This is a genomic window from Mesorhizobium sp. M4B.F.Ca.ET.058.02.1.1 (assembly GCF_003952505.1).
Classification (GTDB): domain Bacteria; phylum Pseudomonadota; class Alphaproteobacteria; order Rhizobiales; family Rhizobiaceae; genus Mesorhizobium.
Window position 1 is genome coordinate 838,293 of sequence record NZ_CP034450.1, and the last position, 111,208, is coordinate 949,500.

Sequence of the window (111,208 nt, forward strand, 5' to 3'; positions counted from 1 at the left end):
GGTGATCGGTGCCAGATCTGCATTCGCCAACACTTCTAGGATTCGGCGGGCGCCCATTGCAGTCTGCCGAGCAACAAGATTGCTCACCGTGGTAACCGCGATTGTCTCGCGAGCCCGATAGCGGCCGTTTCCGGCTGGCCCCTTCAAAACGGTGACGCCAGCGCGCTGGCACACTTGCTCGACCGTGACGGCATCTTCATCTTGGGCAATGACTGCCGCTTGATGCAGTTGCAGAGGCGTCACGGCAAGTCTGTCAGTGTTTTGACCAACGAATGCCGCCGCCTGCGATGAGGTCTCCGGCGCGTCCACGATCATCACTGGGATGCGTTCGACGTTCGGATTGCTCGCCGCGGCGATAGCTGTGTGCTGCCCATCCAGAACCATCAACACGGTCCTGTTCTTGTGGCGACCGTATGCACATATCGGCGGCTTGAACCTCGTCCAGCAGAAGCGCTGTATCATTCTTCTGATCTGACGCTGCCCCTTTTCGCCGATCGACCGCTGATACGATCCGTCCACAAACAGGGTTTGAGGGTCCACGAGCTCGCACTTAGGCAACTCGGTCAATGGGACGCCGGGCTTGAGACCCGAGATGTCGATTGGGGATATGGGGCGAATGTCGGTCATGAATTCCTCCTCGGGTGCGACGGAGGAAAGGAAGAGCGTAAGGCCACCCTAGTCTAGGAAGCTGTCTGCTCTACTCACGCTATCCCTGTTTTTTGTGCCCGCTATTCACTGCCCAATGCTAGATGACGCTTACCGCGCGCACGGCGGCGGCAAAGAACAATGTGAGCGAAGCGATTGCGACCAACGGCGTGAGGTAGAGCGTTAAGTTTACGACTACACTCTTCCATCCCTTCTTTACGGGCTCCTTGCCGTGCCGAATGTCACGAAGGTAGTCATTGTATAGGTTGGCGGCGAAGGAAAAATTTACATAGGCCAAGCCACCTGCGGCTAGGGTCGTGGCCACCCCGTAAATCAGCAACGGACCACACGCCTGGTACAGCCTTGCTGTGGCTGATCCCGCTTGGGAAATTGCCAGCAGAGATCCCGCGTGGACAGTTAATAGAGACGACAGCACCCATTTCCCATACTGAAACTGACGCTCCAAAACTGCTAGCAGCAGCTCCTTTTGGGTCTGGTATCGAGTTTCGAAGGGTATGATGGACGGCCTAGGCTTGACGGCATTGGATGCTTGCTTGGCGGAGTCGCGACGGCGAGGGGTTTTGTCCGTCATGATTTTTTGGCCAACCTTACGCCTGGGCTGCCGTGGTTCAGGAACTCGATGCCGGCCTCTTCGAGAGCCCGCTGGACGGATTGAACATTCTGAGCCCGACCGGCGATGGGGGCCGCTCCGGCCGCCTCCATGCTCCGTATCGTGTTCACATGTACGCCTGCCGCGTTCGCCGCTTCTTGTTGCTCCATCCCCACGAGCGCCCGTGCGGCTTTTAGTTGGTTGCCGGTAGTCAGCATTGATATCCCTCTCTTGCCGAAAATGTGTACCACACACAGAAACAAGTTGACAACAGCCATTTCCCGTTTACGTTAATGATACACAGCTTATCGTGTATGAAACACAAAACGGGAGAAGTGCAATGCCGAACACCTGTGTTCGGGCAGCCGCCGAAGGTTTGCCCGCAATCAACCGCCGCAAGGCGCTCGCCTTCCTGACCGGTGGCATAGCTGCTGCCGCTGTGACGCTGCCGGCCGTTGTCGCTAATGGGGCGCCGGCTGCCTCAACCGTTCAAGACGTTCTGTCAGCCTGCCATGCGGCGGAAAATCGCCTTGGCACCTGCGAGACTCGCGAGGCCTCGATCGCCGAGGCTCTCGGGGATGCGTTGTTCCCTGAGTGGAAGACGCCCGGTGGCGTAGCTTCCCGCTGGTCGCACGTCCCAATGACCTTCCGCACCTCCAAAGCACTAGAAGCCGAAATCGAGAGAAGGCGGGAGCTGATCGAAAAGTCTTTTGGAGGCGGTCTCATGAACCGGCCGGCCTATGAGCGGTGGATGGGCGACATCGAGGCGCAAGGCAAGGAGGGGTTGGCGTGGCTCCGAGAGCGGGAAGCCGTTATCGACGCCAGCGGCTATCACGACGCGTCTGACCAGACCGACGAAGCCTTCACCGAGGCCCGCGCTGCCTTCCAGGCAGTGATGGAACTTCGGTGCGAGACCATCGAGGAGGTTCGCGCCAAGGCTGCCTGCATTATCCGCGTCTACAAGCGCTTGGGTGTGACCATAGACGGTGACGACCTCGTCGCCTGCATGTCGTCGCTCTGCGAGGAGGACTGACCATGGGTGAGGTAGTTCAATTCCGCCCTCGGCCGGCGCCGGACGTCAAGGACGAACTCGCCGAACTCGTCGCCTGGATCAAGCCCGCCAGCGACTGGTGGACCGGCCGTATGCAGATCGAGCTGGCTCGCCATGCTTACTTTGCGGCGGACTATCGCCGCCTTCTGGCAGGTAGGCAGTACGGCAAGGAACACGCCACCTATATCGAGGCGCGGGAGCTAGCGGAAACGACGCAGCTCCTGTGGCGGACAGAATGCCTAAAACAGATTTTCATCCCTGCTGAAGCGGTCCGCCATCTCCGCTGGAAACAGGACTGGCTGCGGCGGCATGGGGGCGGCACTCCCGAAACCGCGCTGGCAATTGCCCGCGATGATGCGGCACTGGTCGATCGCATCGAACTCCACAAGCGCCAACAGGCGGGCCGCAAGGCCAACCGCGCGACGGTGCTGTGATGGCCGCGCGCGCGATGCCTTCGGACTTCCTTCCCCTGACCGCTGCGCGGCGACTTCGGATCGAGCGCACCGTTGAAGCACTGCTCGCCATACTGGACGACGCAGACGGCGACCCGGATATGGAACCCAACGGCGACAGGGAAGGGGAGAGCAGCGACTATGAGCCGTCCCTTGGCTGGACGCTGGCGACGAACCAGACCCTGGCCTTGGAGGGCGGGGCAAATCCATTCTTCCTTGATGGGGAGTTCGATGCTGGCGATTCGCCCGAGCAGCCTGACCACTACTGATGAATGGACAACTTGGCCACACCAGACCGCTGCATCACGGCGGAGGGCTTTTCCATTGTGGACAACGCCAAGCAGCAAGCAGGGCCTTATAGACGAGCAAGGCCGCCGGATTTTGTCTCTCTTCCGGGTGATCCACCAAGTATTTGCACACGACATCGCCGGCTTGTTGGCCAGTGACACCCTGGGGGACGCAAATGAACTGCCGCTGCACGAATGTTTGGCCAGACAAGTCGACGCCGCCCAAGTTCAGGTCGTTCAAATCGGCTACGCCCATTATATAACCCCGCGCGAAGGGTACCGATCCCGTACAAAAATCATGCAGGTCGTTTCCGCTGAGAAAATTGGCTTGTGCCGTAATGGTGGAGCACATCAAGAGTGCTGCTGCCCAACGTGATCTACGTCGCATCGCCCCTCCCATGTCGCGCGCTTGTCGCGCGGACTCACCGATAGTTGCAGGAAATTCCCTGCCACGCGAGCCAGAACAGCGGGTGAACGAGTTGCTACGCTTTTTGCAACGCTACGCTACGTCATTGGTAGGGACGGAATAGCACAAACAGACCAATCGACGGCGCCAAAGCCTTGACAGACAACGACTCGTCGGTACGAAGCGGCAAGGGCAGGGACGCCAGTGAGCGAATTTCAAGACCGGTGCCTTAAACCGCTCGGCCATCCCTCCATCGTGATCTTTCAATCACTTTGGTGCCTGTGTTGACCTTCGGATCCTGCTGTTGGCATCATCCGCACCGCACCGCACCGCACCGCACCGCACTGCTCTAGTGCGTGGCGCGAAGACCTGTCAACCGCGCCGGCCTGTACATTTGCCGAAACGCAAGCTTTCGCCGTTCGTCCCTTGCCCCCAAGAACCAGGATGCGTCATTCGGCGGTTGAGTCCAGACGTCAGGGATCGCCAAATCGGACAGGGGTTTTGGGAGCGCCGGCGATTCCCTAAAAGTCTAGCGATCGGGAGAGCACGTTAGAAAGTACGTGTGGTAACAGTTAATTCAACCATCGCTGGTATCAAAAGAGAGGGTGGCGGCTCCGACCGGCGTTGGGGGTGGGTAGCCGGAGCCGCCTGCGCAGCCAGGGGTAGTTGGTTGACCGCGCTGTCTCAGAATAGGACAGCGCGGTCTACGAACGGTTAATACGTCGCAGATTTCTAAATCAGCACTGGCTAATGGAACGGAAGCGCCTTCCGCTATTTGAATCGAGTTCAAATTTTGCGTGAGGGGTTCCGATGCGCCTGCTGCCGCAGGTTGCGGGCTGTTCATTTGGCGCCGGCTATTCAAGACCGCTGATAACAGGCGGGAAAGCTTTCACCACGTTTCAAGACCGTGGCCTTAAACTGCTCGGCCATCCCTCTATCGTGCCAATCACTGGGGTGTCTATGTTTTTTGGCGCGCCAGACGCGGGAGGTCATTTCCACCGCACTTCCCTAGTGCGTGGCGCCAAGACCTGCCACCCGCGTCGGATCGTCGCTCGATATATTTGCCGAAATGCAACAGTATCCCGCCAAATCGGCCCAGCCTGATTGACAATGTGGCACACGCCCGACCAATCTGTGGCGTAGTGGATCTTTCGGGGTAAAGGGAATCATGAAGAAGATTTACGAAAAGCCGATTTTGACCAAGCGCGAGAGGCTGTCGCACGTTACGGCGCAGGTGGCTCCGTCTTCCCAGCAACCGCCGGCCTGACGAGCGCGTTGGCGCCAAGCACCTTCTGGACTGTGGGCCGGTCTGAGAGCCTTCGAGGCGCCGGGACTACGCCGGCGCCATAGTTTTGTTCCGCCTTTGCTGCGATGGCAGCGGTCAACTGGCCAATCAAGTCGCTGGCATTGCCTCGCTCGGCGTTCACGGCCACGCCGGTACAGGCCTTGCCACAATCTCGCCGCCTTCCGACCACAATCGGTTAATACCGTGATAAGCAATTCCTGCGCACAAGGGGATTGGGGATCCGGGTGTCGCTGGCAAAGTGTCGGGCAGGTGCTTTGGCTCCGCTGACGTTCAGCTGGTGGCGAGACTGTAGGGGACATCATAACAATGCAGATTTCGGCGCGCCCGCGTCTACGTCGCGCTCCAGCTCTTGCACTGTGCGCCATATCGGCGGTGCTGCTTGCCGCCTGCACCTCGACGCCGCAGCCGAAGGCGATGATCGACAAGAGGCCGCGCTCGAAGGAGTATTTCGCCGAAACCGAATATGGCGTGAAGGCAAGCCCGCGCGTTGCCTTCATGCGGCGCGGCGGCGGCCGCGACCAACTCGGCAAGCCCTACCAGGTGCGCGGCAAATGGTATTATCCCAAGGAAGACAAGCGCTACCGCAAGGTCGGCCTGGCATCCTGGTATGGCGATGCCTTCCACGGCCGGCTGACTGCCAACGGCGAAGTCTATGACACGATGCAACTTACGGCGGCGCATCCGACGATGCCGCTGCCGAGCTACGCCCGCGTCACCAACCTCGAAACCGGCAGTTCGGTCATCGTGCGCGTCAACGACCGCGGCCCATACCATGAAGGCCGCATCATCGACGTTTCGGAGCGAGCCGCGCAAATGCTCGACTATGACAAGGTCGGCACGGCCAAGGTGAAGGTCGAATATGTCGGGCGAGCGCCGCTCGACGGCGATGACGACCAGTATCTGATTGCCTCATACCATCCTGGCAATAACCGGCCGGATCCGTCGGACGGCTTACCGACCGGCGTGATGGTGGCCATGAACGGCCCGATGCCGAGCCTGTCGGTCGACGCGCCTGCCGCCGCCGTGCCGTTCCCGGGGCAATTGACCAATTCCGGGGATGCCCCTGCCGCCCAGCCCGCCCTGTCGGATCAGCCGGCGACGTCGGCGCAGGGCGCCAGCGATGTCATACTGCCAGATTTTGGACCGATCGTGCCGGAGCGGCCGGAGATCAATTTGCCGCCGAATTCGCCCTTCGCCATGGCCTCGCTCTCCTATGCCGACGAGCGCGTCGGACGCGCCGACGTCTTCGCCGCCTTCGACGGTGCGGGCATGTCGCCCTCGGACATTCTGCAATCGTGGAAGAGATCCAATTCGACATCGCCGGCCGCCGCCGACTATGTCGCCGCCGGCTCCTTCGATGATGCGGCCGAGGCAAAACGCGTGGCGGCGGCGCTCAAGCCTTTCGGCAGGACCGAAATCCAGCGCACCGAGCTCGATGGCAACGACTGGTATGCGGTCAACGTCTATCCGGACGGCCATGGCAGCGTCGATGACGTGCTGAAGGCGGCCTGGTCGCACGGCGCGCCGGACGCGCTTGTCGTGCGCGACTGATCTATTTCGATCGCACGGTTGATCCGCCGGAAAAAAGCCTGATAGCTTTGCCCTGCCAATACCGGCTAACGGGTCGAGCCCTTATGCAGTTTCGCCTTTTTCCGCCCCTCGCTGGGCTTTGCCTGTTGCTGCTTTCCCTGATCCCGGCCAACGCACAGCTTTTCGAAACCAAGGCGGCGCAAGCCTTCATGATCGATGCCGACACCGGCACCGTGCTGTTCGCCAAGGATGCCGACAAGCCCATCCCGCCGGCCTCGATGGCCAAGCTGATGACGATGGAAGTGGTCTTCAACGCCATCAAGTCCGGCCGCATGACGATCAACGACACGTTCCTGGTCAGCGAGAACGCCTGGCGCACCGGCGGCGCGCCGTCCGGCACATCGACCATGTTCGCCAAGCTCAAATCGCCGGTTCGCGTCGAGGACCTGATCCAAGGCGTGACGGTGCAGGCCGCCAATGACGGCTGCATCGTGCTGGCCGAGGGCATGGCCGGCTCGGAGGCCAATTTCGCCGTGCAGATGACCGAGCGCGCCCGCGAACTCGGCCTGCAGAAATCGACCTTCGTGAACGCCACCGGCCTGCCGGCAGACGGCCAGCAGACGACGGTTCGGGAGCTTGCGCAGCTGGCGCTGCATATCTGGCGCGACTACCCCGATTTCTATCGCTACTACGGCCAGGCGGATTTCACCTGGAACAAGATCACCCAGAAGAATCGAAACCCGCTATTGGCCATGGGCATCGAGGCCGATGGCTTCGTCGCCGGCATGAGCGAGGCGGCTGGCTTCGGCATTGTCGGCTCGGTCAGCCACAACGGTACCCGCGTCATCGTCGCGATGAGCGGGCTGGCGAGTGATCGCGAACGCTCCGAGGAGGCGCGCAAGCTGCTCGACTGGGGCGTCCGCTCATTCCAGAAGACCGAGATCTTTGCCAAGGACGAGGTGGTCGGCGAGGCCCAAGTGTTCGGCGGCGCCAAATCCGGCGTGGCGCTCAAGGCGAAAGGACCGATCGATATTTTCCTGCCGATCGCCAACCGCGACAAGCTGACCGCAAGAATCGTCTATGACGGGCCGGTCTCGGCGCCTGTGGAGGAGGGGCAGCCGGTGGGCAAGCTGCGCGTCTGGATCGGCGACACGCTGAGCCAGGAGACGCCGCTTTTCGCCGCCGAAACGGTCGGCGTCGGCACGCTGCCGCAGCGCGCGCTCGATGCCGCCAAGGAACTGGCCGTCGGCTGGCTGCGTTAGCGCATAGACCTTTTATCGGACGAGGGCTATGACAGCGTCCAGCATGGGCAGAGGCTTTTTCCGGTGACGAGCGGATTTTTCATCACCTTCGAAGGCGGCGAGGGGGCAGGCAAGTCGACGCAGATCGAGCGGCTGGCAAAGCGGATGCGCGCCAAGAAATATGACGTCCTCGTCACCCGCGAGCCCGGCGGCTCGCCGGGCGCCGAGGCGGTGCGGCATGTGCTGCTTTCCGGCGCCGCCGAGCCCTTCGGCCCCAAGATGGAGGCGCTGCTGTTCGCCGCCGCCCGTTCCGACCATGTCGAGCAGGTCATCCGGCCGGCGGTCGAGCGCGGGTCGATCGTGCTCTGCGACCGCTTCATCGATTCCTCGCGTGTCTACCAGGGCGTCACTGGTGGTCTCGATCCAGCCTTCATGGCGACGCTGGAGGAGGTCGCCATCAACGGCATGGTGCCCGACATGACGCTGATCTTCGACATCGATCCCATCGAGGGCCTGCGGCGCGCCACCGCCCGCCGCGGCGCCAATGACGGCCCCGACCGCTTCGAGAAGGAAACGCTCGATATCCATCGCCGCCGGCGCGAGGCCTTTCTCGCCATCGCCGAGGCCGAGCCAGAGCGTTGCATAGTCGTCGACGCCTCCGCCGACCCAGAGACGGTTGAGAATGTCGTCACCGCCGCCGTCTTCGCGGCGCTGGAGACGATAACGCCGGCCGAGAAGCGGCAGACAGCGACGGCATGATCTTCGAACGCATCGCCCCCGAGCAGCACGACACGCTGGACGGCGTGCCGGAACCGTCCGAGACGGCTCGCCTTGTCGGCCACCATCAGGCGGCATCCATGCTCGTGGCGGCCTATCGCGCCGGCAAGCTGCCGCACGCATTGATCCTTGCCGGGCCGGTCGGCATCGGCAAGGCGACGCTGGCCTTTCACCTTGCGCATCATCTCCTAAGGCATCCGGCCTTCGAGCGGGCGCCGGAGACGATCGCCCAACCTGACCCGGCCTCATCCTTGTTTCGCCAGATCGCCACGGGGGCGCATCCTTCGGTGCTGCACCTGACCCGGCCGGCCAACGACAAGACCAAGAGCTTCAAGACGGTCGTCACCGTGGACGAGATCCGCAAGGTCAGCCGCTTCCTGTCGATGACCTCGCACGACGGCAGCTACCGCATCGTTATCGTCGACCCGGCCGACGACATGAACACCAATGCCGCCAATGCCTTGCTGAAGAATCTGGAGGAGCCGCCGGCGCGCACGCTGTTCATCCTGATCGTGCATGCGCCGGGCAGCCTTTTGCCGACCATCCGGTCGCGCTGCCAGATGGTGCGGCTGACGCCGCTCGGCGACGAGGAGTTGATGACCGTTCTGCAAGGCATCGAGCCGCCGCCACCCGAGGAGCCGGCTGCGCGCGCGGCACTTGCGGAGCGGGCAGGCGGCAGCGCCCGCAACGCGATCCTTCTGACCCAATATGGCGGGCTGGAGATCGCGGCCGCGCTCGACGCCCTGGTTGCGGCGAGGAAGGGCGACGTCGCCGGCGCCCACCGGCTTGCCGAGGCGGTTGCCGGCCGCGACCAGGCGATCCAGTTCGACATCTTCAACCGACACGCGCTTGACCTGTTGTCCTCACGCGCCAGCGAGGCGGCACTCGCCGGCGATCTGGCGCGGGCCAAAGCCCTGTCCGAAGCTTGGCAGGAAGCCCAGAACGCTATATCTGAGACCGAGACCTACAATCTCGACAAGAAGCAGCACGCTCTGATCATGATCGACCGCCTGAATTCTGCGATGCGAATGTGATGGCCCGCTCGGGATGGCAATCGCCATGCCGATAGGATATCCACCCCCACAACTCACATTCAGACTTTCATGACGGTTCATTCATGTCACGCGACACATTCTACATCACGACCGCGATATCCTACCCGAACGGCAAGCCGCATATCGGCCATGCCTACGAGCTGATCGCCACCGACGCGCTCGCCCGCTTCCAGCGCCTTGATGGCAAGCAGGTCTTCTTCCTCACCGGCACCGACGAGCACGGCATCAAGATGCTGCAGACGGCGCGCAAGGATGGCCTCTCGCCGCGCGAACTCGCCGACCGCAACTCGGCCGAATTCAGGCGCATGGCGGCGGTGCTCAACGCCTCCAATGATGATTTCATCCGCACCACCGAGGAGCGCCACTACGCGTCCTCGCAGGCGATCTGGAAGGCGATGGCCGCCAATGGCGATATCTACAAGGGCGGCTATGCCGGCTGGTATTCGGTGCGCGACGAGGCCTATTACGGCGAGGAGGAGACCGAGGTTCGGGCCGACAACGTCCGCTACGGGCCGCAGGGGACGCCGGTCGAATGGGTCGAGGAAGAGAGCTATTTCTTCCGGCTTTCGGCCTATCAGGACAAGCTCACAGCGCTTTACGAAAGCCAGCCCGACTTCATCGGCCCCGCAGAGCGGCGCAACGAGGTGATGAGTTTCGTCAAGTCGGGGCTGAAGGACCTGTCGGTCTCGCGCACCACTTTCGACTGGGGCGTGCCGGTGCCCGGCGACGAGAAGCACGTGATGTATGTGTGGGTCGACGCCTTGACCAACTACATCACCGGCCTCGGCTATCCCGATGAAAACGCTGAGAATTGGAAATTCTGGCCGGCGGATGCGCACATCATCGGCAAGGACATCGTGCGCTTCCATGCCGTCTATTGGCCGGCCTTCCTGATGTCGGCGGGAATCCCGCTGCCCAAGCGCGTCTTCGGCCACGGCTTCCTGTTCAACCGCGGCGAGAAGATGTCGAAGTCGGTCGGCAACGTCATCGACCCGTTCACCATGGCCGAGCACTACGGCGTCGACCAGGTGCGCTATTTCTTCCTGCGCGAGGTGCCATTCGGACAGGACGGCAACTACAGCCATGAAGCGATCGTCAACCGCACCAACGCGGATCTCGCCAACGGGCTCGGCAATCTGGCGCAGCGCTCGCTGTCGATGATCGCCAAGAACTGCGGCGGCGTGGTGCCGAAGCGCGGCGAATTGACGGAGGCCGACGGCGCCATCCTCGATCAGGCGGTCGAAGCGCTGGCGACGGCACGCAAGGCGATGGCGGAGCAGGGCATCCATCTGGCGCTGGCGGCGATTTTCGGCGTGGTGGCGGAAGCCGATCGCTATTTTGCTTCCCAGGAACCCTGGGCGCTGCGGAAAACCGATCCCGTGCGCATGGAGACGGTGCTGTGGACAACGGCAGAACTCGTCCGGCGGGTGACGGTGCTGTGCCAGCCCTTCATTCCGGGATCTGCCGCGAAGCTGCTCGACCTGCTGGCGGTACCGGCGGACAAGCGCAATTTCGAGCATGTCCATGCCGACCATGCGCTGGTGCCGGGCACGGCCCTGCCGGCGCCCGAGGGCGTGTTCCCGCGTTATGTCGAGCAGGATGCCAAAGCCTGATGCTGGTCGACAGTCATTGCCATCTCGACTTTCCGGACTTCGCCGAGGAGCGGGCGGCCATCGTCGCCCGCGCCCTCGCGGCCGGCATCGGCCGCATGGTGACGATCTCGACACGTGTGAGGCGGTTTCAGCAAATACTTGAAATTGCTGAGACTTTTGATGAGGTCTATTGCTCGGTCGGCACCCATCCACACAATGCGGCGGAAGAACTCGACGTGACCGCCGACGAGCTGGTGCGCCTTTCCGCGCACCCAAAGGTGGTGGCGATCGGCGAGGCCGGGCTCGACTATTTCTACGACCGCGCCCCGCGCGATGCGCAGGCGCAAGGTTTTCGCACTCATATCGCGGCGGCGCGCCAGACCGGCCTGCCGCTGGTCATCCATTCTCGCGATGCCGACGACGACATGGCCGCGATCCTCGAAGACGAGACAGGGAAGGGCGCTTTCCCCTTCATTCTGCATTGTTTTTCGTCGGGGCGCAGGCTGGCCGAGGTCGGCGTCGCGCTTGGCGGCTACGTCTCGTTCTCCGGCATCCTGACCTTCAAGAACTCGACCGATTTGCGCGCCATCGCCGCCAACGTGCCGCGTGACCGGCTGCTGGTCGAAACCGATGCGCCTTATCTCGCGCCGATCCCGTTTCGCGGCAAGCGCAACGAGCCGGCCTATGTCGCCAACACCGCCAGGGTGCTGGCCGAGACGATCGGCGTCGGCGAGGCCGAGATCGCCGATATCACCACGGACAATGTCTTCCGGCTGTTCCGGAAGATGCCGCGCCCCGACGCGCCGGGCGCCTGAGGCATGAGCGACCGGCTGCGCCTCACCATCCTCGGCTGCGGCTCGTCGCCCGGCACGCCGCGCATCACCGGCGACTGGGGCGATTGCGATCCCGCCAATCCCAGGAACCGGCGCATGCGCGCGGCCGCGCTGGTCGAGCGGGTCGCGGCGAACGGTGGCCGCACAACGGTCGTCATCGACACCGGGCCGGATTTCCGCGAGCAGATGCTTCTGGCGTCCGTCAAACGCATCGACGCGGTCGTCTACACGCATCCGCATGCCGACCATATCCACGGCATCGATGACCTGCGCGGCTATGTGCTGGAACAGCGCCACTTGATTGACATCCACGCCGACCAGCCGACGATGCAGCGCCTGCGTGAGGCGTTCAGCTATTGTTTCGAGACGCCGCCGGGCAGTTCGTACCCGCCGATCGTCAGGCCGCATCTCATCGACCATGCCAGGCCGGTGGTGATCGAAGGCGAGGGGGGTCCCCTCACCCTCGAGCCGCTGCCGCAAATCCATGGCGACATCATCTCGCTTGGCTTCCGCGCCGGCGGGCTCGCCTATTGCCCTGACATCAGCGACTTCCCCGACGCCACCGCCGAGCGGCTGCGCGATCTCGATATGCTGGTGATCGACGCGCTGCAGTACAACACCCATCCGAGCCATCTGTCGCTCGGCCAGGCGCTCGGCTGGATCGACAGACTGGCGCCGAAAAACGCCGTGCTGACGCACATGCATGTGCCGCTCGACTATGCCAAGGTGATGGCCGAGACGCCGGATCATATCGTGCCGGCATATGACGGCATGGCGATTGAAATTACTTACGAATCCGAATGATAGGTGACGTCTTTCATAGAGGCTGTGAGCCATGAAGTCGTTCAAACTGCCCAGAGATCAAGGAAACTTGCTCTATCATGATATCCTGGGCGCCGGTGTCCCGCTAATTTTCGTTCATGGCCTTGGTTGCGCTTCTTCCTGCGACTATCCGCGCGTCGCCTGCGATGCTGCGCTGATGGGCAAGCGAATGGTGCTGGTCGATCTGCTTGGATTTGGTTTCAGCGACCGGCCGGCTGACTTCAGCTATACGATCGATGATCAGGCGCGGATTTTGGTGGAACTTATCAATGAGTTGGCCCCCGAGAGGCTGGATCTATTCGGCCACAGCATGGGCGGTTCCATTGCTATCGTTGCTGCAAGCCTGATTGGCGATCGCGTCCGGAACCTCGTTTTGAGCGAGCCCAATCTCGATCCAGGTGGAGGCTTCTTCAGCGGGAAAGTCGCCGGCATGGACGAGGTCGACTACGTGGCCCATGGCCACGAGGATTTGGTGAGAATGTCCAAAGCGGACGGCAATGGCATCTGGGCAGCTTCGTTGTCGGTCAGCGCCCCATATGCCGTTCATCGGGCAGCAACATCACTGATCGTCGGCAGCAATCCGTCCTGGCGTGAATTGCTTGTTGGGATGACGATGCCAAGGACTGTTATCTTCGGCGAAGAGTCCTTGCCGGACGAAGATACCCAACGTCTGTCCCAACTGGGAATCAACGTCTGTGTCGTGCCGCAAGCCGGACATGCCATGGCCTGTCAAAACCCGGCGGGGTTGGCGAAAGCGTTGCGGCAATCGACCTCCTGATCGGCGCATCGCCCTAAGTATCAGTTCCATAATCTATCTTATGCGACTTTCTGATGTGTATCTCGGAGATGGCGAAACGCCATGTTATCCGGTCCCGCTCGCCAACCGTACGGAGCTGTTGCGCATCCGCACGCCGTCGCCCTTCATCTCAAAAACGCCCTCGTCGACAAGTGCTCGGACGCGAGACCAGAGCACGAGATCTCCACAGTGAAGGCCATCGTCCCCCAAAGCGACAAGGATTTTGGCGACCACAAGACTGCATTTCTCCCAATCGTCCGTCACATGTGACGTCACCGCTTTATCGAAATACCTGATGGGCTCTGAATGAAGGCCAAGGTCGGCTGCGACGCGAAAAGCTGCATTCTCAGCACGAAGCCTTTTCCATAAATCGCGGTAAACCTGCAACTCCTTTCCGGTCAAAGTCGTCTGACGTTCCAAGAGCCGCGCTCTGATAATACTATCTGACGGCACGAGCCCGAACGATCCTGCCCGCCAGGTCGTAGACTCGGACCCATCGGACGTCCGAGTGAACTCGACCTCGGTTATGTCGACCACTCGAAATGGATGATCGCCAATCCGCGAAACAAATTCGAGGAAGCCTGCAAATTCCATAGCGCTTTGCCGACATACCCATGCGACCGGCGCGATGTCCCTGCCCGTTGCGCGGCTCCAGAAAAGATCGGTCTCTTGTTCGAGGTCCGGCTGCCTTTCGAAGCCCAATGTGTCTTCCATCCATCGGGCGCGAATATCTGCCGCGGGCGGGTCGATAGGGCCAAAGCTCAGGTCGTCCGGCAACCCGATGACGGTTGCGTTCAGGCCCATATGAGCGAGGGACCAACGCAGGCTGCCGGCGGCCGACGTATTGAAGACCACGTGAACAACAGGTTTTTGAGGCGTTATCATCCACAGACACCACTGCTCGTCTGACTTCTCAAGGCACGATCGCGTAAAGTATTTCAAAACTCCAGGGTGAAGTAACTACCTGCCCCAAGCCGCTGGCGCCCACGAACTTTACAACGAAGGTCCACAAAGAAATGACCGCTGCACCTTCCTTTCTCGGCTTTCCCGATCACCTCGCTGATGGCCACTTGCCCCGCGCGGTCATCTTCGGCGCCGGTCACGGCAGCACCTACCCCGGCAAGGACAGCAGCGGCTATGCCTTGGCCGCCGACGCCATCCGCGCGGCGAGCCAGGACGACGCCCGTCTGGTCGGGCACTGGGATTTCGATCTCGGCGGCCCGCTGTTCGACGGCAAGCCGGCCTGCTGCGTCGACGCCGGCAACATCTTGACCACCATGCGTGACAATGCTGGAAACCGGGCGCGGATCGAGGTCAAGACACGCGAGGTCCTGGCTTTGCCGGCCGTGCCGATCCTGCTCGGCGGTGACGATTCTGTGCCCATTCCCTTTCTCGCCGGTTTTGCCGACCACAGGCCGGTCTGGGTCCTTCAGATCGACGCCCACATCGACTGGCGCGACGAGGTCGACGGCGAACGCTACGGCTATTCGAACCCGATGCGCCGGGTGAGCGAGATGGCGCATGTCGCCGGCATGGTGCAGGTCGGCATCCGCGGTGTCGGCAGCGCCGGCCTCGCCGAGATCGAAGCGGCGCAGCGCTTTGGCAGCCGTTTCGTGACCGTCCGCGAGGTTCACGCCCAAGGCATCGACGCCGCTCTGCGGCATATTCCAGAGGGAGCACCGGTCGTCATCACCCTCGACTGCGACGGCCTCGACCCCTCCATCATGCCGGGCGTGGCTGCACGGTCGCCTGGCGGCCTCACCTACACGCAGGTGATCGACCTGATCGCGGGCCTCGGCAGACGGGCCGGGATCGCAGGATTCGACCTAGTCGAACTCTACCCTCCCGCCGACAATGACGGCCTGTCGGCGCTGACTGCGGCGCGCCTTCTCGTCAATGTGATCGGCGCCATCGTCCGGCAGGTTTGAAAACTCGCGGCGGGCTTCACATCGTCAACAGGTCGACCTGATAGCTGAGGGTTCGCTTGGCACCCGGCTCGATCAGCATCACGCCCGGTTTGTCGGTGAACTCATCATCGAAATCGATCGGGCTAGCGATGCCATGCCACGGCTCGATGCACAGGAACGGCGCCCCGCCCGGTTTGGACCAGATGCCCAGTTCGTTAAACCCCTGCCAAGACATTTCGATCGCTGGCCCGCGCTCTGCGGCATAGCGCACGCTGGGGCTGGCCGGGCGATCCAGGATAACGGCGTCGTCGTCGAAGAGCCGCTCGGTGAGCGCGAGCGTCCTGCCTTCGATTGGCGTGGGCTGGAGCGTTGGCAATAACAGGCCGTCCTTCAGGCGGCGGATCGGCGAGGATTCATTATCGGCAAAGGTTAGCCGATAGGCTTGCTTGGTCTGATCCGGATCTAGCGACCAGTTGAATGCCGGATGCGCCCCGACCGAGGCCGGCAACAACTCGTCGCCTGTGTTTGTGACCTCGAAGCTCACGCCAAGCCGGCGAGGGCCGACGCTGTAGGTGATGGCGAGGCGAAAGGCGAATGGATAGCGAGCTCGCGTCTCGGCGTCGTCAGTCAGGACCAGCGTGCAGGAAGAAGCCCCTGCTCCGCCCAGGCGAACCGCCTGTCGCGGGCAAAGCCATGTTGCGTCATCGCATAGCTTTGCCCACGATGGCGCAACTGGTCGCCTTTCAACCGGCCGACGATCGGAAACAGCACCGGCGAGTGACGCCGCCATTCCGGGCCGGCTTGCCACAAAAGCTCTGTGCCCTCGGCATTGCGCAAGGAAACCAGTTCGGCCCCCTGCCCGACTATCGTCGCCGAGATGCCGTCACCATGAAGCGTCAGGCTGTCCTGTTCCATATGTCCTCGCGGCTGGCTGGCATGGCCGGCAGGCTACCAAAGGCTTTCGGTGAAACTCAAGAGCCGACGCTGTCGCGATTTCACGCCGGCCACCGTCCGAACGAAACGTGGCCGGAGGTTTCCCTCCGGCCACGACCAGGCTCGCAGTGTTGCCTGCTACGGTCCGGTCTATTCGCGTTCGCCAGTGAAGTTCAGCAGCAGCTGGAAGATGTTGACGAAGTTCAGATAGAGCGAGAAGGCGCCGAAGACGGCGAGCTTCTGCCGCGATTCCGCGTCGAAATTCTCGGCGTACTGCTCCTTGATCGTCTGCGTGTCCCAGGCGGTGAGCCCGATGAACACGGCGATGCCGATCACCGAGATGGCGAACTGCAGCGCGGTCGAGCCGAGGAACAGGTTGACGAGGCTGGCGATCACCACGCCGATCAGGCCCATGATCAGGAACGACGAGAACTGCGTCAGGTCGCGCTTTGTCGTATAGCCGTAAAGGCTTGTCGCGCCGAACATGCTGGCGGCGATGAAGAAGGTGCGCGCGATGCTGGTGCCGGTGAAGACCAGGAACACCGAAGCCAGCGACAGGCCCATGACGGCGCAGAAGGCCCAGAACATCGCCTGCGCGCTGGCCGCCGACATGGTCTGCATGCGGAACGAGAACAACAGCACGAAGGCGAGCGGCGCCAGCATCACCACCCATTTCAACGGGCTGGAGAAGATCGGCACGTAGAGCGCCGGCGTCGAGGCCACGGCGAAGGCGATGGCGCCGGTGACGATGAGGCCAAGGCCCATATAGTTGTAGACGCGCAGCATGTGCTGGCGCAGGCCCTCGTCGTAGAGGGCGCCGGCTCGGGCGCCGCTGCCCACGCGATATCCCAGATTGGGGGTATTCATCATCGGTCTCCTTGGTTGGTCTCAGTAAAGCGTGCGGGCCAGCGTTTCGGCGGCCCGGTCGAGGTCGCGCGCATCGCTGCGCGCGACCACGGCGTAGGCGACCTCGCCGATCTGGAAATAGGCCGAGGAAATATCGCCCGAGGGCGCGACGGCCGGCTTCACCACGTCGAAGGTTCCGGGCCTGATCGCGAACAGTGAGACCAGGCCGAGATCCTTGGTCTCGAGCGCCATCTCGACGCTCGGGCCGAAGCGCGACGGATAGATCTGCACGTCGCGCACCTTCCAGTCGCCTGGCAGCGACGGCATGACGATCGCGGTCGCGGCACGGATTTCGCCGGGATTGTAGTCCGGCGCTTCACGCTGGGAGGTCATCGCCTCGCGCATCAGCGTCGTCCGGTGCGCCCTCACCGCCTCCTCGACATAGGCCGGCGGCTGCGTGGAAGCGACAACCTTGGTCACCGCGACGGGTCCGAAAATGCCGTTCGCCAGCCAGCCGGCCGCGACCAGGATGGCCGCCGCCGCCGCCCGCTGCAGCACGGAAAAGATGCGGTCCCTGGTCAGTCCGCGCTCCAACCGTCGTGCCGCCTCGGCGGTCGCCGGCCGCGCCATGCCCTTGCCGGCGAGCGCCACGCGCAGCTCGTCGCGCGTCCGAAGGTCGGACATCACGCGCGCCGCGACCTCAGGCTGGGTGGACAGGAACGCCTCCACCTCGATGCGGCGGGCCACCTCCATCTGGTCGTCGACATAGGCGTCGAGATCGGCGTCGGTCACGGGATCGAGCATCGCATTCATCGCTCACCTTTGACGATCCTGAGATGGTTCCTGCCGACCGGCGCGGCCTCCTCCATCTCGCGCAGTGCCGCCCGGGCCCGGCCGATGCGTGACATCAACGTTCCCAGCGGCACGCCACTGACCTCGGCCGCCTGGGCGTAGCTCAGCCCCTCGATGGCGACGAGATGCAGCGCCGACCGCTGCTCCTCCGGCAGGGATAAAAAGGCCGTCCGCACCTGCGCCAGACGGACCGAATGGTCCTGGGGCGCCGGGGAGGTGCTGTCGGCAAGGTACCCGGCCTGCTCGACTCGCGCCGCTTCCGACCGGCGCGAGCGGACACCATCGATGAAGGCGTTGTGGACGATCGCAAGCAGCCAGGCGCGAAGGTTGCTGCCGGCACGAAAGGTACCGCGCCGCTCATAGGCGCGCACCAGCGCGTCATGCACCAGGTCCTCGGCCTCCGTGCTGTCGCGCGTCAGCGAGCGCGCATAGCGGCGCAGCGAACCGAGCTGTCCGACAATATCGAAGCGTGGCATCGACCGTTTCATGCCCTGTTTACGGAGCAGGGCAAGGTTTTAATCCGGCTACAAGCGATTTTTGTCCGATCTGGCGAACGACGCCGATGTGACAGGAACGTGGAGGGCGGCGCAGCCTCAAGATTGATGCAATCGAAAAGCGCTGGCGAAGCGCTGCCGTTTTGCGTATCACTCCGCCGCCATTGGAGCCGTATCGATGTTTGAAACCCTGCAGCCCGCCCCCGCCGACAAGATCCTTGCGTTGATTGGCCTTTATCGCGCCGATCCGCGTCCGGGCAAGGTCGATCTCGGCGTCGGCGTCTACAAGGATCGCGACGGCAGGACTCCGGTGATGCGCGCCGTGCGCGAAGCCGAGAAGCGGCTGCTTCAGGGCCAGGACACCAAGACCTATCTCGGCCTTGCTGGCGACACTGCCTTCGACACGGCGATGGCCAAGCTCACCTTTGGTGACAATGCGGACCTGTCACGCATCCGCACGGCGCAGGCGCCGGGTGGCTCTGGCGCGCTCAGGCTCGTGGCCGAGCTTTTGCAACGTACCCGAGCCGGCGCGACGGTGTGGCTGTCCGATCCGACCTGGCCGAACCACATGCCGGTGATGCGCGCCGCCGGTCTGCAGATCCGCGACTATCCCTACTTCGACGCCGCTTCCGGCTCGGTGCGCTTCAAGGACATGGTGGCGGCCCTGCGGACGGCTGAGCGCGGCGACGTGGTGCTGCTGCATGGCTGCTGCCACAATCCGACCGGCGCCAATCTCGATGCCGCGCATTGGGCCGAGGTCGCCGACCTGGTCGTCGAGCGCGGCCTGCTGCCCTTCGTCGACATTGCCTACCAGGGCTTTGGCGAGGGCCTCGACGCCGACGCCGCGGGCGTGCGGCTGCTCGCGGCAAAAGTCCCGGAAATGGTCGTCGCCTCGAGCTGCTCGAAGAACTTTGCCGTCTACCGCGACCGCGTCGGCGCGGCGATGATCCTGGCCAAGGACGGTGCGCACGCCGATGTGGCGATGAGCCAGATGCTGTCTGCGGCGCGCGCACTCTATTCGATGCCGCCGGACCATGGCGCGGCGGCGGTACGCATCGTGCTGGAAGACGCCGCTTTGCGCGCGGACTGGCAGGCGGAACTAGAGGAGATGCGGCTGCGCATGCTGCGGCTGCGCGTCGCCTTCGCCGAGGCGCTACGCCGGCAGTCCAATTCCGACCGCTTCGATTTCGTCGCCAGCCATCGCGGCATGTTCTCGCGCCTAGGCCTTTCGGAAGCTCAGGTCGAGCGGCTGCGCACCGAGCACGCCGTCTATATGGTCGGCGACAGCCGCATCAACGTGGCCGGCCTGCCCGAGGACGGGATGGACGCGCTCGCAAAGGCGATCGTATCGGTTCTGGACTGAGCCGCCGCGCAGCTGTGGACAACCGCCCTCGCGTCGGCTGCCAGCGTTGGCCGCGCGATGGGCGCAAGGATAGCATCGGCCTGATGAAACCCTCCAAGGACATTTCCCGGCTGATCGAGATCATGGCGGCACTAAGGGCGCCCAAGACCGGCTGCCCCTGGGATATCGAGCAGAATTTCTCGACCATCGCGCCCTACACGATCGAGGAAGCCTACGAGGTGGCGGATGCCATTGCGCGCGGCGATCTCGACGACCTGCGCGAGGAGCTCGGCGACCTGCTGCTGCAGGTTGTCTACCACGCGCAAATGGCTGAGGAGGCTGGCGAATTCGCCTTCGGCGACGTCGTCGAGGCGATCACCGCCAAGATGATCCGGCGCCATCCGCACGTCTTCGGCGACGAGGAGGCGCGCAGCGCCGGCATGGCCAAGGGCATGTGGGAAAAAATCAAGGCGGTGGAGAAGGCGGAGAAGCGCGATGCGCGCCTCGCCCGCGGGCTAGACCCAGAAGACAATGGCAAGGGGTTCCTCGACAGCGTGCCGGTGGCGCTGCCTGCGCTGACCCGGGCGCTCAAGCTGCAGGAAAAGGCGGCTCGCGTCGGCTTCGATTGGAGCGAGGCGGCCCCCATTCTCGACAAGATCGAGGAGGAGATCGGCGAACTGCGCGAGGCTTTGGCCAAAGGCGACGCAGCACCGATCAAGGACGAGTTCGGCGACATGCTGTTTGCCATCGTCAATCTCGGCCGCCACCTCAAGCTCGACGCCGAGGCCGCGCTCAGCGGCACCAATGAGAAATTCCGCACCCGCTTCCACTATGTCGAGCGAGCGCTGGAAGCCTCCGGCAACACGTTGGAAAAGGCGACGCTGGATGAGATGGAAGCGCTCTGGCAGCAGGCCAAGGGCGCGAAATAACCAGGCTTAATTGTTCTTACGGTGCAATCGGCTCTCGATCTCTTGCCGTGAGCTGTGCGTGGCATTGAGCGAAATGGTGACGCTGCCATCCTCATTGTCGACCCGCGAAACGACGTCGCCGTTGCGGTAGATCCAGTCGACAAGGCCAAACTGGGCTGGCGTCAGCGTCAGCGTCGTCGTTTCCAGTTCACCCGACATCCTCGTTTCGATAAGCGCCTTCAGCGCATCGATGCCCTCGCCGGTGACCGCCGATATGGCGACCGGCGGCGCCTTGGTGGCGGCGCCATCGGCCAGTAACCGCTCCCGGTTGCTCTCGTCGAGCAGGTCGATCTTGTTCCAGACCTCGATGACGCGCTTGGCGTCACTGGCATCGACGCCAAGATCGGCAAGGATGCGCTCGACATCCTCGGCCTGCGCCGCCGTATCGGGGTCTGAGATGTCGCGCAGGTGGATGACGAGGTCGGCTTCGACCACCTCTTCCAGCGTCGCCCGGAAGGCGGCAACAAGATGCGTCGGCAGGTCCGAGATGAAGCCGACCGTATCGGACAGGATGATGGGTGTGCCATGTGGCAGGCGCACGCGGCGCAGCGTCGGGTCAAGCGTGGCGAACAGCATGTCCTCGGCCAGCACCCCTGCCCCGGTCAGCTTGTTGAACAGCGTCGACTTGCCGGCATTAGTGTAGCCGACGATCGCCACAACCGGGAACGGCACCTTCTTGCGCTTGGCACGGTGCAGGTCGCGGGTGCGGCGCACAGTTTCCAGCTCATGCTTCAGCTTGATGATCTTTTCCTGCAACTGCCGCCGGTCGGATTCGATCTGCGTTTCGCCGGGACCGCCGAGGAAGCCGGCGCCGCCGCGCTGGCGCTCAAGGTGGGTCCAGCTCCGCACCAGGCGGCCCTTCTGGTAGTTGAGATGCGCAAGCTCGACCTGCAGCGTGCCTTCCTTGGTGCGCGCGCGCTCGCCGAAGATCTCCAGGATCAGCCCGGTGCGGTCGAGCACCTTGGCGTTGAATTCCTTTTCGAGATTGCGTTGCTGCACCGGCGTCAGCGGATGGTCGACGATGACCAGTTCCGCGTGGCGCTCCTTCACGATATCGGCGAATTCCGCCACCTTGCCGCTGCCGAGCAAGGTGGCCGGGCGCGGATCGGTGACGGTCACCACCGCGCTATGGACCGGATCGAGGTCGATGGCGCCGGCGAGGCCGACTGCTTCATCGTGGCGGGCCTCCGCGGAACGCGTCAGACGCGGCCGATTGGTCTCGTCCTCGCCTCGCGGCTGGCGGGTAAGCACGGGCACAATAACAATGGCCCGGGTCGGAGCTTTGTCTTCCGGCCTCAGCTGATGTGATGGTTTCCCGCGGACGCTGCGGTCCGCGTCTTTCTCACGTGCCAATCAGGCGCCCTGGCCTTCCTCGCCATCGAACATCTGAACCGGCTGGCTCGGCATGATCGTGGAAATGGCGTGCTTGTAAACGAGCTGGGAATGGCCGTCACGCCGCAACAACACACAAAAATTGTCGAACGAGGTGACCACGCCAGTCAGCTTCACGCCGTTGATGAGGAAGATGGTGAGTGGATTTTTGCTCTTGCGAACTGAATTCAGGAACAGGTCCTGAAGGTTTTGCGATCGTTCCGCCATTGTTCTTGTCTTTCGCCGATCCCCTTCGGTTTGCAGCCAATGCGCCAATTTATCCGGCACATGTCAAGCGCGCAAACACCCTCTTGCCGTCAATAACGACAAGCAGAACGAGATATATTGATTTTCATTCCATCTTTGCGGTTATCAGGCCGGACTTTTTTCCGCAACGTCAAAAAAGGCCTGGCGCAACGAAAGTGTCATGGAACCGGGGTGGCCATTGGCCACCGGAGCACCGTCGATTGCCACGATCGGCATGGCAATCGTGGTCGCGGAACTGATGAAGGCCTCGCGCGCCGCCTTGGCCTCGGCGACCGAAAACTTGCGCTCCTCGATCGTCAGGCCGAGTTTGGCGGCAACGTCGAACAGCGTCGTGCGGGTGATGCCGCGCAGGATCCCGTGCTCGGCCGGCCGCGTCACCAGCACGCCGTCCCTGGTGACGATCCAGGCGTTGGAGGAGCCGCCCTCGGTGACCATGCCGTCGGTGTCGACGAACCACGCCTCCTGGGCGCCGGCTTCCTTGGCCTTCTGCTTGGCCAGCACGTTGGGCAGCAGGCCCGTGCTCTTGATATCGACCCTGTCCCAGCGGTTCTCCGGCACGGTGATGACCTTTATGCCGGTCTCTGCGCGCCTGGCGGCAGTGGCGGGGTCCGCCTTCCTCGCGGTCACCACCAGCGACGGCGTGGTACCGGGCCCCGGGAAAACGAACTCGCGGCTGGCGACGCCACGCGTCACCTGGACATAGACGAGGCCGTTGACGACATGGTTGCGGCGCACCACCTCGCGCAGGATGAGCGGCAGCACACGCTGCGTCACCGGCCAGTCGATCGACAGTTCGGAAAGCGACCGGCTCAGCCGGCCGAGATGGCGCGGCATGTCGACAATGAAGCCGCGAGCCACCTCGCAGACCTCATAGACGCCGTCGGCGAACTGATAGCCGCGATCCTCGATATGCACCGAAGCGTCGGCATGAGCGACATAGCGCCCGTTCACATAGGCAATGCGCGGCATGGATCACCCCTGAAGACTTTCGGTTTGTTTAAGCGATTCCGCCGCGGCCGTAACCGGCAATCGGCCGGCTGGGCGCCGCTGGATCAAGTACAGCTGTCCTCAGACGCCCAGCGACTTCAGCTTGCGGTGCAGGGCGGAGCGCTCCATGCCGATGAACTCGGCGGTCTTCGAGATGTTGCCGCCGAAGCGGTTGATCTGGGCGATCAGGTAGTCCTTCTCGAACTGTTCGCGCGCCTCGCGCAGCGGCAGCGCCATGATGTGTCGGTCCGATTGGTTGGGCGTGCGCGGCATGACGTCGCCGATCTCCGACGGTAGCAGATCGGCGGTGATCGGGGCGTCGACGTCCTCGCCGCGCGCCAGGATCATCAGCCGTTCGACATTGTTGCGCAACTGCCGGACATTGCCCGGCCAGTTATGCGCCTGCAGCACGGCGAGTGCGTCGTCGCCGATGCGGCGCGGCCTGATGCCGGCCTGGCGCGCGATCTGCTTCATGAAATTGTCGACCAGATAGGGAATGTCCTCGCGTCGCTCGGCCAGCCCCGGCACCATGACCGGAACCACTGCCAGGCGGTGATAGAGGTCCTCACGGAAGCGGCCGTCGGCGATCATCGCCTCCAGGTTCTGCGAGGTGGACGAGATGATGCGGACATCGACCTTGACCCGCTTGGTGCCCCCTACCCGCTCGAACTGCTGCTCGACCAGCACGCGCAGGATCTTGTTCTGCGTCTCGCGCGGCATGTCGGCCACTTCGTCGATGTAGAGGATGCCGCGATGCGCCTCTTCCAGTGCGCCGACCTTGCGCTCGGTGCCGTTCGATTCGGTGCCGAACAGTTCAATCTCCATTCGCTCGGGCGTGATGGTGGCCGCGCTCAGCGTCACGAACGGTCCGGCCTTGCGCGTCGACAGCGCATGGATGGCGCGCGCCGCCAGCTCCTTGCCGGAACCGGACGGGCCGACGATCATGATGCGGCTGTTGGTCGGCGCGACGCGTTCGATGGTCTGGCGCAACTGGCTCATCGCCGAAGACATGCCGATCAGGTCGAAGGTCTCGCCGCTGCGTTGCTTGAGGTCGGAGACCTCGCGCCTCAGCTTCGAGGTTTCGAGCGCGCGCTCGGCGATCAGGATCAGTCGGTCGGCCTTGAACGGCTTCTCGATGAAATCGTAGGCGCCGCGGCGGATGGCGGAAACCGCCGTTTCGATATTGCCGTGACCGGAGATCATCACCACCGGGAGGTTGGGATGCATCGTCTTGATCTCGTCCAGCAGCGCGAGGCCGTCCAGGCGCGAGCCCTGCAGCCAGATGTCGAGGAAGATCAGCCTCGGCGCGCGATCTGCAATTGCTGCAAGCGCGCTGTCGGCGTCGAACGCCGTGCGGGTTTCGTGACCTTCGTCGCTCAGGATGCCTGCGACGAGCTCGCGGATGTCTTCCTCGTCATCGACGATGAGAATGTCAGACGCCATTACCGACCTTTTCAGTTTCTCTTTCGTGTTCGTTCCGGCCTTCGCCGCGAGGCGGCGTGGCAACGACCGAAGCCGGCGGCAGGATGATCGAGATCATCGCGCCGCGGCCACCGTGGAAATCCGCCGGCGCATCGTTGAGTTCGAGCCGGCCGCCATGGTCCTCCACGATCTTCTTGACGATAGCGAGGCCAAGGCCAGTGCCTTTTTCGCGCGTCGTCATATAGGGCTCGAGCAACCGCTGCCTATTCTCGCGCGGCAGTCCCCTGCCATTGTCGATGACATCGATTCGGATGGCGCCATTTTGACGTCCGGCTTGAATCCGGATTGTGCCGTCCGAACGATCTTTTGCTTCAAGTCCGTCAATGGCCTCGGCGGCGTTCTTGATGACGTTGCCGAAGGCCTGCGCCATCAGCCGGCTGTCGAAGGTGCCCTTCAGTGGTTCGCTGCCGAAATCGCGCTCGAAAGCGATGTCTGAACGACTGACCTCGACCAGGAACGAGGCTTCGCGCAGCGATTCGCGCAGGTCGATGGCCTTCATCTCCGGTTTCGGCATGCGCGCGAAGGCCGAGAATTCGTCGACCATGCGGCCGATATCCTCGACCTGGCGGATGATCGTGTCGGTGCATTGGTCGAAGACCTCGCGGTCCTCGGTGATGACCTTGCCGTAGCGGCGCTTGATGCGCTCGGCCGAGAGCTGGATCGGCGTCAGCGGGTTCTTGATCTCGTGGGCGATGCGCCTGGCCACGTCGGCCCAGGCCGAAGAGCGCTGCGCCTGCACAAGGTCGGTGATGTCGTCGACCGTCACGACATAGGATTTTTCCTCCGAGCCGTCATCGCCCGCCTCGATGGTTATCTGCACGTTGAAGGTCCGCTCGGCGCCGCCACGGTAGAAGGTCACCTGCTCGCGATAGACCGGCTTGCCCGATTTGCGGCCGATTTCGAAGACGCGGCCGACATGCGGCAGCACGGCGGACAGGTTCTGCCCGAGCGCGGCGCTGGCCGAGATCGCAAGCATGGTTTCTGCCGAGCGATTGACGATGGTGATGATGCCATAGGGATCGACGCCGATGACGCCGGCGGTGACGCCTGCCAGCACGGCTTCCGAAAAGCGCCTGCGCTCGTCGATCAAATCCTTGGCGGAGAGCAGCTCGTTGCGCTGCGATTTGAGCTCCAGGATCATGTTGTTGAAGGTGTCGCCGAGCGAGGCGACGTCGCCGTCGGAAAGTCTGACGGGCACGGCGACATCGAGATTGCCGGTCGCGACCTCGTCGGCGGCACCGATCAACTGGCGGATCGGCCGCACCAGCCGGTCGGCGACCGCTATGCCCGTCCAGATCGCCGACAGGATGACGATCAGCGTCAGCGACAGGTAAGGCAGCGCGAAGGCCACCTGTGAGGTGCGGCGGTTGTCTTGCAGGTTGCGGTATTCGTCGCTGTTGGACCGCACGATCTGCCGTGCCTTGATCACATCGGGATCGACCAGCCGGATGGTGTAGAGATAAAGACCTTCGATCTCGCGCAACTTGACGATGGCGCCCATGATGTTGCGGGTTCGCGGCTCGATCAGAACCGGCCTGCCGTCGGACGCCGTTTCCACCGCGCCCGGCGGGGCTCCGGCATGGCGAAGTCGGCATCGGTCTTGGCGCTCATCACAAAGGAGCCGTCGGGCTTGATCAGTGCGGCATGCGCCAGCGAGCGGCCAACCGCTTCCTTGTTCATCAGATCGAGGAAACCGGTACGGTCGAGGCCATAGAGCGTGCGCGAGGCATCGAGATCATAGGCCATCGACAACGTCGTGCCCTGCAGGTTGCGGGCATTTTCCTGCACATAGGCGTCGGCGATCGACAGCGAGGAATTGACGATCGTCTTGGTGCGGATCTCGAACCAGCGGTCGAGGCCGATGTCGAGCGTGATCGAGGCGATGATGGCCACCATGATGGCGGGAATGGCGGCGACCAGAGCGAACATCGCGACGATGCGCACATGCAGCCGTGAGGCCGCCTTGCCGTGCCGCCGCGCCATCACAATGCGGTGAACCTCGCGGCCGATCAACGCAATCAGGAATAGAACGAAGACAGCGTTGAGCGCGATCAGCGCCATCGTGGCTTTTGCATCCGGCGCGATCGGCGTCGCCCCGACCAGAATCGCAAAGGAGATCGCCGCCGTGATCAAAGCGCCGGCAATCGCCAGCACGCCGGGCAACGCCAGCAGCCGGCGTCTGTCCTCAACGCCGGGCTTGCTGAAAAGCGGTTCGTTCAGTGTCGGGGCCTGGGAAGCCATATCGCCGTTTAGAGTCATTGCTTGCGTCGGATGTATGCAACGCATTGTGGCGATTATGCAACAAGTGTGGCCAGGACGGAAATCTTTCCCCGGCTTATTCTGCTGGAAGGACCATCCGGCCAGGGTCGATCAGAGTCGCCCTAAAGGTCTGCGGACATGCCGGCAACGGGCGGACGAGCCTCCGCCGTGCGTGCTGGCCGGCATTCAACTCGCCATCCGCCCGCGCCGCAAGCCGCGTGGCGTTTGCCCGATCTCGCGACGCATCCAATATGCCATATGCGATTGGTGCGCGAAGCCTGCCTGATGTGCCACCTCGCTGGTGCTGAGGCCGCCGCCTAGTAACAGAGAGCGGGCGCGCTCGACCCGGCGCCGTAGGACGTAGCGGTGAACGGTCATACCTGTCGCCGCCTTGAACCATGTCCTGAGATGGGAACTGCTGGCGTTGGCAACGCGGCTCAGCCTGTCAATCGTTAGCGGCTCATGAAGGTGAGCATCGATATGCTCCAGGACGTGCCTGAGCTGAGTGTTCGACAACCGGACGGGTCGATCGGTCTCCCGATCGCCGAGGCCCAGCAGCCGCACCGCAAGCGCAACGCCGAGGCTTTCGATGAACAGGGGTTCGGTCGGCGCGCCTGTGTCGTGACCGCTTTTGAGCGCTCGCACGAGATGTTCGATCCGCTCATCCCGGACGAGATGGCGCGTGTCGAGCCGGCGCATTGTTGTGCCTCCCACCTGCCGCGCGACGTCTTCGAGCAAGGCGGACGGCAGGCGAACCTCGATTGTGCGGAACGCGGTTTCCGCCTCGAAACCGCCCTCCTGGTCAGCGGGCACGAAGTCGATGTCGCCAGCACGCCGCAGAAAGTGTCGTCCAACGTCACTGCAATAAGAATGGGTGGCCGCGCTGGCGTGAACCATGATCCTGTGGTGATGCGCTCGCGGCAGCCTGAAGGCGCCTGCTTCGACATGCCTCGAAACCATTGTTATGCCCGTCGGGACCTGGTCGGGATCGAGCTGTGCGTGCATACAGGTAGGCCTCGAATTCATAGCAAAACCTGTCCAAGATTTGGCGGTTCCTGCGCGACTTTCAATGCCGGCGCCCCCTAAACCCAAGCCTCGTTGCCAATGCAAAGAGGTTGATATGGGTTACTATGTTGTCGTCGGCGCAGGGCCGGTTGGACGCGAAACGGCTCGGCTGCTCGGTGAGGAAGGAAATAATGTCGTCCTCACCAGCAGGAGCTTGGGTTCCATCGATTTGCCCGGCGTCCGCGCGGTACAGGCCGACGCCGCGGATGCCGCCGAGCTGTCGCGCATGGCCCGAGGCGCCGATGCGATCTTCATGTGCGCCATGGCCGCCTATGATCGGTGGCCGACCGACTTTTTCCCCATCCTCGACGGCACGGTGCGCGCGGCGGAAGCCGCCGGCGCGAAAATTATCCTGCTCGGAAACCTCTACGGCTATGGTGAGAACGCCGAAAGTCCGCTGCACCCGGACTTGCCGCTCGATCCGACATCAAGGAAAGGTACGACCCGCACGATAATGTGGCAACGAGCACGCCGCGCCGATGCACCAGCCATCGAAGTGCGGTCCAGTGACTATCTTGGACATGGCGCGATCAGCTACTTCTCGCTGCTGGCCCTGCCCTCCGTCGTCGAGGGAAAACCCGTCTCGTTCGTGGGAAACCTCGATGCTGCTCACGCGTGGACGTTCACGAAGGATGTGGCCAGGACGCTTGTGGCGTCGTCCCGTTACACGGGCGAATGGGGACGGGCATTCCACGTGCCCTCGCAATATGCCTCGCCCCGTGAACTCATGCGGAAAACAGCCGCGATGCTCGGCAGGGAGCTTTCGGATCTGCACTCCTATTCCGTCTCCGAAATGGAGGCTCTGGGCCTGCACGAGGCCGTGGAGATGCGCTACCTCTTCGACCGCCCGCTGCTGGTCGACTCCTCCGACACCGAGCATCTTCTTGGCGTAACCGCCAGCAGCCTGGACGCGATGATCGCCGACACGCTGCGCGATCATCTTTGAGCAGTCGCGCGGCAGCATGGCGCCGGCTCGGGAGCCAATCTCCGGCTAGATCTGCCTCGAGGACTTGTAGACGTTGACGCCAAGCTCGCGGATCTTCTTGCGCAGCGTGTTGCGGTTGAGCCCCAGGAGCTCAGCCGCCTTGATCTGGTTGCCGCGCGTCGCCGTCATCGAAGCAAGGACCAGCGGGTATTCGACCTCGGCGAGGATGCGCTGGTACAGGCCAGCCGGCGGCAGATCACCGGCGAACGAAGCAAAATAGCGCTGCAGGAAATGCTCCACCGCCTGACCGATGGAGAGATCGTCGGGAATGAGATTGCCGCCGCCGGGGACTACCGGCCGCTCGCCGGTCTTGAGCTCGGCCTCGATGATCTCGGACGAGATCTCATCCTGAGAATAGAGCGCGGCCAGCCTGCGGATCAGGTTTTCCAGCTCGCGCACATTGCCCGGCCAGGGGTAGCGCTTCATCAACTCGATGCCGCCGGAGGAAATGCGCTTGGTCTGCAGCCCCTCGCTGGCGCCCTGCTTGAAGAAATGCCGCACCAGGTCCGGAATGTCCTCGGAGCGCTCGCGCAGCGCCGGCAGCCTCAGCGGCACGACGTTGAGGCGGTAGAACAGGTCCTCGCGGAACAGCCCCTGGTTTATCAGCGTGCGCAGGTCCTTGTTGGTGGCGGCGACGATGCGAACGTCCGTCTTGATCGGCGTGCGGCCGCCGACGGTCGTATATTCGCCTTGCTGCAGCACGCGCAGCAGGCGTGTCTGCGCCTCCATCGGCATGTCGCCGATCTCGTCGAGGAACAGCGTGCCGCCTTCGGCCTGCTCGAAGCGACCGGTGGAGCGGTTCTGCGCGCCGGTGAAGGCGCCCTTCTCGTGACCGAACAGTTCCGATTCTATCAAGTCGCGCGGGATCGCCGCCATGTTGATGGCAACGAACGGGCCGCCGCGGCGGCGGCCATATTCGTGCAGCGCGCGGGCCACCAGCTCCTTGCCGGTGCCGGATTCGCCGCTGATCATCACCGTGAGGTCGGTCTGCATCATGCGGGCCAGCATGCGGTAGATGTCCTGCATGGCGGCGGAGCGGCCGACCAGCGGCATCGTCTCCGGTTGGTCGTCGGCGCGCGCGTCGAGCTTCGGCCGTCTCGGCTCGGCCAGCGCCCGGTTGACGATGTTGAGCAGTTCGGTCAGGTCGAACGGCTTCGGCAGATATTCATAGGCGCCGGTCTCGGAGGCGCGGATGGCGGTCATGAACGTGTTCTGCGCGCTCATCACGATGACCGGCAGTTCCGGCCGCGCCTTCTTGATGCGCGGCAGCATGTCGAAGGCGTTCTCGTCCGGCATCACCACGTCGGTGATGACGAGGTCGCCCTCGCCCGCCGCCACCCAGCGCCACAGCGTCGAGGCATTCGAAGTGACGCGCACCTCATGGCCGACGCGCGACAGCGCCTGATTGAGCACGGTGCGGATGGCCGCATCGTCATCGGCGACCAGAATGTTGCCGCGTGCGGTCATGAGCGGTCTCCTTCAGCTTCTTCGTCGACACCGTGTGCGGTCTCCTTCCAAGCCGGCATCAGGATGCGGAACGTGGTTCCCCGCGGCGTCGAATCGCATTCGATGATGCCGCCATGCTCGCCGACGATCTTGGCCACCAGCGCCAGCCCGAGGCCGGAGCCGTTCGGCTTGGTGGTGATGAACGGGTCGAACAGGATCGGCAGTATGTCCTCCGAAACACCGGGACCGTTGTCGCGCACGCAAAATTCCAGCGGCAGGGACACGCGATCCTGCGTTCCCGGCACCGAAACACGGATGCCCGGCCGGAAGGCAGTGGACAGCACGATCTCGCCTTGCGGGTCCGAACCGATCGCCTCGGCGGCGTTCTTGACCAGGTTGAGGAACACCTGGATCAGCTGGTCGCGGTTGGCGAAGACCGGAGGAAGCGATGGATCGTATTCCTCCAAGATCTTGATCCGTTTCGCAAAACCGTTCTTGGCAATCGCCTTCACATGGTCGAGAACGACGTGGATGTTGACCGGGTAGCGGTCGATTGGCCGTTCGTCGGAAAAGACCTCCATGCGGTCGACGAGTGAGACGATGCGGTCGGTCTCGTCGGTGATCAGCCGGGTGAGCGCGCGGTCCTCGTCGGAGGCTGACAGTTCCAGCAACTGGGCGGCGCCCCTGATGCCGGACAATGGGTTCTTGATCTCATGCGCCAGCATGGCGGCAAGGCCGGTGACCGAGCGGGCGGCGCCGCGATGCGTCATCTGTCGGTCGATCTTGTCGGCCATCGACCGTTCCTGGAACATCACCACCACCGTGCCCGGGAATTCCGGCACCGGCGCCACGTAAAGGTCGACGACCTTTTCGATGCCAAGGCGCGGCGATGACACATCGACCCGGTATTCGTTGACCGGCGCCAGGCGCTCGCGCACCTGGTCGACAAGGGTGAGCAGCGGGCTGCCGAAGGGCACGAGCTTGGACAACGTGTTGCGGGCAAGCATGGTCGCGCTGGAGCGAAAGAAATCCTCCGCATCGGCATTGGCGAAGGTGATGAAGCCGCCGGCATCGACCATGATCACCGGGCGGCGGATGGTGTTCAGCACGATGTTGGCGGCGTCGACCATGTCCGGCCCTTGGGCAACTGTGGCCTTCATGCGGCGCTCCGCATCGATTCGGCGGGGTTGGAGAACACTTCACGCAGTTCGGCGATGACGCGAGCGGGCTCGAAAGAGGTGAGGATTGCCTTGCGTTGACCGGAAGTGGCGCCGGCGGCATGGCTATCGAGATACCACCCGAGATGCTTGCGCGCCTGGCGCAGCCCGCTTTCGACACCGTAGAGCGCCAGCATATCCTGATAGTGGCCAATGACGTAGTCGGCCAGGGCCAGCCGATCTCCGGGAATGCCTGGCGCCGTCTCTCCTGCCGCGGACGCCGCGATCCTGCCGGCGGTCCACGGTGCGCCATAATGCGCGCGCCCGATCATCACCGCGTCGGCGCCCGATTGATCGAGGATGGCAGCCGCTTCCGCCGGCGAGCCGACATCGCCATTGGCGACGACCGGGATCGAAACGGCTTCCTTGACCCGCGCGATGGCGCGCCAGTCGGCCTTGCCCTGGTAGAACTGACAGCGCGTGCGGCCATGCACCGTCACCATCCTCACGCCGGCCTGTTCGGCGCGGCGCGCCAGCATCGGCGCGTTGAGCGCGCTTTCGTCCCAGCCAAGCCGCATCTTCACGGTCACCGGTACCTCGACGGCGCCGACCACCGCCTCGATCAGCGACAGCGCGTGATCGAGATCGCGCATCAACGCTGAGCCAGCATAGCCGCCCGTCACCTTCTTGGCCGGGCAGCCCATGTTGATATCGATGATGTCGGCGCCCTCGCCCGCGGCGATCCGGGCGCCTTCGGCCATGTGCGCCGCCTCGCGGCCGGCAAGCTGGACCATGTGGACCGGCAGCCCGGAATGGCGGATGCGCAGGTCGCAGCCGGCCCTGCCTTTGGCAAGCTCTCCGCTCGCCACCATTTCCGACACGACCAGCCCGGCACCATGCCGATGGGCGCGCTGCCGGAACGCCTCGTCGGTTACTCCCGACATCGGCGCGAGGAAGACACGATTACGGATTATCACGCCGCCAATGTGGAGCGGCAGAGCCAATTTGGTCAATTCGGGCATGCACAAAAACCAAGCATATCTGATTGCTGCACATTCTCTAGCCAGTAGCAAGGCAATGTGCAACGCGCAATGACGTCAAATCAAGGCGCATTTGGGAAAAAGCTGGCCTTCGGCCAGCAAAGCGCAGTGCGTCGTTCAGGATACACAAAGGACGCTTTGGAATTCACAATTGGCGCACGATCTTTTCCGAAAACCGATTACACTTTTGCGGATCGTGCGCTAAGCCAATCGCAATGACTGACGCAAGCGAAAATCAGGCTTCGGGCGCGGATGACAAGGTCGCGGTGGTTATCGTAGCGGCCGGGCGCGGCGCGCGCGCCGGGCAAGCCAATGGACCGAAGCAATATCAACGCATCGGCGGCCGCGCCGTCATCGCGCGCACCTTGGAGACATTCCTCTCTCACCCGAGGACCGGTCCGGTCGTGGTGGCCATTCACGCCGACGACGGCGAGCTTTTCCGAAAGGCCGCGGGTGCGGATGCGGACCGTGTCATCACGGTCACCGGCGGCGATTCGCGCCAGGCCTCTGTCAGGCTGGGCCTGCTGGCGCTCAGGGATGCCGCGCCAGGCCGCGTGCTCGTCCATGACGCCGTACGCCCCTTTGTCGACGCCGGCCTCATCGACCGCACGATCGATGCCGTCGGCGAACGCCAGGGCGCGCTGCCCGCTCTGCCCGTCGCCGACACGCTGAAGCGCGAGTCGGCAGCCGGGATGATCGAGGAGACCGTATCGAGGAACGGACTGCATGCCGCCCAGACGCCGCAGGGCTTTCCCTTCTGGCCGCTTCTTGCCGCGCATGAAAAGGCCCATCATCTTGGCAAGGCGGATTTCACCGACGACGCCGCGATCGCCGAGTGGGCGCATATTCCGGTGAAAATCGTCCAAGGATCGCCGGACAACATAAAACTTACCTGGGCAAGGGATATTGCAATGGCCGATCAGCGGCTTTCCGGTGAACGGCCGCGCTTTCCGGATATCCGCACCGGCAACGGCTATGACGTGCATGCCTTCGAGCCGGGCGATCATGTCACGCTCTGCGGCGTCGTCATTCCGCACGACAGAAAGCTCTCCGGCCATTCCGATGCCGACGTCGGCCTTCACGCCCTCACCGACGCGCTGCTCGCCACCTGCGGCGCCGGCGATATCGGCACGCATTTCCCGCCGTCGGATCCGCAGTGGAAAGGCGCCGCCTCGAAGATCTTCGTCGAACATGCGGCCAAGCTGGTGCGCGGGCGCGGCGGACGCATCGCCAATGCCGACATCACGCTGATCTGCGAGGCGCCGCGCGTCGGCCCGCACCGCGAGGCGATGACGGCTGCCCTCGCCGCGATGCTCGGCATCGCCAGTGAGCGCATCTCGATCAAGGCGACCACCAATGAGAAGCTTGGCTTCATCGGCCGCCAGGAAGGCATAGCGGCCATCGCCACCGCCAGCGTAGTCTTTCCAGGTGAGGTTCCCGAATGAGCAACGCCGAACTCGCAAACGCCCTGCTTCTGGCCTGCCAGCAACGCGGCATCATGCTGGCGACGGCGGAAAGCTGCACCGGCGGCCTGATCATCGCCGCGCTCACCGACATTGCCGGCTCCTCCGCCGTGGTCGACCGCGGTTTCATCACTTATTCCAACGAAGCCAAGATGGAGATGCTCGGCGTTTCCGCCGCAACGCTCAAGACGCACGGCGCGGTCTCACGCGAAATCGTGCTCGAAATGGCGGCGGGCGCGCTGGCGCATTCGCGGGCGAGCCTCGCGCTCGCGGTCACGGGCATCGCCGGCCCGACCGGCGGTTCGGCCGACAAGCCGGTCGGCCTGGTCTGGTTCGGCCTTGCGCTGGCCGGCCAGCCGATCGTCGCCGAGCACCAACTGTTCGGCCACAAGGGGCGAGAGTTCATCCGCCATGAAACCGTGCGGCACGCGCTGGAACTCGGCCTGCGCGCGCTGGGCTAAACTCCGAACTCAGGCCGTTCTTGCGCCGTAGATCTGGTTGGCGCGCTTCTCGAAGGCCTCGGCAAACATGCGGAAGGCGCGATCGAACATCGTGCCCATCAACGCGCCGAGAATGCGGCTCTTGAACTCGTAGTCGATGAAAAAGTGCACCTCGCAGCCGCTATCGGCCGGGTCGAAGCGCCAGATATTGCTGAGATATTTGAAAGGGCCGTCGATGTATTTGACATCGATGGCCTTCTCGTCGGGCTTCAGCAGCACCTGCGTGGTAAAGGTCTCGCGGATCGCCTTGTAACCGATGCTCATGTCGGCAAGGAGGATGGTGCGGCCGTCGCGCTCCTTGCGCGAGCGCACGCTGAGCGCTTCGCACAGCGGCAGGAATTGCGGATAGGCCTCGACGTCCGCGACCAGCGCGAACATCTCCTGCGGCGTATGGGCGACGCGACGGATGGCTTCGAATTTCGGCATTCGGGGATCAGCTGGCTTTTTTGAGCTGCGCTTCCCGCGCCGCGCGCAGCCTGGCGAAATCCTCGCCGGCATGATGCGAGGAGCGCGTCAGCGGACTCGACGCCATGAGAAGGAAACCCTTGGTCTTGCCGATCGTCTCGAAGGACTTGAACTCCTCCGGGGTGACGAAGCGGATCACCGGATGGTGCTTCTTCGACGGCTGCAGATACTGGCCGATGGTCATGAAGTCGACATTGGCCGAGCGCAGGTCGTCCATCAGCTGCAGGATCTCGTTCCGCTCCTCGCCTAGACCGACCATAATGCCGGACTTGGTGAAGATCGACGGGTCGAGCTCCTTGACGCGCTGCAACAGCCGGATCGAATGGAAATAGCGGGCGCCCGGCCGCACCGTCAGGTAGTTGGACGGCACGGTTTCGAGATTGTGGTTGAAGACGTCGGGCTTCGCCGCCACGACGATCTCCAGCGCGCCGTCCTTGCGCAGGAAGTCCGGCGTCAGGATCTCGATCGTGGTCGAGGGCGCGGCGGCGCGGATGGCGCGGATGACGTCGGCAAAATGCTGCGCGCCGCCATCGGCAAGGTCATCGCGGTCGACCGAGGTGATGACGACGTGGCTGAGGCCCATCTGCTTGACGGCATGCGCGACGCGCGCCGGCTCATCGGCATCGAGCGCGGTCGGGATGCCGGTGGCGACGTTGCAGAAGGCGCAGGCGCGCGTGCAGATCTCGCCCATGATCATGAAGGTGGCGTGCTTCTTGTCCCAGCATTCGCCGATGTTGGGGCAGCCGGCTTCCTCGCACACCGTCACCAGCTTGTGCGACTTCACGATCTCGCGTGTCTCGGCGTAGCCCTTCGAGACCGGCGCCTTGACGCGGATCCAGTCGGGCTTGCGCAGCACCTCCTGGTCCGGCTTGTGCGCCTTTTCGGGGTGCCGCACGCGCGGCGCATTGGCGATCGTGTCGAGGACAGTGACCATCTCAAACCCGGTTCCTGAGCGATCGCCTGTCCGGCGCCCGCATTCCAACGTCACTTAGGACTTTTCGGCGCAAAGAAAAAGGCCACGCCGGCGCATGCCGCCACGGCCTTTTTCGCATAGCGGTATCGATGCCGGCTAACGGCGCACCAGCCGTCCTACAAAGATCAGCAGGCAGGCGCCAATGAAGCCCGTGATCAGATAGGCGAACCAGCCAACGCCGAAAGACTGGAAATTGAGAGCTTGCAGGATTGCATTCAGCACGACCGCGCCGACGATGCCCAAGATGATGTTCATGAAGATGCCGGTGTTGCTCTTCATCACCATCTCGGCGAGCCAGCCCGCCAAACCGCCGATGATGATGGCCGCCAGCCAGCCCACGCCATTCACGTCCATATGCCAACTCCTCCTGTGACGGGTGAAAATGCATCCGGAAACGAACTGCCTTGCCGCCGAGTTCCCCAGGCTTTCGCAGGCGAGTCTCTGGCGGCCAATTTATCATGCGTTCAACGGGCGGCCATAGGCGTCGAGCACGCTTTCCTTCATCATCTCCGACAAGGTCGGGTGCGGGAAGATGGTGTGCATCAGCTCTTCCTCGGTGGTTTCGAGGTTCATCGCCACCACAAAACCCTGGATCAGTTCGGTCACCTCGGCGCCCACCATATGCGCGCCGAGCAACTGGCCGGTCTTCTTGTCGAAGATCGTTTTGACGAAGCCCTGGTCCTCACCAAGCGCGATCGCCTTGCCGTTGGCGCCGAACTGGAAGCGACCAACACGAATGTCCTTGCCTTCGGCCTTGGCCTTGGCCTCGGTCAGGCCGACGGAGGCGACCTGCGGATTGCAATAGGTGCAGCCCGGGATCTTCAGCTTGTCGGTGGCGTGCACGCCGGGGAAATTGGCGATCTTCTCGATGCAGACCACACCTTCGTGCTCGGCCTTGTGGGCGAGCATCGGCGGTCCGGCGACGTCGCCGATTGCGTAGATGCCGGGCACGTTGGTCTTGCCGTAACCGTCGACGACGACGCAGCCGCGGTCCGTCTTGACGCCAAGCGCCTCCAGGCCGAGGCCCTCGATGTTGCCCTGCACGCCGACGGCCGAGATCATGCGGTCGGCGGTGATCTTCTCGACCTTGCCGTCCTTCATCTCGACATGCGCCGTCACCGAGTTGGCGCCCTTCTCGACCTTGGTCACCTTGGCCTCGAGGATGATCTTCATGCCTTGCTTCTCGAACTGCTTCTGCGCGAATTTCGAGACCTCGGCATCCTCGACCGGCATCACCGCCGGCAGCAGCTCGACCACCGTCACCTCGGCGCCCATGGTGCGGTAGAAGGAGGCGAACTCGATGCCGATCGCGCCCGAACCCATCACCAGCAACGACTTCGGCATTTCCTTCGGCACCATGGCTTCGAAATAGGTCCAGATCAGCTTGCCGTCCGGCTCGATGCCGGGCAGCGCGCGCGGCCGCGCGCCGGTGGCAAGGATGATGTGCTTGGCGGTGTAGGTGCCCTCGCCCTTGACGCCTTTCGGCGCTGGCGGCTGTGGCTCCATCGGCTTCTTGGCGGTCTTGGAGACGACGATCTCGCCCAATTTTTCGCCAGAAGGAGCCTTCGAAAGCTTGGCCTCGCCCCAGATGACGTCAACCTTGTTCTTCTTCATCAGGAAGGCGACGCCGCCATTCAGCCTCAGCGACACCTTGCGCGAGCGGTCGACGACCGCGGCCGTGTCGGCGCTGACCTTGCCGCCTTCGAGCTTCAGGCCGTAGTCCTTGAGATGATCCGAATAGTGCATGATCTCGGCCGAGCGCAGCAGCGCCTTGGTCGGGATGCAGCCCCAGTTTAGGCAGATGCCGCCAAGGTGCTCGCGCTCGACGATCGCCGTCTTGAAGCCGAGCTGCGCGGACCGCACCGCGGTGACATAGCCGCCGGGGCCGGAGCCGATGATGATGACGTCGTAGGATTCAGCCACGGGTTTCTCCCTGGTTTTCTAGAGTTCCAGCATCACGCGCACCAGCGGTGCCAGCGCCTTGCCGATGTTTCGCGTGTTTTCGGCATCGAGATGGACGCCGTCGAGTGGTGTAGTGGCGGCGACGCTTCCGGCGTCGAAAAAACCGCAGCCCGCCTCGTCGGCAAGTGCCGAATATTGCGGCGCCAGCCGCTTCGAGGCTTCGTCGCCGCCGGCGAACATTTCCTTGAACTCGGCGTTGTCGGTGCGCGTGACGGCGGGTGGCGCGACGATGAGGATCTGGGGTGCGGCCCAACCGAACGGGTAGTCGTGGCCGCGCACGATGTCGATCAGGCGCTGCATGCCCTGCTTGGCGGCGACCGGATTGCCGTGGATCCACGGCTTCATGTCGTTGGCGCCGAGCATGATGACGATCAGGTCGAGCGGCGCGTGACTCATCAGGATCGTCGGCAGCACTTTCGCGCCGTTGCGGTCGGCGCCGGCGAGATGATCGTCGAAAGCGGTGGTGCGGCCGTTCAGGCCTTCGGCGATAACCTCGACGCCGTCACCGAGCGTTGCCTTGAGCACGCTCGGCCAGCGGTCTTCCAGCGCATGGCGGCCGAGGCTGGCGGCGTCATAACCCCAGGTCAGCGAATCGCCATAGCAGAGAATTGTCTTCATGCGCTTGCCCCATCCCTGCCGAACCCTGCCGCCGAGCGCTTGAGCCGCCAGCGCACGAACAGCCAATGCATGATGATCGTCGCGACACCGGGAAGGATCATCCCGGCGATTATCGAAAGGTCGCTCGCGGTCGCCCGATTCTCGGCCGGCACTGAAAAGGTCCATCCCACCAGCGCCAGCAGCGCGAGACCGAAAAACACCAGTAGCCACCACAATGTCCGGTCGACGGCACGAACCGGGTCGGCGAAGAACTGCACGGCGAAGAAGAGGATCGTCACGACGACAATGATCAGGGCAGTCGCCGCGAAAACCAGTGTGTATTCCTCTTCCGCGCCGGTCAGGACGGCCAGCTGCTGCGCCACCAGCGTGCCGGCCGAGCTGGAGAGGAAGAAGGCAAAAAGGCTGGTGAAGAATTTCCGCACCGCCTTTCCCTTCTTACACCAGCATGCCCATCGGGTTTTCGATCATGCGCTTGAAGGCGCCGAGCAGTTCGGCGCCGAGCGCGCCGTCGACGGCGCGGTGATCGGTCGACAGCGTCACCGACATGACGTTGGCTATCGTGATCTCGCCGTTCTTGACCACTGCACGCTGCTCGCCGGCGCCGACCGCCAGGATCGTTGCGTGCGGCGGGTTGATGACGGCGGCAAAATCCTTGATGCCGAACATGCCGAGATTGGAGACCGCCGTGGTGCCGCCCTGATATTCCTCCGGCTTCAGCTTGCGGCTGCGGGCGCGGCTGGCCAGATCCTTCATTTCGTTGGAGATGACCGACAGCGTCTTTTCGTCGGCATGGCGGATGATCGGCGTGATGAGCCCGCCCGGGATCGAGACCGCGACGCCGACATCGGCGTGCTTGTGCTTGACCATGGCGCTGTCAGTCCACGAGGCATTGGCGTCCGGCACCGCCATCAGCGCCATCGCCATCGCCTTGATCACCATGTCGTTGACCGAGAGCTTGTAGGCGGGAACCTCGCCCTTTTCGGTCTTCTTCACCGGCGCGGCGGCGTTGAGCTGTGTGCGCAGAGCCAGCAGCGCGTCGAGTTCGCAATCCAGCGTCAGGTAGAAATGCGGGATGGTGCTCTTGGCCTCGACCAGGCGGCGCGCGATGGTCTTGCGCATGTTGTCGTGCGGGACGAGTTCGTAGGAGCCTTCGGCGAACAGCTTCAGCACCTGGTCGTCCGACATTGGCTTCGGCGCTGCCGCCGGAGCTGCCGCCGGAGCACCGGCAGGCGCCTTGGCGGCTGGCGCTGCTTTCGCGCCGCCGCCGGCAATCGCTGCCTCGACATCGGCCTTGACGACGCGGCCATGCGGGCCCGTGCCGGTGACATTAGCCACATCGACGCCGGCATCCTTGGCGATGCGTCGGGCAAGCGGTGACGCGAAGGTGCGCTCGCCGCCAGCGTGGCCATTAGCAACCGCAGCGGGCTCTGCCTTGGCCGGCGCGGGCGCCACGGCGGCTGCCGGCTTCGGCGCTTCCGCCTTCGGGGCCTCGGCTTTCGGAGCCTCGGCTTTGGGCGCGGCACCGCCATCGCCCTTCGCCGCGGCGCCGGCATCCTCGCCTTCGCCGGCAAGAATGGCGATCAGCGCATTGACCTTGACGCCTTCGGTGCCGGCCGGAACGACCAGCTTGGCGACGGTGCCTTCATCGACGGCCTCGACTTCCATCGTCGCCTTGTCGGTCTCGATCTCGGCGATCACGTCGCCCGGCGAGACCTTATCGCCTTCCTTGACCAGCCACTTGGCGAGATTGCCTTCTTCCATCGTTGGCGAGAGCGCCGGCATGGTGATGTTGATGGGCATCGCTCACTCCTGAATGAATTTGAACAGGCCGCGCATGACGGTCAGCGTGGCGACGATAAACACAGGTGGCAAGACCCCGAAATGAAAGCTGCTTTTACTCATTTCGAGGCTCATCATGCCACCGGTTTGATCAACCTGTGCGGAACCAGTTGCGACAATTGCCAGGACAAGCGAAGCGACGCCGCTGAGCACCAGCAAGACCGCATCGAACTTTCCTGTCATCGAGCGCACGAAAAAGGCCACGGCAATGGTAGGGACAATGACGGCGGCCAGAACCCAGAGAGACGGCATCCGCGTTGTTTCCTAGCGATAGGTGACTGCTTTGACCGCCTCGACGACCTCGCCGACATTGGGCAACGCCAGCTTTTCGAGGTTCGCCGCGTAAGGCATCGGCACGTCCTTGCCGGCGATGGTGATGACCGGCGCGTCGAGGAAGTCGAAGGCGCGCTGCGACACCTGGTTGGCGATATGGTCGCCGACCGAGCTCTGCGGGAAACCTTCCTCGACCACGATCAGGCGATTGGTCTTCTTCACCGAAGCGATGATGGTGTCGAAGTCGAGCGGACGGATCGACCTGAGGTCGATGATCTCGGCGTCAATGCCCATGCCGCGTAGTTCAGCCTCGGCCTTCACCGCATAGGTCATGCCGATGCCGAAGGAGACGATGCTAACGTCCTTGCCCGGCTTGTGGATGCGCGCCTTGCCGATCGGCAGCACGAAATCATCGAGTTTCGGCACGTCGAAGGACTGGCCGTAGAGGATCTCGTTCTCCAGGAAGATGACCGGGTTCGGATCGCGGATCGCGGCCTTCAGTAGGCCCTTGGCGTCGGCGGCCGTGTACGGCATCACCACCTTCAGCCCGGGAACATGGCTGTACCAGGCGGCATAGCACTGCGAGTGCTGCGCGGCGACGCGGGCGGCGGCACCGTTCGGCCCACGGAAGACGATCGGCGCGCCCATCTGGCCACCCGACATATAGAGCGTCTTGGCGGCCGAGTTGATGATCTGGTCAATCGCCTGCATGGCGAAGTTGAAGGTCATGAACTCGACGATCGGCTTCAGGCCAGCCATCGCGGCGCCGACGCCGACGCCGGCGAAGCCGTGCTCGGTGATCGGCGTGTCGACGACGCGGCGCGGTCCGAATTCCTGCAGCAGGCCTTGCGTGATCTTGTAGGCGCCCTGGTACTCGGCGACCTCCTCGCCCATGACGAAGACGTCGCCGTCGCGGCGCATTTCCTCCGCCATGGCGTCACGCAGCGCCTCGCGCACCGTGGTCGACACCATCTCGGTGCCGGCCGGGATGTCCGGATCGGCGGCGACTTCCGCTCTCGGCGCCGCCGCGACGGGTGCCGCGGCCTCGCTCTTGGCCGCAACAGGCGCAGGTGCTGCCGCCTCAGGCTTGGCAGGCTCCTCGCCGATGCCTTCGCCGGCCTTGTCGACGTCCTCGCCGTCAACCGCGATCACAGCGATAACGGCGTTGACCTTGACACCTTCGGTACCGGCGGGAACCACGATCTTGGCGAGCGTGCCCTCGTCGACGGCTTCGACTTCCATCGTCGCCTTGTCGGTCTCGATCTCGGCGATGACGTCACCGGCGACGATCTTGTCGCCCTCGTTCTTCAGCCATTTGGAAAGATTGCCCTCTTCCATCGTCGGCGAGAGCGCGGGCATGAGAATTTCGATCGGCATGTCCTTGCCCTCCCTTTACAGTACGATGTCGGTCCAGAGCTCGGACGGATCCGGCTCGGCGTCGTTCTGGGCAAATTCGGCGGCGTCGGCGACGATGTCGCGGACCTCCTTGTCGATGGCCTTGAGCTCGTCCTCGCTGGCCCATTTCTTGTCGAGCAGCCGCGCCCTGACCTGCTCGATCGGGTCATGCTCGGAGCGCATCTTCTGCACTTCTTCCTTGGAGCGGTACTTCGCCGGATCGGACATCGAATGGCCGCGATAGCGGTAGGTCTGCATCTCCAGGATCAGCGGGCCGTTGCCGGCGCGGCACCATTCGGTGGCGAGATCGGCGGCGGACTTGACGGCGCGCACGTCCATGCCGTCGACCTGGATGCCGGGGATCTTGAAGGATGCGCCGCGATGGGAGAAATCGGTCTCGGCCGAGGAGCGCGACACCGAGGTGCCCATGGCGTAGCGGTTGTTCTCGATGATGAAGATCACGGGCAGCTTCCACAGCGAGGCCATGTTGAAGCTTTCGTAGACCTGGCCCTGGTTGGCGGCGCCGTCGCCGAAATAGGTCAGCGACACGTTCTTGTTCTCGCGATAGCGGTTGGCGAAAGCGAGACCGGTGCCGAGCGACACCTGCGCGCCGACAATGCCGTGGCCGCCATAGAAATGCTTCTCCTTGGAGAACATGTGCATGGAGCCGCCCTTGCCTTTGGACAGCCCGCCCCGGCGCCCGGTGAGCTCCGCCATGACGCCGCGCGGCGACAGGTCCATCGCCAGCATGTGGCCGTGGTCGCGATAGGCGGTGATCATCTGGTCGCCTTCGATCAGCGCCATCTTCATGCCGGTGACGACGGCTTCCTGACCGATATAGAGGTGGCAGAAGCCGCCGATGAAGCCCATGCCGTAGAGCTGGCCGGCCTTTTCCTCGAAGCGGCGGATGAGCAGCATGTGCCGGTAGGCGGCGAGCTCATCGTTCTTGGTGAAGTCGGCAGGCTTCGGGGCCGAGAGCCCTTGTGATTTACCGTCGTTTTTGGATTTGGCAGGCGCTTTTCTGGCGGCGGTGGCCATGCATCACTCCCTGTTGGCGTCTCTTCGCGGACATTTAGAGCAGGATGAAATCCGCTCCGAGGGAGATCGTCTCTCCCCACCGATTTGAGCGAGGCTAACATGCGGGAAAGCATTGCGCCATGCTGAAAAATGCATGGCTGGCATGCGTCTAAGCGATTAAAATCATTGAAAATATAGGCGATTAACTGGAATTCAGTTATTTCGCTGATACCGGCAACATGACGGTGATTTCGTCGGCGTGGGAGAGATTGAGCGCCTTACGAGCCTGCTCGTCAAGCATATCTTTCTCCAGCGTGCCCTCGTGCATGAGCTGGACACGCCGCTCGAGATCGACCCGGCGCGCCTTGACGGTGTCGAGCTGCGCCTGCAGTTCGACCGCCCTGGCTTGGAGCTGGTACTTGGAATAGATGCCGAACTCGCCGTGATAGGCATGGAAGCCGAAATAGGCCAGGAACAGCACGCAGAGCGAGGGGACGATCAGCCGGCCGGTGTTTCTCTGCTTGTGCTGACGTGTCCACATGATCCAGATCCTCGCGGCCGCGAACCCGAACGGCCCGAGAATCTTTTTCGCTCCATTGTGCTTAATGGACGGTTACGGATGGACGTATCCAGTGCCCCAAAACGAAAAAGGGCGGGAACGCCCCGCCCTTCCTAGATATAACGATGGGATGCCAGATCAGGCCTTGACCACCGACTTGCCGGCGTAGCGTGCCTGCTTGCCCAGCTCTTCCTCGATGCGGATCAGCTGGTTGTACTTGGCCATGCGGTCGGAGCGCGACAGCGAGCCGGTCTTGATCTGTCCGCAATTGGTGGCGACAGCGAGATCGGCGATGGTCGAGTCCTCGGTCTCGCCCGAGCGGTGTGACATCACCGCGGTGTAGCCGGCCTTGTGCGCGGTCTCGACGGCGTCGAGCGTTTCGGTCAGCGAGCCGATCTGGTTGACCTTGACCAGGATCGAATTGGCGACGCCCATGTGGATGCCGTCGCGAAGCCTTGCCGTGTTGGTGACAAACAGATCGTCGCCGACAAGCTGCGTCTTCTTGCCGATGAGGTCGGTCAGGATCTTCCAGCCTTCCCAGTCGTCCTCGGCAAGGCCGTCCTCGATGGTGATGATCGGATAGTCGGATGCGAGCTTGGCCAGGTACTTGGCCTGCGCCTTCGGATCGCGGGTCTTCTTCTCGCCCTCATAGACGTAGTTGCCGTCCTTGAAGAACTCGGTCGCTGCGCAATCGAGGCCGAGCGCAACGTCCTCGCCCGGCCTGAAGCCGGCCTTCTCGATCGATTCCATGATGAAATCGAGCGCTGAGGGTGCGCTCTTCAGATTGGGGGCGAAGCCGCCCTCGTCGCCGACATTGGTGTTGTGGCCGGCATCCTTGAGCTTCTTGCGCAGCGTGTGGAAGATTTCCGAGCCCCAGCGCACGCCGTCGCGCAGCGTCGGCGCGCCGACCGGCAGGATCATGAATTCCTGGAAGTCAATTGGATTGTCGGCATGCGCGCCGCCATTGATGATGTTCATCATCGGCACAGGCAGCACGTGCGCCTTGGCGCCGCCGACATAGCGGTAGAGCGGCAGGCCGGCCGCTTCGGCCGCGGCCTTGGCGACCGCCAGCGACACGCCGAGGATGGCATTGGCGCCGAGCCGGCTCTTGTTCGGCGTGCCGTCGAGCTCGATCATCGTCTGGTCGATGTGGATCTGGTTCTCGGCTTCCATGCCGCCGATCGCCTCGAACAGCTCGCCGTTGACGGCCTCGACGGCGCGCTGGACGCCCTTGCCGAGATAGCGCGGTCCGCCGTCGCGCAGCTCGACCGCTTCATGGGCGCCGGTCGATGCGCCTGACGGTACCGCGGCGCGGCCCATCGAGCCGTCTTCCAGCACCACGTCGACCTCGACGGTCGGATTTCCACGGCTGTCCAGGATTTCACGCCCGACTATGTCGACGATGGCGGTCATTGCGATGTCCCCGATTGATCGATTGAAGCGTCGCGCCCCTCTTAGCCAAAGTGCCGCAAAAGGCAATCGGGCCGCGGGCAAATATTGCCGCCCGGCCGATTCACGAAGCGCAAATTTCTGTCATCATAAGTCATGCGCGGCACGCCGCTTTCTGGTCTATGATTCTGCTTGCGCGGGGCGAAACAGGAGGAGTTTCGCCATGTCCCAGTTGAGCGGTATCGTGAGTTTGTTCCTGATCGCGGCAGCGTTCCTGACGTCGTGCGACAACCAGCAGCCCCAGCAGGGCGCCGCGCAACTGTCGACACTACAGGCAGCGCAGTAGGATCTTCCAGAAGAAGGGCCCCCGCATGTGCGGGGGCCTTTCGATTGCGACCTGCCGACTTGGCGATCAATGCCAGTAGGGCTTTACGTGGTAGTATTCGAATGACGCATCGCGTGCCGCCTCGCCGTCGGCGCCGGTTAGCTCGTCGATCGAATAGGCCGGGGCGGCCTTGAGCTGCTCCTTCGTGAAAGCGACGACGTAGCCGCCCATATTTTCGTCATAATCGAGGCTTGCCCACGGAATGGCGTGATACTTCTCGCCCATGCCGAGGAAACCTCCGAAGCCGATGACGGCGAACATGATGCCGTTCGACATCTTGTCCAGCATGACGTCCTCGATGCTGCCGATACTGTCGCCTGCGGTATTGTAGACCGACGTGCCGATGACGCGCGAGGCGGCAATGGCTTCGGTGTGGCCAGACGGGGTAGTCATAGTGCTGCTCCTCTCGGTTAATGCCTGTTTTGACAATGAGGGGAGCGGGCGAAGGTTCCCGACTTTGTGCTTAGCTGTCGGTGAGGATGAACGTCACTTTCATGTTGACGCGATAGGCGATGATCTTGCCATCCGCGACGACGATCTTCTGGTCCTGGATCCAGGCGCCCTCGACGTTCTTCAAAGTTTTTGCGGCGCGGGCAATGCCCTTCTCGATGGCGTCCTGAAAGCTCTTCTTGGACGACGATGTGATTTCGGTGACGCGGGCGACAGACATGGCTTCCTCCTGCCAAGACGCACATTTGCGAGGATGAAGGTAACGCCGGGTATCTGCAACCACAAGCCGGCGCACGAATGGCCCGGACCAGCGCTGATTGTCAGCGCCCCTTGGCTACGCGGTCGAACGCCATCAGCCTTTCGAGCAATGCCCGAAGGTCCTTCAACGGCACCATGTTAGGGCCGTCGGAGGGAGCATTGTCGGGATCCTGGTGCGTCTCGATGAACACGCCGGCAACCCCGACCGCCACCGCCGCGCGCGAGAGCGTCTCGACGAAGCGGCGCTCGCCGCCGGTCGAGCCGCCCTGCCCGCCTGGCTGCTGCACCGAATGCGTGGCGTCGAAAATCACCGGCGCTCCGATCTCGGCCATGACCGGCAGCGCGCGCATGTCGGAGACCAGCGTGTTGTAGCCGAAGGAGGCGCCGCGCTCGGTCACCAGCACATTGGCATTGCCGGACCCGGTGACCTTGGCGACGACATTCTTCATGTCCCACGGCGCCAGGAACTGCCCCTTCTTCACATTCACGACCTTGCCGGTCAGCGCCGCGGCGATCAAAAGGTCGGTCTGGCGGCTGAGAAAGGCCGGTATCTGCAGGATGTCGACATGCGGGGCGACCAATGCGCACTGCTCGTCGGTGTGGACGTCGGTCAGGATCGGCAGCGCGAATTCCATGCGCAAATCGTCGAACACCGGCAGCGCCGCATCCAGCCCGGCGCCGCGCGCCCCGCTCAAGGAGGTGCGGTTGGCCTTGTCATAGCTGGTCTTGTAGACGAGCCCGATGCCGAGCTTTCCGGTGAGTTCCTTCAGCGCGCCGGCCATGTCGAAGGCATGCTGGCGCGATTCCAGCTGGCATGGCCCGGCGATCAGCGACAGCGGCGCGGCGTTCGAGAAGACGACGTTGCCGACGGTCACGGACGGATTGGGCGCCAGGGGTTTGTTCATTTTGTCTCCCGGAAGATGAAGGCGGCGCCCTGCCCGGGCGCTGGCCTGACGATAATATCATTGCCGCTCATGTGATGTGCGATGGCGTTGGCCGCAAGCAGGCGCGCGGCGATGGCGCTGCTGCGGACCGAGAAAACGATGGCGGCAAAGCGCAGATGCGGCGACGCTTCTATCGGAACGTTGCAGCGCGAGGCAAAGGTCCCGGGCTCCAGGACGGTCAGGGTTGCGTTCGGCAACTCTATCGCATCACCTTCCGAACTTTGCTTGCCGGCAGCCGTCGTGAGCAGCCCGATCTGACCAGAAGGCCTGTCGCTCACAGCGATGACTTCGACGATGCCTGTTACGCCGTTGGCATGCGCCTGCAATGCAGTGCGGTCGATCTTCGGTGCATTGATGCGCTCACAAGCGAAAAGGAAAGCGTCATCGGCATCCTTGCTGGCGCAGAAGGCCAGCTTGAAGGACGCCAAATCGCTCTTGCCGCTCGCATCGGTGAAACCACGGGAGAAACTCAGCAACTCCCCCGCCGACATCCCGGCTCCGACATAACGAACATGGTCGGCGTCGGCATCGCCGGTTCCGAGCACGACAGCGGAAAAGCCTTCGTCACCGAGGTTCTGCCGGTAGAGACGATCGCGCGCGACGAACACATTGCCTTCGCCTATCGCCCGGTCCGTCTCCAGGTCGTCGCCAACCGCCAGCGGCTCCAGGTAGGTGCCGTCGGCGAAAAAGACACAGCAGTTTTCGGTGCCAAACGGGTGGATGCCGGTCGGCGCCACGACAAAACCGAGTGAACCCAGCCGCACCCGCGCGGCATCCAGGCGCGCTGTCGGCAGCACCAGATGGTCGAGCGGATGAGCCTGCGTCGTTTTGATCATGCCGGCGCGGTGTGCATTATTCCGGAAGTCGGTTCAAGGGGCTCGGCGATGTTGTCCGGCCGGCCTGCCATTCTCCGGCACCGGGGCCAGTCTTGCCATCGCGGAAGGCCACCCTAGCTCACAACCATGGGAAGAACCGTCCTCATGGCCATGACGATTGCGGCGATTGTAATTGTCGCCACTCTGGTGCTGACCGCGCCGAAACGGGGCGGCGTCGATCCGGCCGAGACATCCGCCGTTCAAACAGAGTGAGGCCGCCGGCACCTGCATTTCTTGCGGATGCAACTATATTGCTGGTATAGGCGAATTGTCGTCAACTCTGACTTGAATTGACGACATACGATAAGGTATCCCCGCGTGGGGGTCCTCAAATCTTGCCTTGAATGGATTGTTTGCGCGATTGCGGTTCGCTCCCGGATGGCGATCGTTGCTCCATTTTTAGTGGCTGAATAGAGTGGCAGATGACCGGCGACAGCACGCTCAGGATATTGCGGATCACGCCGCACTTTTATCGGCCAGGCACATGGCCGGTCGCCTTCGATCCGGTCGGCGGCCTGCAGAATCAGACATGGACAATCGCCAATGCGATGGACGAGGCCGGCGCCGCCCAGACCATTCTGACCACGTTCATTCCCGGAAGCCCGAGAGAGGTTCAGCTTTCGCCGAGGATGCGCCTCAAATGCGCAGGCTTCTGGCTGCCGGAGTTCGCCGCCGGCCCGCTGCTCTGCTTCACCTGGTTCCTGGCCGCATTGCCGGAGCTGCTTCGAGCACGCGGCCGCTATGATGTCGTCCATATCCACTTCAACCACTCGGTCTGGTGCCGGGCCATGGCCATTCTGGTCTCCAGGCTGAAGATACCTCTCGTCGTATCGATGAACACGCAGCTCTGGTCCGGGCTCCAGCATGCACTGCGGCTCAAGGGGAAGACGTATGATGTCACCCGCTGGCTGGAACGCTATGCTTTGATGTCGGCCGACCGTGTTGTCGCACTCACCGAGCGTTACGGTAGGGAAGCCGTAGCGGAAACCGGGCTGGATCGCCGCGTGGCGGTGATCGCTGACGCTGTCGACGCCGAAGCGTTCGGCCGTCCGATCGACCCGGACGCGCTTCAAGCCTTTCGCTCCGAGCATGGCATCCCCGAGGGGCGGCTTGTGGTTAGCTTCATCGGCCGCATCAGCCCGGAAAAGGGTTGGCAGGATTTGCCGGCCCTGGCCAAGCGCCTGGCCGAAAAGGGCGTGTTTTTGTTGATTTGCGGCGATGGCCCCGACCGGCGCAAACTGGAAGCGGCGCTTGCCGCCATTTCGCGCCCGGACTGTTTCGCTATCACCGGTTTTGTTTCCCCGACGGAGGTGAAAAAGGCTCTGCAGATTTCCGAAGTCCTGGTTCTGCCGTCGCGGCGCGAGGTCCTGGGCAGCGTGTTGCTCGAGGCGATGGCCACCGGCCTGCCGGCAGTCGCCTATGCCGTTGGTGGCGTCGCCGATGTCGCCGGCAATCCGCCGGCATTGGCATTGGTGCGGGACGGCCAGCGTGACGATTTGATCGCCCGCACGATCGAGCTTCTGGACGAGAATCCACTGCGAAGCACCCTGATCGAGCGCGGGCGCCAACGGGTCGGGGATTTCGCGGTGCATTCGGCGGTTGCCCTCAACCTCGAGCTTTATGCCTCGATCCTGTCGGGATCCGGCATCGGCTCGCGAAACCGGGGCGACGTCCTGGCCTTTCAGGAGGACGGCGGTTCGCCGGATGGCGCTTGATCAATTTCGTCACCACGCGCAGCCACGCCTACACCGTCCGTCATCTGGTCCGCCAATTGGGCGATGCGCGCCGCTGGAGCTACGAACGCCTTTTCCGGCAAAAGGAACTGCGCGCCGGCACCTGGGTCTTCACCGATCACGAACGGCTGTCGTCCTTCGAGATCGCGCTGGCCGCGAAGGTCGCGAACAAGCTCGAGCAAGGCAGCTCGCGGGTGCTCAACCATCCCGCTCGCGTGCGCGGCCGACACGATCTGCTGAAGGCGCTGCACGAGGCCGGGATCAACCAATTCTCTGTCTGGCGTTGCGAAAGCCAGCCGCGGCCAAACTCCTTTCCGGTGTTCATCCGCAACGAGTTCGACCATCTGTCGTCCGATTTCGAACTGATCGCCGACCAACAGGCGCTCGACGCAACAATCGCCCGCATGAAGGAGAACGGCATTCCCTTGGCTGGCAAGTTGGTGATCGAATATGCCGGCCAGGAAGTCAGCCCCGGTGTGTGGCAGCGTTTCGCGACCTACCGCGTCGGCTCTCGGCTGATCGCCCACCATAATGCGGTCGACTTCCGCTGGGCAGCCAAGGATGTCGAGGACAAGACCCGTCTTCTTGCCCATCCGATGTTTGGCGCCTTCGTCGAGAATGAGCGCCGTTTCGTCACCGACAATCTCTATGAGGACGTGCTGCGACAGGCCTTCGATCTGGCTGGCATCGACTACGGCCGCGCCGACTTCTCGCTTGTGGACGGGCACCCGCAGATTTTCGAGATCAACACCAACCCGGCGCACGGCTCGCACCGCACGATCTACCGCGAGACGTTCCCGGCCAGGGTCGAGACGCAGCGGCTGAGCGAGGACAGGCTCTATGCGGCCCTGAGCGCCATCGACATGCCGATTGGCGCGGGGATCGCGCTCGACGATCCGGCGCTACGCACACAGCAGGTATTCAGGCGGCTTTTCCTGGGGTTGAAACGTGCTTGAACGCGCCCTGCGGCAACCGCACCCTGGTGACACGCCGGTCATTTTTGAGACCGTCGACCGGTTTGATTTCGGCTCGCGGGAATTCCGCCTGCTTTTCAATCGTGCCCGGGCAACGGCTTTCCAGCATCCCGATTGGCTGACGGCCTTCTATCGCCATCTTGCGCCGGCGCATGGCGTCGAGCCGCTGGTGGTGACCGGCCGGGATGCCGCCGGCGACCTCCAGCTCGTCGTGCCGCTTGTGCGCCGCCGCGCGAAGGACGGATCCCGCTCGATCGAATACGCCTTCCTTGGTGTCACCGACTATGCCTGTCCGATCGTTGCCGAAGGCCTTCGGCTCGACGAGAGGACCGCGCAGGCCTTTCACCATGCCCTGGGTTCCCATGCCGGGCTGAAAATCGGCCCGGTCCATCATCAGCATGTGCAGCAATGGCGCTCGCTGCTGGGGAGCGAGCCGCTGGCGCTTGGCTTCGGCGCGCATGCCGTGCGCTATGGCTTCCCCTATGGCGAATGGCGGCGCGCCAACCTGGGCAGCCATCGCGCGGCGGCGCTTGATCGCAAGGCACGCCGTCTCGATGATACAGGCGAGCTTCGGCTGGAGCTCCTGGAATGCGATGCGGTGCGCTCCGCAATGATGGCGGGACGCGATTTCCGGTCCGGGCGCTTTCCGGATGATCCGCTGCAGACGGCGCATGGTCTCGAATTCTACATTGATGTCGCCACCAGCGGAGCGCGCTCCGGCCTGGCTCAAACCTGGCACCTGGTTTCAGGCGAGAGCACGGTCGCTCTCGTTTTCGGGCTGATCGACAAAAGCAGCTTCCGCTACGTTCTGCTCTGCTGCAACTACGTCGCCCATGCGCGCTATTCTCCGGGGCGCCTCGCGCTGGACCGTGTCATGGCGGCTTGGGCGGCCAGCGGCGGCGAGACTTTCGATTTCACCATTGGCGACGAGCCTTTCAAGGCTGATTTCGGCTGCTCTCGAACCCCCATGCACGAGTTCCGCCTGTGACAGCCTTGCCGAATTCCTTGCCAGTCGCACAGGGAGAAGTCGTCACCCCCGGATCGCGGTGGTTATCCCGGCCAGGAACCGCCGCGGCAGCCTGCCGCGCACCCTGGAATCGGTCCTGTCCGATCCTCGGCGGGACATCGAACTCGTGGTCGTCGACGACGCTTCCGACGACGGCACCGAAGCCTATCTGGCTTCGCTTGCCGATCCCCGCCTGGCCTGGCGCCGACTACTGGTGCGATCCGGTGCCAACCGGGCACGCAACGAGGGCGCCGCGCTGACCAGCGCGCCGCTTATTGCGTTTCTCGATTCCGACGATGCATTCTGTCCGGGACGCATCGAGCGGTTGATCGCGTTCTTCGATGCCAATCCGGATATTGCGTGCACCATCGACGGCTTCAGCGACGTCGCGGACCGGCGCCGGCGCCTGCACCTGTTGCCGGACCCGACCCCTGACGCCGACAGGCTGCGTCAGCTGCTGCTTTGCCACTGCGTGCCATTGACCAATTCGACCGTTACCGTGCGCCGTTCCGCCTTCGTCTCGATCGGCGGTTACGATGTGGGCCTGTATCGTCATCAGGACCGCGAATTCCTGGTCCGGCTGGGAAAGCAGCACCGCATCGCCTTCGGCAAGGCCGCCGACGTCCTCAAATATCGTGAAGCCAATTCAATGTCGCGCACCCATGCCGGCTACATTGTGGGCCTGGACGATTTCGTCGCCCGCTGCCCGGACTATCGGACGAACGACTACGCCGCGATCCTCTGTTACCTGACGCTGCGCGGCGTGTTGAAGGCCGTGGCGCAGGGCAGCCTCGGCGTGGCGCTGGCGGAAATCAAGGCCTGGCGAAGGGCAAACAACCTGCCCGGGGGCTTTGGCGTCGTTTCCGGTTATTTCGCCGGGCGGCGGCAACGGCGGGAATTGGAACAGTCGTTCGCTCAGGCCGCCACGACGTCGGCTGAATAACGCAGTTCGCGCAATGGTTTGACCCGGCTGGTCGTCTCGGAATAGAGCGGATGCGCCTTGTAGGCGGCCAGCGCCGCGTCGTCCTCGAATTCGGCATAGACGACCACGTCGATCGCGTTGGAGAACAGATCGACCTTGGTGTTGAGCGTCACTTCGAAATGCTTCGAGTGCGGAATCTTGCCCAATTCCTGCAGGCCCGATCGCACGGTCTCCACATCCTCCTTGTGCCGCACGCTGAAGAAAACGATGTGCCGGATCAAACCAGCCTCCTTGATCGTCATTTCAGGCGTGTTTTGTGGGAGCAAGGGCGCAGCGTCAACCGGCAACGATGTCGCGCCCGCCTTGCGGTTGCCGGGGCGTTAGGCCGCTCCGGTGACGTATCGCACGATGCGCGACATCTCCCTGATTGTTACGTCGAGGTAGTGGCCCTGATTGTAGAGGCCATCCCAGATCAGGAAGAAGGTGATGGCGCAGATGACGATGACGTAACGCATGGCTGAAACTATCGTATGCAGGCTATCGCAACCATAGCGATTCCGCTGCAGGCGGCCATTTTCCCGCGGATTGTTGGCTCCAGATCCATCCTCGGCCTGCCCCTTGAAGTTCCTGCTGATGCCGTGGAAGATTGTGCCGGCAATTCAACGGCAAGCTCTGCAGTTCCGGTCGTGGCGACTGCGTTCGAGCCTGATGAATGGACCATGAGAGGGGTGTGGGGCCGGCGATGCGCGGGCTTCACGAAAGTCGGGGGCAGGAAATGGCTTTCAAGCAAGATCCTGGCATTGCGTCTGGCGATGCGGTGCTGCTTGACGAATTGAATTTCGCCGAGATCGTCAAGGGATTGCCGGCCAAGGCGCGCATGGTACTTTTGGCGGCCATGAACCTGCCGCGCGGCTCGCTCAAGGTCAGGATGCCGGACGGCCGCGCTGTCCTCGTCGGCGGCAAGGCGCCAGGTCCCGATGCCGAACTGGTGCTGAAGAACTGGCGTCTGCCCGGACGCGCCTTCTCCGGCGGCACGATCGGTCTTGCAGAATCCTACATGGACGGCGATTGGGACAGCCCGGATGTAACCAGTTTCCTCGAATTGTTCGTGGTCAACTCGGCTCTCGGCGAGAAGGTCGCTGGCGGCGCCAACTGGCTGATCAACACCGTCCAGCGCATCCGCCACTGGTTCAACGAGAACACGCGCACCGGATCGAAGCGTAACATCTCGGCGCACTACGATCTCGGCAACGCCTTCTACGAGAAATGGCTGGATCCGAGCATGACCTATTCGTCGGCGCTTTATGCAACGGGCGCCAACGATCTCGAAAGCGCCCAGGCCGCCAAATATCGCGCGCTGGCGAAAGACACCGGCATCGGCAGGAAGGACCATGTGCTGGAGATCGGCTGCGGCTGGGGCGGCTTCGCCGAATTCGCGGCGCGCGAGATCGGTTGCCGCGTCACCGGCCTGACCATCAGCCGCGAGCAGCACGACTTCGCGAAAGCACGTATCCAGAAAGCCGGGCTTGCCGACAAGGTCGACATCAAGCTTCAGGATTATCGCGACGAGACCGGCACTTACGACCGGATCGCATCGATCGAGATGTTCGAGGCGGTCGGCGAGAAATACTGGCCGGTGTTCTTCGGCAAGATGAAGACCTGCCTGAAGCCCGGCGGCACGGCCGGCCTGCAGATCATCACCATCAACGAGGCCGCCTACGAGGCGTATCGCGCGCGCCCCGATTTCATCCAGCGCTATGTCTTCCCTGGCGGCATGCTGCCGACACCCTCGATCCTCAAGGCTCTCGGCAAGGATCACGGCCTCGCGCATCTGCGCGAGCGCGTCTTCCCGCAGGACTATGCCCGCACGCTCGCCGAGTGGCGCCAGCGCTTCTGGGGCTCGTGGGAAAAGATCGTCCCGCTCGGCTTCGACGAGCGCTTCAAGAAGCTCTGGGAGTTCTATCTGCACTATTGCGAAGCCGGCTTCCGCGCCAGCTACATCGATGTCCGCCAGGTGGTCTATAAGGCCTAGCATCCGCAACACCGTGCGAGCACGCGGTGTTTGGCTGCCGGCGACGTTGTTGCCGCACCAGCCGTCAAAGAGCGATGCGGTACTTGGCAAAACCCCCATCACCCTCACCCGCCGGCTCGATCTTCAGCGACTTCACCTCTGCGATGAAATCCTTTGCCCTGAGCCCAGTCTCGAACACCACGCTGGTTCCAGGCAGCGGCGCGAACGACCAGTTGCCGTCGGCCGACGGATTGATCGTGCCCTCGCTGATGACATAGCGCACGATCACGTCGCGGTTGGTGTCCGGCGCCTCATAGATGATCTTCGAAGCGTTTATGTCCGGGAAATTGCCGCCGCCGCCGGCGCGGTAGTTGTTGGTTGCAACGACGAATTTCTGTGCAGGATCAATCGGTTTGCCGTCGAACATCAGGTCGACGATGCGGCTGGATTCGGCATTCGCCAGCCCGCCCTTGGCATCGTATTTCGGCGGCTGCGACAGGTCTATCCTGTAGGCGACGCCGTCGATCACGTCGAAATTGTAGGATGGGAAGTCGGTGTTGATGAGTGGCTGGTCGGCCTTGCCCGGTTCGATCCGGTTGAAGATGCCGACCGACATCTCTAGCCATTCCTTGACCTGCGCGCCGGTGATTTCGACGGCCCGCACGGTGTTGGGATAGAGATAGAGGTCGGCGACGTTCTTGATGGCGATGTCGCCCACCGGCACGTCGGTGTAGTAGTCGGCGCCGCTGCGTCCGCCGGCCTTGAAGGGCGCCGCCGCCGAGAGCAGCGGCATGTCCTTCCATTGCGTGCTCTTCAGTATGTCCTTGAGATACCAGCTCTGCGCTTGGTTGACGATCTGCACCGACGGATCGTCGGCGACGAGGGCGAAATAGGAATAGAGCGGCGCCGAGGTCTTGCCGACGGGGCGGCGCACATAGGCGAGCGTCGCCTCATGATCCTGTTCGAGCGCGGCGATGATGCGCCTGTCGTCACCAACCGTCGCCTTGTTCTTGTTGTCGACCCGCTCGTAGATCGGGCGCGCCTCCGAGGTCGCCGAGACGACCCGCCATTTCGAGCCGTCGCGCTCCAGAAGCAGGTCGATCAGGCCCATATGCGAGCCCCAGAAGCCGCCCATCACCGCCGGCTTGCCTTGCAGCGTGCCCTTACCGGTGTCGACGCCGTCCAGCGCCTGAAAATCCTTCTTGCCGGGGAAGACGAGATGCTGATGGCCGGTGAAGACCGCGTCGATGCCTTCGACGCCGGCGACGAAGAAGGAGGCGTTCTCCATCATGTCGCCCTGCTTGATGTCGATGCCGGAATGCGAGAGCGCGATCACGATGTCGGCCCCCTCTTCCTTGATCTGCGGCACCCAGGCCTTTGCCGCCTCGACAATGTCGCGCGTCTTCACGTTGCCTTCGAGGTTCTTCAGGTCCCAGACCATGATCTGCGGCGGCACGAAGCCGATGATGCCGATCCTGATCGGCTGCTCGGCGCCCGACCCGTCCTTGATCTTCCTGTCGAGGATGACATAGGGCTTGAGGTAGAGCTTGTCGTCGCGCGGGTTGGCGGCAAGCGTCGTGCCGCGGATCAGGTTGGCGCAGACGAAGGGAAAATTGGCGCCGGCCAGCACCTTGTCCAGGAACGACAGGCCGTAGTTGAATTCGTGATTGCCGAGCGTCGAGCATTCGTAGCCGAGCAGGTTCATGCCCTTCATGATCGGATGCAGGTCGCCATCCTTCAGGCCCTTCTCGTAGGCGACGTAGTCGCCCATCGGGTTGCCCTGCAGAAGGTCGCCATTGTCGATCAGCATCGCATTGGTGGCTTCCTTGCGAACCGCGTCGATCAGCGAGGCGGTGCGTGACAGGCCCATCGTGTCGTTCGCCTTGTCGGCGTAGTAGTCATAGGGCAGCACGTTCACGTGGATGTCCGTCGTCTCCATGATCCTCAGATGCGCCTGATTGGCCGCGGCCCGGGCGGAGAAGGGATGCAGCATGATCAGCGCCCCGGTGGCGGCGGCGCCGGCCAGGAATTCGCTACGGGAGACGGGCAGTCGTGACATTGTTTTCTCCTCTTCGACAACGCGACACCCCTGCCAGCGAGCGCGGAGCTTGCCGGTGAAGGAGGTCTAAGTCCATGTCCATTGAAAGGCCTGTCGATCACGACAAGGTGACGTGTCGATGAAACGGGTGCCGGCGCGACGTCAGCCGTTGTCGTCGTCGCCCTGGGTGATCAGCCGCGCGCTGCGCTGGCCGGTGAAGTAGATCCATAGCCAGCTAAGCGATACCGCGAGCCGGTTGCGAAATCCGATCAGGAAATAGATGTGGGCAACGCCCCAGAGCCACCAGGCAAGCCAACCGGTGAGCTTGATCCAGCCGAAGTCGATCGCGGCCGCGCGCTTGCCGATCGTCGCCAGGTCGCCGGCATGTTGATAGCGGAAGGGACGCGAAGTCGTATCGCCGGCGAGCCGCGCCTTGATCGTCGCGGCGACGTGACGCCCCTCCTGCTTGGCGGAAGGCGCCACGCCTGGCACCGGTTTTCCGTCCGGGCGCAACACATGCGCGGTGTCGCCGATGACGAAGATTTCCGGGCTGCCCGGCACGGTGAGATCGGGCTCGACCAGCACCCTGCCCGCACGGTCGGCGTTCGCTCCCAGCCATTCCGCCGCCGGCGATGCGGCAACGCCGGCGGCCCATAGGATTGTCTTTGCCGGCAGGCGCTTATCGCCAAAGATAACGCCGTCCGCATCCAGCTCAGTGACCGCTCGTCCGAGCTCGACCGTGACGCCAAGCCGCTCCAGCGCCGTCTGGGCATAGGCGGAGAGCTCCGGCGCGAAGTTGGCGAGGATGCGATCGCCGGCCTCGATCAGCACCACGCGCGTCTGCCTGGTGTCGATGTTGCGGAATTCGTCGCGCAGCGTGTCATGCGCGAGTTCCGCGATGGTGCCGGCAAGTTCGACGCCGGTCGGTCCGCCACCGACGATGACCAGCGTCAGCAGCGCCTGGCGCCTCGCCGCATCGGTTTCGCGCTCCGCCTGCTCAAAGGCGAGCAGGATGCGACGGCGGATCGTGGTGGCATCCTCAAGCGTCTTCAGCCCGGGTGCGAACGGCTCCCATTCGTCATGGCCGAAATAGGCGTGGCGCGCACCGGTGGCGAGCACCAGCGTGTCGAAGGCAACCGAGCCGCCGTCCTCGAGCAGCACGCGCCTACCGGCGCGGTCGACGCCGGTGACGTTGCCCAGAAGCGTCGTCGCGTTCTTGCGCTTGCGCAGCAGATGACGGATCGGCCAGGCAACCTCGGAGGTCGCCAGCGAGGTGGTCGCCACCTGGTAGAGCAGCGGCTGGAACAAATGATGGTTGCGCTTGTCGACCATGGTGATGCGCACCGGCGCGCCGGCCAGCGCATGGGTCAATTCCAGGCCACCGAACCCGGCGCCGACGACCACGACATGATGGCTGGCTTCGTTCATTCACTTACCTCGCCAAGCAAAATCCACCGGACCCAATCTAGGTATTATTGTGCATTGCAACAATAGCGGGAAGACCGTCCAATTGCCCGGGACTCGCCGCCGGATGTCGTGAATGCACATGTCGACCGGTTGGCACGAGGTATAGCCTCATGGCTGGAACGACAGGAGCGCAGCATGGCTGACGATCGCGACGAGCAAGGCCCGGCCCAATACGCCTCCCCGCCCTGTTTCATGCATGAACTCGACCCGGAATTCAGGGTGCCGCTCACCGACTGGAGCGATGTCAGACGCTGGCGCAAGGCCGAGCGCGAGAGGCTGATCGCGGCGCGGCTTGCAGTCTCCGCCGATGCCCGCGCGGCGATGTCGACGCGCATCGCCGTAGGCCTCGACGCTCTGATTGGCGACATTGGCGGCCGCATGCTCAGCCTCTACTGGCCTTTTCGCGGCGAGCCGGATCTGCGGTCCTGGATGGCGTCGATCAACGAACGCGGCGGGCGCACCGCATTGCCGGTTGTCATCCAGATGGGGCAGCCGCTGGTGTTTCGCGCCTACAGACCGGGCGACCGGCTGGAGAAAGGCGTCTGGAACATCCCGATTCCGGCGGAAGGCGATCCGGTGCTGCCAGACATCGTCATCTCGCCGATCGTCGGCATCGACCCAGGCAAGTATCGACTTGGTTACGGCGGCGGCTTCTTCGATCGCACGCTGGCGGCGATGCCGTTCAGGCCGCTGGTGATCGGCGTCGGCTACGAATTGCAACGCATCCCGACCATCTATCCGCAGCCGCACGACATTCCGATGAGCAAGGTGGTGACGGAGGCCGCTGGCGCTTAGCGGCAGCTAGGCCATCTCCGGCCGCAAGCCGACGGCCGTCCGGTCGACGATCTCGCGCAGCGCGAAGGACGAATTGATCTTTGTCACATGCGGCATGGCCGACAACCATTCCTTGTGAATGCGTTCGTAGTCGACCAGATCCTTCGCGGCGATGCGCAGGATGTAATCGTATTCGCCAGACATCAGATGGCAGGACAGCACGTTCGGGCAGCGCTTGATCGCCGCCTCGAAATCCGACAGCGTCTTCTCGAACTGCCCCGACAGCGATATATGCACGATCGCCGTCATCTGGTGGCCGAGCGCGGCGTTGGAGAGCCGCGCGTGATAGCCGCGGATGGTGCCCGACTTCTCCAGATTGTCAAGCCTGCGCGAGCAAGCCGATTGCGACAGGCCGACCTTCTCGGCAAGTGCCGCGTTGGGTATCCGGCCATCTTTCTGCAAAGCCTCCAGAATGGCGATATCAATCCTGTCGAGCGGCATTTTTCGTGTTTCCTGCGAAAATATTGATATTTCGCGCAATAATTATCGAAGCATGCCGGTTCAGGCAAGCGCATTCGCAAACACCTGCGAGCCGATTCATGGTTCACTCCACAAATACAGGGAACGCGCCCGCAAAGGGCCGGATCAGGAGACAGAAAATGCGCGTCGGTTGCCCCAAGGAAATCAAGAACCACGAATATCGCGTCGGCCTGACGCCGGGCTCGGTCCGCGAATATGTCGCGCATGGCCATGAGGTGCTGGTCGAGACCGGCGCCGGCGCCGGCATCGGCGCCGACGACAACGCCTACCGCGCCGCCGGCGCGACCATCGCCAAGACGGCCGCCGACGTGTTCGCCAAGTCCGACATGATCGTCAAGGTCAAGGAACCGCAGCCCAACGAGTGGGTTCAGCTGCGCGACGGCCAGATCCTCTACACCTATCTCCACCTCGCTCCGGATCCGGAACAGACCAAGGGCCTGCTGGCCTCGGGCGTCACGGCAATCGCCTATGAGACCGTCACCGACGACCGCGGCGGCCTGCCGTTGCTCGCGCCGATGTCGGAAGTTGCCGGCCGCCTGTCGATCCAGGCCGGCGCGACGGCGCTGCAGAAGGCCAATGGCGGTCGTGGCGTGCTGCTCGGCGGCGTGCCCGGCGTGCTGCCAGGCAAGGTCACCGTGCTCGGCGGCGGCGTCGTCGGCCTGCATGCCGCCAAGATGGCGGCCGGCCTCGGCGCCGACGTCACCATCATCGACCGCTCGATCCCGCGCCTGCGCCAGCTCGACGACATTTTCGGCGGCCGCGTCCACACCCGCTACTCGACCGTCGAGGCGCTCGAGGAAGAATGCTTCTCCGCCGACATCGTGGTCGGCGCCGTTCTGATCCCGGGCGCCGCGGCGCCGAAGCTGGTGACGCGCGAGATGCTGTCCGGCATGAAGAAGGGTTCCGTGCTCGTCGACGTCGCCATCGACCAGGGCGGCTGCTTCGAGACCTCGCACGCCACGACCCATGCCGAACCGACCTACGAGGTCGACGGCGTCATCCACTACTGCGTCGCCAACATGCCAGGTGCGGTACCGGTCACCTCGGCGCACGCCCTCAACAACGCGACGCTGCATTTCGGCCTGCAGCTTGCCGACAAGGGCCTCAAGGCACTGGTCGACGACCATCATCTGCGCAACGGCCTCAACGTCCACAAGGGCAAGATCACCAACCGCGCGGTCGCCGAAGCGCTCGGCTACGAGCTGGTCGAGCCGAAGGCAGTGCTCGCCGCCTGACACCTGCGCGAGAAGAAGTTTCCTCCTGTCGCCCGCCGGCTTCGTCCGGCGGGTTTTCTTTGCACGGAAGAAGTGCGGACAACAAAAAAGCGGAGCCAAAGCTCCGCTTCCTCGATGTTGAGACGTGCCGCCGGTCCATCCGCGGTCGGCAATCGATCAACACTTGCTTTCTAGCAAGTAATTGCGACGGGAGTACGACAGTCTCGCCCGACATTTATGCGGATCCGTGTCGCCATTGTGAAGCACTTCACATTAGGCATTCGAAAAACATGCCTAGTCACATCGGCCTGAAGGCTGCTTTCTCTTCTGTCGCAGGCTTTTTCCCCAACTGCCCGCCAGACGATCGGCGGGCACTTTTTGTCTTCAGGCGCGTTCGATGCGGCACTGGTAGCAATTGTTGCGCGCCGAACGGACGTGGATGTAGGCGATGTCGTCGCGCTCGAACAGCGTTTCGGCGCGCGCCGCGATGCCGACTGTCGGGATAACGCCGCCGCTGCCATAGACGATGCGGTCATTGCGGCCATAGCCGCGCACGATATAGTCGCTGCTCTCGAGCATTTCGGGGAGCGCCTCGTCGTCCGGCGCGCGTTCGCATTCCTGCGCATGCAGGAAGATCGGCCCGGTCTCGGCATAGGGCTGCAACTCGGGAAACGGCCGGTAGGCCAGGACGAGATACGCTTCGCCGGCGCCGACGTTCTTGAGGCAATGCCGGCACGGCACGCCGTCGCCATCGGAAATCTGGCGCTCAGGCTTGTGGCCATAGGCGTCCGCCCCGCCGCGCTGCAAGGTTCTCACATCGTCGGTCGGCAGGGCTTTGAACTGGATGGGCATGGCAAATCTCCGGTGTCGCTGACCGGAACTATGCGGTCCCCGGCACGCTTCCCACCCGATTCCTGCCAAGCAGCGTCAGTCGATGAGCGCGTCGAGCCCGCGCACCAGCGCCTTGCCGACCCAGCCGGTCGCGCCGGCCATTATCACACGTATCGTCATCGTCGGATCCACTCGCGCGATCTTCGTTGGCCCTGGACATCAAGCGAAATGGAAAGAGCCCGGGTCATTCAAGCCGGGCTCTTTTGAACGGCGATCCAGGCGAAGGCCTGACGCGGGCGCTATCGGATGAAGTCGTCGAGGCGGCGCAAGGTCACCCTGCGGTTGCGCCAGTTCTCCTGCTGTGTCGGCACCAGCAGGAACTCCTCGCCATAGCCGACGGTTTCGAGCGCATGGCCGGGCACGCCGAACTCGCGCACCAGCGTCCGCTTCAGCGAGGCGGCGCGCTGCTCCGAGAGGATCTGGTTCGACTGGAAGGACCCGACCGCATCGGTATGGCTCTCGATCAGGATGCGGGCGCCGCGATTGCGCCGCAGGATGCGGTGTAGCGCATCGGCGATGTTTTCGATCTTGCCGTATTGCGGCTCCGAGATCGCAGCCGAGCCGAAGGCGAAGTTGATCGACTGGATGTCGATCGAGCGCGCCATGCGCCTGAGGTCCGGCCGGCGCTTGAATTCGCGGATGGTGACGCGCTGATTGGGGCGCAGCTTCACCCTGGGCGCTGCCTCGAGCTGGCGCTCGATCGTCGCGGCGGAAGGCGTGGTGGCCTGGGCAAATGCAAGGCTCGGCATGGCAAGTGCCGCAATCATGGCAACGGCAAATGTACGTCGGGTCAGCATGTCATTCTCCTTCGGCCCGTCCTTCTGACGGGCGCGTTGATCTTGCCGACACCTTGGCAAAGTCGGCCTGAAGCGAGGATGAACGAACAGATGCCAAGTTTTCCGACTGGCCAGACATGTCGCTCCGCGCCATGATGATCCCGGAACAACGCGGCAGCGGTTGACGGAGCTGGCGAGGATCCGAGCATGATCACCGGAGGATGCCTGTGCGGCGCAGTCCGCTACGAAAGCAGCGCGGAGCCGATCACCACGCGCCTGTGCTGGTGCCGCTTCTGCCAGTATATCGCGGCCGGCAACGCGGCGGTGAGCGTCTGCTTCCTGACCGCGCGGATCAAGATCGCCGGCGAGACGCGCGACTATGAGAGCGTGGCCGATAGCGGCAACAGGATGCACCGGCGCTTTTGCCCAGCCTGCGGGGTGCATCTCTTCAGCGAGGCGGAGACGCGCCCGCATCTCATTTTTGTGCGCGCGGGCACGCTCGACGATCCGAACATGATCAGGCCCGGTGCGACGCTATGGACGGCCAAGGCGCCGGCCTGGGCCTGCATCGACACCTCGCTGCCAACCTTCGAGGGCCAGCCGCCACCGGTGGCGTAGGCGGCATCGATACTACGGCCGCATGACGCTCGCGGATCGCTCGGCGAAGGAGAGCGGGTGCACGATCTCCTTCTTCTGCGCAACCGGTGTGAAGCCGAGCTTTTGGTAGAGCGGCAGTGCCGCCGGGTGGTCGAGCGTGCAGGTCTGCACCGTCACCCGCTTCGGACCATGCGACCAGGCGGCAGAGATCGCGGCGCCCAGGAACCAGCGGCCGATGCCTTGTCCATGCGCATGCTCCATCATGCCGAAATAGGCGAGTTCCACCTCTTCCGGCATATGCGGCTTGAGGTCGAAGAAGCCGGCCGGCGCGCCGTCGAGATAGAGCACCCTGATGTCGCGGTCCTCGCGATGGAGGCCCGCTGAAAGCTCCTCGTCGCTCAGCCTCAGCACATTCACCCAATGCCATTTGCGCCCCACCCGATCCATCAGGTAGCGGTAGAAATGCAGCGGGATATCCCTGGTCTTCAGGAGCGCGACCTGTCGGTTATACGGCACCGGCGGCGACGCGGCCGGCGGCGCATGCATTTCGAGAAACGTCACCGTGACGTCGATGTCCTCCAGCGCGCCGTTTTCCATCACCGTCATTCCTTGCCCGTCACCACGGGCGTATCGGCAAGCCCGCCCCATTCGGTCCATGAGCCGTCGTAAAGCCTGTTGTCGGTGTGGCCAAGCGTCTCCAGCGCCAGCGTAATCGCCGCCGCTGTGATGCCCGAGCCGCATGACGTGACGACCGGCTTCGACAGGTCTATGCCGGCATCCTCGATCACCTTGCGCAAGCGATCCCTGGGCAGCAGCTCGCCGTTCTCGGCCAATGCCGTGACCGGTACGTTGCGGGCGCCAGGCATATGCCCGGAGCGGATGCCGGCGCGCGGCTCCGGATCGGTCCCGGCAAAACGGCCGGCGGATCGCGCATCGGCGATCTGACTTTCTCGCCCGTCGACGATGCGGCGCATTTCGGCGAGGCCGACGACCCGCGCGGCATCGAAGTCGGCGTGAAAGATGCACGGCGCGATCCTCGTCGGCTCCGCTGTCACTGGGCGCCCCTCCGCCTTCCAGCGATCGAAGCCGCCGCTCAGGATGTAGACCTGGAAGACGCCCATGACCCGGAACATCCACCAGCCGCGCGGCGCCGAGAAATAGCCCGGGCCGTCATAGACCACGATCGTGTCGTCGGCCGAAACGCCCATGGCGCCGACATACTGCGCGAAATCTTGCGGCGACGGCAGGGTGTGCGGAAGCCCGGAATCCGGGTCCGAAATGGCGTCCTGATCGAGGAAGCGGGCGCCGGGAATATGCGCCGCCTCATATTCGGCGCGCGCATCGCGCTTTTGCGCAGGCAGATACCAGGACGCGTCGATGATCGTCAGGCCGGGCTCGCCCAAGCGCTTCTCAAGCCAATCCGTGTCGACGATGAAAGGACTATCTTCAGCCATTTTTCTCCTCCCATCCCGCAACAGTGCCGTCGATCAGATCGCCGGCATCGGCCCGAAGCGGATGCGGAAACGCCGGTTCTCGCGGCCTTTCTTCTCGATCTTGCCGATATGGATCTCGCCGACCTCTCCGGTGCTCCTCACATGGGTGCCACCACAGGGCTGGCTGTCGATCGAGGCATTGTCGCCGATGCAAACCAGACGGATCTTGCCGGTGCCGACAGGCGGACGCACGTTCTTGGATTTCACCAGGCCCGGATTGGCGGCGAGCTCCTGGTCGGTGATCAGCCGGGTGAAGATCGGATGGTCGGCACGCACCAGCTCCATGAGTCTCGCCGTCACATCCTCCTTGGTGAAGCCGGCATCGGGAATGTCGAAGTCCACCCGGCTGTCGTCCTCGGAAACGGCCGCGCCGGTGATCGGGAACGGGCAAACGACGGTGAGCAGATGGCAGGCCGCGTGCATGCGCATCAGAAGATGCCGCCGCTGCCAGTCGATGGCAAGCTTCAGCCGTTCGCCAATCGTCGGCACCGCTTGTCCGGGCGCCGGCACATGGATGATCTCGTCCTTGGTCTCGCCGGTGATGGTGGCGGCGATCGCGACGCGGCTGCCGTCGGCGCGCTCCAGCAAGCCGGTGTCGCCCGGCTGGCCGCCCGAGCTTGCGTAGAAGATCGTCCGGTCCAGAACGACGCCGCCGCGATCGTTGATTGCGACAACCGCTGCCTCGGCCTCCTTCAGGTAGGCGTCATCGCGAAACAGAGCTTCCGTTTTGTGCACCATCACGCGACCTTTTCGAAGGGCACCGAAATGTCGGCGGTCTCTTCCATCCAGCGAGGCACCGGCAGGTTCTTCTCGCGCAGGAACTCGGGATTGAACAGCTTCGACTGGTAGCGCGTGCCGTAGTCGCAAAGCATGGTCACGATGGTGTGGCCGGGGCCAAGCTCCCGCGCCAGGCGGATCGCGCCGGCGATGTTGATGCCGGTCGAGCCGCCGACGCACAACCCCTCCTCCTGGATAAGGTCGAAGACGATCGGCAGCGCCTCCTCGTCGGGGATCTGGAAGGAGAAGTCGGGCGTAAACCCTTCGAGGTTGGCGGTAATGCGCCCCTGGCCGATGCCTTCGGTGATCGAGCTACCCTCGGCCTTCAATTCGCCGCTGGTGTAGAAACTGTAGAGCGCGGCCCCCAGCGGATCGGCGAGAGCGATCTTCACGTCCCTGCTCTTGCCTTTTAGCCCGAGCCCGACACCGGCCAGCGTCCCGCCCGAGCCGACCGCCGAGACGAAACCGTCAACCTTGCCGTTGGTCTGCGTCCAGATTTCCTCGGCCGTAGTCCTGATATGGCCGTCGCGGTTGGCGACATTGTCGAACTGGTTCGCCCAGATCGCACCGTTCGGCTCGGTGCGCGCCAATTGTTCGGCCAGACGCCCCGACAGCTTCACGTAATTGTTCGGATTCTTGTAGGGCACCGCCGGCACTTCGATCAGCTCGGCGCCGAGCAATTTGATGGTATCCTTCTTCTCCTGGCTCTGCGTGTCCGGAATGACGATCACCGTGCGGTAGCCAAGCGCCTTGGCAACCAGCGTCAGGCCGATGCCGGTGTTGCCGGCCGTGCCCTCGACGATAACCCCGCCAGGCTTCAGCAGCCCGCGCTGCTCGGCATCGCGGATGATGAACAGGCCTGCGCGGTCCTTGACCGACTGTCCCGGATTCATGAATTCGGCCTTGCCCAGGATCTCGCAGCCCGTTGCTTCCGAGGCCTTGTTGAGGCGGATCAGGGGCGTGTTGCCGATCGCGTCGATCACAGAACGGGGCATCAAGGATTCCTTGTGTAGGTGCGGCGAGACCCTAGAAACCCAAAGCCCCGGTTTCAAGGCAAGAATTCGCCTGGTCCAGTCGCATTTCAGGCACTGCAATCTCCTGAATTCAGATGCTGTGTTCCAGCATGCATTTCAACCTTGCGCCGAAAAGCGCTCTTTTCATTCGATTTCTTCGCCGCTAGAGCACTACCGACACATTGGCAGGACACAGCATGACACTCTACCGGGCCAACCCGAAGCATGGCGTCGCCTGGATAACGGGCGGCAGCAGCGGCATCGGCCGCGCATTGGCCAAGGATCTTGCCGCGAAGGGCTATGCCGTCGCGGTGACGGCGCTTGCGGACGATCCGATCGACACGCTGATCGTCGAGACGGCGCAGATGCCCGGGCATGTGAAGTCGTATCCTTGTGACGTTACCGACGAGACGGGCATGGCAAGGGCGGCCGCCGCGATCGAGAAGGACATGGGGCCGATCGTGCTCGCGGTCTTCAACGCCGGCAATTACATCGCCACGCCCGGTGAGCACCTCGTGGTGAGCGATTTCCGCCGCTCCTTCGACGTCAACTATTTCGGCATCGTCAATGGCCTGGTGCCCGTCGTTGAGCATATGCGCGTGCGCGGACGCGGCCATGTCGTGCTCGTCGGCTCGGTCACCGCCTATTCAGGTTGGCCGACCACCGCCGCCTATGGCGGCACCAAGGCGGCGATCAACATCCTGGCGGAGTCGTTGAAATACGACTTCGACAAGATGAACATCCGGGTTCAGGTGATGAACCCCGGCTTCGTCGACACCCCGCTGACGGAAAAGAACACGCTGCCAATGCCGGGGCTGATGCCTGTCCACCGCGCATCCCGCCGCATGGTGCGCGGCATCGAGAAAGGTGGCTTCGAGGTCACATTCCCCTACCGCATCAGCTGGCCGCTGAAATTGCTCGGCCTCTTGCCGCGACCGATCTGCCGTTGGGTGATCGGCGTCACGACCGGCTGGAGGGCACGGCCGCTGAATTTCGACCGCAAGCTGCCGCACGAAATGGGCCCGGACCAGGCGACTTAGGCCGGCGCACGGGTGTTGCCTGTCGGCAGGCACGGCCATAGGTTGAGAATTGTTGCTTGGAGTCTGTAATGGGGCGGCGGATCGTGCTTGCGGTGCTGGGGCTTGCTGTCGTCTTCTCCATGGCCTTCGTGCTCGGCCCGCGCGTACCCGTCGACACGAAGATCCGTTTCGATCCGTCCGCGATCGGCGACGATCCGCAGGCCTATCTGGCGCGCGAAGAGGCCGCCGTGCCCAACATCCGCGACGGGCTGGAAAAGGAGATCATCTGGGCAAATCCGATGGTTCACGCCAAGACGCCGCTGGCCATCGTCTACATCCACGGCTTCTCGGCCTCGAAGGGCGAGGTTCGGCCGCTGCCGGATGACGTCGCCGATGAGCTTGATGCCAACCTGTTCTACACGCGCCTCACCGGCCACGGCCAGGACGGCGCCGCGATGGCCGAGGGCAGCGTCAATGCCTGGATCAACGACTACGAGGAGGCACTGGCCATCGGCCGGGCGATCGGCGACAGGGTGATCGTCATCGCCACCTCGACCGGCGGCTCGCTGGCGACGTGGGCGGCAACGGAACCGCGAGCCTCGGAAGGGGTCGCGGCGATCGCGTTCATTTCGCCCAATTTCGGCGTCAAGGCGTCCGGCGCCGAACTGCTCACCAAACCCTGGGGCAAACAGATCGCCGAGCTGGTCGGCGGCAAGGAGCGCAGCTTCCCGACCCGCAATGCGCTGCATGAAAGGTTCTGGACCCACCAATACCCGATAGCGGCGACGCTGCCGATGCAGGCGTTGACCGAGCTCGCCTATGCGGCGCCGGTGGAAAAGGCGACCATCCCCGCCCTCTTCATCTTTTCGGATTCCGACAAGGTGGTGCGGCCCGACCGCACCCGCGAAATCGCCGGACGCTGGGGCGCGCCGCACGAGCTGGTGCCGGTCGACGACACCGGTGACGTCGACAGCCACGTCATTGCCGGCGACGCCCTGTCGCCGTCGACAACCGTCGTCCTCGCCGAGCGGATTGTCGTCTGGGTCAAGGCGCTGACCGGGCAGTAGCCCGTCACAAAAGGGGCGGCCGAAGCATCGCTCCAGTCGCCCTGTTCAGTCGATTGCCGGCGTATCAAGCCAGTTCAGGAGGCTCGGCGGACCGCTGCTTCAGGCAGCCCGGGTCGCCGGCCGCTTGCCGCCGTAACGGCGCTTGTTGTTGCCCTTGAAAGGCTTGCGGCCCTCAGGACGCTCGCCCTGCGGCTTGCCCGCGACGGGACGATCGCCACTGGGCTTGCCGCCAAAACGCTTCTTGCCGAAGCCGTTGTTGCCGCCGCCGGGGCGCCTGCCGTCGCGACGGCCGCCATGGTGTTCACGGTCGTTAGCCGGCTCGAAATGACGCTCGTTCCTTTCGGCAGGGTTGCGCTGGGGGTCGGGGCTGCCGAGATGGTCGGCAGCGACCGGCAACTTGGCGCGGATAATCCGCTCGACCTGGCGCAGCTTGGCGTTCTCCGACGGGTCGCAAAGCGTGATGGCGATGCCGTCCCTGCCGTTGCGGCCGGTGCGGCCAATACGGTGGACATAGCTTTCCGCCTCGTCCGGCAGATCGAAGTTTACGACATGGCTGATGCCTGGCACGTCGATGCCGCGCGCGGCTATGTCGGTCGCCACCAGGATGCGGACCGAGCCGTCGCGGAAATCGTTGAGCGCCTTCTGGCGGGCATTCTGCGACTTGTTGCCATGGATGACGGCGGCCTTGAAGCCATCACGATCGAGATCCTTGGTCACCCTGTCGGCGCCATGCTTGGTGCGAGAAAAGATGATGACCGACTTCATCGCCTCATCGGCGAGCATCTTGGACAGCACCTGGCGCTTCTGCTTGGTGCGGGCAAGGACGACGCTCTGCACGATCTCAGCCGCCGCCGTGCTTTGCGGCGCGACTTCGACGCGAACCGGGGTCTTCAACAGGCCTTTCGCCAATTCGGCGATCTCGTCCGGCATGGTCGCCGAGAACAGCGCCGTCTGGCGGTCGGGCGCGGTCGCCTTGGCGATGCGCTTGACGTCATTGATGAAACCCATGTCAAGCATGCGGTCGCCTTCGTCGAGCACCAGCCATTTAGTGTCGGCGAGGATCAGATCGCCCTCACGCACCAGGTCGGTCAGCCGGCCGGGCGTGGCGATCAGGATATCGACGCCGGGCGCGATCTTCTTCACCTGGCTGAAGCGCGAGACGCCGCCGAGCACGAGCGCGGTCGAGACATGCGCGCCCTTGGCGAGGATCTTGATGGTGTCCTCGATCTGAACGGCGAGCTCGCGGGTCGGCGCCAGGATCAGCGCGCGGGTCGTCTTCGGCCGGCGCTTGGTGCCGAGCCCAATGATCTTCGACAGGATCGGCAGCGCGAAGGCCGCGGTCTTGCCCGAACCGGTCTGGGCGATGCCGAAAATGTCACGGCCTTCCAGCTGTGGCGGGATCGCCTGGACCTGAATCGGCTTCGGGTCGGTGAAGCCCGCGGCATGAGTGGCCTTGAGCAGCGCGCCGGAGATCCCGAGCGCGGCGAAACCATTCTGTTCCGCTGTGTTTTCGTTGGTCAAAATAATCTTCTTTCACGCGGCCTGTAGCCGCAAACATCGATGGCGGCAGGGCGCAACCTGCCGTCGAAAAATTGTCATGGAACGACAAGGCGGCGGACGGGATCGTCCGCGCGGCTGCGCTGTCGTGCCCGCAAGCTTCATGCCTCGGGGCTTTTTCGCCACTTTGTGATGTACCGGGAAGAGGGGCCGAACACCGGAAAGAGGGAAAACAGACGCAACCAGTCTCATTCGTCGAGAAGGCCGGACAATGCCGGCCCAAGCGCCTATGCCGCTGCATATGGACGAGTTCGCCTCGAAATGCAAGGGCCGCATGCTGCAATGCAGCAAAAACCATGGCAAACGCGGCGCTTGCGCTCCCCTGCGCGCATCATTACCACAAACGCAGCTATCCGTTTGGGGGACCGCGATGAAGGACGTGCTGAAGGAGCTCGAGCGCCGCCGCGAGATCGCCCGCATGGGCGGCGGCAAGGCCCGCATCGACGCCCAGCACCAGAAAGGCAAGCTCACCGCCCGCGAGCGCATCGACGTCTTCCTCGATGAGGGTTCGTTCGAGGAGTTCGACATGTATGTCGAGCACCGCTCGACCGATTTCAGCATGGAGAAGACCAAGATCGCCGGCGACGGCGTCGTCACCGGCTGGGGCACGGTCAACGGCCGCCCGGTCTATGTCTTCGCCAAGGACTTCACCGTGTTCGGCGGCTCGCTGTCGGAGGCGCATGCCGAGAAGGTGGTCAAGGTTCAGGAGATGGCGCTGCGCAACCGCGCGCCTATCATCGGTCTCTATGACGCCGGCGGCGCTCGCATCCAGGAAGGCGTGGCCGCACTCGGCGGCTACGCCGAGATCTTCCAGCGCAACGTGCTCGCCTCCGGCGTGATCCCCCAGATATCGCTGATCATGGGCCCTTGCGCCGGCGGCGACGTCTATTCACCGGCGATGACCGACTTCATCTTCATGGTCCGCGACACCTCCTACATGTTCGTCACCGGGCCGGACGTGGTGAAGACCGTCACCAACGAGACGGTGACGGCAGAGAGCCTCGGCGGCGCCTCCGTCCACACCACGAAGTCGTCGATCGCCGACGGCGCCTACGACAACGACGTCGAGGCGCTGCTGCAGATGCGCCGGCTGGTCGACCTGCTACCGGCCTCCAATACGTCGGAAATTCCCGAGATCGAATGCTACCAGTCAGTGACCGATCACGATCTATCGCTCGACCGGCTGATCCCCGACAACGCCAACAAGCCATACGATATCAAGGAGTTGATCCTGAAGGTTGCCGACGAAGGCGACTTCTTCGAGATCCAGCAAAGCTTTGCCAGAAACATCGTCACCGGCTTCGGCCGCGTCGAGGGCCGCACCGTCGGCTTTATCGCCAACCAGCCGATGGTGCTGGCCGGCGTGCTCGATTCCGACGCCAGCCGCAAGGCGGCGCGCTTCGTTCGCTTCTGCGACTGCTTTTCGATCCCGATCGTCACCTTCGTCGATGTTCCCGGCTTCCTGCCGGGTACCGCGCAGGAATATGGCGGGCTGATCAAGCACGGCGCCAAGCTGCTGTTCGCCTATGCCGAGGCGACCGTGCCGAAGATCACCGTAATCACTAGGAAGGCCTATGGCGGGGCCTATGACGTGATGGCGTCAAAGCATCTGCGCGGCGACATGAACTATGCCTGGCCGACGGCACAGATTGCGGTGATGGGTGCCAGGGGCGCGGTCGAGATCATCTACCGCAAGGACATCGGCGACGCGGGAAAGATCGCAGCGCATACAAAGGCTTACGAGGATCGCTTCCTGTCGCCCTTCGTCGCCGCCGAACGCGGCTATGTCGACGAGGTGATCATGCCGCATTCGACCCGTCGTCGCGTTGCCCGGGCGCTCAGGATGCTGCGCAACAAGGACATGCAGAACCCCTGGAAGAAGCACGACAACATCCCGTTGTGACCTGAATGTCGCGCTTCATCATCAGCGCTGGGCGGCGGTTCGGCAGGTTCGGGGTGCTGTTTTTCGTGGTTCCCGCAGCCATCATCTTCTGTATCTGGATGTCGCTGCTCGACAGCCATCCAGTCTGGTTCATCGCCTGCGGATTTCTCGTCATGCCGATCTCGACCACCGCGGCGGCTTTTCTATTCGGCACATTGTTTGCCGGCTTTCGGCGCAGCAAGATCAAGGGAGTGAGCCGGGCGGAGGCACCTGGCCTGTGGGACCAGTGGGAAAAAGTCGCCGGCCCGCGCAGAGCCGCCCGCACCGTGATTGCGCTGGAGGACAGCTTGAACGCCGGCGTGCGGGAGGAGCGCACGCTTCTTGGTCTTCTCGGCCGCCGGCTATTTTTGACGGTCGGCATCCCCTTGCTCGTCGTTACCGACGAAAATGCTCTTGCGGCAATTCTTGCCCATGAAGACGCGCATGTGCGCAACAAGGACACCAATGGCGGCCTCAACCTTGCCGAGTTCGAGAACAGTTTCGGCTTCGTGTTCGAGTACGCGCCACCTGGGGTGACGATATCGGGCAGCCTCCTCCATGCGGCTATCGGCTGGCTGTCGGAATCGTTCGAGCGGGAAGACATCCGACTTTCACGCGAGGCGGAGATCAAGGCGGATCGCCACGCGGCGACATCCGGAAATGCCGAACAAGCGGCGCGCGCGCTCCTGCTCGTCGCGGCGGCAGACGTACATTTCGCCGAGAAAGTCTATGAGCCGCTGCGGCGCGAGGTGATGGGCGCTTTGCGTCCGCCGCGACCGCCACTTGCCCGCCTGTTGGAAGCGGCCGGGGAGCTGTCGCAAGCCCAGTACCTGGACGCTTGCGCGCAAAAGGCGTGGGTGCGTCCGGACGACGGCAAGTCGACGCACCCCTCATGGGCACAGCGGTTGGCAGCACTTGGGTACGTCGAAGCGCCTGAGATCGCCCCGATACGTCGGACAGCGCTCTCGACGCTGCTGAGCCCGGATACGGTCGAACAACAGATCGCTGCGTTCGACAGTAGATGGACCGGGCAGATGGAGGACTATCTCCAACGCTGAGGGTTCGTGCCGCACGCTGCCGCGACAACACCCCGCTGTGAGACCGTCCTACTCGTAGTGCTCGTAGGATTTTTCCTCGATGATCGCGGAACTCAGCAGCAGGTTTATCTCGCGCTTCAGGGCGGCGCGGCGGTCGTTCGTGCGGTAGACGCCGCGGGCGAGCTCGATGAAACGATCGCCGAATCGCTTGTTGAGCTCTTCGATGCGGATATCGTCCTCGATGACCCAGAGCGCCTGGTTGACGGCCTTCAACTCGGCGTAGAGGCCAGCCAGCGCCTCTGAACTGGGGATGTGTTCGTCGCGAACATGCGCTAGCTGCTCCAGCTCGTGCAGGACGTTGGCCAGCTTGGACGCGTCGGCGATGCTTGCCGCCTTGATCTCGAGGATCGATATCTTGTCCAGCAATTCGCCTGGGGCGATCTCGACGAGTATGGGGCGGACCATGCTATTGCCCTCTTCTGATGAGCCTTGTCAAAATTCACCGGCTGGGAATATGGACCCGCCGGAAAGCGTAGCGGCAATAGGCAGCCGAAACGAGTCAAGTCAATCTCCGGACGGCAGGGAATGCTCCGGCGCGGAAAGAGAAAACAAAAAGGGTGTTCGCCTTGAATCCAATTCTTCTGGTCGGCTTTCCGGCGGTCGGCGATTTCGTCCGCTGTCATTCGGCCATCCGCATCCTCGCGGAACGGTTTCCCGAGCGCCCGATCGACGTCGTGACATCGCCCGGAAACGTATCCTTTGCCCGCTTCATGCCGCATGTCCGCAAGGCCTGGGCACTAAAGAAGCGGCATATGCAACTCGGTCTGGCAGAGCGCCGCGACCTGATACGCGAGCTTCGCAAGCAGAACTATGGCTCGGCCTATCTCATGACGAGCACGATCAAAGCGGCCCTGATTCCGTTCTTGGCCGGCATTCCGGAACGCATCGGCTATCCGCAGGAGTTGCAGTTCGGGTTGGTCAATCGCCTTCCTGCTGATTGGCTGCGGCATTTGTGGGCGTTCGGCCCGCGCAAGACACGCCTCTACGAGGAGGTATGCTCCATTGCCACGCTGGGCGCAAAGCCGGCGAACGTCGATTGGCCGGCGCCGCAGCTGGTCATTCCTGGCGCGGAACTGGATGAGTGGCGCAGCCGCGCCGGTGTCGAAGCCGGCACGCCGGCCCTGGCCATCTTCACCGGAGATATGACGAGTCCGCGATCGTGGCCGATGGGGCGCTTCATCTCGATCGCCAAGGACTATTGCAGCCGCGGCTGGGCGGTATGGATTGTCGGCGGCCCTCGCGAACATGATGCGGCGAACCGGATCCGCGCCGAGGTGCCGCAAGCGATCGATTTCACCACGACGCCGCTGATCGACGTGATGTACCAGCTTGGCGCGTCAGCGCTGTTCCTTGGCGTCAATGGCGGCATGTCCCATGCCGCGGCAGCCTTGAACATTCCCTGCGTGCAGATATTCGGCTCGAACCTTTCCTACGTACATGGGCCGGTCAATGACCATGTCCGCTTTCTCGAGCCGCCCATTTCGACCCCGAGTTGGATCGAGGATACATCCGGTGTCAGCGAGGAAAGGGTGCGCGAGGCCTTGGCTGCTGCCTTCGCGGAACCGCGCCGCCCGCCAGGCGCCTGATATCGCTACTCCTCTTCCGCCGCTCCGAAACCCGCACCCATCGTCGCGCGCGCAGCGCTCGCCCATGGCGTTGCGTGGTTGTCGATGCGCATCTGGAAGATGAAATAGGTCGGCGAGCAGAAGCCGATGCCTTTCACCTTGGCGGCGCCCGGCGTGTCCGGCGGCAGCGACTGGCACATATAGTCCTCGCGGCAAAAATGGTCAGCCGAGCAGGCCGGCCGGTTGCCGCGATTGACCGCGCCGCCGAGGCATTGGTCGAAATTGTTGGTCGCCACGCAGGTGTCGAATTTCTTGCCGCCGACCAGGCCGCAGATCTCGTTCGGCATCGGCTTGCCGGCCTTGAAGGCGGCGAAGGTGCGGTCCTTGTCGTCGCAGCCGCGATATGCGATGCCGGCCGGCACGCCGATCTTCGGCGGCCGGCACGTGTAGGCGGTGCGTGAGATGTCGGAGGCGAACGCGGCGAACTGCCCGGTGATGGTGTAGCGGTCGTTGAAGGGGTGCGACGGATTGCTGGCGATCGATCCCGTCAGACACGGATGGCCGGAAAACATCGCCCTGCTGTCCTTGGGCAGCAGGCATTGCGCCAGCCTGGTGCGCACCCCCGAAGCCGTGGCGAGCGGCGTGCAGACGGTGCCGCCGCCGCACTGCCAGGTCCGGCCGAAGCGGGCGGCGTCCTCCGGCATCAGGCACGGCATCGCCGCTTCTGCCGGCGCGTAATCAACCTCGGTGTATTTCCAGGCCGCCGGTGGCGCGAAGGACAGCGGATGCAAACGGTTTGGCTCCTTGCCTTCGGTCGTGGCCCGCAGCCAGGCCACGCGGCGCGGGATTTCGGCATGGAGGTGCGGCGAGATGCCGACCTCGATCCGGTTGAGCGGCGACGTCGTCTTGTCGTCCAGGCCGATGAAATGGAAGCCGGCGGTGGACCCTGCCTGATGGCAGCCCTGGCAGGCGCCATTGTCCAGGCGCTCGACCAGCGCTTCCGGTGTGCGTACCAATTGCAGCGCCGAATAGTCGAGCCCGGCGAAATCCGCAGGCTGGAACAGCGGCGTGAACGGATGATTGGCCTGCCGTGCGCTGCCGAAGGTGGACCACGAGATGACCTTCCTCGCCAGGAACTCGTCCGGTATCTCGTAGACGCCTAGATCGACCGCGCCGACATTGGCGCTGACAAAGTCGGCGAGCTTTTTCTTGAGCACGGCATCTTCCGACAGCCGCGCGACGTCAGGCGTATTCTCCAGCGGCTTTTCGCTGACGGTGGCGCCATCGATCCCAAAAATCCGCATGAGGTAGGCGGCCTGCCCGCCGAACTCGGTCTCCTGGCCGGAGGGAAAGCGCACCACTTGCGCGTTGAGTTCGAGCTGCTTGAAGGTCAGCTCTTCCGGCTCCAGCGGCCCGCCGGCCAGCCAGCCGGCATCGACGGCCTCGTCGAGTTGCGGCGTCCAGCGCCCGGCAACGCCGACGCAGCCGCCATCGGCATCCGGCGCGACACTGTAGACAGCGTTGAAATTGAACGGCAGCCGCGAGGCCAGCACCTTGCCGTTCTTCCTGAAGCTGTAGGCAAGACGGTAGATGAAACGCACTTCGCCGCAACCCTGGTCGCCGCTCAAGGCGGCGAAATCGCGCCGGTCGAGCCGGTTGACAACGCCGACCAGCCGAAAGCGCGCCGCTTCCGTCTTCAGCCAGCGCATGTCCATGATGCGGCCGACATTGCCGTCGGTAACCTCGTAGAGCGGTCGCCCTCCGGCCTTCATTTCGGCGCGCAGCGCGGCGACGTCGGCAGCGACCGTCTCGACGATGGCATGATAGGCCGGCGCCTTGTCGTAGAGGGTCTTCAAATCATCCTTCCCGTCGACGCTGAACACGCCGGCGAATGAGAATCCCTTGGCATCGAGCGCGGCAAGCACCGCTGGATCGTCGACGATGGTCACCGGTGCCTCGGCACGCGCGCCATGCGGCCCAGGCAGCGCGAAGATGATCGACAAGACGAGCGCAAGTCGCTTCATGCGAGGGCCTCAGCTTGACGGGCTGCGACCAGCTCTCGCAGCACCGGAACCATGGCGATCGGCAGATCCTCGGCGATCAGCCCCGGACCGAAGCGGTTGCCGGCCTCGGCATGGATCCAGACCGCCGCAGCCGCTGCTTCGAACACCGCCATGCCTTGCGCCCCAAGCCCGGCGATGATGCCGGCCAGAACGTCACCCGACCCGGCGGTGGCAAGCCATGGCGCGCCATTGTTGTTGATGGCCGCCAGGCCGTTCGGCGCCGCGATCACCGTATCGGCGCCCTTGTAGACGACGACCGCATTGGCGCGCTGGGCGGCCGCGCGGGCCCTGGCCAACTTGGAGAGGTTCTTGTCTGCAGCAATGTCCGGAAACAGGCGGACAAACTCACCTTCATGCGGCGTCACTACCAATATGGGAGCGTGCGGCTTGTGAGCAGCCTCAAAGAGGATGTCAGGCTCATCGCGAAACGAGGTGATGCCATCGGCATCGAGCACCAGCCCGTCGATCCCGCCGGCCGCACCTTGCAGTCCAGCCCTCAGTATCGCCAAGGCAAGATCCCGTGTCCTTTCGCCAACGCCGAAGCCAGGTCCGAGGACAAAGGCCGACGGCCGCCGTTCGCCGATGAAGTCGTTCAGGTCGACGACAGTGTCGGTCCTGCGCAACATGATCGAAGTCAGGTGCGCGGCATTCGCCTGCATGGCGTTCGCTGGCGACAGCACGGTCACCGCCCCTGCCCCTGCCCGCGCGGCGGCAAGCGCCGACAAGCGCGCGGCGCCGGTTGCGGACGGCCCGCCGGAAAACACACCGACATGGCCGCGATTGTATTTATGCGCGTCGGTGGTCGGGAGCGGAAAATCAGCTCGCCAGAGCGAGGGGGTGTTCTCGAACGTCGACACGCCAAGCTGCGCAATGACCGCATCGCTAATGCCGATGTCCGCCAGCACGACCTCAGCGCAGCGTTCCCGCCCCGGCAGCAGCAGATGACCGGGTTTCTTGCGTGCGAAGGTGACCGTGACCTCGGCGCTGAATGCCGCGCCGAGAATGGCACCGCTTGCACCGGAGACGCCGGAGGGTAGATCGACGGCGATCACCGGCAGATCGATTTCCCTGGCCATTTCGATCGCCGTGGCGTCGTGACCGGACAGGGGCTTCGAGAGTCCTGCCCATAGAGAGCATCGACGATAATGGAGCCTTTCTCGGCGGCAAATGCCGCGAGCGGTCGAGCTTTTGCGGGGCACTCCGCCGCGACAATCGCGGCATCGCTGCCGGCTCGCGGTTTGCCCGATACCCACACCGCGACATTGACACCGGCCTCGGCCAGCAATCTCGCCACGACATAGCCATCGCCCCCATTGTTGCCGGGACCACAGAGAACATGGACCCTTGAGGCCGCCGGGTAACGCGCCAGCACAACGGCGGCGACCGCCTCGCCGGCCCGTCGCATCAGGCCATAGCCGTCGAGCGGTCCGGCCGCGATCGCCAGCCGGTCGGCCTCGGCCATTTCAACCGGAGATAAAAGTTCGTTGCTCATGGATTGCGGTCCGCTCTCCGGTGAAGCATTGTCCAGTTTTCGGTTTGAAGCAAACAGCGAAACACCTGCCACTGCTCAGAAACGCATCGCTCGATGCAATGCGCCAATGGGCAGAAATGCCTGCAAATTACGCTATTTGCCTAATTATTGTGCGGACGGGAGGATCGGCAATGTATAGGCTTCGAGCGTCCATGACGCTTCCAATGCAGCGAATGACGCGAATATGCATCCGGGCATGACAATTGATGAAATCGCCCGATACCGCCTCGAATCCGCAGGATTTGGCACAGTTCGTGCTTGATGGAGGCGCAAGCGGGGTACACAACCCGTCTTTTTGGCAGTGGAGGCCACATTTTACATGAAAAAGATCGAAGCGATCATTAAGCCATTCAAGCTGGACGAAGTGAAGGAAGCGCTTCAGGAGGCTGGCCTGCAGGGCATCACAGTGACCGAGGCCAAGGGCTTTGGCCGGCAGAAGGGCCACACCGAACTCTATCGCGGCGCCGAATATGTCGTCGACTTCCTGCCCAAGGTGAAGATCGAAGTGGTGCTCGGCGACGACGCCGTCGAAGGCGCCATCGAGGCCATCCGCAAGGCGGCGCAGACCGGCCGCATCGGCGACGGCAAGATCTTCGTCTCCAACATCGAGGAAGTCGTGCGCATCCGCACCGGTGAAACCGGAATGGACGCCGTCTGACGCCCCCCATCTTTCTGCAACGTCATCATCAAAAAACGTCATCAAACAGGGATACATGACATGACGACAGCCAAAGACATCATGAAGCAGATCAAGGACAACGACGTGAAATTCGTCGACCTGCGCTTCACTGATCCGAAGGGCAAGCTGCAGCACGTCACCATGGATGTCGTCGAAGTCGAGGAAGACATGTTCGCCGACGGCGTCATGTTCGACGGTTCCTCGATCGCCGGCTGGAAGGCGATCAACGAGTCCGACATGGTGCTGATGCCCGATCCCGACACGGTGCACATGGACCCGTTCTTCGCCCAGTCGACCATGGTCATCCTGTGCGACATCCTTGATCCGGTCTCCGGCGAATCCTACAACCGCGACCCGCGCGGCACCGCCAAGAAGGCCGAGGCCTACATGAAGTCGGAAGGCATCGGCGACCAGATCTTCGTGGGCCCGGAAGCCGAATTCTTCGTCTTCGACGACGTCAAGTACAAGGCCGATCCCTACAACACCGGATTCCGCCTGGACTCCACCGAACTGCCGTCCAACGACGACACCGACTACGAGACCGGCAATCTCGGCCATCGTCCGCGCATCAAGGGCGGCTACTTCCCTGTGCCGCCGATCGATTCCGCCCAGGACATGCGCTCGGAAATGCTGACCGTGCTCGCCGAGATGGGCGTGCGCGTCGAGAAGCATCACCATGAGGTCGCCGCCGCCCAGCATGAGCTCGGCATCAAGTTCGACACGCTGGTCCGCAACGCCGACAAGATGCTGATCTACAAGTACGTCGTTCACCAGGTCGCCAACGCCTATGGCAAGACGGCCACCTTCATGCCGAAGCCGGTGTTCGGCGACAACGGCTCGGGTATGCACGTCCACCAGTCGATCTGGAAGGGCGGCAAGCCGACCTTCGCCGGTAACGAATATGCCGGCCTGTCGGAGAGCTGCCTGTTCTACATCGGCGGCATCATCAAGCACGCCAAGGCGATCAACGCCTTCACCAATCCGCTGACCAACTCCTACAAGCGCCTGGTGCCGGGTTACGAAGCGCCGGTGCTGCTCGCCTATTCGGCGCGCAACCGCTCGGCGTCCTGCCGCATTCCGTTCGGCTCGTCGCCGAAGGCCAAGCGCGTCGAGGTCCGCTTCCCCGATCCGGGCGCGAACCCCTACCTCGCGTTCGCCGCCATGCTGATGGCCGGCCTCGACGGCATCAAGAACAAGATCCACCCGGGACAGCCGATGGACAAGGATCTTTACGACCTGCCGCCGAAGGAGCTGAAGAAGATCCCGACCGTCTGCGGCTCGCTGCGCGAGGCGCTGCAAAGCCTCGACAAGGACCGCGGCTTCCTCAAGGCCGGCGGCGTCTTCGACGACGACCAGATCGACAGCTACATCGAGCTGAAGATGGCCGAGGTGATGCGCTTCGAGATGACCCCGCATCCGGTCGAATACGACATGTACTATTCGATCTAAACTTCTGATCGGATTGAGATTTAGAGCCCTCGGAGGTCTCCCTCCGAGGGCTTTTTTATTGTCGCCGATGGTGGCGGCGCTCAGGTCGCGCGGCGTGATCGCCGGCGATTCCCATGCAAAAAAAGCCCCGGCGTTTCCGCCGGGGCTTTCTTGTCGCAGAGTATCCGTCGCAGCGCGAACGCGCCCCGGCTTGGATCAGGCGGCGGCCGAAACCTGGCCGCTGGCCGGGACCGACGCGATCGTCTTCAGGATCTGCGAAGCGATCTGGTAGGGGTCGCCCTGCGAGTTCGGACGGCGATCCTCCAGATAGCCCTTGTAGTCGTTCTTGACGAAGGAGTGCGGCACGCGGATCGAAGCGCCACGGTCGGCGATGCCGTAGCTGAACTTGTTCCACGGCGCGGTCTCGTGCTTGCCGGTCAGGCGCTTGTCGTTGTCCGGGCCGTAGACGGCGATGTGATCCAGCAGGTTCTTGTCGAACTCAGCCATCAGCGCTTCGAAATAGGCCTTGCCGCCGACTTCGCGCATATAGGCGGTCGAGAAGTTGGCGTGCATGCCCGAGCCGTTCCAGTCGGTGTCGCCGAGCGGCTTGCAGTGGTACTCGATGTCGATGCCGTATTTCTCGGTCAGGCGCTGCAGCAGGTAGCGGGCCATCCACATCTGGTCGGCGGCCTTCTTGGAGCCCTTGCCGAAAATCTGGAATTCCCACTGGCCCTTGGCCACTTCGGCGTTGATGCCTTCGTGGTTGATGCCTGCGGCGAGGCACTGGTCGAGATGCTCCTCGACGATCTGGCGCGCGACCGAGCCGACATTCGAATAGCCGACGCCGGTGTAGTACGGGCCCTGCGGCGCCGGATAGCCGCTCTCCGGGAAGCCGAGCGGACGGCCGTCCTTGTAGAAGAAATATTCCTGCTCGAAGCCGAACCAGGCGCCCTCGTCATCCAGGATGGTGGCGCGCTTGTTGGAGACATGCGGCGTCACGCCATCGGGCATCATCACTTCGCACATCACCAGCACGCCGTTCGTGCGGGCCGGATCCGGGAACATGGCGACCGGCTTCAGCACGCAGTCGGAGCTGTGGCCTTCGGCCTGCTGAGTCGAGGAGCCGTCGAAGCCCCACAGCGGCAGCTGCTCGAGCGTCGGGAACTCGGCAAATTCCTTGATCTGGGTCTTGCCGCGAAGATTGGGGACCGGGGTGTATCCGTCGAGCCAGATATACTCGAGCTTGTATTTGGTCATTCTAGAGCCTCTCGTTGCTTGATCACCGCGCAGGGCGACGACGCATGGCCGGGCTGAGCCGACCTGCCGATCGTTAAAAAGCAATTCGTGTGCCACACTTGTCCCGGTGGGTGCGGCAAAATGGTCAAAGCTAAGCGTTGAATTTGCTGAGCCGTCTCAGTGATGCGCCCGGATCGATCAGAAGCATTATTTGCATAAATAATAGGCAAATACTGATCTTTTTGTGGGCATATTGCTTAAATGAGTCGCACGACCTATCTTGGAAACAGATGAATCGACTGGCTCCTGGAGAAGAAGGCAGATCGCCAATGCAAGTCACCCCGTCCCGTCCGTCGGCGAAGATTTTGATGTTCCCTCTGGCAGGGCGCAAAGCTGCCTCAAATTTAGGCGCAAAGGCCAAGTTCGCGGCAGAGCTTGCCTCGCTGCGCAACACGCATGCCGATTTTGACGGCTGGTACCACGAAGCGGCGATCGAGGAAGAAGAAGGCCAGCGGCAGAAGAGCTGAGTCTCCCGCAAACTTGCGAATGGAAAAAGCCCGGCGTGATCGCTCACGCCGGGCTTTTTTGTATCGCAGCCGACCGGCTACTGCTTGGTGTGCAGGTCGGTGCCGAGCGTGTCCCTGACGAAGATCATGCCAATGATCAGCGACATCGCCGCGATCACCACCGGATACCAGAGGCCATAGTAGATGTCGCCCTTGTAGGCGCTGAGCGCGAACACTGTCGCCGGCAGAAGGCCGCCGAACCAGCCATTGCCGATGTGGTAGGGCAGCGACATACCGGTATAGCGGATGCGGGTCGGGAACATCTCGACCAGGATTGCTGCGATCGGTCCGTAGACCATGGTCACGAAAAGCACGAGGATGAACAGGATGCCGATGGTCATCGGCCAGTTCACCGCGGCCGGATCGGCGAACATGGCGAAGGCGCCGCCGCCCGGAATGTTGTAGACGGTGATCTCGGGCGCACCCGCCGCCTCATCCTTGGTCAGCAGCTTGTCCTTAACCGCCTGGTCGACCGCAACGGTCGTCTTCTCGCCGCCGCGGATCGCCGCCGCGTCGAGCTTGAGCTCGGGATTGGCCGCGATGAAGGCGTCGAGCTTCTGGTCCGGAACCTTGATCGCCGCGCGCTTCAGCGGATAGCCGCCATCCCGCAACGACATGTTGACCGCCTTGACGAAAGCGGCGTCCTTGGCCTTGGCCTGATCGCCTGCGGCAACGGCATCGTAGGATTCCACCGTCTCGTTGCCGATCTTGACCGAGGCGGCCGTCCCGGGTGCCGCCGTGGCGACCACGTCATAAGGCACCGAGTTCTTGGTCAGGAACGAGGTGGCGATGTCGCAGGATGTCGTGAACTTCGCCGTACCGACCGGGTTGAACTGGAACTTGCAGTCGCCGGGTGCCGCGGTCACCGTCGCGCGGGTGTTCTGCTGCGCGGCGGCAAGAGCCGGATTGGCCGCCTTGGTCAGCGCCTTGAACAGCGGGAAGGTGCAGACGATACCCAAAGCGAGGCCGGCCATGATGATTGGCTTGCGGCCGATCTTGTCGGAGAGCCAGCCGAACACGACGAAGAAGATCGAGCCGACGGCAAGCGCGATCGCGATCATGATGTTGACCGACTGCGGGTCGACCTTCAGCACGTTCTGCAGGAAGAACAGCGCGTAGAACTGGCCGTTATACCAGATCACGGCCTGGCCGGCGGTGAGGCCGAGCAGCGCCAGCAGCGCGATCTTGGCGTTCTTCCACTGGCCAAAGGCTTCCGAGAGCGGTGCCTTCGAACCCTTGCCTTCTTCCTTCATGCGCTGGAAGGTCGGCGATTCCGAGAGCGACAGTCGGATCCAGATCGAGATGGCAAGCAGCACGAAGGAAACGATGAAGGGAATGCGCCAGCCCCAATCGGCATAGGTTTCCTTGCTCATCGAACCCTGGACGATGAGGATGACGATCAGCGACAGGAACAGGCCGAGTGTCGCGGTCGTCTGGATCCAGGAGGTGTAGAAGCCGCGGCGATCGTCGGGCGCGTGTTCGGCGACATAGGTCGCGGCGCCACCATACTCGCCGCCGAGCGCCAGGCCCTGCAGCATGCGCAGCCCGATCAGGATAATCGGTGCGGCGATGCCCCAACTGGCATAGCCGGGCAAGAGGCCGACCAGGAAGGTCGACAAGCCCATGATCGTCATGGTGACTAGAAAGGTGTATTTGCGGCCGACAAGATCGCCGATGCGGCCGAACAGCAAGGCGCCGAAGGGGCGGACCAGGAAGCCGGCGGCGAAGGCAAGCAGCGCGAAAATGTTGCGCGTCGCTTCCGGCGCCGACGAGAAGAATGTGGCGCCGATGAAAGCCGCCAGCGAGCCGTAAAGATAGAAATCGTACCATTCGAAAACGGTGCCGAGCGAGGAAGCGAAGATGACTTTCTTCTCTTCCCGCGTCATGCCGCGGCTTGTTCCGCCGGCGGTCGATGCCATTGCCATTGATATGTCCTCCCGTGGGATCCCGTCTGTCCTCGATGGCTGCGCCACCGCCCGCAACTCCTCCGAACGCGGACTCAAAAACGCAGCTACGGGCGAAAAAATGACAGAAAGCGCCGGGCAACGGCAGAGCGACGATGGGATTATGACTTTCGTATTAGGTGCAGTGCGAAAGCAGAGCGCGGCCTCAGGCTTTCAGCGCGTCGAGCAGGCTGACTGCGGCCATCATGTCGCGCTTGCGGGCCGAGCGGCGCGCCACGGCCTCGGCGTCCTGGCCCCAATGCTCGATCTGCCAGTCCTCATCGACATGGCCGGCGGCCCAGGCTGCTTCGCCGTCGAGTTCGCCGAAGTCGACGGCGAGCGCCAACAGCGCCGAGCCCGTCAGCGAGGTCATGACATGGATGGCGGCGAGCCGCATGGGCTCGATGCGCTGCGCAAGATGGGCGCCGAGAACGGCAATGGTCTCGCGCGGCTGCTCGACATGAACGATGCCTTCGGCGAGATGGAAGCGGGCGCCAAGCGCGCTGCGCGCCCAGTCGATGACCGGATCCCAAAGCTGGTTCTGCCGGTCGACCAACCCTTGCGGACCGTCGGCGCGGTAGCACAGCAGATCGGACGAGGCGAAGCGCAGGATGTCCTCCAACACCGCTTGCGGATCGCTGGCGACGCCGTCAATGGCGGTGTTGACGAGGCGCATGACCGGCATGGCCACTGGATCGATGACCTCGCCTTGCGCGTCGAACTCGCCGGCGACCAGGGCCGCCGCCTTCTCGGTCGGCAGCGCCAGCAACGCCCTGCCCGGCGTGCGCACCGGTCTACCGTCGAGATGGACGGCAAAGCCCTCTTCCGCCGGCACGACCGCAACGGCCTTGTAGAAGCGCTTCGGCAGCGGCGTCTTCATCTGGATCTGGGCGCGGCGCACGGGATCGGGATCGGAAAGCTGCTTTCCCGCTTCGAGGTCGTTGAGGATGTCACGCATGTCGGAACTCTCTAACCCAGGATTTGCTTGCGCGCCGGCCGGTTGACGATGATAAGGCCAGCGGCGATCAGGCCAAGCGCCAGGAAAATCCTGACCGTCGGCGGCTCGCCCAAAAGCACCGCGCCGCACAAGACACCGAAGGCTGGCGACAGGAAGGCGAAACTCGACAAGCCCGCCGCCGGATAGCGCGTCAGCAACCAGAACCACAATACATAGGTGAAGGCGACGATATAGAAAGACTGGAACAGCAGCGCCAAGGTCGGCAAGGCCGTGACCGCGCGGATCGGCGCGCCGGCAAAAGGCATGACCAGCAGACCGACGACCGCGGCGCCGGCCAGCTGATAGAGCAGCAGTTTCTCGGCGCTCGTGTCGACCAGTTTCGACCGCTTGATGACGATGCTGGTCATCGCCCACAGAATCCCTGAGCCGAGGCTGAGCAGGTCGCCGGTGAGCGTCGCATTGTTGCCGGCAACGATGCCTTCGGAGAAGACCGCCGCAAGGCCGCAGAAGGCGAGAACAAGCCCGCCCAGCTTGCGCGCGTTGATGCGCTCGCCGAGCAGGAAATGGCTGCCGATCAGGACCCAGAACGGCATGGTGTTGACCAGTAGCGTGTTGCGGGCAACGGTTGTGTATTCCAGCCCGATATAGAGGCACAGGAATTCAACGCCGAAGAGCACGCCGACAACGACGCCGGCGACTAGCGTCCCATCCGGCCTGAACAGCTTGATGCCGCGCAGCCGGCACCAGCCGAGCACGCAGAGCCCGCCAAGAATCGAGCGCGCGATCGAGACGAAGACGGGATCATAGCCGGCGTAGGAAACCTTGGCGGCGACGTAGTTCAGCCCCCAGGAGAAGGTCAGCCCGACCATGATCGTGGCGGCCGCCATGTCGACCGCATCGCGACGGCCCATTTCGGTTGCCGTGGTCATTGCTTCGATTGGCTTTCCAACTTAGCAAGCAGTGCTTTCAGTGCTTCGGTGTTTTGTCTGACCGCCTCAGTGTTCTCGCGGCCGATCTCCGCCACCGATCCCTGCCTGGCAGCAGCGCGGCGCGTAAGATGAGCCACACGAGAAAAATCATGATGAAAAGGCAGCCATCCGACCAACTGGTTGGTGAGCGTGGTTCCTCCCATGGCCCAGTTCCTCTCCTAGTCGTCCCTAGTCGTCCGCGTTCTGCTCGTCGAAGCCGAGCAGGTTCCAGCTCTGGCGCATATGCGGCGGCATCGGCGCGGTGACGTCGATGACGCCCTGGTCCGGGTGCGGAATGAGGATGCGGCGCGCGTGCAGATGCAGGCGGTTCTGCATGCCGCCCGGAAAGTCCCAATTGGTGTCGGCCTCGAAATATTTGGGATCGCCGATGATCGGGCAGCCAATGTAGGCAGCGTGGACGCGCAGTTGATGGGTGCGACCGGTATAGGGCTCCATCTCCAGCCAGGACAGCGACTGCGCCGCCTGCTCGACGACCCGATAGTAGGAGACCGCATGGTCGGCGCCCTTCTCGCCATGCTTGGCGATGCGCACGCGGTCGCCGTCCGGGGTCGGTTCCTTGACCAGCCAGGTCGAGATCTTGTCCTCGCGCTTCGGCGGCACGCCCTTGACCAGTGCCCAATAGGTCTTCTTGGTCTCGCGCGCCCGGAACGCTTCGGAGAGTTTCATCGCCGCAAGCCTGGTGCGGGCGACGACCAGCACGCCGGATGTGTCGCGGTCGAGCCGATGCACCAGGCGCGGCTTCTCGCCCTTCTGGTTGCGCCAGGCCTCCAGCATGTCATCGACATTGCGGGTGACGCCCGAACCGCCCTGCACGGCGAGCCCAGCGGGCTTGTTGAAGACGAAGACCTTCGGGTCCTCATGGATAAGCATCTTGGCGAGCACATCGGCGTCGCCCTGGTTGCGGATCGAATGGCCGGTGAGCGGCGCCTCGCCCTTCTTGTCGACCTCGAGCGGCGGGATGCGGACCGTTTGGCCGGGCTCGACGCGCGTGTCGGCCTTCACCCGGCCGCCGTCGACGCGGATCTGGCCGGAGCGCAGGAGCTTCTGCAGATGGCCGAAGCCGAGCCCCGGGAAATGGGTCTTGAACCAGCGGTCGAGCCGCATGCCCGCCTCGCCGGCCTCCACCGTGATCTGTTCAACGCCTGCCATTTGTCTCGCTTTGCCTCTTCGGAAGCGGGGCAATAGCATTAAGGCAGGCTTCTTGCGAGCCAAAGACCCAGAAACAGGGCGAGGATCGCGCCAATGACGCTGGCGAGCGCATAGCCGAACGCCGGCACCGCCGCGCCGCGCTCCCAAAGCGTGGCGAAATCGAGCGAAAAGGCCGAAAAAGTGGTGAAGCCGCCAAGGATGCCGGTGGCCACGAACAGCCTGACCTCGTTCGAGCCGCCGCGTCGCGCGAGCACGGCGATGAACAGGCCCATGACGAAGGAGCCGACGATGTTGATCACCATCGTGCCCCAGGGATAGTTGGGGCCGACCAGGCGCAGCGCGCCCATATTGGTCAAGTGGCGGATGCCGGCGCCGATGCCGCCGCCGATGACAACGAGAAGTAGATTGGCCATGGCGGCTTTCTGCCGTTGCCGGCTTGCCGGGTCAATCCCTCCCGGCGGCGGGTGGAACCGCGCAGATCGTCGAACGGGTCAGAAATCGCCGCTCGCGGCCGTTGTCGAGCGAGAACATGCCGCCCCTGCCCGGCACCACGTCGATGATCAAATCCGTGTGTTTCCAGGCCTCGTACTGCGAGGCGCTGATGTAGATCGGCGTGTTGCCGATTTCACCCAGCATGACGTCGGCATCGCCAACAATGAAATCGCCGCGCGGATAGCACATTGGCGAGGAGCCGTCGCAGCAGCCGCCGGACTGGTGGAACAGAACAGGGCCGTGATCGGCGATGATCTCGGCCAGGAACGCCTCCGCCTCCGGCGTGGCGGACACTTTGTTCAGAGATCTTTTGTCCATCAGATCCTCCAACAATCGAAGGAGGACGCGGCGAACCGCGCCCTCCCCCCTCGCCCCGGGAGGATCAGAAGAAGCCAAGCTTCTTCGGGCTGTAGCTGACCAGCATGTTCTTGGTCTGCTGGTAGTGATCGAGCATGATCTTGTGCGTCTCGCGACCGATGCCGGACTGCTTGTAGCCGCCGAAGGCAGCGTGCGCCGGATAGGCGTGGTAGCAATTGGTCCACACGCGCCCGGCCTGGATGGCGCGGCCGAAGCGGTAGCAGCGGTTCGCGTCGCGGCTCCAAATGCCAGCGCCGAGGCCGTAGAGCGTATCGTTGGCGATCGACAGCGCCTCGTCATCGTCCCTGAAGGTCGTGACCGACACCACCGGTCCGAAAATCTCCTCCTGGAAGATGCGCATCTTGTTGTGGCCCTTGAACACGGTGGGCTTGACGTAGTAGCCGCCGGCAAGGTCGCCCGGCAGATGGTTCTGCTCGCCGCCTGTGAGCAGCTCGGCCCCTTCCTGGCGGCCGACGTCGAAGTAGCTCAGGATCTTCTGCAACTGCTCGTTCGAAGCCTGGGCGCCGATCATGGTTGCCGGGTCGAGCGGATCGCCCTGGACGATCGCCTCGACGCGCTTCAGCGCCCGCTCGATGAACCTGTCGTAGATCTTTTCATGCACCAGGGCGCGGCTCGGGCAGGTGCAGACCTCGCCCTGGTTGAGCGCGAACATCACGAAGCCTTCGATCGCCTTGTCGAAGAAGTCATCGTCCTCCGCCGTCACGTCCTGGAAGAAGATGTTGGGCGACTTGCCGCCAAGCTCGAGCGTGACCGGGATCAGGTTCTGGCTGGCATATTGCGAGATCAGGCGGCCCGTCGTCGTCTCGCCAGTGAAGGCGATCTTGGCGATGCGGTTCGACGATGCCAGCGGCTTGCCGGCCTCCAGGCCGAAGCCGTTGACGATGTTGAGCACGCCCTCCGGCAACAGGTCGCCGACTAGGTCGGCCCACAGCATGATGGTGGCTGGCGTCTGCTCGGCCGGCTTCAGCACCACGCAATTGCCGGCGGCGAGCGCTGGCGCCAGTTTCCATACCGCCATCAGCAGCGGGAAATTCCACGGAATGATCTGGCCGACAACGCCGAGCGGTTCGTGGAAATGATAGGCGACGGTGTCGTGGTCGATCTCGGAAATGCTGCCCTCCTGGCTGCGCAGCACGCCGGCGAAATAGCGGAAATGGTCGATGGCCAAAGGCAGGTCGGCCGCCGTCGTCTCGCGGATCGGCTTGCCGTTGTCCCAGGTCTCGGCGAGCGCCAGCAGATCGAGATTGTCCTCCATGCGGTCGGCGATGCGGTTGAGGATCAGAGCGCGAGCGGCAGCACTTGTCCTGCCCCAGGCGTCCTTGGCCTTGTGCGCCGCGTCGAGCGCCGCCTCGATGTCCCTGGCGTCCGACCGGGCGACCTCGCCCAGCGGCCCGCCGGTCACAGGTGATATGTTCTCGAAGTATTTTCCAGATAGTGGCGCCACCCATTTGCCGCCGATGTAGTTGTCGTAGCGCTTGGCGAAGGGAACCTTGGCCGTGCGGGAAAATTCCACCTTGTTCATTGTCTGCCTCCCAGCAAAACAGCGGCACGGAATGTGTCGCGTCGCGGGAGACAGTTGCGGATGCCTTTTGGCTTGTCAGCCCGGGGCCAACCGATCATGGCCGCCGAGTGTCGCAGAACTGCGACAGGTCAGGTCCAGGAAATCAGTGCGCGCGGTGGATGCCGAAACGGGCGAGCTTGCGGTGCAGCGTGGCGCGCGAAATGCCGAGGCTCTGGGCCGCAGCGGAAACATTGCCGCCGGCGCGCGCCATCGCGCGCTGCACCACTCCGCGCTCGGCATCGTCCAGATCTTCCCCGGCCCTCACAGAGTCGCCGAGGATATCGGCCGCGAGCAGCCCCTTGGCCAAGGCTTCGCGAGTTATGCCGAGCGCGCAACGGGCCGAGCGCGTCGCGCCGATCACCAGATCGTCGGCATCGATGGCGATGAGCGCCCCGGTGTTGCGCTCGCCGACCGGGGCAAGCAGGATGCGGGCGTTGGAATAGACCATGCGGAAATTCTCGGCCTCGATGCGGCGGGCGGCGTCACCCACCGCAACAGCGATCAGCTGGACAAAGCCTTCCGTCAGATCCGACCGGCACGATGACACGTCGAGCGCCGCCGCTAGATTGCCTTCGTGGTCGTAGACCGGCGCCGTCGTGCAACTGAGCAAAGTGTTGCGCGAGAAAAAGTGCTGATCGCGATGGATGGTCAGCGCCCGCTGGTCGGCGATGCAGGTGCCGATCCCATTGGTGCCTTCACTGTCCTCGCTCCAGACCGTGCCGGTCCAAAGCCCCCATTCGTCGAATGTCTCGTCGTCGGCGACGGCGCCCCTGCGTTCGACGGGGATGCCGTCGCGGTCCGCCAGCATCACGCAGCAGCCAACGCCCCCTACGGCGAGATAGAGGCGATTGAGACTTGCCTCGGCGGCGCGGACCAATGGCTCCATGCGCTGCCGGGCCCCTCTCAACTCGCCTTCGGTCAATCGCCTGGGGGCCTTGCGCTCGGCTGGATCGAGACCGTGCAGTTGGAGAGAACGTCGCCATGAGGCGACCAGTGCCGAATGGGCCGCGCCGCTTCTGGCGATCGAGGCCTGGACAAGATCTGCATGCACGACTGATTGCCGACCGATCAACCTGACCCTCCCGTAAGCGGGACCTCCTCCCGCTCAGTCGTCACGTTGGCTAGAAAATATTCGACACCCAAGGCAGTTCAGCTTTCGATATAGAACGCTGACCCCGACACGTATTGATTTTGCGCAATTCGGGACGGAAAATCGCTACGCAATCGTTCCAGAATTGCTCTGGCGTTCTAAAGGTGGCTGCCGGCCGGCGCCATTGGACGTTGGTTCAAGGCGGATTGGCGAGGTCCTGTCGAAGCTCAGTTCGCCCCGGCCTTCTTCGGCTTGCTGGAGCCGATCATCTTCCAGTTCTTGTAGAACAGGGAATTGATGCGTTCGACGCTGACCGAAACGATGGCGAGCAGGCCGGCGATGAGGCCGGGGAACGGGGATGGACGGATGATGTCCATGAAGACGCAGTAGCGGCGCCCGTCATACTCGTTGACCGAACGGTGCAGCAGCGTGTCGTCGAAAATGTAGAGCGGATTGTCATGCCAGTAGTTCCTGGCGTCGTTGCACTCGACGAAAATCTCGGCCTTCACCGGCAGCAGGTTGTAGAGAATGCGCAGGCTGAGCCGAAGCGGGCCGAAATGCCAGGACGTCGACTCCTTGCCCCTGAAGACCGACACGGCGATGGTCTTGATGTATTTGAAATCCTTGTTGAATTCCGGCACGTTGTCGATCTTGTGCTTGCCGTACCATTGATAGACATACATGCCGCGCCGGCCGGTGCCGAAATTGGCGTCGATATCGGCGATGATATCGTCCTTGCGCGCCTTAAAGACGTCGAGAACCTCGTTGACCTCGCGCTGGTAGTCGGCGGGAAACTGCTCCAGCTTCCAGACACCCGGGTTCCTGAAGCAAAGCAGGTCGACCAGCAGGTTGAAGGGCGACAGCAGCCAGGTGAAGAGGCCGTTGCCGAGAAAATAGCCGCGGAACAGCGACAGGTCCTTGTTCTTGTTGCGCAGCACGTCGATCAGGCCGCAAACGATCCAGATCGTTGTCAGGATCGGGATGAAATAGAAGCCGAGCGCGAGAAGCGGAATCGCAATCGCTGCCTGACGGATGGTCTTTCGAGCTTGCCTTGTCATTTTATTCCGCGCGGGGAGCGCGATCCCGTTCGCTTGAGTGCGCCAAAGTCACGGCAGCAACCCCCGCAGCCGTGCGCCTTGATAGGATTTTTTGCTTCGCCACACAACGGCAATCATGGCGGTGCCGGCGGGGCGCCGGTGCCGCTCATGCCCGTCAGATCGCCTTGTCCACGCCACGGGCAGGCCGAGATCGTCCCATTTCTCTTTCATCGCTGACCAGGAACTCGAAGCCGATGACGCTGTCACCGTCCCCGGCCGGCCCGCATCTGAATTTCAGCCCGTGCCAGCTGCCGCGGCTGCGGAAGGCGGCACCTTCGGCGGCGACCGAGCCCCACACTCACTCTTGACCGCAGCAGATTGCATGAAAAAAGCCCCGTTTCCGGGGCTTTTTTATCGTCAGGGCTATCAGCCCTTGCGCGGCAACTGCGGCACCAGGCTACGCTTGCCGCCATCCTTGCCTTTCGGCTCCGGCTTCTGCGCCACCGCCTTCTTGGCCACCGGCTTCTTCGCAACCGTCTTGCGGGGCTTCGGCGCTTCCTCCGGCTCTTCCTTCTTCGGCTTCACCGGAGCCTCGTCAGCCAGCGACTCGAGTTTCAGGCCGGTCTCGCCGGTTTCCTTCTTCTCGACGGTGACGCGCACCGTGCCGCCCTTCTTGAGCTTGCCGAACAGCACCTCGTCGGCCAGCGGCTTCTTGATGTGCTCCTGGATGACGCGGCCAAGCGGCCGCGCGCCCATGCGCTCGTCATAGCCCTTGTCGGCCAGCCAGGCGACCGCATCCGGCGACAGGTCGAAGGTGACGCCACGCTCGGAGAGCTGAGCCTCGAGCTGCATGACGAACTTCTGCACAACCTGGTGGATGACAGGCACCGGCAGCGAGCCGAACGGGATGATCGCATCGAGACGGTTGCGGAACTCCGGCGTAAACAGCCGGTTGATCGCCTCGACATCGTCGCCTTCGCGCTTGGTCGAACCGAAACCGATCGCCGCCCGCTGCGCATCTGACGCACCCGCATTGGTGGTCATGATCAGGATGACATTGCGGAAGTCGATCTGCTTGCCGTTGTGGTCGGTCAGCTTGCCATGGTCCATCACCTGCAGCAGGATGTTGAACAGGTCGGGATGCGCCTTCTCAACCTCATCGAGCAAGAGCACGCAGTGCGGATGCTGGTCGACACCGTCGGTGAGCAATCCGCCCTGGTCGAAGCCGACATAGCCGGGAGGCGCGCCGATCAGCCGCGATACGGTATGACGTTCCATGTATTCCGACATGTCGAAGCGGATCAGTTCGACGCCGAGCGAGGCGGCGAGCTGCTTGGCGACTTCCGTCTTGCCGACGCCGGTCGGGCCCGAGAACAGATAGGAGCCGATCGGCTTTTCGGGTTCACGCAGGCCGGCGCGCGCCAGCTTGATCGCCGACGTCAGCGCGGTGATGGCGGTGTCCTGGCCGTAGACGACGCGCTTCAGCTCGATGTCGAGACCCTGCAGCACCTTCTCGTCGTCGGCCGAAACCGTCTTCGGCGGGATGCGCGCCATGGTGGCGATCGTGGCTTCGATTTCCTTGATGCCGATGGTCTTCTTGCGCTTGGCTTCGGGCACCAGCATCTGCGAGGCGCCGGTCTCGTCGATCACGTCGATCGCCTTGTCCGGCAGCTTGCGGTCGTTGATGTAGCGGGCCGAAAGTTCGACCGAGGCCTTGATCGCCTCGCTGGTGTAGCGGACCTTGTGGAACTCCTCGAAATAGGGCTTCAGGCCCTTCATGATCTCGATGGCGTCCTCGATGGTCGGCTCGTTGACGTCGATCTTCTGGAAGCGCCGCACCAAGGCGCGGTCCTTCTCGAAGAACTGGCGGAACTCCTTGTAGGTGGTCGAGCCGATGCAGCGGATGGCGCCCGACGACAGCGCCGGCTTCAGCAGGTTCGACGCGTCCATGGCGCCGCCTGACGTGGCCCCTGCCCCGATCACGGTATGGATCTCGTCGATAAACAGCACCGCGCCGGGATAGTCCTCGAGTTCCTTGACGACCTGCTTCAGCCGCTCCTCGAAGTCGCCGCGATAGCGCGTGCCGGCGAGCAGCGTGCCCATGTCGAGCGCGAAGATAGTGGCGTTGTGCAGCACCTCTGGCACGTCGCCCTCGACGATGCGCTTGGCCAGACCCTCGGCGATCGCCGTCTTGCCGACGCCGGGATCGCCGACATAGAGCGGGTTGTTCTTGGAGCGGCGGCACAGCACCTGGATCGTGCGGTTGATCTCCGACTCGCGGCCGATCAGCGGATCGATCTTGCCGGCCTTGGCCTTGTTGTTGAGGTTGATGCAATAAGCAGTCAGGGCGTCCTGCTGCTGCTTCTTCTTGCCGTTCTCCTCCTGCGGCTCGGCGCCGTTCTGGCCGCCCTGCTCGTCATCGGCGCCGCGCGGGGTGCGGTTCTCCGAGGCGCCGGGGCGCTTGGCGATGCCATGCGAAATGTAGTTGACCGCGTCGTAGCGGGTCATCTGCTGTTCCTGCAGGAAATAGGCGGCGTGGCTCTCACGCTCGGCGAAGATCGCGACGAGCACGTTGGCGCCGGAGACCTCCTCGCGGCCGGACGACTGTACATGGATGACGGCGCGCTGGATAACGCGCTGGAAACCGGCGGTGGGCTTGGAATCCTCGTCATAGCCGGTAACGAGGTTGTCGAGCTCGGTGTCGATATAGGTGAGAACCGTGTGCTTCAATTCGTCGAGGTCGACGTTGCAAGCGCGCATGACGGCGGCTGCCTCGGTGTCGTCGATCAGGGCGAGCAGCAGGTGTTCAAGGGTTGCATATTCATGATGCCGCTCATTGGCGAGCGTCAGCGCCTGATGTAGCGCCTTTTCCAGGCCTTGGGAGAAAGCCGGCATGTTACCTCACTTCTTCTCCATCACGCATTGCAGCGGATGCTGATTCTGTCGGGCGAAATCCATGACCTGGGACACTTTGGTCTCGGCCACCTCGAATGTATAGACCCCGCACTCGCCCACTCCATGATTGTGAACATGAAGCATGATGCGTGTGGCGGCTTCGCGGTCCTTCTGAAAAAAACGCTCCAGCACGTGAACCACGAATTCCATGGGCGTGTAGTCGTCGTTGAGGATGAGCACCCGGTAGAGACTGGGCTTCTTGGTCTTGGTTTTGGTGCGCGTGATCACGGCCGTGCCGCGACCGGCCCCGTTGCCGTCGCCGTCACTCTGCATCCGCACCACGCCTGCCGTGGCAGTCAAACCGGTCGTCACGTAGTCCTGCCTCCCCATGCGAGTTCGACATGTAGGTGTTCGATGGACGATTTTAAGCCCTTCTGTTTAGCTGACAATATGGCTAGGTGGGCAAACTTCAGCGATTTTCGCAATCGTGTAGGTGGCTACGGCCCAGATCGAAGCGGGCATGAAAAAACCCGGCCGCGCATCCGCGACCGGGTCTGTCTTGCAGGCCGGCTGGCCTAGTTTCAGTGCCTTGCGGCGAAAATTACTTCGCCTTGGCTACGATCGATTCGAACGGCTTGTAGGCTTCCTTGGCGAGTTCGGCATAGAGGTCGCCGATCTTGGCGGCCTCGGCGACGAAGCTCTCGTAGCTCTGCTTGGCGTAGTCGGACTGGATCTCGATCGCCTTGTCGAACGACTTGGCCGAGAACAGCTTCTCGAACGCGGCGCTGCCGGCTTCGAAGCTCTTCTTGGTGTACTCGCCCGCTTCTGTGGCGATCGCCTGCGCGCCCTTGGTGAGCGAAGCAAAGCTCTTCAATCCGGTGTCGGCAAACTCCTTGCCGAATTTGCTGAAGTCCTCATAGGTCTGGGCCATTTCACGCTTCCCTTCGTGGTTGAAACGCCCATTTGCCCCGGGCGCCCTTGTGCAATGCACCGCAAATATATTGTGCGCTGCACAAAAGTCAAGTTTTTGGCCGTTTGCTGGGCACGGGCGGACGGGAAGAGTCCAAAATTCGAATAAAAAGAGGCTCAAATCGCCAGAAAATGGTGAACGCGGCGGTTACCATAAACGGATTGGTAACGCTGCCCGCGATAGCTTGGCCGGAAGCGAGGCAGGCTCACGCCGCCGCCTCCGGGGCAACGAAATTTCAGGGAAATAGCAGTGCGTCAGGCGTTGTTGGGCTTCGTCTCCAAAACCTCCTCCTTTCTCAAGGCGATCACGATCGTCGCCCTGGCGATGACCGTCGTCGTCGCGGATGCCGCCTCATCGATGGCGGCGAAATCGGCGGCCATCGTCATCGACGCCAAGACGGGCAAGGTGCTCTATTCTTCCGACGCTAATGGTCGGCGCTATCCCGCTTCGCTGACCAAGATGATGACCCTCTATCTGACGTTCGAGGCGCTGGCGAAGGGTCGGATCTCGAAGAACACGGCGGTGCCGTTCTCTGCCCACGCCGCGGCCGAGCCGCCGACGAAACTTGGCGTCAAGCCCGGCGGATCGGTGTCCGTCGACACAGCCATCCTGTCGATGGTGACCAAGTCGGCCAATGATTCCGCGACGGCGCTGGGTGAGCTGCTCGGCGGCAACGAAGCCAATTTCGCCCGCATGATGACCGCCAAGGCGCGTGCGCTCGGCATGAACGGCACGGTCTTCCGCAACGCCAATGGCTTGCCCGATCCCGGCCAGTTCACCACCGCCCACGACATGGCGATGCTCGGCATCGCGCTGAGGGAGCACTTCCCGCAATATTACGGCTACTTTTCTCAACGCTCCTTCCTTTACGGCCGTCGGCGCATCAATGGTCACAATCGCTTGCTCGGCCGCATCAAGGGCGTTGACGGAATCAAGACCGGCTACACCCGCGCTTCCGGCTACAATCTGGTCTCGTCGGTCAATGACGGCGATCGCAAGCTCGTCGCTGTCGTCATGGGCGGCGCCTCGGGCCGCGCCCGCGACAACCAGATGGCGGGCCTGATCAACGCTTATATGCCGAAGGCGTCGACGCGTGGCGGTAGCGCCCTTATCGCCAAGGCCGGTGGCGGCAATCCGATCAGTGCGCTGGCCAAGGTGCTCCTGCCGAAGCATGACGCGCCGACCCCGGACGAAAAGCCGGCGGTTGAGGAAGAGGCGGTCGTCGCCTCCGCGGACGACAGCGCGCCCGTCGTCGAGGAGACCACGCCGGTCGTCCAGATCAAGAAGGTCAAGACCGTGGCAGTCGCCGCCGTGGTTCCGTCGCCAGCGCCGCAAGCCGTCGCGGCCTACGCCGAGCCGGAACCGGCTGCAGCGGTCGATCCGGTCAAGACCGCTTCGGTCCCCTCCGGCTGGGCCGTGCAGGTGGCGTCCTCGCCAAAGCAATCCGAAGCCCAGGCCTTCCTCGACAAGACGAGCAAGCAGGCGCCGAAGGTGCTGGCCGACGCCGCCGGCTTCACCGTCGCCTTTGAAAAGGACGGCGTCACCTACTACCGCGCCCGCTTCGGCGGCTTCTCGTCGAAGGATGCCGCGTGGGATGCGTGCAACGCTTTGAAGAAGAAGAAGATCAGCTGTTACGCCGTCCAGCAGTAGGTCGGCTTGCAATCTCCCGGGAAATTTTTGCGTCGAAGGAGACTAGTTGTGGTTGGAGAGCAAGACGTCCTTGGCTTCATTGATTCGCGCCGCAAGGAACGACGTGCCGCCGATATCGGGGTGCAGGCGCTGCATCAGGCGGCGGTGCGCCTTGCGGACATCCGCCGCGGCGGCCCCCGCTTCAAGACCAAGGATCTTGTAGGCCTCCTCCTTAGTCATGGCGCCCGCACCTGGCGCAACACCCAGCCCTTCGCCACCGTCCGGCTCAGCGTTTTTGCGCCAGATGGGAAATCGGCCGTCAAGATACGTCTCTAGCAACTGGCGGCTCTCCTGATCGCCGGAGAGCTCACGGTAGAGCTGCTGCAACTCGGCGAGGCTCATCGCGCCAAGCATCTTGCCTTCATGGCGGCCGGCCAGAACGAGCCCTTCCAGTCCGCCGGTCTTGTGATCAAGCTCCATTTCCAGCGCAGCAGTGCGCACGGTGGAGCGCCTGCCCGGCGGTGGTCTTGATCCGCTGCGGTTCATACGCACCGAGCCAAACCAGGCGATCGCGCCGGCCAGCATCATGCCGCCGATGCCGCTGCGGCCCACGACGAGCAAGGCTGCGCCGGCCAGCGCCAAAAGAACCGGTCCCAATGTCTTCATGCCATCGGCCATTTTCCCCGGATCGGCGCGTACGAAGATCGTGGCGGCGCCGAGGAGCAACAGAAGCAATGCGACCAATGCGATCAGTATGCCCATCAATTTCCGCCGCCCCGCAAATGCTCGATCATCAGCCGATCTTCCGGCCTGCCCCTGGCTTCCAGTGCCGTCAGCCCGCCGGTGGCGAATACGGCTACCGCTGAAAACAATCCCGCAAGGGTCGCGGCAGCATGCCGATCAAATCGGAACCAAGCTCCTTTAGACAGCCGCGCAATTTCCTTGAACGCTTTTTCCGCTCCGGAATCATGGCCTTCCTGGAAAATGAAGACTGGCACGCCATGCAGACCGAGGCTGCCGGCCTTGCTGGCGAGATCGTCGATGCTCTCTTCCATGGCATCGCCGATATAGACAAGCGCATTGACCTTGGTTGCCGCCGTCTCCTTCAACGCGTGGACGAGCACCTTGCCGATCTGAGTATGGCCGGCGCGGCAGTCGATCCGCGTCATCAGCTGCTTCAAAGCATTGGTGTCTTTGACGAAACCGGACGAACGGCACTCGCCGAGACCGCGGAAATAGACCAGTTGGACGCTAAGCGTCCCGAGCTTGCCAACGGCATCGAACATCTCGCCCTGCAGCGCGTTGGCCAGATCCCAGGTCGGCTGCCGGCTCATCGTCGCGTCGAGGGACAGAATCACCCTGCCCGTGCCGCTGGCAGAAGCGCCAAAGGTTCTCGCCTGCCGGACAAAGGCGTCGATCTCCCCGGCGCTTGATTGAGGCTTGACCGGGGCAGGATCGGCCTTTTGGGGCACGGGCTGCTTGTTGTCGCTCATGAGATTCAAGATGTGGCGCGGCGCCAATGCTTGCAAGTCCCATGTCCGGCGATAGGGAGGGCCAAAGCATCGGCGGATCACAAGCAGCGCGGCAGGTATCGTCCGGTCTAAAGCAGGCCCAGTTCGGCCAGCTCCTGCCTGAGCTTCGGAGGCATCTCCACCAGGCCTGCCCTGCCCTTGCCGAGATCGGCCGGCGCGTCGGAGGGTTTGAGATAGCGCCAGCCCTGGAAGGCGCGGCGCGGCTGCCATTCGGTGCGCACGACTTGCGGGTCGAGCATCAGGTGACAGCGGCCGATGCCCTCGTCGTCGGTGAACGGCCGGATCTCGGTGATCAACTGGCGACATTGCACGTTGCCCTTGATCACCCAATAGAGCGAGCCGCCGTCGGTGACTTCGTCGCCACGCGTCGGCACCATGCGGGTGGTGTGCCAGTGCTCGGCCGGCTCGCCGGCGCGCCGCCGCTCGTCGAGGCGAAAGTCGATCCACTCTTCGAGATCCTCGACGCTGTCGCAGCCGACGCAGAGTTTTAGGAGATTGAGAGCCATCGCTTAAGGTTTAGTCCGGCACGCGAAACCGTCAACGGCCCTGCCCGACTTCTCCACAGTGCCAGCATCAGCCGTTCAGCACTCGACGACGTTGACGGCGAGGCCGCCGAGGCTGGTTTCCTTGTACTTCTCGTTCATGTCGAGGCCGGTCTGGCGCATGGTCTCGATCGCCGCGTCGAGTGGCACGAAGTGGGTGCCGTCGCCCTTGATGGCGAGCGAGGCGGCGGTCACAGCCTTGACGGCGCCGAGCGCATTGCGCTCGATGCAGGGCACCTGCACCAGCCCGGCGACGGGATCGCAGGTCATGCCGAGATGATGCTCCAGCGCGATCTCGGCCGCATTCTCGACCTGCTCCGGCGTGCCGCCCATGACGGCGCACAGCCCAGCCGCAGCCATGGCCGAGGCGGAGCCGACCTCACCCTGGCAGCCAACTTCGGCGCCGGAGATCGAGGCGTTCGACTTAATGATGCCGCCAACGGCGGCCGCCGTCAGCAGGAAGTCGCGTATGCTTGGCTGGTCGGCTTCGGGATGGAAATGCAGCCAGTAGCGCAGCACCGCCGGCAGCGTGCCGGCCGCCCCGTTGGTCGGCGCGGTGACGACGCGCCCGCCAGCGGCGTTCTCCTCATTGACCGCCATGGCGTAGATCGACAGCCAGTCATTGGCGAGCAAGGGGTTCGGCCGGTTCTGCTGCCACTGTTCCAGCAGCTTGTCGTGCAACTGCCGGGCACGGCGGCGCACCTTCAACCCGCCCGGCATGATGCCGTCCTGCGAAAGGCCGCGGTCGATGCAGCCCTTCATGGCGCTCCAGATGGCGTCGAGACCCGCGTCGAGCTCCTCGCGCGACATCTGCGTCTCCTCGTTGACGCGCTTCATCTCGGCGATGGAAAGCCCGCTCTTGGCCGCCATCTTCAGCATCTCGACGGCATTCTTGAAGGGATAAGGCACCTTCTTGCCTTCCGTCGTCACTGAGCCCTTGGCCTTCATCCGCTGCAGCTCTTCCTCGGAAACGACGAAGCCGCCGCCGATCGAATAATAGATGCGCTTGAGCAGCAGTCGGTCGCCGGCGTCGTAGGCATAGAACGCCATGCCGTTGGCGTGGCCGGTGAGCGGCGTCTTGCGGTCGAGCACGAGATCGGTCGCGGGATCGAAGCGGTAAGTCGGGTGACCCGGCGGCGCGATGCGCTTCTCGGCAGCGATCCTGGCAACGATGCCGTCAGCGAGGTCGGGATCGACCGTCTGCGGCGTCTCGCCGGCAAGGCCGAGGATGACGGCGCGGTCGGAGCCATGGCCGATGCCGGTGTAGGCGAGCGAGCCGTGCAGGCTGGCGCCGATGCGGTCGACCTTGACGCCGGCCGGCCGCGGCCAGTCGTTTCCGGCTACCTCGTCCAGAAAACGCCGGGCGGCGGTCATCGGCCCCATCGTGTGCGAACTCGATGGACCGATGCCGATCTTGAACAGGTCGAAAACCGAAAGGAACACGCGCCGTTGTCTCCTGAATCCGTCTCGGCATACATATAGGAATTGCTGAGATGTTTCCGCTGTTTTACGGATCGCGGCGCCGCGCCCTCCGACCTTGTTTGCTCCGGCAGCGACATTGATTGTCGGGTTGCGCTGGCGGGGCTATTCTCGACAACGCCAGGTATCGTTGCGAGGGAGGAAGCAATGCTTGCATTGGAGGCCAGGCCGGAACCGGTGTGCATCGTGCCAGCGCAGACGGCCGTCATCGTGGTGGACATGCAAAACGCCTTCGCCTCGGCGGGCGGCATGTTCGATCTGGCGGGCTTCGACATATCGGGTGCTGCACCGGCCATCGAGGCCAACAAAAGGCTGCTTGCGGCCGCGCGCAAAGCTGGCCTCACCGTGGTCTATCTCCAGATGTCGTACAGACCGGATCTCGGCGACGCCGGCGACATTTCCTCGCCGAATTACCACAAGGAACTGGGAATGGTGCTGATGCGCCAGCGCCCCGAACTGCGCGGCAAGCTGTTGATCGACGACAGCTGGGACTGGCAGATCGTCGATGCGCTGAAGCCGGAGCCGGGCGACCAGATCATCCGCAAATCCCGCTACAGCGGCTTTTGCAACACCGGTCTGGAAGCGTATCTGCGGGCTCGCAATATCCGCCATCTGCTGTTCAGCGGGGTCGCCACCAATGTCTGCGTCGATGCGACCGCGCGCGACGGCCTACATGCTGGAATTCTGGCCTGTCCTGGTCGAGGACGCGATGAACCATTCGGGCCCCGACTTCAACCGCCAGGCAACGCTGTGGAATTTCGAAAACGCGTTCGGATGGGTCACCAGGACCGACATGGTGGTCGAGGCCCTGCGCGCGAAAGCCGCCCGACCCCTGCCGGCCTAGCCGACCGTCGAAGCGGCCGGCTCGCCTGTGGTACAAGGGGACATGGGCGATTCCTTCCATCTTTCGACGGCCGACCTCGCGGCGCTGGCCTTCTTCCTCATCGTCTGGGTGCTGCATACGCTGGCCTCCGACGGCAGACTGGTCAGCCGCGTCTCGTTGACGACGGCTATGAACGCCCAGCGCGCGACCTGGATGCGAACCATGGCCGAGCGCGAGATCCGTATCGTCGACACCGCCATCATGACCGGTCTGCAGCAAGGCACCGCCTTCTTCGCATCCTCCTCGCTGATCGCGCTTGGCGGCTGTTTCGCGCTGCTCGGCGCCTCCGACCAGGTGCTTACGGTGCTGAGCGACCTGCCGCTGAGCGCGACCTCCTCGCGCGAGGCCTTCCAGATGAAGGTTTTCGGCCTGGTGCTGATCCTGGCCTTCGCCTTCTTCAAGTTCGGCTGGGCCTACCGACTGTTCAATTACTGCTCGATCCTGATCGGCGCCGTGCCGATCCCGTACGGCGAGGCTTCGCGCAATCCGGTCAGCGAGACGGCGGTCTGGCGCGCGGCGCGCATGAACATGCTGGCCGGCAAGCATTTCAATTCCGGCCTGCGCGCGGTCTTCTTCTCGATCGGCTATCTCGGCTGGTTCATCGACCCGGTGATTTTCGTGCTGTCGACGCTGCTGCTGCTGGCGGTGCTGGTCCGGCGCCAGTTCTTCTCTGCGGCCAGGGAGGCCGTCCTCGGTCAGCCGCCCGGGAAGGGCCCGTCGATGCGGCCGGACAGCCAGTAAGCGGCAAGCCCGATCCATTCGCGGATCGCCATGGTCGTCACCTGCAGCGAATCGGCCGGGTTGTCACGGAACAGGCCGATGCCTTCCTTGCCCGAGGTGCGGTAATCCACCGGCCATGGGATGGTCGGGAAGCCAGCCTTGTCGAACAGCGCCTTGGCGCGCGGCATGTGGAAGGCCGAGGTCACTAGCAGCCAGGTCTCGCCCGGCTTCGGCGCCACCATCTGCCTGGTGAAGACGGCGTTCTCATAGGTGTTGCGCGACTTGTTCTCGAGGATCAGCCGATCTGCGCTGACGCCGAGCGCGCCAAGCAGGCGCGGTGCGGTGTCGGCATCGCCCTCGCCGTCCAGGAACAGTTCTCCGGTACCGCCGGATACCACCACCTTGGCCTGCGGGAACCGCCTGGCGAGGATCGCGGTCTCGACCATGCGGTCGCCGCCACTGTTCAACTCATAGCCGCCGCGTGCGAGGTTGATGGCGCCCTCGAAGCCGCCGCCGAGCACGACGATGCCGTCGACTTTCTGCGGCAGCGACGGTTTGGCAAAGCGCTCCTCCAGCGGGTTGAGCATCATCGCGCCGAGCGAGGTCCAGGCGGAAAGCGACAGGATCAGGAAGGCGAGCACGCTGCCGGTGGCGGCCAGCCGCCGACGGCCGAACGCGGCCGCGAGCAGGCCCGCCAGCAGCAGGAAGATCGCCAGGTTGAGCGGCTGGATGAAGAACCAGAAAATCTTGGAAAGATAGAAGAACATCCCTCACCCCATTACAGCGCCGCGCGCCCCTGGACGCGCAAGGGACGCTGTAACACTTTGATCTTGCGCATGATCCTTTCCGAAAATCGATTCCGATTCTCGGAGCCACGAGCTAGATGAGGGACGACCCTACCACCACTTTTCCGGCTGAAATGTGCCGGCCGCCTGCTCGATGACATGCGCCGTCTGGAACAGCGTCTCCTCGTCGAAGGGACGGCCGATGAGCTGCAGGCCGAGCGGCAGGCCCTTGGCGTCGAGACCGGCGGGGACGCTGATGCCCGGCAGGCCGGCCATGTTGACGGTCACCGTGAAGATGTCGTTGAGGTACATCTTGACCGGATCGGAAGCCATGTCCTCGTCGGCGATGCCGAACGCGGCCGACGGCGTCGCCGGCGTCAGGATGACGTCGACGCCGGCGGCAAACACGTTCTCGAAGTCGCGCTTGATCAGAGTGCGCACCTTTTGCGCCTGCAGGTAGTAGGCGTCGTAATAACCGGCCGACAGCACATAGGTGCCGATCATGATGCGGCGCTTGACCTCGCGGCCGAAGCCGGCGGCGCGGGTCTTCTCATACATGTCGACGATGTCCTTGCCCGGCACGCGCAGGCCGTAGCGGACGCCGTCATAGCGCGCGAGGTTCGACGAGGCTTCGGCCGGCGCCACGATGTAATAGGCCGGCAGCGCGTATTTGGTGTGCGGCAGCGAGATGTCGACGATCTCGGCGCCGGCTTCCTTCAGCCAGGCAATGCCCTTCTGCCACAGAGCTTCGATGTCCTGCGGCATGCCGTCGACGCGGTATTCCTTGGGAATGCCGACCTTCATGCCCTTGATCGGCTTGCCGATCGCGGCTTCGTAGTCCGGCACCGGACTATCGACAGATGTCGTGTCCCTCGGGTCGACGGAGGCCATCGACTTCAACAGGATCGCGGCGTCGCGCACGTCGCGCGCGATCGGGCCGGCCTGGTCCAGCGACGAGGCGAAGGCGACAATGCCCCAGCGCGAGCAGCGGCCATAGGTCGGCTTGATGCCGACCGTGCCGGTGAAAGCCGCCGGCTGACGGATCGAGCCTCCGGTGTCGGTGGCGGTGGCGCCGGCGCAGAGGAAAGCGGAAACGGCCGAGGCCGATCCGCCGGACGAGCCGCCCGGCACGAGCTGGGCATTGTCCAGCGTGCGCTGGGTTTTCGCGCCGCCGGCCGAGACGAAGCCGCCGTCGCCCTGGTGCGTGGTCGGCATCACCACCGTGTCGAGGCGCGAGCGCCGCCACGGGTTGATGACCGGGCCGTAGTAGGAGGTCTCGTTGGAAGAGCCCATGGCGAACTCGTCCATGTTGAGCTTGCCCAGCATGACGGCGCCGTCGGCCCACAGATTGGCGGTGACGGTTGATTCGTAGCGAGGCTCGAAACCGTCCAGCACGTGGCTGCAGGCCTGGGTGTGGACGCCCTTGGTGCCGAACAGGTCCTTGATGCCGAGCGGAATGCCTTCCAGCGCGCCGCCCTCGCCCTTGGCGAGCTTGGCATCGGAGGCCTTGGCCATGTCGCGGGCCTTGTCGCCGGTGACCGTGACATAGGCATTGAGCACCGGATTGGCGCGCTCGATCGCCCGCAGATAGGCCTCGGTGATCTCGGCGGCGGTGATCTCCTTGCCGCGCAGCCTGGCGCGGGCTTCGGAAATCGTCAGATGTGTCAGTTCGCTCATCAGGCAAGGCTCTTTTCGTAAAACACCGACCATTCGGAGTCGGGATAGTCCAGCACCGGGCCGCACCGCGAGAATCCGGCGCGTTCATAGACAGTCCAGGCGGCGGGGTGGCGGTCGCCGGTTTCCAGCACCAGGCGCGTCATCCCCTCGCTGCGTGCCAGCGCCTCGACCCGCTCGACAATGCTCGCGCCGATCTTCTGGCCACGATGCGAGGGCCTGGTGTACATGCGCTTGACCTCGCCGATGCCGCTGTCGTGGCGCTTCAGCGCGCCGCAGCCAACGGCGAGACCATTGTCGCGCGCGATGAAGACCGTCGTGTCCTTGCCGGCCATCTCCTCCACGGTCATGTGGTAGCAGTGCTCCGGCGGCGTCAGTTCGAGCAGCGTCACGTTGAGTTCCTCGACAAGGATGCGCACATCGTCCTGCAAGGCGGTCTCGACGGCGATCTCGATTGCCATCGGGCCTTTACTCCACCACCTTCGGGACGAGGAAGAAGTTCTCTTCGGTGGCCGGCGCGTTGGCGACGATGTCGGCGGGCTTATTGCCGTCGGTCACGATATCCAGGCGCTTCTTCATCTCCATCGGCGTCACCGAGGTCATCGGCTCGACGCCGGAAACGTCGACTTCGTTCAATTGCTCGACGAAGCCGAGGATGGCGTTCAGTTCGCCGGTCATGCGCTGGGCGTCCTCCTCGCTCACCGCAATGCGGGCAAGGTGCGCGACGCGCTTCACTGTCTGAAGATCAACGGACATTTTTGTTGCCTCGGGAAAACCAGCGCTATAGCGGCGACGCGCGCGCCGCGCAACCTGCATCGCCGCGCGGATGGCTGAGATTTGGGCTTAAGGCAGCGCCACGCCTTCGCAGTGGAAGTAGCTGCCGCCATTCCCGGCCTGCTCGCTCTCGTCATCGACCGGCCGAACCGAGACAAGGTCGATCTGCTTCGGGCTCATTTGGGTGACCGACAGGACGTCGGGAAAGACCAAACCCGGCTCCTGGCAGATGGCGGTGACCGCCCAGCTCGGCGAGCGCGATGCCTTGGTGACCTGAAGGAACTCGCAATTGAATTCGATGCCCTCGAGTCCGCGGGCCGACAGGACGATGTTGCCTGCCTCGATCAAGTCCTGCAGCTTGCCCTTCTTGGCCTGCGCGCACAGTTCCTCCGATTGCAGGTAGACGCCGTCGATGAAGCCCTCGGCCGCCGGCGCGGGGGACGCGGCAACCAGCATCGAAACACAAAGTGTCTGCCTCAAAGCCATGATTTCATTCCATTTCCCCAATGAATAGTCCCGGCTCGGCGCGTCTCCGCGCCTATAACGTGATGGTTTGGCCAATCGCCGGCAAGGCCACATCGACGCCGGAGCCCTCCATGCCGGCGACGAACTTGTCGGCGGTCTGGTCGATGATCGGGAAGGTGCCGAAATGGCAGGGAACGACCGTGTCGAAGTTGAAGAAGCGCTGGCAGGCGAGCGCCGCCACCGCGCCGCCCATGGTGAAGCGGTCGCCGATCGGCACAAGGCCGATCTTCGGCTCATGCAGTTCGTTGATCAGCGCCATGTCTGAGAAGATGTCGGTGTCGCCCATATGGTAGAGCGTCTTGTCCTGCGGGAAATGCAGCACGAGGCCGCCGGGATTGCCGAGATAGGTGTTGGCGCCGCCCTCGCCGCCGAAGGACGAGGAGTGCAACGCTTGGACGAAGGTGGTGGTGAAGGCGCCGCAATCGACGGTGCCGCCGATATTGCCGGGATTGATCTTGCTGCCGCTGGCGCCCTGGCCGACCAGATACATGCAGATCTCGTAATTGGCGACCAGGACGGCGCCGCTCTTCTTCAGAATCTCCAGCGCGCCGCTGACGTGATCGTTGTGGCCATGGGTCAAGAGCACGTGCGTCACCCCTTCCGCCGGCCCTTCCCAGCCGCCCGTCCAGGACGGATTGCCGATCAGATAGGGGTCGATCAGGATATTGGCCCCTGCCGTCTCGACGCGGAACGCCGAATGTCCGTACCAGGTCAGTTTCATCAATGCCTTCCTCGATTTTTGCTGCGCCAGAGGATAGAACGCCTCCGGCAGAATTAAAGTGCCATCACATGCGGTGCGTCAAAAAGGGTGCGCCGCGCTTGAGGTCAGAGGAAAGCAGTTGGGCATCATATCGATCGAGGACTTGCCGGCACGTCTCCAAGGCGGCAGGACCTTGGCCGGGCTCGACCTCGGCGACAAGACGATCGGTGTGGCGGTCTCCGACCGGGGCCTCGCTTTCGCTCATCCGCGGCCTGTCATCATGCGCAGGAAATTCTCGCTCGACGCGGCCCTGCTGCTCGCCCAGATGCAGAAGGACAATGTCGGCGCGATCGCGCTCGGCCTGCCCGTCAACATGGACGGGTCGGAAGGCCCGCGCGCCCAGAAATCGCGCGCTTTCGTGCGCAACATGGCGTCCCTGTCCGACCTGCCCTTCGTGCTCTGGGACGAAAGGTTGTCGACGGTGGCGGCCGAGCGGACGCTGATTGAGATGGATTTTTCGCGCAGGAAGCGCGCCGACAAGATCGATTCGGCGGCGGCGGCCTTTATTCTGCAGGGAGTGCTGGATCGGCTCCAGTCACTTGAGGAACCGAACCCGACCAGCGATTCCTGACCCAGGCGGTGATGTTGCGGCGGCGGCGGAACGCCCACAGCGCCATCAGCAGGAAGCTGTCGAAGACGCAGGCTTTCGCCACCATGCCGGGAATCAGAGCGGGATCGATGCCCAGCATCTCGCCGTAAAGCTGGAACACCAGGTCATGCAGCGGGCGGCTCAGCATCACGTAGCCGAAATTCATGTCGTTGAGCGACAAGAAGAACCAGCCCCAGAACAGGAGCAGCGGAGCGGCCCAGAGCGCGAACAGGGTACGCATCAGCGGCCATCCCTCGAATTCGCTTCCGGACGACCGGAAATGCGTGACAGCAGCGAACTGTGCGCGGCGCCCCGTGCCATGACATGGGCGGTCGCGCGGAATTCATTGTCGGCCGCGAATGCCTCAACCCGCGCCGAGCGCTGCTCGGCCAGCACCGCGACATAGGAAGCAAGCAGCGCCGTCAGTTGGACGGCGACGACCATGAACAGCCCGTCGATGCCTTGCGCCGCGCCGCCGACCAGAACCAGCGACAGCACGCCGGAGGCGGAAATGAAGGCGATGCGCGCGACACCATCCGTGGCATCGGGATTTGCCGCTATGTTGAGCAGCGTTTCGACGAAGGCCCAGCAGAACAGCACCGCCACAACCAGCAGCGCGATCGACAGCGGCGCCACGACGGCGGCGTTTTCCAGGCCGGTGATGCGGCCGTTTTCCACCTCAAGGCCAAGCACGCCAAGGGCTGCCGCGACACCTCGATTGCCGTCGATGCAGATAAAGGCCAGCAGGGCGAAAACGATCGCCCAGTGCAAGGCCAGAAAAGAGGTCAATACATGCCGCATGGCGTTCCTGCTTTGCAGGGCAAGGAACGACATGGTTAACCAATCCTTGCTCCGACGGGAACAGTGGGCCTTGCGGGCCGCCGCCGCAATGGAAACCATTCATTAAGGTTAACGCCTATCCAGGCCGGGATAAGGGACCGCACAGGTCCGCTCAGTTCACCGGCGGATAAAGCGTGTCGACGATCATGCGGGCGTCGTGGCGCGAATCGAGCATGCCATAGGTGTTGCGCCACTGGCCGGCGAGACGCGTCTCGACGAAGGCGTCTGCGATACGCCCTGCCCCCAACCGGCGAAGCTCGGCCGCCGCCGCCGACAGCGCCAGTTGCTCGGTGAGCAGGCGCGCCGAGCCCTCGTCGGTCGCCGCCACCTGCATGGCAGCCTTGAGCACGCCAATGGTGCCGCGGCCGCCTGCGCCGAGGTCGCGGTCGATGCCGGCCAGCACCTCCTCGAACAGGCCTGGCGCGCGGCCCAGCACGCGCAGCACGTCAAGCGCCATGACATTGCCGGAGCCTTCCCAGATCGCATTTACCGGAGCCTCGCGGTAGTAGCGGGCGAGCGGCGCCTCTTCGACATAGCCATTGCCGCCGAGGCATTCCATGGCTTCGTAGAGCAGCGGCGGCGCGATCTTGCAGACCCAGTATTTGACGACCGGCGTCATGGCGCGGGCGAAAGCCGCCTCGCCGCGATCGCTGGCCGCCTCGTCGAAAGAGCGCGCCAGACGAAACGACAGCGCGGTGGCGGCGGCAACGTCGAGCGCCATATCGGCAAGCACACGCTGCATCAGCGGCTGGTCAACCAGATTGGCGCCGAACACCTGTCGATGGCGGGCGTGGTGGACGGCTTCGGCCAGCCCTGCGCGCATGATCGCCGATGAGGCGACGGCGCAGTCGAGCCTGGTCAGCGTCACCATGTCCATGATCGTCTTGATGCCAGCGCCAGGCTCGCCAACCATCTCGCCGATGGCGTTGACGAACTCCACTTCCGAGGAGGCATTGGAGCGATTGCCAAGCTTGTCCTTCAGCCGCTGGAAGCGGAAACCGTTGCCGGAGCCGTCGCCAAGGATGCGCGGAACGAGGAAGCACGAAAGCCCTTCCGGCACCTGCCCGAGCACCAGGAAGGCGTCGGACATCGGCGCCGACATGAACCATTTGTGGCCGGTCAGGCGATAGAATCCGCTGCCCGCCCGCTCGGCCCTTGTCACGTTGGCGCGCACATCGGTGCCGCCCTGCTTCTCGGTCATGCCCATGCCGAGGGTGAGCCCGGTCTTTTCGACCGGTGGCTTCTGGCTCTGGTCGTATTTGCGGGTCGTTACGCGCGGCGCCCATTCGCGGAACAGTTTTGGGCTTGCCATCAGCGCCGCCAGCGAGGCGCTGGTCATGGTGATCGGGCAGAGGTGCCCGGTCTCCAACTCGGCGGTGATGTAGAAGCGCGCCGCCCTCACCTGATGACGGCGGCCGATCTCGGCGTCGCCGTTTTCCCAGACCGAGGAATGCAGTCCGTTGGCGACCGAGCGGCGCATCAGGGCGTGGTAGGCGGGATGGTACTCGACCAGATCGATGCGCCGGCCCTGGCGATCATGGGTTTTGAGCTTCGGCGTCTCGACATTGGCGAGGCGGGCCAGTTCCTGCGCTTCCTGCGTCAGCACGAAACGGCCGAGCCCGTCGAGGTCCTTGCGCACCGGTTCAGAAAAGCGCTCGGCAAGCTGGATCAGCAACGGATCGCCCCGCCAGGCGTTGCCGCCCGTCAGCGGCGGCGGCTGGTTCGTCACGTCGTCGGTCACGCCCTGTCCTTATCTTGCGAAAGCTACGAATCCGAAGGCTTCGGCGGGTTATAGCCCAAGCGTTGCCGCGCGCACGACGAAAATACCGGGGAGAAAGCCTGCAATCCAAAGCTGGTGCTTGCGGCTGGGGACACCGCACCCTATAGCAGCGCCTTGAGATGACCGACGCTTCGTCCTTGCCGCTCTACCCTCATCGCCATCTTCTGGGCATCCGCGATCTTTCCCCCGCCGATATCGAGCTGCTGCTCGACCGGGCGGACCGGGCCGTCGCGATCTCGCGGCAGCCGGAGAAGAAAACCTCGACGCTGCGCGGCCGCACCCAGATCAACCTGTTCTACGAGGCCTCGACCCGCACGCAGTCGTCGTTCGAACTGGCCGGCAAGCGGCTCGGCGCCGACGTCATGAACATGTCGGTGGCGAGTTCCTCAGTTAAGAAGGGCGAGACGCTGATCGACACGGCGATGACGCTCAACGCCATGCGGCCGGACATCTTGATCATCCGTCACCAGTCGGCGGGTGCGGCAGCACTCCTGGCGCAGAAGGTCGGCTGCTCCGTCGTCAATGCCGGCGACGGCGCGCATGAGCATCCTACGCAGGCGCTGCTTGACGCCCTGACCATCCGCCGCGCCAAGGGGCCGCTATCGAAGCTGATCGTGGCGATCTGCGGCGACATCCTGCATTCGCGCGTCGCCCGCTCCAACATCATGCTGCTCAATGCGCTCGGTGCCCAGGTGCGCGTCGTCGCGCCCTCGACGCTGCTGCCCTCGGGCATCGACAGGATGGGCGTCATCGTCGCCCGCTCGATGGCCGAAGGCCTCAAGGACGCCGATGTCGTGATGATGCTGCGCCTGCAGCGCGAGCGCATGGAAGGCGCTTTCGTGCCGTCGATTCGTGAGTATTTCCGCTATTTCGGCCTCGATGCCGAGAAGCTCAAGGCGGCCAAGGACGATGCGCTGGTCATGCATCCCGGCCCGATGAATCGCGGCGTCGAGATTGCGTCCGAAATCGCCGACGGGCCGCAGAGCGTCATCCAGGAACAGGTGGAGATGGGCGTCGCCGTGCGCATGGCGGTAATGGAAGCGTTGCTCGATCCGCGCCGCAACCATGAGGGGCGCGGCGCATGACGACAACGGTCTTCAGCAAGGCGCA

113 protein-coding genes and 4 pseudogenes (2 of these 117 only partly in view) are annotated in these 111,208 nt (G+C 63.5%); 41 read left to right on the forward strand and 76 right to left on the reverse strand.

Going from position 1 to position 111,208, the window contains the following annotated elements; all coding sequences use genetic code 11:
- From EJ073_RS04210 to EJ073_RS04220, 3 genes are all read right to left on the reverse strand, one after another.
- Nucleotides 1-627 carry the 5' portion of a hypothetical protein gene (locus EJ073_RS04210; protein WP_126054588.1) on the reverse strand. The gene continues 225 nt to the left of window position 1, outside the view, so the window shows 627 of its 852 coding nt (coding positions 1-627); its start codon is at nt 625-627; its stop codon lies beyond the left edge, outside the window.
- A gap of 118 nt (nt 628-745) precedes the next feature.
- Complete coding sequence (locus tag EJ073_RS04215; protein ID WP_126054589.1) at nt 746-1,237, reverse strand: hypothetical protein; 492 nt, start codon at nt 1,235-1,237, stop codon at nt 746-748.
- Nucleotides 1,234-1,533 carry a helix-turn-helix transcriptional regulator gene (locus EJ073_RS04220; protein WP_348627232.1) on the reverse strand — a complete coding sequence of 100 codons (300 nt, stop codon included), beginning with the start codon at nt 1,531-1,533 and terminating at the stop codon, nt 1,234-1,236. Before EJ073_RS04220 ends, EJ073_RS04215 begins: the two co-directional genes overlap by 4 nt.
- 62 nt (nt 1,534-1,595) lie before the next feature.
- On the opposite strand from EJ073_RS04220, the gene EJ073_RS04225 reads away from it, so the two are divergent.
- The 12 genes from EJ073_RS04225 to EJ073_RS04280 all read left to right on the forward strand — a co-directional run bounded on the left by EJ073_RS04225 (nt 1,596) and on the right by EJ073_RS04280 (nt 13,385).
- Nucleotides 1,596-2,288 carry a hypothetical protein gene (locus EJ073_RS04225; protein ID WP_126054590.1) on the forward strand — a complete coding sequence of 231 codons (693 nt, stop codon included), beginning with the start codon at nt 1,596-1,598 and terminating at the stop codon, nt 2,286-2,288.
- Between the two features lie 2 nt (nt 2,289-2,290).
- Nucleotides 2,291-2,740 carry a hypothetical protein gene (locus EJ073_RS04230; RefSeq protein WP_126054591.1) on the forward strand — a complete coding sequence of 150 codons (450 nt, stop codon included), beginning with the start codon at nt 2,291-2,293 and terminating at the stop codon, nt 2,738-2,740.
- Nucleotides 2,740-3,027 (forward strand): hypothetical protein, encoded by a 288-nt coding sequence (locus tag EJ073_RS04235; RefSeq protein ID WP_126054592.1) that lies wholly within the window; start codon nt 2,740-2,742, stop codon nt 3,025-3,027. The genes EJ073_RS04230 and EJ073_RS04235 overlap by 1 nt, the downstream gene beginning before the upstream one ends.
- Entirely contained in the window at nt 2,990-3,421 is a 432-nt protein-coding gene (locus tag EJ073_RS31965) for a hypothetical protein (RefSeq protein WP_126054593.1), read from the forward strand. Before EJ073_RS04235 ends, EJ073_RS31965 begins: the two co-directional genes overlap by 38 nt.
- A 1,642-nt stretch (nt 3,422-5,063) precedes the next feature.
- Complete coding sequence (locus tag EJ073_RS04245) at nt 5,064-6,308, forward strand: septal ring lytic transglycosylase RlpA family protein (protein ID WP_126054594.1); 1,245 nt, start codon at nt 5,064-5,066, stop codon at nt 6,306-6,308.
- A gap of 83 nt (nt 6,309-6,391) precedes the next feature.
- Nucleotides 6,392-7,549, forward strand: coding sequence for a D-alanyl-D-alanine carboxypeptidase family protein (locus EJ073_RS04250; RefSeq protein WP_126054595.1), 1,158 nt, complete (start codon nt 6,392-6,394; stop codon nt 7,547-7,549).
- Between the two features lie 63 nt (nt 7,550-7,612).
- Nucleotides 7,613-8,287 (forward strand): dTMP kinase, encoded by a 675-nt coding sequence (tmk, locus tag EJ073_RS04255; protein ID WP_126054596.1) that lies wholly within the window; start codon nt 7,613-7,615, stop codon nt 8,285-8,287.
- Nucleotides 8,284-9,339 (forward strand): DNA polymerase III subunit delta', encoded by a 1,056-nt coding sequence (locus tag EJ073_RS04260; RefSeq protein WP_126054597.1) that lies wholly within the window; start codon nt 8,284-8,286, stop codon nt 9,337-9,339. Before tmk ends, EJ073_RS04260 begins: the two co-directional genes overlap by 4 nt.
- A gap of 83 nt (nt 9,340-9,422) precedes the next feature.
- Nucleotides 9,423-10,973 (forward strand): methionine--tRNA ligase, encoded by a 1,551-nt coding sequence (gene metG, locus EJ073_RS04265; protein ID WP_126054598.1) that lies wholly within the window; start codon nt 9,423-9,425, stop codon nt 10,971-10,973.
- On the forward strand, nt 10,973-11,767 hold the full coding sequence (locus EJ073_RS04270) for a TatD family hydrolase (protein WP_126054599.1): 795 nt from the start codon (nt 10,973-10,975) through the stop codon (nt 11,765-11,767). Before metG ends, EJ073_RS04270 begins: the two co-directional genes overlap by 1 nt.
- Before the next feature lie 3 nt (nt 11,768-11,770).
- Nucleotides 11,771-12,589, forward strand: a complete 819-nt coding sequence (locus EJ073_RS04275) for an MBL fold metallo-hydrolase (RefSeq protein ID WP_126054600.1) — start codon at nt 11,771-11,773, stop codon at nt 12,587-12,589.
- 31 nt (nt 12,590-12,620) lie between these two features.
- The gene (locus EJ073_RS04280; RefSeq protein ID WP_126054601.1) at nt 12,621-13,385 is read left to right on the forward strand and encodes an alpha/beta hydrolase; all 765 of its coding nucleotides are present in this window, start codon (nt 12,621-12,623) and stop codon (nt 13,383-13,385) included.
- An 84-nt stretch (nt 13,386-13,469) separates the two neighbouring features.
- Here EJ073_RS04280 and EJ073_RS04285 read toward each other — a convergent pair whose 3' ends face one another.
- Nucleotides 13,470-14,288: a DUF3658 domain-containing protein gene (locus EJ073_RS04285; RefSeq protein WP_126054602.1), complete on the reverse strand. Its 819-nt coding sequence runs from the start codon at nt 14,286-14,288 to the stop codon at nt 13,470-13,472.
- 131 nt (nt 14,289-14,419) lie between these two features.
- Between EJ073_RS04285 and EJ073_RS04290 the strand changes: the two genes are divergently transcribed.
- Entirely contained in the window at nt 14,420-15,331 is a 912-nt protein-coding gene (locus tag EJ073_RS04290; RefSeq protein ID WP_126054603.1) for an agmatinase, read from the forward strand.
- A 16-nt stretch (nt 15,332-15,347) separates the two neighbouring features.
- Here EJ073_RS04290 and EJ073_RS04295 read toward each other — a convergent pair.
- The 4 genes and pseudogenes from EJ073_RS04295 to EJ073_RS04310 form a co-directional block, all read right to left on the reverse strand.
- A pseudogene (locus tag EJ073_RS04295) lies at nt 15,348-16,225 on the reverse strand (aldose 1-epimerase family protein).
- Between the two features lie 168 nt (nt 16,226-16,393).
- Nucleotides 16,394-17,110: a Bax inhibitor-1/YccA family protein gene (locus EJ073_RS04300; protein WP_126054604.1), complete on the reverse strand. Its 717-nt coding sequence runs from the start codon at nt 17,108-17,110 to the stop codon at nt 16,394-16,396.
- 21 nt (nt 17,111-17,131) lie between these two features.
- The gene (locus EJ073_RS04305) at nt 17,132-17,902 is read right to left on the reverse strand and encodes an anti-sigma factor (RefSeq protein ID WP_126054605.1); all 771 of its coding nucleotides are present in this window, start codon (nt 17,900-17,902) and stop codon (nt 17,132-17,134) included.
- Nucleotides 17,899-18,417: a sigma-70 family RNA polymerase sigma factor gene (locus EJ073_RS04310; protein WP_189347396.1), complete on the reverse strand. Its 519-nt coding sequence runs from the start codon at nt 18,415-18,417 to the stop codon at nt 17,899-17,901. The genes EJ073_RS04305 and EJ073_RS04310 overlap by 4 nt, the downstream gene beginning before the upstream one ends.
- Before the next feature lie 196 nt (nt 18,418-18,613).
- On the opposite strand from EJ073_RS04310, the gene EJ073_RS04315 reads away from it, so the two are divergent.
- Together EJ073_RS04315 and mazG are read left to right on the forward strand one after the other, a co-directional pair.
- Nucleotides 18,614-19,798 (forward strand): amino acid aminotransferase, encoded by a 1,185-nt coding sequence (locus EJ073_RS04315; RefSeq protein WP_126054607.1) that lies wholly within the window; start codon nt 18,614-18,616, stop codon nt 19,796-19,798.
- Nucleotides 19,799-19,881: 83 nt separating this feature from the next.
- Entirely contained in the window at nt 19,882-20,706 is an 825-nt protein-coding gene (gene mazG / locus EJ073_RS04320) for a nucleoside triphosphate pyrophosphohydrolase (protein WP_126054608.1), read from the forward strand.
- Nucleotides 20,707-20,712: 6 nt separating this feature from the next.
- Here mazG and hflX read toward each other — a convergent pair whose 3' ends face one another.
- The 6 genes and pseudogenes from hflX to EJ073_RS04350 all read right to left on the reverse strand — a co-directional run bounded on the left by hflX (nt 20,713) and on the right by EJ073_RS04350 (nt 28,116).
- Nucleotides 20,713-22,098, reverse strand: a complete 1,386-nt coding sequence (hflX, locus tag EJ073_RS04325) for a GTPase HflX (RefSeq protein WP_126054609.1) — start codon at nt 22,096-22,098, stop codon at nt 20,713-20,715.
- A complete protein-coding gene (gene hfq, locus EJ073_RS04330) occupies nt 22,099-22,344 on the reverse strand; it encodes an RNA chaperone Hfq (RefSeq protein ID WP_066989720.1) in 246 nt (81 codons plus the stop codon).
- 144 nt (nt 22,345-22,488) lie between these two features.
- Complete coding sequence (locus tag EJ073_RS04335; RefSeq protein ID WP_126054610.1) at nt 22,489-23,352, reverse strand: D-amino-acid transaminase; 864 nt, start codon at nt 23,350-23,352, stop codon at nt 22,489-22,491.
- A gap of 99 nt (nt 23,353-23,451) precedes the next feature.
- Nucleotides 23,452-24,813, reverse strand: a complete 1,362-nt coding sequence (locus EJ073_RS04340) for a sigma-54 dependent transcriptional regulator (protein ID WP_126054611.1) — start codon at nt 24,811-24,813, stop codon at nt 23,452-23,454.
- Nucleotides 24,803-27,093 (reverse strand): annotated as a pseudogene (locus EJ073_RS04345) (PAS domain-containing sensor histidine kinase). The gene EJ073_RS04340 and the pseudogene EJ073_RS04345 overlap by 11 nt, the downstream one beginning before the upstream one ends.
- 204 nt (nt 27,094-27,297) lie before the next feature.
- A complete protein-coding gene (locus EJ073_RS04350) occupies nt 27,298-28,116 on the reverse strand; it encodes an AraC family transcriptional regulator (RefSeq protein ID WP_126054612.1) in 819 nt (272 codons plus the stop codon).
- A gap of 115 nt (nt 28,117-28,231) precedes the next feature.
- Between EJ073_RS04350 and EJ073_RS04355 the strand changes: the two genes are divergently transcribed.
- Entirely contained in the window at nt 28,232-29,122 is an 891-nt protein-coding gene (locus EJ073_RS04355; RefSeq protein ID WP_126054613.1) for an NAD(P)H-binding protein, read from the forward strand.
- A gap of 45 nt (nt 29,123-29,167) precedes the next feature.
- Here the strand turns inward: EJ073_RS04355 and ntrC are convergent, their stop codons facing one another.
- The 3 genes from ntrC to dusB are packed head-to-tail and all read right to left on the reverse strand — an operon-like array spanning nt 29,168 to nt 32,786.
- Nucleotides 29,168-30,628 (reverse strand): nitrogen regulation protein NR(I), encoded by a 1,461-nt coding sequence (ntrC, locus tag EJ073_RS04360; RefSeq protein ID WP_126054614.1) that lies wholly within the window; start codon nt 30,626-30,628, stop codon nt 29,168-29,170.
- Entirely contained in the window at nt 30,625-31,767 is a 1,143-nt protein-coding gene (locus EJ073_RS04365) for a nitrogen regulation protein NR(II) (protein WP_126054615.1), read from the reverse strand. Before EJ073_RS04365 ends, ntrC begins: the two co-directional genes overlap by 4 nt.
- The gene (gene dusB, locus EJ073_RS04370) at nt 31,764-32,786 is read right to left on the reverse strand and encodes a tRNA dihydrouridine synthase DusB (protein WP_126054616.1); all 1,023 of its coding nucleotides are present in this window, start codon (nt 32,784-32,786) and stop codon (nt 31,764-31,766) included. The genes EJ073_RS04365 and dusB overlap by 4 nt, the downstream gene beginning before the upstream one ends.
- A gap of 233 nt (nt 32,787-33,019) precedes the next feature.
- Here dusB and EJ073_RS04375 point away from each other — a divergent pair, with 233 nt between their 5' ends.
- Nucleotides 33,020-34,249 carry a bifunctional 2-C-methyl-D-erythritol 4-phosphate cytidylyltransferase/2-C-methyl-D-erythritol 2,4-cyclodiphosphate synthase gene (locus EJ073_RS04375; protein WP_126054617.1) on the forward strand — a complete coding sequence of 410 codons (1,230 nt, stop codon included), beginning with the start codon at nt 33,020-33,022 and terminating at the stop codon, nt 34,247-34,249.
- Nucleotides 34,246-34,728 (forward strand): CinA family protein, encoded by a 483-nt coding sequence (locus EJ073_RS04380; RefSeq protein ID WP_126054618.1) that lies wholly within the window; start codon nt 34,246-34,248, stop codon nt 34,726-34,728. Before EJ073_RS04375 ends, EJ073_RS04380 begins: the two co-directional genes overlap by 4 nt.
- A gap of 9 nt (nt 34,729-34,737) precedes the next feature.
- Here the strand turns inward: EJ073_RS04380 and EJ073_RS04385 are convergent, their stop codons facing one another.
- From EJ073_RS04385 to eno, 12 genes are all read right to left on the reverse strand, one after another.
- Entirely contained in the window at nt 34,738-35,193 is a 456-nt protein-coding gene (locus EJ073_RS04385) for a type II toxin-antitoxin system RatA family toxin (RefSeq protein ID WP_126054619.1), read from the reverse strand.
- A gap of 7 nt (nt 35,194-35,200) precedes the next feature.
- Complete coding sequence (gene lipA, locus EJ073_RS04390; RefSeq protein ID WP_126054620.1) at nt 35,201-36,166, reverse strand: lipoyl synthase; 966 nt, start codon at nt 36,164-36,166, stop codon at nt 35,201-35,203.
- A 135-nt stretch (nt 36,167-36,301) separates the two neighbouring features.
- Complete coding sequence (locus tag EJ073_RS04395) at nt 36,302-36,559, reverse strand: GlsB/YeaQ/YmgE family stress response membrane protein (protein WP_126054621.1); 258 nt, start codon at nt 36,557-36,559, stop codon at nt 36,302-36,304.
- Nucleotides 36,560-36,661: 102 nt separating this feature from the next.
- Nucleotides 36,662-38,128: a dihydrolipoyl dehydrogenase gene (gene lpdA / locus EJ073_RS04400; protein ID WP_126054622.1), complete on the reverse strand. Its 1,467-nt coding sequence runs from the start codon at nt 38,126-38,128 to the stop codon at nt 36,662-36,664.
- Between the two features lie 18 nt (nt 38,129-38,146).
- On the reverse strand, nt 38,147-38,785 hold the full coding sequence (locus EJ073_RS04405; RefSeq protein ID WP_126054623.1) for an SGNH/GDSL hydrolase family protein: 639 nt from the start codon (nt 38,783-38,785) through the stop codon (nt 38,147-38,149).
- A complete protein-coding gene (locus tag EJ073_RS04410) occupies nt 38,782-39,207 on the reverse strand; it encodes a hypothetical protein (RefSeq protein ID WP_126054624.1) in 426 nt (141 codons plus the stop codon). The genes EJ073_RS04405 and EJ073_RS04410 overlap by 4 nt, the downstream gene beginning before the upstream one ends.
- Nucleotides 39,208-39,220: 13 nt before the next feature.
- Complete coding sequence (locus EJ073_RS04415; protein ID WP_126054625.1) at nt 39,221-40,585, reverse strand: pyruvate dehydrogenase complex dihydrolipoamide acetyltransferase; 1,365 nt, start codon at nt 40,583-40,585, stop codon at nt 39,221-39,223.
- Between the two features lie 3 nt (nt 40,586-40,588).
- Complete coding sequence (locus EJ073_RS04420) at nt 40,589-40,876, reverse strand: hypothetical protein (RefSeq protein ID WP_126054626.1); 288 nt, start codon at nt 40,874-40,876, stop codon at nt 40,589-40,591.
- 12 nt (nt 40,877-40,888) lie between these two features.
- Nucleotides 40,889-42,274 (reverse strand): pyruvate dehydrogenase complex E1 component subunit beta, encoded by a 1,386-nt coding sequence (locus tag EJ073_RS04425; protein ID WP_126054627.1) that lies wholly within the window; start codon nt 42,272-42,274, stop codon nt 40,889-40,891.
- 15 nt (nt 42,275-42,289) lie between these two features.
- Entirely contained in the window at nt 42,290-43,210 is a 921-nt protein-coding gene (pdhA, locus tag EJ073_RS04430; RefSeq protein WP_245455673.1) for a pyruvate dehydrogenase (acetyl-transferring) E1 component subunit alpha, read from the reverse strand.
- A 316-nt stretch (nt 43,211-43,526) separates the two neighbouring features.
- The gene (locus tag EJ073_RS04435; protein WP_126054629.1) at nt 43,527-43,850 is read right to left on the reverse strand and encodes a septum formation initiator family protein; all 324 of its coding nucleotides are present in this window, start codon (nt 43,848-43,850) and stop codon (nt 43,527-43,529) included.
- Nucleotides 43,851-44,006: 156 nt separating this feature from the next.
- Nucleotides 44,007-45,281, reverse strand: a complete 1,275-nt coding sequence (eno, locus tag EJ073_RS04440) for a phosphopyruvate hydratase (protein ID WP_126054630.1) — start codon at nt 45,279-45,281, stop codon at nt 44,007-44,009.
- Nucleotides 45,282-45,480: 199 nt separating this feature from the next.
- On the opposite strand from eno, the gene EJ073_RS32705 reads away from it, so the two are divergent.
- Complete coding sequence (locus EJ073_RS32705; RefSeq protein WP_274608485.1) at nt 45,481-45,603, forward strand: hypothetical protein; 123 nt, start codon at nt 45,481-45,483, stop codon at nt 45,601-45,603.
- Nucleotides 45,604-45,669: 66 nt separating this feature from the next.
- Here EJ073_RS32705 and EJ073_RS04445 read toward each other — a convergent pair whose 3' ends face one another.
- The 4 genes from EJ073_RS04445 to EJ073_RS04460 all read right to left on the reverse strand — a co-directional run bounded on the left by EJ073_RS04445 (nt 45,670) and on the right by EJ073_RS04460 (nt 48,130).
- Nucleotides 45,670-46,035 carry a PRC-barrel domain-containing protein gene (locus EJ073_RS04445; protein ID WP_126054631.1) on the reverse strand — a complete coding sequence of 122 codons (366 nt, stop codon included), beginning with the start codon at nt 46,033-46,035 and terminating at the stop codon, nt 45,670-45,672.
- 70 nt (nt 46,036-46,105) lie between these two features.
- Nucleotides 46,106-46,312, reverse strand: a complete 207-nt coding sequence (locus EJ073_RS04450) for a dodecin family protein (RefSeq protein ID WP_126054632.1) — start codon at nt 46,310-46,312, stop codon at nt 46,106-46,108.
- A gap of 100 nt (nt 46,313-46,412) precedes the next feature.
- Entirely contained in the window at nt 46,413-47,255 is an 843-nt protein-coding gene (kdsA, locus tag EJ073_RS04455; RefSeq protein WP_126054633.1) for a 3-deoxy-8-phosphooctulonate synthase, read from the reverse strand.
- On the reverse strand, nt 47,252-48,130 hold the full coding sequence (locus EJ073_RS04460; RefSeq protein ID WP_126054634.1) for a VOC family protein: 879 nt from the start codon (nt 48,128-48,130) through the stop codon (nt 47,252-47,254). The genes kdsA and EJ073_RS04460 overlap by 4 nt, the downstream gene beginning before the upstream one ends.
- A gap of 587 nt (nt 48,131-48,717) precedes the next feature.
- On the opposite strand from EJ073_RS04460, the gene EJ073_RS04465 reads away from it, so the two are divergent.
- From EJ073_RS04465 to EJ073_RS04480, 4 genes are read left to right on the forward strand one after another with little or no spacing between them, the layout of a single operon-like run.
- A complete protein-coding gene (locus EJ073_RS04465) occupies nt 48,718-49,884 on the forward strand; it encodes a glycosyltransferase (RefSeq protein ID WP_245455675.1) in 1,167 nt (388 codons plus the stop codon).
- Complete coding sequence (locus tag EJ073_RS04470; protein WP_126054636.1) at nt 49,881-50,858, forward strand: hypothetical protein; 978 nt, start codon at nt 49,881-49,883, stop codon at nt 50,856-50,858. The genes EJ073_RS04465 and EJ073_RS04470 overlap by 4 nt, the downstream gene beginning before the upstream one ends.
- The gene (locus tag EJ073_RS04475) at nt 50,851-51,864 is read left to right on the forward strand and encodes a GNAT family N-acetyltransferase (RefSeq protein ID WP_126054637.1); all 1,014 of its coding nucleotides are present in this window, start codon (nt 50,851-50,853) and stop codon (nt 51,862-51,864) included. The genes EJ073_RS04470 and EJ073_RS04475 overlap by 8 nt, the downstream gene beginning before the upstream one ends.
- Nucleotides 51,865-51,922: 58 nt before the next feature.
- Nucleotides 51,923-52,825 carry a glycosyltransferase family 2 protein gene (locus EJ073_RS04480; RefSeq protein WP_190233829.1) on the forward strand — a complete coding sequence of 301 codons (903 nt, stop codon included), beginning with the start codon at nt 51,923-51,925 and terminating at the stop codon, nt 52,823-52,825.
- Here EJ073_RS04480 and EJ073_RS04485 read toward each other — a convergent pair.
- Both EJ073_RS04485 and EJ073_RS32710 read right to left on the reverse strand, forming a co-directional pair.
- Entirely contained in the window at nt 52,798-53,085 is a 288-nt protein-coding gene (locus EJ073_RS04485; RefSeq protein WP_126054639.1) for a Dabb family protein, read from the reverse strand. The two genes, EJ073_RS04480 and EJ073_RS04485, sit on opposite strands and share 28 nt — an antisense overlap.
- A 99-nt stretch (nt 53,086-53,184) precedes the next feature.
- The gene (locus tag EJ073_RS32710) at nt 53,185-53,319 is read right to left on the reverse strand and encodes a hypothetical protein (RefSeq protein ID WP_281033049.1); all 135 of its coding nucleotides are present in this window, start codon (nt 53,317-53,319) and stop codon (nt 53,185-53,187) included.
- Nucleotides 53,320-53,579: 260 nt separating this feature from the next.
- Here EJ073_RS32710 and EJ073_RS04490 point away from each other — a divergent pair, with 260 nt between their 5' ends.
- Complete coding sequence (locus EJ073_RS04490; RefSeq protein ID WP_126054640.1) at nt 53,580-54,836, forward strand: cyclopropane-fatty-acyl-phospholipid synthase family protein; 1,257 nt, start codon at nt 53,580-53,582, stop codon at nt 54,834-54,836.
- A 64-nt stretch (nt 54,837-54,900) separates the two neighbouring features.
- Here EJ073_RS04490 and EJ073_RS04495 read toward each other — a convergent pair whose 3' ends face one another.
- Nucleotides 54,901-56,874 (reverse strand): bifunctional 2',3'-cyclic-nucleotide 2'-phosphodiesterase/3'-nucleotidase, encoded by a 1,974-nt coding sequence (locus tag EJ073_RS04495; protein ID WP_126054641.1) that lies wholly within the window; start codon nt 56,872-56,874, stop codon nt 54,901-54,903.
- A gap of 141 nt (nt 56,875-57,015) precedes the next feature.
- Complete coding sequence (locus EJ073_RS04500) at nt 57,016-58,281, reverse strand: NAD(P)/FAD-dependent oxidoreductase (RefSeq protein ID WP_126054642.1); 1,266 nt, start codon at nt 58,279-58,281, stop codon at nt 57,016-57,018.
- Between the two features lie 174 nt (nt 58,282-58,455).
- On the opposite strand from EJ073_RS04500, the gene EJ073_RS04505 reads away from it, so the two are divergent.
- Nucleotides 58,456-59,115 carry a 5-formyltetrahydrofolate cyclo-ligase gene (locus EJ073_RS04505; protein WP_126054643.1) on the forward strand — a complete coding sequence of 220 codons (660 nt, stop codon included), beginning with the start codon at nt 58,456-58,458 and terminating at the stop codon, nt 59,113-59,115.
- A gap of 6 nt (nt 59,116-59,121) precedes the next feature.
- Here EJ073_RS04505 and EJ073_RS04510 read toward each other — a convergent pair whose 3' ends face one another.
- Nucleotides 59,122-59,595 (reverse strand): Lrp/AsnC family transcriptional regulator, encoded by a 474-nt coding sequence (locus tag EJ073_RS04510; protein ID WP_126054644.1) that lies wholly within the window; start codon nt 59,593-59,595, stop codon nt 59,122-59,124.
- Between the two features lie 158 nt (nt 59,596-59,753).
- Between EJ073_RS04510 and ald the strand changes: the two genes are divergently transcribed.
- A complete protein-coding gene (gene ald, locus EJ073_RS04515; protein ID WP_126054645.1) occupies nt 59,754-60,869 on the forward strand; it encodes an alanine dehydrogenase in 1,116 nt (371 codons plus the stop codon).
- Nucleotides 60,870-61,232: 363 nt separating this feature from the next.
- Here ald and EJ073_RS04520 read toward each other — a convergent pair whose 3' ends face one another.
- On the reverse strand, nt 61,233-61,700 hold the full coding sequence (locus tag EJ073_RS04520) for a DUF1203 domain-containing protein (protein ID WP_126054646.1): 468 nt from the start codon (nt 61,698-61,700) through the stop codon (nt 61,233-61,235).
- Between the two features lie 278 nt (nt 61,701-61,978).
- Nucleotides 61,979-62,536, reverse strand: a complete 558-nt coding sequence (locus EJ073_RS04525; RefSeq protein ID WP_126054647.1) for an OmpA family protein — start codon at nt 62,534-62,536, stop codon at nt 61,979-61,981.
- A gap of 186 nt (nt 62,537-62,722) precedes the next feature.
- On the opposite strand from EJ073_RS04525, the gene EJ073_RS04530 reads away from it, so the two are divergent.
- Entirely contained in the window at nt 62,723-63,133 is a 411-nt protein-coding gene (locus EJ073_RS04530) for a GFA family protein (protein WP_126054648.1), read from the forward strand.
- Between the two features lie 12 nt (nt 63,134-63,145).
- On the opposite strand, the gene EJ073_RS04535 is transcribed toward EJ073_RS04530, so the two are convergent.
- Genes EJ073_RS04535 through EJ073_RS04550 form a run of 4 tightly spaced genes read right to left on the reverse strand, consistent with a single transcriptional unit; the run spans nt 63,146 to nt 66,377 of the window.
- Nucleotides 63,146-63,709: a GNAT family N-acetyltransferase gene (locus EJ073_RS04535; RefSeq protein WP_126059073.1), complete on the reverse strand. Its 564-nt coding sequence runs from the start codon at nt 63,707-63,709 to the stop codon at nt 63,146-63,148.
- A gap of 5 nt (nt 63,710-63,714) precedes the next feature.
- On the reverse strand, nt 63,715-64,566 hold the full coding sequence (sseA, locus tag EJ073_RS04540) for a 3-mercaptopyruvate sulfurtransferase (RefSeq protein ID WP_126054649.1): 852 nt from the start codon (nt 64,564-64,566) through the stop codon (nt 63,715-63,717).
- Between the two features lie 33 nt (nt 64,567-64,599).
- Nucleotides 64,600-65,343: an alanyl-tRNA editing protein gene (locus EJ073_RS04545; RefSeq protein WP_126059074.1), complete on the reverse strand. Its 744-nt coding sequence runs from the start codon at nt 65,341-65,343 to the stop codon at nt 64,600-64,602.
- On the reverse strand, nt 65,343-66,377 hold the full coding sequence (locus EJ073_RS04550; RefSeq protein ID WP_126054650.1) for a cysteine synthase A: 1,035 nt from the start codon (nt 66,375-66,377) through the stop codon (nt 65,343-65,345). Before EJ073_RS04550 ends, EJ073_RS04545 begins: the two co-directional genes overlap by 1 nt.
- Before the next feature lie 215 nt (nt 66,378-66,592).
- On the opposite strand from EJ073_RS04550, the gene EJ073_RS04555 reads away from it, so the two are divergent.
- Together EJ073_RS04555 and EJ073_RS04560 are read left to right on the forward strand one after the other, a co-directional pair.
- Nucleotides 66,593-67,435, forward strand: a complete 843-nt coding sequence (locus tag EJ073_RS04555; RefSeq protein WP_126054651.1) for an SDR family oxidoreductase — start codon at nt 66,593-66,595, stop codon at nt 67,433-67,435.
- Nucleotides 67,436-67,503: 68 nt separating this feature from the next.
- Complete coding sequence (locus EJ073_RS04560) at nt 67,504-68,481, forward strand: alpha/beta fold hydrolase (RefSeq protein ID WP_126054652.1); 978 nt, start codon at nt 67,504-67,506, stop codon at nt 68,479-68,481.
- A 99-nt stretch (nt 68,482-68,580) separates the two neighbouring features.
- Here EJ073_RS04560 and EJ073_RS04565 read toward each other — a convergent pair whose 3' ends face one another.
- A complete protein-coding gene (locus tag EJ073_RS04565) occupies nt 68,581-70,002 on the reverse strand; it encodes a DEAD/DEAH box helicase (RefSeq protein WP_189347710.1) in 1,422 nt (473 codons plus the stop codon).
- A gap of 406 nt (nt 70,003-70,408) precedes the next feature.
- On the opposite strand from EJ073_RS04565, the gene EJ073_RS04570 reads away from it, so the two are divergent.
- Together EJ073_RS04570 and EJ073_RS04575 are read left to right on the forward strand one after the other, a co-directional pair.
- Complete coding sequence (locus tag EJ073_RS04570; protein ID WP_126054654.1) at nt 70,409-71,941, forward strand: acyl-CoA carboxylase subunit beta; 1,533 nt, start codon at nt 70,409-70,411, stop codon at nt 71,939-71,941.
- Between the two features lie 5 nt (nt 71,942-71,946).
- Nucleotides 71,947-73,017 (forward strand): M48 family metallopeptidase, encoded by a 1,071-nt coding sequence (locus tag EJ073_RS04575; RefSeq protein ID WP_126054655.1) that lies wholly within the window; start codon nt 71,947-71,949, stop codon nt 73,015-73,017.
- A 48-nt stretch (nt 73,018-73,065) separates the two neighbouring features.
- Here EJ073_RS04575 and EJ073_RS04580 read toward each other — a convergent pair whose 3' ends face one another.
- Nucleotides 73,066-73,461, reverse strand: a complete 396-nt coding sequence (locus EJ073_RS04580) for a DUF6165 family protein (RefSeq protein ID WP_126054656.1) — start codon at nt 73,459-73,461, stop codon at nt 73,066-73,068.
- Nucleotides 73,462-73,613: 152 nt separating this feature from the next.
- Between EJ073_RS04580 and waaF the strand changes: the two genes are divergently transcribed.
- Complete coding sequence (gene waaF, locus EJ073_RS04585) at nt 73,614-74,642, forward strand: lipopolysaccharide heptosyltransferase II (protein ID WP_245455466.1); 1,029 nt, start codon at nt 73,614-73,616, stop codon at nt 74,640-74,642.
- A gap of 5 nt (nt 74,643-74,647) precedes the next feature.
- Here the strand turns inward: waaF and EJ073_RS04590 are convergent, their stop codons facing one another.
- The gene (locus tag EJ073_RS04590; RefSeq protein WP_126054658.1) at nt 74,648-76,645 is read right to left on the reverse strand and encodes a hypothetical protein; all 1,998 of its coding nucleotides are present in this window, start codon (nt 76,643-76,645) and stop codon (nt 74,648-74,650) included.
- Nucleotides 76,642-78,176: pseudogene (locus tag EJ073_RS04595) on the reverse strand (NAD(P)H-hydrate dehydratase). The gene EJ073_RS04590 and the pseudogene EJ073_RS04595 overlap by 4 nt, the downstream one beginning before the upstream one ends.
- Nucleotides 78,177-78,534: 358 nt before the next feature.
- On the opposite strand from EJ073_RS04595, the gene EJ073_RS04600 reads away from it, so the two are divergent.
- A complete protein-coding gene (locus EJ073_RS04600) occupies nt 78,535-78,873 on the forward strand; it encodes a P-II family nitrogen regulator (protein WP_006205430.1) in 339 nt (112 codons plus the stop codon).
- Between the two features lie 60 nt (nt 78,874-78,933).
- Entirely contained in the window at nt 78,934-80,343 is a 1,410-nt protein-coding gene (glnA, locus tag EJ073_RS04605) for a type I glutamate--ammonia ligase (protein ID WP_126054659.1), read from the forward strand.
- A 195-nt stretch (nt 80,344-80,538) separates the two neighbouring features.
- Here glnA and EJ073_RS04610 read toward each other — a convergent pair whose 3' ends face one another.
- The gene (locus EJ073_RS04610) at nt 80,539-81,579 is read right to left on the reverse strand and encodes a glutamine synthetase beta-grasp domain-containing protein (RefSeq protein WP_126054660.1); all 1,041 of its coding nucleotides are present in this window, start codon (nt 81,577-81,579) and stop codon (nt 80,539-80,541) included.
- A gap of 308 nt (nt 81,580-81,887) precedes the next feature.
- Between EJ073_RS04610 and EJ073_RS04615 the strand changes: the two genes are divergently transcribed.
- On the forward strand, nt 81,888-82,085 hold the full coding sequence (locus tag EJ073_RS04615) for a DUF2735 domain-containing protein (protein WP_126054661.1): 198 nt from the start codon (nt 81,888-81,890) through the stop codon (nt 82,083-82,085).
- A gap of 77 nt (nt 82,086-82,162) precedes the next feature.
- Here EJ073_RS04615 and EJ073_RS04620 read toward each other — a convergent pair whose 3' ends face one another.
- The 14 genes from EJ073_RS04620 to EJ073_RS04685 form a co-directional block, all read right to left on the reverse strand.
- Nucleotides 82,163-84,049, reverse strand: coding sequence for an MFS transporter (locus EJ073_RS04620; RefSeq protein WP_126054662.1), 1,887 nt, complete (start codon nt 84,047-84,049; stop codon nt 82,163-82,165).
- 184 nt (nt 84,050-84,233) lie between these two features.
- Nucleotides 84,234-85,025 carry an ATP12 family chaperone protein gene (locus EJ073_RS04625; RefSeq protein WP_126054663.1) on the reverse strand — a complete coding sequence of 264 codons (792 nt, stop codon included), beginning with the start codon at nt 85,023-85,025 and terminating at the stop codon, nt 84,234-84,236.
- Between the two features lie 11 nt (nt 85,026-85,036).
- On the reverse strand, nt 85,037-85,954 hold the full coding sequence (locus EJ073_RS04630) for a DMT family transporter (RefSeq protein WP_126054664.1): 918 nt from the start codon (nt 85,952-85,954) through the stop codon (nt 85,037-85,039).
- The gene (locus tag EJ073_RS04635) at nt 85,951-86,157 is read right to left on the reverse strand and encodes a hypothetical protein (protein WP_126054665.1); all 207 of its coding nucleotides are present in this window, start codon (nt 86,155-86,157) and stop codon (nt 85,951-85,953) included. Before EJ073_RS04635 ends, EJ073_RS04630 begins: the two co-directional genes overlap by 4 nt.
- Before the next feature lie 25 nt (nt 86,158-86,182).
- Entirely contained in the window at nt 86,183-87,163 is a 981-nt protein-coding gene (locus EJ073_RS04640) for an RluA family pseudouridine synthase (RefSeq protein WP_126054666.1), read from the reverse strand.
- 38 nt (nt 87,164-87,201) lie between these two features.
- Nucleotides 87,202-87,576 (reverse strand): fluoride efflux transporter CrcB, encoded by a 375-nt coding sequence (gene crcB / locus EJ073_RS04645; RefSeq protein ID WP_126054667.1) that lies wholly within the window; start codon nt 87,574-87,576, stop codon nt 87,202-87,204.
- Nucleotides 87,577-87,607: 31 nt separating this feature from the next.
- Nucleotides 87,608-87,973 (reverse strand): DUF779 domain-containing protein, encoded by a 366-nt coding sequence (locus EJ073_RS04650; protein WP_126054668.1) that lies wholly within the window; start codon nt 87,971-87,973, stop codon nt 87,608-87,610.
- A 64-nt stretch (nt 87,974-88,037) separates the two neighbouring features.
- Nucleotides 88,038-89,555 carry an aldehyde dehydrogenase gene (gene adh, locus EJ073_RS04655; protein WP_126054669.1) on the reverse strand — a complete coding sequence of 506 codons (1,518 nt, stop codon included), beginning with the start codon at nt 89,553-89,555 and terminating at the stop codon, nt 88,038-88,040.
- A 142-nt stretch (nt 89,556-89,697) separates the two neighbouring features.
- Nucleotides 89,698-90,645: a helix-turn-helix domain-containing protein gene (locus EJ073_RS04660; RefSeq protein ID WP_245455467.1), complete on the reverse strand. Its 948-nt coding sequence runs from the start codon at nt 90,643-90,645 to the stop codon at nt 89,698-89,700.
- Nucleotides 90,646-90,911: 266 nt separating this feature from the next.
- Nucleotides 90,912-91,742 (reverse strand): aspartyl/asparaginyl beta-hydroxylase domain-containing protein, encoded by an 831-nt coding sequence (locus EJ073_RS04665; RefSeq protein ID WP_126054670.1) that lies wholly within the window; start codon nt 91,740-91,742, stop codon nt 90,912-90,914.
- 154 nt (nt 91,743-91,896) lie between these two features.
- Nucleotides 91,897-92,079: a DUF930 domain-containing protein gene (locus EJ073_RS31970; RefSeq protein ID WP_245455468.1), complete on the reverse strand. Its 183-nt coding sequence runs from the start codon at nt 92,077-92,079 to the stop codon at nt 91,897-91,899.
- A 68-nt stretch (nt 92,080-92,147) separates the two neighbouring features.
- Complete coding sequence (gene clpA, locus EJ073_RS04675; protein WP_126054671.1) at nt 92,148-94,616, reverse strand: ATP-dependent Clp protease ATP-binding subunit ClpA; 2,469 nt, start codon at nt 94,614-94,616, stop codon at nt 92,148-92,150.
- Between the two features lie 6 nt (nt 94,617-94,622).
- Entirely contained in the window at nt 94,623-94,949 is a 327-nt protein-coding gene (gene clpS / locus EJ073_RS04680) for an ATP-dependent Clp protease adapter ClpS (RefSeq protein ID WP_189347344.1), read from the reverse strand.
- Between the two features lie 268 nt (nt 94,950-95,217).
- Entirely contained in the window at nt 95,218-95,547 is a 330-nt protein-coding gene (locus EJ073_RS04685; RefSeq protein WP_126054673.1) for a phasin family protein, read from the reverse strand.
- Between the two features lie 288 nt (nt 95,548-95,835).
- Here EJ073_RS04685 and EJ073_RS04690 point away from each other — a divergent pair, with 288 nt between their 5' ends.
- Nucleotides 95,836-97,236, forward strand: a complete 1,401-nt coding sequence (locus tag EJ073_RS04690) for a D-alanyl-D-alanine carboxypeptidase (RefSeq protein WP_126054674.1) — start codon at nt 95,836-95,838, stop codon at nt 97,234-97,236.
- 42 nt (nt 97,237-97,278) lie between these two features.
- Here EJ073_RS04690 and EJ073_RS04695 read toward each other — a convergent pair whose 3' ends face one another.
- The 4 genes from EJ073_RS04695 to EJ073_RS04710 form a co-directional block, all read right to left on the reverse strand.
- Nucleotides 97,279-97,977: a DnaJ domain-containing protein gene (locus EJ073_RS04695; protein ID WP_126054675.1), complete on the reverse strand. Its 699-nt coding sequence runs from the start codon at nt 97,975-97,977 to the stop codon at nt 97,279-97,281.
- Nucleotides 97,977-98,708, reverse strand: coding sequence for a VWA domain-containing protein (locus EJ073_RS04700; RefSeq protein ID WP_126054676.1), 732 nt, complete (start codon nt 98,706-98,708; stop codon nt 97,977-97,979). Before EJ073_RS04700 ends, EJ073_RS04695 begins: the two co-directional genes overlap by 1 nt.
- A 107-nt stretch (nt 98,709-98,815) precedes the next feature.
- Nucleotides 98,816-99,253: a DUF1489 family protein gene (locus EJ073_RS04705; protein WP_126054677.1), complete on the reverse strand. Its 438-nt coding sequence runs from the start codon at nt 99,251-99,253 to the stop codon at nt 98,816-98,818.
- Nucleotides 99,254-99,328: 75 nt separating this feature from the next.
- Complete coding sequence (locus tag EJ073_RS04710; RefSeq protein ID WP_126054678.1) at nt 99,329-100,732, reverse strand: L-serine ammonia-lyase; 1,404 nt, start codon at nt 100,730-100,732, stop codon at nt 99,329-99,331.
- Nucleotides 100,733-100,915: 183 nt separating this feature from the next.
- Between EJ073_RS04710 and EJ073_RS04715 the strand changes: the two are divergent.
- Together EJ073_RS04715 and EJ073_RS04720 are read left to right on the forward strand one after the other, a co-directional pair.
- A pseudogene (locus tag EJ073_RS04715) lies at nt 100,916-101,612 on the forward strand (cysteine hydrolase).
- A 42-nt stretch (nt 101,613-101,654) separates the two neighbouring features.
- Nucleotides 101,655-102,392 (forward strand): DUF599 domain-containing protein, encoded by a 738-nt coding sequence (locus EJ073_RS04720; protein WP_126054679.1) that lies wholly within the window; start codon nt 101,655-101,657, stop codon nt 102,390-102,392.
- Here EJ073_RS04720 and EJ073_RS04725 read toward each other — a convergent pair.
- The 6 genes from EJ073_RS04725 to EJ073_RS04750 all read right to left on the reverse strand — a co-directional run bounded on the left by EJ073_RS04725 (nt 102,347) and on the right by EJ073_RS04750 (nt 106,850).
- A complete protein-coding gene (locus tag EJ073_RS04725; RefSeq protein ID WP_126054680.1) occupies nt 102,347-103,138 on the reverse strand; it encodes a YdcF family protein in 792 nt (263 codons plus the stop codon). The two genes, EJ073_RS04720 and EJ073_RS04725, sit on opposite strands and share 46 nt — an antisense overlap.
- A gap of 129 nt (nt 103,139-103,267) precedes the next feature.
- The gene (locus tag EJ073_RS04730) at nt 103,268-104,833 is read right to left on the reverse strand and encodes an amidase family protein (protein ID WP_126054681.1); all 1,566 of its coding nucleotides are present in this window, start codon (nt 104,831-104,833) and stop codon (nt 103,268-103,270) included.
- A complete protein-coding gene (locus tag EJ073_RS04735) occupies nt 104,833-105,291 on the reverse strand; it encodes a GNAT family N-acetyltransferase (RefSeq protein WP_126054682.1) in 459 nt (152 codons plus the stop codon). Before EJ073_RS04735 ends, EJ073_RS04730 begins: the two co-directional genes overlap by 1 nt.
- 7 nt (nt 105,292-105,298) lie before the next feature.
- Nucleotides 105,299-105,586, reverse strand: coding sequence for an Asp-tRNA(Asn)/Glu-tRNA(Gln) amidotransferase subunit GatC (gene gatC / locus EJ073_RS04740; RefSeq protein ID WP_126054683.1), 288 nt, complete (start codon nt 105,584-105,586; stop codon nt 105,299-105,301).
- Between the two features lie 87 nt (nt 105,587-105,673).
- Complete coding sequence (locus EJ073_RS04745) at nt 105,674-106,090, reverse strand: hypothetical protein (protein WP_126054684.1); 417 nt, start codon at nt 106,088-106,090, stop codon at nt 105,674-105,676.
- A 52-nt stretch (nt 106,091-106,142) separates the two neighbouring features.
- Nucleotides 106,143-106,850: a metal-dependent hydrolase gene (locus EJ073_RS04750; protein ID WP_126054685.1), complete on the reverse strand. Its 708-nt coding sequence runs from the start codon at nt 106,848-106,850 to the stop codon at nt 106,143-106,145.
- Nucleotides 106,851-106,968: 118 nt separating this feature from the next.
- On the opposite strand from EJ073_RS04750, the gene ruvX reads away from it, so the two are divergent.
- The gene (gene ruvX, locus EJ073_RS04755; RefSeq protein WP_126054686.1) at nt 106,969-107,460 is read left to right on the forward strand and encodes a Holliday junction resolvase RuvX; all 492 of its coding nucleotides are present in this window, start codon (nt 106,969-106,971) and stop codon (nt 107,458-107,460) included.
- Here ruvX and EJ073_RS04760 read toward each other — a convergent pair.
- From EJ073_RS04760 to EJ073_RS04770, 3 genes are all read right to left on the reverse strand, one after another.
- Nucleotides 107,393-107,719, reverse strand: a complete 327-nt coding sequence (locus EJ073_RS04760; RefSeq protein ID WP_126054687.1) for a DUF6105 family protein — start codon at nt 107,717-107,719, stop codon at nt 107,393-107,395. The genes ruvX and EJ073_RS04760 overlap by 68 nt on opposite strands.
- Complete coding sequence (locus EJ073_RS04765) at nt 107,719-108,279, reverse strand: hypothetical protein (RefSeq protein WP_126059076.1); 561 nt, start codon at nt 108,277-108,279, stop codon at nt 107,719-107,721. Before EJ073_RS04765 ends, EJ073_RS04760 begins: the two co-directional genes overlap by 1 nt.
- Before the next feature lie 151 nt (nt 108,280-108,430).
- On the reverse strand, nt 108,431-110,059 hold the full coding sequence (locus EJ073_RS04770; RefSeq protein ID WP_126054688.1) for a DNA alkylation response protein: 1,629 nt from the start codon (nt 110,057-110,059) through the stop codon (nt 108,431-108,433).
- Nucleotides 110,060-110,217: 158 nt separating this feature from the next.
- Between EJ073_RS04770 and EJ073_RS04775 the strand changes: the two genes are divergently transcribed.
- Complete coding sequence (locus EJ073_RS04775; RefSeq protein ID WP_126054689.1) at nt 110,218-111,183, forward strand: aspartate carbamoyltransferase catalytic subunit; 966 nt, start codon at nt 110,218-110,220, stop codon at nt 111,181-111,183.
- Nucleotides 111,180-111,208, forward strand: the 5' portion of a protein-coding gene (locus EJ073_RS04780) for a dihydroorotase (RefSeq protein ID WP_126054690.1). It continues 1,258 nt past the right edge of the window; the window shows 29 of its 1,287 coding nt (coding positions 1-29); its start codon is at nt 111,180-111,182; its stop codon lies off the right edge, out of view. The genes EJ073_RS04775 and EJ073_RS04780 overlap by 4 nt, the downstream gene beginning before the upstream one ends.

Excerpts from the sequence above, each read along its gene's own strand:
- EJ073_RS04215 (WP_126054589.1), bottom strand. The coding sequence starts at position 1,237 with ATGACGGACAAAACCCCTCGCCGTCGCGACTCCGCCAAGCAAGCATCC.
- EJ073_RS04220 (WP_348627232.1), bottom strand. The coding sequence starts at position 1,533 with ATGGCTGTTGTCAACTTGTTTCTGTGTGTGGTACACATTTTCGGCAAG.
- EJ073_RS04225 (WP_126054590.1), top strand. The coding sequence starts at position 1,596 with ATGCCGAACACCTGTGTTCGGGCAGCCGCCGAAGGTTTGCCCGCAATC.
- EJ073_RS04230 (WP_126054591.1), top strand. The coding sequence starts at position 2,291 with ATGGGTGAGGTAGTTCAATTCCGCCCTCGGCCGGCGCCGGACGTCAAG.
- EJ073_RS04235 (WP_126054592.1), top strand. The coding sequence starts at position 2,740 with ATGGCCGCGCGCGCGATGCCTTCGGACTTCCTTCCCCTGACCGCTGCG.
- EJ073_RS31965 (WP_126054593.1), top strand. The coding sequence starts at position 2,990 with ATGCTGGCGATTCGCCCGAGCAGCCTGACCACTACTGATGAATGGACA.
- EJ073_RS04245 (WP_126054594.1), top strand. The coding sequence starts at position 5,064 with ATGCAGATTTCGGCGCGCCCGCGTCTACGTCGCGCTCCAGCTCTTGCA.
- EJ073_RS04250 (WP_126054595.1), top strand. The coding sequence starts at position 6,392 with ATGCAGTTTCGCCTTTTTCCGCCCCTCGCTGGGCTTTGCCTGTTGCTG.
- EJ073_RS04260 (WP_126054597.1), top strand. The coding sequence starts at position 8,284 with ATGATCTTCGAACGCATCGCCCCCGAGCAGCACGACACGCTGGACGGC.
- metG (WP_126054598.1), top strand. The coding sequence starts at position 9,423 with ATGTCACGCGACACATTCTACATCACGACCGCGATATCCTACCCGAAC.
- EJ073_RS04270 (WP_126054599.1), top strand. The coding sequence starts at position 10,973 with ATGCTGGTCGACAGTCATTGCCATCTCGACTTTCCGGACTTCGCCGAG.
- EJ073_RS04275 (WP_126054600.1), top strand. The coding sequence starts at position 11,771 with ATGAGCGACCGGCTGCGCCTCACCATCCTCGGCTGCGGCTCGTCGCCC.
- EJ073_RS04280 (WP_126054601.1), top strand. The coding sequence starts at position 12,621 with ATGAAGTCGTTCAAACTGCCCAGAGATCAAGGAAACTTGCTCTATCAT.
- EJ073_RS04285 (WP_126054602.1), bottom strand. The coding sequence starts at position 14,288 with ATGATAACGCCTCAAAAACCTGTTGTTCACGTGGTCTTCAATACGTCG.
- EJ073_RS04290 (WP_126054603.1), top strand. The coding sequence starts at position 14,420 with ATGACCGCTGCACCTTCCTTTCTCGGCTTTCCCGATCACCTCGCTGAT.
- EJ073_RS04300 (WP_126054604.1), bottom strand. The coding sequence starts at position 17,110 with ATGAATACCCCCAATCTGGGATATCGCGTGGGCAGCGGCGCCCGAGCC.
- EJ073_RS04305 (WP_126054605.1), bottom strand. The coding sequence starts at position 17,902 with ATGAATGCGATGCTCGATCCCGTGACCGACGCCGATCTCGACGCCTAT.
- EJ073_RS04310 (WP_189347396.1), bottom strand. The coding sequence starts at position 18,417 with ATGCCACGCTTCGATATTGTCGGACAGCTCGGTTCGCTGCGCCGCTAT.
- EJ073_RS04315 (WP_126054607.1), top strand. The coding sequence starts at position 18,614 with ATGTTTGAAACCCTGCAGCCCGCCCCCGCCGACAAGATCCTTGCGTTG.
- mazG (WP_126054608.1), top strand. The coding sequence starts at position 19,882 with ATGAAACCCTCCAAGGACATTTCCCGGCTGATCGAGATCATGGCGGCA.
- hfq (WP_066989720.1), bottom strand. The coding sequence starts at position 22,344 with ATGGCGGAACGATCGCAAAACCTTCAGGACCTGTTCCTGAATTCAGTT.
- EJ073_RS04335 (WP_126054610.1), bottom strand. The coding sequence starts at position 23,352 with ATGCCGCGCATTGCCTATGTGAACGGGCGCTATGTCGCTCATGCCGAC.
- EJ073_RS04340 (WP_126054611.1), bottom strand. The coding sequence starts at position 24,813 with ATGGCGTCTGACATTCTCATCGTCGATGACGAGGAAGACATCCGCGAG.
- EJ073_RS04350 (WP_126054612.1), bottom strand. The coding sequence starts at position 28,116 with ATGCACGCACAGCTCGATCCCGACCAGGTCCCGACGGGCATAACAATG.
- EJ073_RS04355 (WP_126054613.1), top strand. The coding sequence starts at position 28,232 with ATGGGTTACTATGTTGTCGTCGGCGCAGGGCCGGTTGGACGCGAAACG.
- ntrC (WP_126054614.1), bottom strand. The coding sequence starts at position 30,628 with ATGACCGCACGCGGCAACATTCTGGTCGCCGATGACGATGCGGCCATC.
- EJ073_RS04365 (WP_126054615.1), bottom strand. The coding sequence starts at position 31,767 with ATGAAGGCCACAGTTGCCCAAGGGCCGGACATGGTCGACGCCGCCAAC.
- dusB (WP_126054616.1), bottom strand. The coding sequence starts at position 32,786 with ATGCCCGAATTGACCAAATTGGCTCTGCCGCTCCACATTGGCGGCGTG.
- EJ073_RS04375 (WP_126054617.1), top strand. The coding sequence starts at position 33,020 with ATGACTGACGCAAGCGAAAATCAGGCTTCGGGCGCGGATGACAAGGTC.
- EJ073_RS04380 (WP_126054618.1), top strand. The coding sequence starts at position 34,246 with ATGAGCAACGCCGAACTCGCAAACGCCCTGCTTCTGGCCTGCCAGCAA.
- EJ073_RS04385 (WP_126054619.1), bottom strand. The coding sequence starts at position 35,193 with ATGCCGAAATTCGAAGCCATCCGTCGCGTCGCCCATACGCCGCAGGAG.
- lipA (WP_126054620.1), bottom strand. The coding sequence starts at position 36,166 with ATGGTCACTGTCCTCGACACGATCGCCAATGCGCCGCGCGTGCGGCAC.
- EJ073_RS04395 (WP_126054621.1), bottom strand. The coding sequence starts at position 36,559 with ATGGACGTGAATGGCGTGGGCTGGCTGGCGGCCATCATCATCGGCGGT.
- EJ073_RS04405 (WP_126054623.1), bottom strand. The coding sequence starts at position 38,785 with ATGAAGACAATTCTCTGCTATGGCGATTCGCTGACCTGGGGTTATGAC.
- EJ073_RS04415 (WP_126054625.1), bottom strand. The coding sequence starts at position 40,585 with ATGCCCATCAACATCACCATGCCGGCGCTCTCGCCAACGATGGAAGAA.
- EJ073_RS04420 (WP_126054626.1), bottom strand. The coding sequence starts at position 40,876 with ATGCCGTCTCTCTGGGTTCTGGCCGCCGTCATTGTCCCTACCATTGCC.
- EJ073_RS04425 (WP_126054627.1), bottom strand. The coding sequence starts at position 42,274 with ATGCCGATCGAAATTCTCATGCCCGCGCTCTCGCCGACGATGGAAGAG.
- pdhA (WP_245455673.1), bottom strand. The coding sequence starts at position 43,210 with ATGCTGCTCATCCGCCGCTTCGAGGAAAAGGCCGGCCAGCTCTACGGC.
- EJ073_RS04435 (WP_126054629.1), bottom strand. The coding sequence starts at position 43,850 with ATGTGGACACGTCAGCACAAGCAGAGAAACACCGGCCGGCTGATCGTC.
- eno (WP_126054630.1), bottom strand. The coding sequence starts at position 45,281 with ATGACCGCCATCGTCGACATAGTCGGGCGTGAAATCCTGGACAGCCGT.
- EJ073_RS32705 (WP_274608485.1), top strand. The coding sequence starts at position 45,481 with ATGTCCCAGTTGAGCGGTATCGTGAGTTTGTTCCTGATCGCGGCAGCG.
- EJ073_RS04445 (WP_126054631.1), bottom strand. The coding sequence starts at position 46,035 with ATGACTACCCCGTCTGGCCACACCGAAGCCATTGCCGCCTCGCGCGTC.
- EJ073_RS04450 (WP_126054632.1), bottom strand. The coding sequence starts at position 46,312 with ATGTCTGTCGCCCGCGTCACCGAAATCACATCGTCGTCCAAGAAGAGC.
- kdsA (WP_126054633.1), bottom strand. The coding sequence starts at position 47,255 with ATGAACAAACCCCTGGCGCCCAATCCGTCCGTGACCGTCGGCAACGTC.
- EJ073_RS04460 (WP_126054634.1), bottom strand. The coding sequence starts at position 48,130 with ATGATCAAAACGACGCAGGCTCATCCGCTCGACCATCTGGTGCTGCCG.
- EJ073_RS04465 (WP_245455675.1), top strand. The coding sequence starts at position 48,718 with ATGGACGAGGCCGGCGCCGCCCAGACCATTCTGACCACGTTCATTCCC.
- EJ073_RS32710 (WP_281033049.1), bottom strand. The coding sequence starts at position 53,319 with ATGCGTTACGTCATCGTCATCTGCGCCATCACCTTCTTCCTGATCTGG.
- EJ073_RS04490 (WP_126054640.1), top strand. The coding sequence starts at position 53,580 with ATGGCTTTCAAGCAAGATCCTGGCATTGCGTCTGGCGATGCGGTGCTG.
- EJ073_RS04495 (WP_126054641.1), bottom strand. The coding sequence starts at position 56,874 with ATGTCACGACTGCCCGTCTCCCGTAGCGAATTCCTGGCCGGCGCCGCC.
- EJ073_RS04500 (WP_126054642.1), bottom strand. The coding sequence starts at position 58,281 with ATGAACGAAGCCAGCCATCATGTCGTGGTCGTCGGCGCCGGGTTCGGT.
- EJ073_RS04505 (WP_126054643.1), top strand. The coding sequence starts at position 58,456 with ATGGCTGACGATCGCGACGAGCAAGGCCCGGCCCAATACGCCTCCCCG.
- EJ073_RS04510 (WP_126054644.1), bottom strand. The coding sequence starts at position 59,595 with ATGCCGCTCGACAGGATTGATATCGCCATTCTGGAGGCTTTGCAGAAA.
- ald (WP_126054645.1), top strand. The coding sequence starts at position 59,754 with ATGCGCGTCGGTTGCCCCAAGGAAATCAAGAACCACGAATATCGCGTC.
- EJ073_RS04520 (WP_126054646.1), bottom strand. The coding sequence starts at position 61,700 with ATGCCCATCCAGTTCAAAGCCCTGCCGACCGACGATGTGAGAACCTTG.
- EJ073_RS04525 (WP_126054647.1), bottom strand. The coding sequence starts at position 62,536 with ATGCTGACCCGACGTACATTTGCCGTTGCCATGATTGCGGCACTTGCC.
- EJ073_RS04530 (WP_126054648.1), top strand. The coding sequence starts at position 62,723 with ATGATCACCGGAGGATGCCTGTGCGGCGCAGTCCGCTACGAAAGCAGC.
- EJ073_RS04535 (WP_126059073.1), bottom strand. The coding sequence starts at position 63,709 with ATGGAAAACGGCGCGCTGGAGGACATCGACGTCACGGTGACGTTTCTC.
- sseA (WP_126054649.1), bottom strand. The coding sequence starts at position 64,566 with ATGGCTGAAGATAGTCCTTTCATCGTCGACACGGATTGGCTTGAGAAG.
- EJ073_RS04545 (WP_126059074.1), bottom strand. The coding sequence starts at position 65,343 with ATGGTGCACAAAACGGAAGCTCTGTTTCGCGATGACGCCTACCTGAAG.
- EJ073_RS04550 (WP_126054650.1), bottom strand. The coding sequence starts at position 66,377 with ATGCCCCGTTCTGTGATCGACGCGATCGGCAACACGCCCCTGATCCGC.
- EJ073_RS04555 (WP_126054651.1), top strand. The coding sequence starts at position 66,593 with ATGACACTCTACCGGGCCAACCCGAAGCATGGCGTCGCCTGGATAACG.
- EJ073_RS04560 (WP_126054652.1), top strand. The coding sequence starts at position 67,504 with ATGGGGCGGCGGATCGTGCTTGCGGTGCTGGGGCTTGCTGTCGTCTTC.
- EJ073_RS04570 (WP_126054654.1), top strand. The coding sequence starts at position 70,409 with ATGAAGGACGTGCTGAAGGAGCTCGAGCGCCGCCGCGAGATCGCCCGC.
- EJ073_RS04575 (WP_126054655.1), top strand. The coding sequence starts at position 71,947 with ATGTCGCGCTTCATCATCAGCGCTGGGCGGCGGTTCGGCAGGTTCGGG.
- EJ073_RS04580 (WP_126054656.1), bottom strand. The coding sequence starts at position 73,461 with ATGGTCCGCCCCATACTCGTCGAGATCGCCCCAGGCGAATTGCTGGAC.
- EJ073_RS04590 (WP_126054658.1), bottom strand. The coding sequence starts at position 76,645 with ATGAAGCGACTTGCGCTCGTCTTGTCGATCATCTTCGCGCTGCCTGGG.
- EJ073_RS04600 (WP_006205430.1), top strand. The coding sequence starts at position 78,535 with ATGAAAAAGATCGAAGCGATCATTAAGCCATTCAAGCTGGACGAAGTG.
- glnA (WP_126054659.1), top strand. The coding sequence starts at position 78,934 with ATGACGACAGCCAAAGACATCATGAAGCAGATCAAGGACAACGACGTG.
- EJ073_RS04610 (WP_126054660.1), bottom strand. The coding sequence starts at position 81,579 with ATGACCAAATACAAGCTCGAGTATATCTGGCTCGACGGATACACCCCG.
- EJ073_RS04615 (WP_126054661.1), top strand. The coding sequence starts at position 81,888 with ATGCAAGTCACCCCGTCCCGTCCGTCGGCGAAGATTTTGATGTTCCCT.
- EJ073_RS04620 (WP_126054662.1), bottom strand. The coding sequence starts at position 84,049 with ATGGCAATGGCATCGACCGCCGGCGGAACAAGCCGCGGCATGACGCGG.
- EJ073_RS04625 (WP_126054663.1), bottom strand. The coding sequence starts at position 85,025 with ATGCGTGACATCCTCAACGACCTCGAAGCGGGAAAGCAGCTTTCCGAT.
- EJ073_RS04630 (WP_126054664.1), bottom strand. The coding sequence starts at position 85,954 with ATGACCACGGCAACCGAAATGGGCCGTCGCGATGCGGTCGACATGGCG.
- EJ073_RS04635 (WP_126054665.1), bottom strand. The coding sequence starts at position 86,157 with ATGGGAGGAACCACGCTCACCAACCAGTTGGTCGGATGGCTGCCTTTT.
- EJ073_RS04640 (WP_126054666.1), bottom strand. The coding sequence starts at position 87,163 with ATGGCAGGCGTTGAACAGATCACGGTGGAGGCCGGCGAGGCGGGCATG.
- crcB (WP_126054667.1), bottom strand. The coding sequence starts at position 87,576 with ATGGCCAATCTACTTCTCGTTGTCATCGGCGGCGGCATCGGCGCCGGC.
- EJ073_RS04650 (WP_126054668.1), bottom strand. The coding sequence starts at position 87,973 with ATGGACAAAAGATCTCTGAACAAAGTGTCCGCCACGCCGGAGGCGGAG.
- adh (WP_126054669.1), bottom strand. The coding sequence starts at position 89,555 with ATGAACAAGGTGGAATTTTCCCGCACGGCCAAGGTTCCCTTCGCCAAG.
- EJ073_RS04665 (WP_126054670.1), bottom strand. The coding sequence starts at position 91,742 with ATGACAAGGCAAGCTCGAAAGACCATCCGTCAGGCAGCGATTGCGATT.
- clpA (WP_126054671.1), bottom strand. The coding sequence starts at position 94,616 with ATGCCGGCTTTCTCCCAAGGCCTGGAAAAGGCGCTACATCAGGCGCTG.
- clpS (WP_189347344.1), bottom strand. The coding sequence starts at position 94,949 with ATGCAGAGTGACGGCGACGGCAACGGGGCCGGTCGCGGCACGGCCGTG.
- EJ073_RS04685 (WP_126054673.1), bottom strand. The coding sequence starts at position 95,547 with ATGGCCCAGACCTATGAGGACTTCAGCAAATTCGGCAAGGAGTTTGCC.
- EJ073_RS04695 (WP_126054675.1), bottom strand. The coding sequence starts at position 97,977 with ATGGGCATACTGATCGCATTGGTCGCATTGCTTCTGTTGCTCCTCGGC.
- EJ073_RS04700 (WP_126054676.1), bottom strand. The coding sequence starts at position 98,708 with ATGAGCGACAACAAGCAGCCCGTGCCCCAAAAGGCCGATCCTGCCCCG.
- EJ073_RS04705 (WP_126054677.1), bottom strand. The coding sequence starts at position 99,253 with ATGGCTCTCAATCTCCTAAAACTCTGCGTCGGCTGCGACAGCGTCGAG.
- EJ073_RS04720 (WP_126054679.1), top strand. The coding sequence starts at position 101,655 with ATGGGCGATTCCTTCCATCTTTCGACGGCCGACCTCGCGGCGCTGGCC.
- EJ073_RS04725 (WP_126054680.1), bottom strand. The coding sequence starts at position 103,138 with ATGTTCTTCTATCTTTCCAAGATTTTCTGGTTCTTCATCCAGCCGCTC.
- EJ073_RS04730 (WP_126054681.1), bottom strand. The coding sequence starts at position 104,833 with ATGAGCGAACTGACACATCTGACGATTTCCGAAGCCCGCGCCAGGCTG.
- EJ073_RS04735 (WP_126054682.1), bottom strand. The coding sequence starts at position 105,291 with ATGGCAATCGAGATCGCCGTCGAGACCGCCTTGCAGGACGATGTGCGC.
- gatC (WP_126054683.1), bottom strand. The coding sequence starts at position 105,586 with ATGTCCGTTGATCTTCAGACAGTGAAGCGCGTCGCGCACCTTGCCCGC.
- EJ073_RS04745 (WP_126054684.1), bottom strand. The coding sequence starts at position 106,090 with ATGGCTTTGAGGCAGACACTTTGTGTTTCGATGCTGGTTGCCGCGTCC.
- EJ073_RS04750 (WP_126054685.1), bottom strand. The coding sequence starts at position 106,850 with ATGAAACTGACCTGGTACGGACATTCGGCGTTCCGCGTCGAGACGGCA.
- EJ073_RS04760 (WP_126054687.1), bottom strand. The coding sequence starts at position 107,719 with ATGCGTACCCTGTTCGCGCTCTGGGCCGCTCCGCTGCTCCTGTTCTGG.
- EJ073_RS04765 (WP_126059076.1), bottom strand. The coding sequence starts at position 108,279 with ATGCGGCATGTATTGACCTCTTTTCTGGCCTTGCACTGGGCGATCGTT.
- EJ073_RS04775 (WP_126054689.1), top strand. The coding sequence starts at position 110,218 with ATGACCGACGCTTCGTCCTTGCCGCTCTACCCTCATCGCCATCTTCTG.